The organism is Thermotoga sp. 2812B (assembly GCF_000789335.1).
In the GTDB taxonomy this organism is placed as follows: domain Bacteria; phylum Thermotogota; class Thermotogae; order Thermotogales; family Thermotogaceae; genus Thermotoga; species Thermotoga maritima.
In genome coordinates this window covers 1,318,095-1,429,621 of sequence record NZ_CP003408.1, presented here as the reverse complement: position 1 = coordinate 1,429,621, position 111,527 = coordinate 1,318,095, and the positions used below count along the sequence as shown (strand labels likewise).

Sequence of the window (111,527 nt, the reverse complement as noted above, 5' to 3'; positions counted from 1 at the left end):
GAAAGACGCGTGGGATCAAATAACACGCTTTTTGAAAACACAAACCACGAGCGTGGGAACCACACTCTTTTCTTTCAATTCTTACGCCTTCAAACCAGAGGATCTGGACTCTCTGGAAGGATTCGAAACGGTAGATATCCGTGGAATCGGTGTGATGGAATACCCAGACGAACGAATCAGTGAAAGGGAAGAAACCATCTTTCGGCTGGAACAGGAACTTTCAAGGGACAGAAACATCATCTGGAAGGCCGATCATATATTCTTCGTTTTGAAAAAGAAAAGAGGAGCCTGAAGGCTCCTCTGTGGTGGGTGCGGCAGGGATTGAACCTGCGACCTCTTCCTCGTCAAGGAAGCGCTCTCCCACTGAGCTACGCACCCATTCCGTTTAATTATGATACTACAAGCATCTGACTATGTCAACCATCCAGTTCGATGCCGTTCAACATTTAACAGAAAAATTTCCGATGAGGGTACTTGAAAAGGGTGAAAACCTGTGCTATTATATATGTCGGAGTTGCCGAGGTGGTGGAACTGGCAGACACGCATGGTTGAGGGCCATGTGGGCTTCGGCCCGTGCGGGTTCAAGTCCCGCCCTCGGCACCACAAAATCAGCCGGAGGATCTTTCCTCCGGTTTTTTTGTTAACCTCCCCAGTCCAAGAAGAATCCCCAAAATTATGAACAGATAATAATTGAAGAATCTCCAGACGAGCATGGATACCATCGCGTCAGTCTTTTCGATTATGTTCGAGTAAACAACGTAGTAAGCCAGTTCCGTTGCGCCGCTGGCACCGGGTGTAGGAGCAAAATACACAATCAGGCTGAGAGCAAGCTGGATACTGACTACTTGGAACAGAGAAACATTCACATTAAGATTGACGGCTTTCATCGCAAAATAAGTACTTGAGTGTATCAGCACAACCATCAACCCCGACAGAATCACCACCGCTAAAAACTTCAGTTTGGAAGCTCTCCAGAACTCCCTGGTGGCCGAAACGTATCCAAGTATTCTTTCCTCCACGAGCCTTTTCAAATCATCTTCAGATCTTCTGGAGAAAAACATGAAGATCTTCAAAACAGGTCTCGACATGAAAAATCTTCGCAGAAAACCCTTACTGAAGGACAGGAGGATTATGAAAACATAGAAGAGAAAAGCCAGAACTATTCCTGCAAAGAAAAGGTCTCCGAGGATACCGAGTTCTTTGAAGGTATCAAGATAGACCATGAAGAAGGCAAAACCGGAGATGATGGAAAATGAAAAAGAAGAGAAAAACCTCACCGCTACCGCAGAGGCCGATTTTTCAAAGGGAATTCCAGCCTTCGTGAGATGGTAGATCTGGAAGGGTTGTCCTCCAGCAGCGAAAGGTGTTATTGCCCCCACATAGAATCCCCAAAGGGAGTTGGCCACACAGGTTCCGAAAGGAACATCTTTCAGAAGTATCTTGGTTCTGCTGGCGTCCACTAAAACGATGCCTAAAAAGTTCAGTGAAAGAACCATCAAAAAGATCGGTTCTACGTTCTTCAACTCCTTCCACGCATCACCGCTGCCCCAAAAGGAAACCATGAGAGCCGTGGCACCGAGGCCTATGATCAGAGCTAAAAGCAGATTCCTCTTCATAATCATCTCCTTCCAGTGTCTTTATTAGAAATATTAACACACCACGTGGTAAGATTTTTCTGGGAGGTGATACCACATGTTCAATCTGGAAGAGTACACGGAAAAGGCGCAGAAAGTAATGATGAGCATTCAGGATATAATGACCCGATACAGACAAAACCAGCTTTCCAGTGAGCACATACTGCTCGCGATTCTGGAAGAAGGAAACAACGTTGGTGTAGAACTTCTGAAGGAGCTGAACGTGGATATAAACAGGCTCAAAGATGAGGTGGAGGTGTTCATTGGGAAATACGGGGTTAGAGTCCCTGAAGGAGCATCTGTTTCTCAGATTTTCATAACTCCGGACGCGAGGCATGTCATTGAAAAAGCGAGAGAAGAAGCGAGAAGAATGGGAGATTCAAAAATAGGAACCGAGCACCTTATTTTGGGGATGGTCCTGTCACCTGATTCCACGGCCTTCCGAATCCTCTCGAGATACGGTGTAACACCTGAGAGAGTCTACGAAGCAATAAGGAAGATCAGATCAACGGGTAAAACAGATGAAGCAGAGAACGTGGAAGCGCTCGCTCGCTTCACAGTGGATCTCACACAGCTAGCCCGCGAAAAAAAGCTCATGCCTGTAGTGGATCGTGAAAAGGAAATCAGAAGGGTGATACAGATACTGTCCAGAAGAACGAAGAACAATCCGGTCCTCATAGGAGACCCGGGGGTGGGAAAGACTGCTGTTGTCGAGGGGCTCGCCCAGAGAATAGTTGAAGGGAAAGTCCCTCTGTTTTTGAGAAACGTCAGAGTCTTGAAACTCGACATGGGCAGATTGGTGGCAGGGACCCGTTTCAGAGGAGATTTTGAAGAAAGACTGAAACGTCTTCTCGATGAATTGAAGAGGAAAAAAGGAGAAGTAATACTCTTCATCGACGAGGTGCACACGGTGGTAGGAGCGGGAGCAGCCGAAGGTGCTCTCGACGCCGCGAACATAATGAAACCAGAACTCACAACGGGAGAGATTCAGATAATAGGAGCAACCACCGTTGAAGAGTACAGAAAATACATAGAGAAAGACAGGGCGCTTGAGAGAAGATTCCAGCCGGTCATGGTGGAAGAGCCGACGGTCGAGCAGACAATTGAAATACTGAAAGGATTAAGAAAGGTCTTTGAAGAACATCATCACGTGAAGATAACGGATGACGCTCTGGAAGCCGCGGCGAAGCTCTCCGCACGATACATAACCAACAGATTCCTCCCGGACAAGGCCGTTGATCTGATAGACGAAGCGGCAGCGTACGTGCGTCTCGAATCCTCGTACCCTTCAGAAGAACTCCTGAAACTCGAAGAAGAGATCAAAAAACTTGAAGACAAAATAAACGACGCCGTTGTGAAGGGAGAGTACGAAGAAGCGGCAAAGCTGAAGGTCGAACTCCAGAAATTGAAAAACGAATACGAAGAAAAAAGGAAAAAACAAGAAAAGGTGGAACCGGTTGTCGATGAGAACGTTGTGGCAAAGATCGTGGAACAGTGGACCGGCATTCCCGTGTCTCGAATCATGGAATCCGAAAGAGAGAAACTCCTGAAACTCGAAGAATTCATCCACCAGCGCTTGGTGAATCAGGAGGAAGCCGTGAAGATAGTGGCACGGACCATAAGACGTGCAAGGGTCGGTATCAAGAATCCGAGAAGGCCCATCGGTGTCTTTCTGTTCCTCGGACCAACGGGCGTGGGAAAGACAGAACTCGCCAGAACTCTCGCAGACGTGCTCTTCGGCAGCGAAGACGCCATGATCAGGCTCGACATGAGTGAATACATGGAGAAACACTCCGTTGCCAGACTCATAGGAGCACCTCCGGGTTACGTGGGCTACGAAGAGGGAGGGCAGCTTACCGAGGCTGTGAGAAAAAGGCCTTACAGTGTGATTCTCCTCGACGAAATAGAAAAGGCGCATCCAGACGTATTCAACATCCTGCTTCAAGTGTTCGAAGACGGGCGATTGACTGATGGAAAGGGAAACACCGTGGACTTCAGAAACACCATCATCATCATGACGAGCAACATAGGAAGTGAGAAGATCCTCGAAATGTCGGAAAACGGTGTGAGAATTGAGATAGAAAAAGAACTGCGAAACACCTTCAAACCCGAGTTCCTGAACAGAATAGACGCCATAGTTTACTTCAAACCGCTCACGATGGAAGAAGTGAAGAAGATAGTGGAAATCATGGTGAGACAGCTCCAGGAAATACTGAAAGAGAAGAACATCTCCATCGAGCTTACAGAAAGAGCGAAGGAGTACCTGGCAGAAGCGGGTTACGTGCCATCTCTCGGTGCAAGACCGCTTCGAAGAATCATAGAACTCGAACTCGAGTCGATGATAGCGGATAAAATACTGGAAGGAGAGATAAAAGAAGGAGACAGGGTTCTGGTCGACGCGGACGAATACGGTCTGAAGATAGAGAGGAGGTGACGATCCGTGGAGGAAAAGAAAGAAAAACTCTCCATGAAGGATCTCATACTCCTCTTCTTCAGCACCATAAGTGCTCGATGCTGGGCACGACTCGGCCTCACAGAAGACGAATACGGAGATTTCTATCAGGACCTTGAAGAAGCACGGCTTGGAATAGACACGCTCGACGCAATATTCAACAAGATAAAGGACCTCGTGGATGAGGAAGTTCGCCGAGAAATGGAGGGAGTTCTCTCCACCCTGAAGCTCAACTACTTTCATCAGTATCAAAAAAGCAAGAAGAAGGAGACAAAAAACGCATGAACGTAGCGATTCTCCTTGCAGCGGGAAAAGGTGAAAGAATGTCTGAAAACGTTCCAAAACAGTTCCTCGAGATAGAGGGAAGGATGCTTTTCGAGTATCCGCTTTCCACGTTTTTGAAAAGTGAAGCGATAGATGGTGTTGTAATAGTGGCACGAAGAGAGTGGTTCGAAGTTGTAGAGAAAAGAGTGTTCCACGAAAAAGTACTCGGAATTGTCGAGGGTGGAGATACACGAAGCCAGAGTGTGAGAAGCGCCCTCGAATTTCTTGAAAAGTTCTCTCCCTCTTACGTTCTCGTACACGACTCAGCACGGCCGTTTCTGAGGAAGAAACACGTGTCGGAGGTTCTCAGAAGAGCCCGCGAAACGGGAGCGGCAACCCTCGCGTTGAAGAATTCCGACGCGCTCGTAAGAGTTGAGAACGACAGAATAGAATACATCCCAAGAAAAGGAGTGTACAGAATTCTTACACCGCAGGCTTTTTCTTACGAGATTTTGAAAAAGGCCCATGAAAATGGTGGCGAATGGGCAGACGACACGGAACCTGTTCAAAAGCTCGGAGTGAAAATAGCCTTGGTCGAGGGAGATCCTTTGTGTTTCAAAGTGACGTTTAAAGAAGATCTGGAACTGGCGAGAATCATCGCCAGAGAATGGGAGAGGATACCATGATTTACTATGGCACGATGTTCGATCACAAGGTGAGATTTTCGATCGTTCGAATGAGAGAAGTGGTGGAAGAGGCTCGAAACAGGCACGCCCTTTCATACCTCGCCACGGTGGTACTCGGAAGAGCCCTCATCGGTGCGGCTCTTGTAACACCATGGCTCGCCGAAAAAGAAAGGTGGACGCTGGACATAGAGGGAAACGGGCCAATAAGGAGAGTCGTTGCACAGTCGACCAGCGAATTCACTGTCAGGGGATATGTGGCAAATCCCAAGGTGGAACTGCCCCTAAATGAAAAGGGAAAGTTCGATGTCGCTGGTGCTATCGGTCAGGGTGTTCTCAGAGTGGTAAGAGATCTGGGATTGAAAACTCCCTTTGTCTCTCAGGTGCCTCTGGTGAGCGGTGAGATCGCCGAAGACCTGGCTTATTATTTCGCGGTTTCTGAACAGATACCATCCGCTTTTTCCATCGGTGTTCTTGTGGACTCAGACGGTGTGAAGATCGCGGGAGGATTCGCCGTCCAAATCATCGATCGCACTCTTGAACAGGAGAAGGTGGAGATGATAGAGAAAAACATCAAAAACCTTCCCAGTATATCAAAACTTTTCCAGGAAGCAGAACCTCTGGACGTTCTGGAAAGAATATTCGGTGAGAAGGTAGGGTTCGTCGAAACAGCGGAAATAAAGTACAAATGCGATTGCAACAGGGAAAAAGCCAAAAACGCCCTTCTAGTCCTGGACAAAAAAGAATTGGAAGATATGCGAAAAGAAGGGAAGGGAGAAGTCGTCTGTAAGTGGTGTAACACAAGATACGTTTTCTCAGAGGAGGAATTAGAAGAACTCCTCAAGTTCAAGGTAGATGACTCTGGTTCCTGAAAAATTGGAGATCTTCAGGAACCTTTCTGTGATCTCAAGAAATATCCTTTCGGTGTCCATCCGTGCGAGGGCACTTCTCAGTTTCTTCGAAGGAAACACCACAACAAAATCTCTTCCAGATTCCACGAAGAGTTCTGCAGTATAACTGAGATTCTTTCGCTTCACCTGAACCTTCAGGCTTTCTCCCCTTCTTGAGATCGTAGCATAGTCTCCTCTTGAAAGCACTGCGGCTTTTCTCACAAGCTTTGCGAGAACCTGTCTCCTTGCTTCTATTCGCTCTGCGGTCTTTTCTTCCAACAAAGACTTCAGTTTTTTGATCTCTTCTTCGCTCACTTCGTCACCGCAGACTTCCATCACGAAGTGAGGGTACTTCACCACGAGTTTTCCAGATTTCTCATAGAAGTCCAGAGTCTGAACATCCAGTCTTTGAAGAGCCTTGAAAATGTGCCTCACCGTGACGTACGGAATTTTCGTAGAAAAAGGCTTCTTTGGAATAGTAGAAATCTGCGCAAGGGTCATAATGCCCGCTGACGCTCCAAACATCAAAACATCCTTTTCTTCAAAAAGAAGAATCAGGAATTCTCCTTCGTCAAGATTGGAGCTGGCAAAATTCAATGCTCCTTCGAATTCACGCTTCGTAAGGGTGCAGAGAAATTCCTCTTCACCATTTCCTGGAGGAATTTCTCCCGTTTTGCACCGAACGTCCAGAACTTCATTTCCCGCTTTCAGAACGAGCCGTTCCTGAAGGACAGTGATTCGAACGTCACTGACCTTAACGTCACTCAAAAAATACTTCACCAGATCCAATGAAACGATCCTGCTGCCTTCGAATCGAGGTATCTCCCCCAGGAATACCTCCACTTTAGCACAGTTGTCACTCGCACTCACCCAGAGTCCGTCTCTGTAAAAGAAACTGAGGAATCTCGCAGTTGGTTCGGTCGTTCCAACCAGTTTATCGAGCAGATAAACCCACTCTTTGAGTTCATGAGCATCAACGACCAGTTCCACAGAGTTTCACCTCAGAAACTCTTCGAGACGTTCCAGAACGTCTTTTATCCTCTCCGGATGTCTTCCACCCGCTTGGGCAAAATTCTTTCGGCCTCCTCCGTTCCCACCGAGTTCCTTCGCTATGTTTCGTGCTATAGAGGAGGCATCGTACTTGCCAAGAAGATTCTCAGAAACCTTCACAACGAGGGAAACCTTGTTTTCGAACTTACTGAAGAGAATAACAATGCCTTCCCCTTCCTTTTTCAAAACGTTATCTGCTATTCCTCCGAGGTGTTTTGCCTCGACGCCTTCGAAGACACCGTGGAAGACCTTTACACCATCTTCCAGCTGTTTCATGGCTATCCTTTCTTCGGAAATCCTTCCCTGAGAGAGTTTCTTTTCGAGTTCCTTCACCTTTTCTCTCAAGCTCAGAACCCTGCCCGTGAGCTCGTCTTCCCTTGCCCCGAGGATTTCTTTCAACTGATCGATCAGCTTTTTCTGGTTTCTCAGAAGTTCCAGAGCACTGAAGCCGGTGACCGCTTCGATTCTTCGCACACCTGACGAAACGGATTCCTCCGAGATGATCTTGAACAGACCTATCTGCCCTGTGTTTTTCACGTGCGTTCCGCCACAGAGTTCTTTACTCACACCGGGAACCTCGACGACCCTGACCACGTCTCCGTATTTTTCCGTGAAAAGCGCAACAACTCCGGACTTTACCGCTTCTTCGTAGCTCGTGTATCTCACCTCGACCGGAATCGCTTCCATGATCCATTCGTTCACCAGATCCTCCACCTGTTCTATTTCTGCACTCGAAAGACCTTTGAAATGTGTGAAATCGAATCTCAATCTGTCGGGTGCAACTAAGGACCCAGCCTGCCTCACGTGGTCTCCCAGAACTTTCTTCAAAGCCGCGTGAAGCAGATGGGTTGCCGTGTGATTTCTCATTGTGGCCTCTCTTCTCTTCTTATCCACTCTGAGAATCACTTTCTGTCCTCTTCTTAGAGTACCATCCAGTATCTTTATTCTGTGGACGATCACACCTTCTGAAGCTTCAAAGACGTATTCCACAAGTGCTTTTCCATCTTTCCATTTCACCGTCCCCGTGTCGGATACCTGCCCACCTTTCTCCGCGTAGAACGGAGTTCTTGAAAAAACCACCTCAACTGTGCCTTCTGATGCTTCTTCCACCGTTTCGTCGTCCCTGGCTATGAGAACGACCTCGCCCTCATCTTCGAGTTTTTCGTACCCAGTGAATTCGGTTCGGAAATCTTTGGGGAGTTTTTCAAGGTACTCGTACCTTCTGGCAAATTCCACATCGCCCATAGCAGCCCTTGACTTTCGCTGTTGTTCTTCCATGTATTTGTTGAACTCTTGCACATCGACTTCCACACCTTTCTCCTTTGCGATTTCAAGGGTGAGCTCCAGTGGAAGTCCGTATGTATCGTAGAGTCTGAACGCGTCTTCGGAATCTATTTTTCCCTTCTTCTCGACGATCTCGTCAAAGACTTTCATTCCCTGCTCGAGAGTCTTTAGAAATCTGTTTTCTTCCGCGGAAAGAACTTCTTTCACCATACCTTCACCACGAACGATCTCCGGGTAGACCCTTCCCATCTTCTCCACCACGGCATCAACGATCCTGTAGAGGAACGGTTCACTCATACCGAGGAGTATTCCATGCCTCATCGCACGCCTTATGATTCTTCTGAGAACGTACCCTCTTCCCTCGTTGGAAGGGAAAACACCTTCACTGATCAAGAAGGTGATGGCCCTTATGTGATCGGCTATGACCCTGATGGAAACATCTTTTTCTTCATCTGTTTTGTAGCCAACACCTGTCAGTTCCTCTATGCGGTTTATTATCGGCTGGAACAGATCTGTGTCGAAATTGCTGTAAACCCCCTGCATCATCGCACAAAACCTTTCAAGACCAGCTCCCGTATCTATGTTCTTTCTCGGAAGAGGATGGAGCTTTCCTTCTTCGTCCTGGTAATACTCGGTGAAAACAAGGTTCCATATCTCCACGAATCGTCCTTCAGAATTGGCAGGAGTACACTCTTCGCCCTCAGGACAACCTTTCAAATACCCTGTATCGTAAAAGATCTCCGTGTCGGGACCACATGGCCCCGTTGGCCCAGCCGGCCCCCAGAAATTGTCCTCTTTTCCCATTCTCAAAATTTTCTTCTCGGGAAGACCTATCTTTTCGTTCCAGATTCTGAAGGCCTCTTCGTCTTCCTCGTAGACGGAGACCCACAGTTTTTCTTCGGGAACCCCAAGCACCTGAGTGAGAAACTCCCAGGCCCACTCTATGGCTTCTTCTTTGAAATAGTCTCCAAAGGAGAAATTACCGAGCATTTCAAAGAACGTATGATGCCTTGGAGTCTTTCCCACGTTCTCTATATCAACGGTTCTCAAACACTTCTGACAGGTAGCCACCCTCGTGTAAACAGGCTCGACTTTGCCCCAGAAAATAGGTTTGAAAGGAACCATACCGGCTACGGTGAAGAGAAGCTGAGGATCGTCCGGTATGAGAGAAGCGCTCGGTAGTATCTTGTGTCCCTTTTTCTCAAAGAATTTCAAAAAGGCTTCTCTGATCTCTTCAGAAGTCATGTATCTCATCGCACCACTCCTTCTAAGATTTTGAACACGATGTAACTGACAGGAGCAACAAAGAGCAGTCCATCTATTCTGTCGAGCATTCCTCCATGACCCGGAAGGGTTTTTCCTGAATCCTTAACACCGTAGTGTCTCTTCAGGGCCGATTCAAAAATATCACCGAAGGTGTCCATAACCGCGACCGTTGCGGCGAAAGGAAGGAACGTTCTGAAACTTATCACGTTCACAGAGAGCAGATCATTCACAACGAGTCGATACAAAAAGGTGTAGATGACAACACCCAGGAATCCTCCTATCACTCCCTCAAGGCTCTTTCTTGGACTGTATCGAGGAGAGATCCTCGTTCTTCCAAATTTCAAACCCGTGAAGTATGCGAAGGAATCAAACACCCAGGTGGAGGTGAGAACGAGAAGAGCGTTCGCGGCACCAAAATCCCGATAAATCGGAAGAAAGAAACTGAGGAAGAAGGTAACGTAGATGAGAGCGATCGAAAAGGCAGCGATTGTCTTGAACACCTGCGAAGGATCTTTGTCTGTTATCAGAGAGAAAAACACTCCAGTTATGAAGAGGATCGACAGCGGCTGCGCGGGTTCTTCAAAAACAAGACCGTAGAGGACGGGATACAGAGCAAGGAGTATCACATAGAAAAATCGTGCATCACGCTCTTTCATTTCAAGTGTGATGAGTTCGTAGCCGGCCAGAATGACGATTGCAGAAACGAGTCCTATCAAACTCTCGTAACTCACAAAACACAGAACAACGAAAGGTGCTACGACACTCGCGGTTATGACTCTGGTTTTCAAATCATCCATTGCTCAAACCCCCGAATCGTCTTTCCCTTTTTGAATAACTCTCTATAGCCCTCAGAAAATCCCTTTTCGTGAAATCCGGCCACAGTTTTTTGAAGAAATAAAGCTCGGAATACGCGGACTGCCAGAGAAGGAAATTACTGAGCCTCATCTCACCTGAGGTCCTTATTATCAAATCCGGATCTGGAACGTCTGGTAGATACAGATACTGACGAAAGGTCTCTTCAGTGAGCTCTAATTTTTTCCCATGAGATACATCCTTTAAGATAAATTCTACCGCGTCGAGGATCTCCCTTCTACCTCCGTAGTTGAACGCGATAATGAGTGTCATTCGGTCGAACTCTTTCGTTTTTTCCTCCACTTCCTGCCACTTCTTAAGCACCCTCTCCGGAAGACCTTCTTTTCTTCCAAGAATTCTCACTCTGACTCTTTCTCTTCTGAGGAGCTCCATCTCACGATCTATCATCTGAACGAAAAGATCCATGAGAAACTCCACTTCTTCCTTCGGTCTTTTCCAGTTCTCTGTGGAGAAGGAAAAAGCTGTGAGATACTTTATCCCCAGTTCCAAAGACCATTTCACGGTGTTGTGGAGCACCTCTGCACCTCGCTGGTGCCCTTTTATTCTGGGAAGACCTCGCTTTTTCGCCCATCTGCCGTTTCCATCCATTATGATCGCAACGTGCTGTGGTATCCTCAAAATTCCATGATCTCCTCTTTTTTGATTTCGAACACCTCGTCCAGCTTTTCGATGAACTCGTCTGTTAGCTTCTGTATTTCGTTTTCCAGCCTTTTGGCATCATCTTCTGGAATGAGACCCTCTTTCTGATCTTCTTTTATCTTCTTCAAAATCTCTCTTCTGATGTTTCTGATGGCGATCTTCCCCTCTTCGACGATCTCCTTCGCCTTTTTAACCCACTTTTCCCTCTGCTCAGTGGTTGGAGAAGGAAAGACAAGCCTGATCACGTTTCCATCGTTTATGGGGTTCAAACCAAGATCGGACGCGTTTATCGCTTTTTCTATGAGGGAGAGAACACTTTTATCCCAGGGTTTTATGACAAGGGTTCTTTCTTCAGAAATGGAGATCGTGGCGAGCTGATTCACAGGAGTTGGAACACCATAGTAATCTACCTTGATCTCCTCAAGAATGGCTGGAGAGGGCTTCCCTGTTCTCATTTTTCTCAGTTCATCCTCGATTTTCTCCAGCGTTCTCCTCATCTTTTCCTTCGCTTCTTTTATGAACGGATTAACCATGCCTATCCCCTCCCTGTTGAAATTTGTGTTTACACCATCAATGGTCGTTGTATAATATTCCCAACACCTCTCAAGATTATAGCAAACAGATTTTTTGCTTTCTCGTTCCTTTTGATAAATATGCTTCATCCGTCTGTAAAAATTCTGGTAGTATAATTAGTTAAAAAAATAACAAGCACCACCATCCTGGAAAGGGGGAGTTCCATGGGAAAGTTTCTTAAGAAACACTACATAATGGCACCTGGACCAACACCAGTCCCAAACGATATTTTAACAGAAGGAGCGAAGGAAACAATACACCACAGAACACCTCAGTTTGTTTCCATAATGGAAGAGACCCTCGAAAGTGCAAAGTACATCTTTCAGACAAAAAACAACGTGTACGCCTTTGCTTCCACAGGAACTGGCGCTATGGAAGCGGCGGTGGCGAATCTTGTGAGCCCTGGAGACAAAGTGATCGTGGTTGTGGCTGGAAAGTTCGGTGAAAGATGGAAAGAGCTCTGTCAGGCTTACGGTGCTGATATCGTAGAAATCGCCCTCGAATGGGGAGACGCGGTCACACCTGAACAGATCGAAGAGGCTCTCAACAAAAACCCCGATGCGAAGGTCGTCTTCACCACCTACAGTGAAACATCAACGGGTACAGTCATAGACCTCGAAGGAATTGCCAGAGTCACGAAAGAAAAAGACGTTGTTCTTGTGACAGACGCTGTCAGCGCTCTTGGAGCAGAACCACTGAAGATGGATGAATGGGGTGTGGATGTCGTTGTCACAGGTTCTCAGAAGGGTTTGATGTTACCTCCGGGATTGGCTCTCATCTCTCTCAACGACAAAGCGTGGGAGCTCGTGGAAAAATCCAGATCTCCAAGGTACTATTTTGATCTGAGGGCCTACAGAAAATCTTACCCCGACAATCCTTACACTCCCGCAGTAAACATGATATACATGTTGAGAAAGGCTCTTCAGATGATAAAAGAGGAAGGCATAGAGAACGTATGGGAAAGGCACAGAATACTGGGAGACGCAACAAGAGCAGCGGTGAAAGCACTTGGACTGGAACTCCTCTCGAAAAGACCGGGAAACGTTGTAACAGCCGTGAAAGTGCCTGAGGGCATCGATGGAAAACAGATTCCCAAGATCATGAGAGACAAGTACGGTGTGACCATCGCCGGTGGACAGGCTAAACTCAAAGGAAAGATATTCAGGATAGCACACCTCGGATACATGTCACCTTTCGACACCATAACTGCCATTTCCGCTCTTGAATTAACCTTGAAGGAACTCGGTTATGAGTTCGAACTCGGAGTCGGTGTTAAGGCAGCCGAAGCTGTCTTCGCTAAAGAATTCATTGGGGAGTGATGGAGATGACGAGATACAGAGTGCACGTGAACGATCCTCTCGATAAAGAGGCAACACAGCTTCTTATGAACAAAGAGGAACTCGAAGTCACATCGGAACACCTAGAAAAAGACGAATTGATGAAGATCATACCGGAAGTCGATGTTCTTGTCGTCAGAAGCGCCACTAAAGTCACAGCCGACATCATAGAGGCCGGGAAAAATCTGAAGATCATCGCCAGGGCAGGCATCGGGCTGGACAACATAGACGTTCAAAAAGCCAAGGAAAAAGGAATAAAAGTGCTCAACACACCAGGTGCCAGCGCTCCATCCGTGGCAGAACTCGCGATGGGTTTGATGCTTGCTTGTGCTCGCCACATAGCAAGAGCTACCATATCTCTCAAAGAAGGAAAATGGGAAAAGAAAGCACTCAAGGGCAAAGAACTTCTTGGAAAAACACTGGGACTCATCGGATTTGGAAACATCGGACAGGAAGTGGCAAAAAGAGCCCTTGCCTTTGGAATGAAAATCATCGCTTACGATCCCGCGAAACCCGAAACAGATCTACCTGTTGAATACGTGGATCTGGACACTCTTTTCAAAGAAAGCGACTTCATTTCCCTGCATGTGCCTCTCACAGAATCAACCAGGCATATCATAAACAGAGAGAGTATCGCGAAGATGAAAGACGGTGTCATCATAGTAAACACGGCCCGTGGAGGAACAATCGACGAAGAAGCCCTGTACGAAGCCCTTGTGAGTGGAAAAGTCTACGCTGCAGGGCTCGACGTCTTCGAAGTGGAACCACCAACAGATGAAATCAGAAGGAAACTTTTGAGCTTGGACAACGTTGTCGCCACTCCCCACATAGGTGCTTCCACAGCAGAAGCTCAAAGAAGAGTTGGAATAGAACTCGTGGAGAAGATTTTCAAAGAACTGGGAATTTGAAGCCGGGGGTTGTCTCCCGGCTTCTTTTTTTCTTTATCGATCTGAACATTATTCTAATGTTCAAAGCAAGGAATTCGTAAATAAAAAGTAAAACGCAAAAGAGAAGAACGAAAAAATCCCGTACTCTCTCCATGTTTCCCCCTCCAAATTAATAGATCCTTTTCTTTGTCTTCAAGTTCAAACTGATTGACACATCCATGCATATTATTTTATAATCCCAGAGGATATATCTATCGATATATCTTTTGACTCTATGGAGGTGGCAGAGATGGAAGACATTATCGTCGTGGAAAACCTGGTGAAAAAGTTCGGAGATTTCGAGGCGGTCAAAGGAGTCAGCTTCTCAGTGAAGAAAGGAGAAATCTTCGCTTTTCTTGGTCCAAACGGTGCGGGAAAAACCACCACCATTCACATGCTCACCACGCTTCTAAAACCGACGAGTGGAAAGGCATGGGTTGCCGGTCATGACGTGCTGAAAGAACCTCGAGAGGTTAGAAGAAAAATCGGTATAGTCTTTCAGGATCAATCACTGGACAGAGAGCTCACCGCGTATGAAAACATGTACATACACGGAAAAATATACGGCTACGGTGGAGAAAAACTCAAAAAGAGAATCCTTGAACTTCTCGAGTTCGTGGAACTTCTGGAGTTCAAAGACAAACCGGTCAAAACGTTCAGTGGTGGCATGGCAAGAAGACTCGAAATAGCTCGCTCCTTGATACATGAACCAGAAGTTCTCTTTCTCGACGAACCCACTATTGGTCTCGATCCACACACAAGAGCGCATATGTGGGAATACATCTCGAAAATGAAAAAAGAACACAACATGACAATCTTTCTCACCACCCATTACATGGACGAGGCAGAACAGCTTGCTGACAGAGTGGCGATCATAGATCACGGGAAAATCATAGCACTCGGAACTCCAACCGAGTTGAAGAGAATGGTCGGAAAAGAGATTATCTACGTGAGATTCTCTGAAGCCGTTGAATGTCTCGAAGGCGACTTCATAGAGTCGTGTAGAAAACTCCCCGATGGAAGGCTGGAACTGAATGTGGAAGATTCTGGAAGGGCGATACCAAAGATTTTCGAACTGGCACAGCAGAAGGGTTTGAAAATAGAAGAAATCACCTATCATAAACCCACGCTCAACGATGTTTTCCTCCATCTCACAGGAAGGGAGCTCAGAGAGGAAGGACCGGAGAACTCTTTCAAAACCATGGCAAGAATGAGAATGAGGATGAGGAGGTAATAGCATGGCAGCCTTTGTGACGATGATCTACAGGCAGTTCATGAGATTCTTGAGATCACGCTCGAGAGTCATTGGAATGATAATAAACCCTCTGATATGGATCATCTTCTTCGGGCTGGGATGGAGCAAAGTTTTCGATAATCCCTGGGCGAAAATGATGTTTGGTGGAGTGGATTACCTGACTTACCTCGCACCTGGTATCTTCGCTATGACAGTTTTCAACATGAGTTTCATCAGCGGTGTGAGTTTGATCTGGGACAAACAGTTTGGCTTCTTCAAAGAGGTTCTGGTGGCTCCCTCTTCACGAAGACTCAGCATCACAGGTAGAATCGTTGGAGATGCGATCGTTACCGTTTTACAGGGACTTATAATTCTCGTCCTCAACTACTTCCTCGCAGAAAGTTTGAAAATATCCGGGCTACTTCCCGCTCTCGCCGTTGGATTTCTCATGTCAGTTACCATTGCAAGCTTTGGTATTGCGCTTGCTTTGAAGATGGAAAGCACTGAGGGATTCCAGATGATCATGATGACTCTGATGATGCCTCTGGTCTTTCTGAGCGGTGCAATGTATCCCATCGATTCCATGCCAAACTGGATGAAGGCTCTTGCCTACATAAATCCCCTCACCTACGCGGTGGACGCCTCGAGAGGGTACTTAGTGGGAGAAAAAGTGATGAAGTTCTCTTTCGGCCTCGACTGGGGAATTCTCTCGATCTTGATGCTGGTGGGGCTCATCCTCGCGATGGAAAGCTTCGAAAGAGCAAGAATAAGTTGAGATATCAACAGTAAAACAAAGGCAGGGGATTTCCCTGCCTTTTTGTTTTTTTATGGAGTTTCATTGAATATGAAATGCTAACAGAAACAACGATTTCGGAAAAGAAGAAGTTTTTTTGTGCTTCTAAGGATGTATTGAAACGATGTACCACGATTGGTATGTCTCCGGCGTCGGAATGTTTCCATACCTCTAAGGAATTATTGAAACCGCTGCGGCTTTCTACCATACACGGCTGCGAAGTAGGTTTCCATACCTCTAAGGAATTATTGAAACTCTCGGATATCAAAATGCTTGAAATTGTTGTTGATTCGTTTCCATACCTCTAAGGAATTATTGAAACGAGAGATAAGAAAGAAGTGGTATCAGAACAGCTCGAGGTTTCCATACCTCTAAGGAATTATTGAAACCTGGACCGGCCCGAACAAAACGGGCACAAAACTCGTGTTTCCATACCTCTAAGGAATTATTGAAACATGACATGGGAGCTGAAGTACTGGAAACATCCCGCTTAGTTTCCATACCTCTAAGGAATTATTGAAACATAGCTCGATATATGGAGTTAAAGTTACTGGAAACTCGTTTCCATACCTCTAAGGAATTATTGAAACCTTTTGCTTCAGAAAGACTTTTGTCAAGCAAAGGCGGTTTCCATACCTCTAAGGAATTATTGAAACGACATATCGGTTGTTGAAAAGGAAGGTGAGAAATATTGTTTCCATACCTCTAAGGAATTATTGAAACATAGACGAAAAACGGAACTGGATAAGCGAAACTGAAAGGTTTCCATACCTCTAAGGAATTATTGAAACACTCCATGCGATATAACGGAAGGAGGGGATTGAGAAGTTTCCATACCTCTAAGGAATTATTGAAACTAGCTTTATTTCGGTGATGTATCGTTTTCCGTTCCTGAAGTTTCCATACCTCTAAGGAATTATTGAAACAAAATAAAGCCCGCTCTCTTGAGCGGGCTGGTTAGAGGTTTCCATACCTCTAAGGAATTATTGAAACCCTCCATGCTCTTCGACGAACTACGTTCTCGAACACCGTTTCCATACCTCTAAGGAATTATTGAAACATGCAAGCAAGAATTGTGAAAACAGAAAAAGGAAACCGTTTCCATACCTCTAAGGAATTATTGAAACGGCTACAGGGTATACTGGTCATCCGAAAGTCAATACGAGTTTCCATACCTCTAAGGAATTATTGAAACCAGGTGGATTTCCTCATATCTCACAGGCTCACACTAGTGTTTCCATACCTCTAAGGAATTATTGAAACAATCCTTTGTTTTTGACTAATATTCCTGAAATTGTTTGTTTCCATACCTCTAAGGAATTATTGAAACCCCATTGAGTTCAGGAGAATTTATACCACAAACACACTCTGAAAGCAAGATGTTTTTTGAACTTCCATATTCTCTCTTTCCATAAACCATTCTAACACACAAGAGAGCACCTTCAAGTACTGTTTGGAAAAATGGAATAATTGCATAGTTCAACAACGAAAGAACACAAGCAAAAAACAGAAGATAAATTATATCAACCTACGTCGGGGCATTTTGGGGTGTTTCTGGTAAAAATCGATTAGTTCTATGTTTCACAAATAGATGAAAGAAGGTATTCCTCAATGTGTTAGAAATTAACTGTTAACTTCCTGAATTCAAAGCACTTACATGTCATCGATTACCACAAATTCTCTTCATATTGTCTCTTCATATCATCCATTATTCCCTTTTTAACGCATAGCTTCCGGTACCACAAACCCGCATGAAATTTTTCGTTACCGGTAATTGCATACTCTGTATCGTCCTTCCACTGCCAGTCACACGCATCACCCACTTTGTGAATGATTGGAACTAATCTGGTTTTGATGCATAAAACAAAGATAGGCTTTGCTTTCAAAGTGTTGTCTAACGTCACAACCATATGTTCTCGAGTTCAAAGACTTCGAGTTTCACTTGGTTCGATTTGACAGAAAGAATGTTGTAAACGTTCTCTGGATGGATCCTAAAGGAAAAAGCTATGGAGTCGTTGAAGAAAAATTCTACAGAACACGAATCCAAGAAAGCTCGTATTCTATTTGTAGCTTCATCTTCGACTGTCGACTTTCTAACTTCTCCACCTGAAACACCAGATCTCGTTGTATCCACGATTAATTCGTCTCGACTCTTCGTTATCACCACTTCTTCAGATTCATTTCCCATTCGAAGTTCGATTTCTCCGCTGAATTCACACACAATTTCATAACTGTTTTCCTTGACATCCAGCAGAAATGTTCCGGACTTTGCAGTTTCGAAAACCTTTCTCTTTCTGAGAGCCAAGAGTTCATCCACCGGTTTCACCTTCAACTCGTTGTTTTCTACATACAGCTCCCTAGGAAGACTCATGACACCGTTCCATCCTTCTCGTTTTGTCGGGTAAAGCCCTGTTCTCAACCAGCTTTGAAGCCATCCGATAACTACAACTCTGTCTGTTCCAAAGAAAGTTTGAGCAGCGTAGAAATCCGTTCCGTGATCGAGAAGCCCCCGCTTTTCGACATTCAGTTTTCCTTCCTTTAACTCTCCCATGGAAAACAGAACGCTGTTTGTACTCGTTATCGAGTATATGAGGATATCTTTCTCTCCAATTCTCACAAGATCGGGACACTCTATTTCTTTTGTGGTTTCATCTTCGAAGATCACACCCTCGTACTTCCAGTGAAAAAGGTCATCTGAGGTATAGAGAAGCACTCTTCCAATCTTCTCATCTTTACCAGATCCCAGTACCATTCGCCACTCACCGTTGCTTCTGTTCACCTTCGGGTCTCTGAAGGCGTGCGTCCCTTCCTCTGGGGGTTTAGATATGACCGGGTTTCCATCGTACTTTACGAAATCCAATCCGTTTTCACTCATAGCCACACACTGGGTTTCTTTTTCTCCTTTGTTGTGTGTCGGATCGCGGTAGTAGGTGTACACGAGAAACATTTTCCCATCTTTCTCGACAGCGCTTCCAGAGAACACTCCGTGTGTTTCATCGTCGGGATATAGAGCAACGGGAAGGTGTCTCCAGTGAACGAGATCGTCGCTCACCGCGTGGCCCCAGCAGATGTTTCCCCACTCAGGTTTTCTGGGATTATACTGATAGAACATATGATATTTTCCCTTCCAGAAGATCAAACCGTTCGGATCGTTCATCCAGCCTGTTATCGGGAAAAAGTGATAATTCGGCTTGAACATATCACTTTCCTCCTATTTCTTCTACCACCTCGTTAACAACTTTCACCACTTCATCGTGGATCAACCCGTTCGAGAAGATGAAATTCTTCGAGAAAGCGTTTGCTTCCTTTCCGGAGAAATCCGTGACCATTCCTCCCGCTTCCTTCACGATTATCAGACCGGCTGCTATATCCCAGGGATTTATCCTCCAGGTGACGAAAAAGTCAACCCTTCCTGCACCAACGTAAGCGGCGTTCAGCGCGGCACTTCCAAGAATCCGAATCCTTCTGGTCCTCTTTTCCATCCTCTCGATGAATTTCCCGGTGAAATCCACGTAGCTACCAGTGGAACCAACACACTCTTCGAGGCTGGCGTTCTCAGACACTCTGATTCTCTCACCGTTGAAGAAGGCACCGCTTCCTTCCTCAGCGTAGAGTGTTTCGTTGAGAGCAGGGGCGTGGACGACCCCTAGCTTGACTTCTCCGTTTTCAACGTAGGCCAAAGAGATGGAAAAGTTCGGAAGGCCGTGAACGAAGTTTATCGTTCCATCTATCGGGTCTATTATCCAGAGCCTGTCTCCTTTTTCGAATATTCCTTCTTCGGCCATGATGTTTTCGTCAGGGAAGAATTTTCTTATCTCATCGACTATCATTCTCTGGGCTTCTCTGTCTATCTCTGTGACTATGTCCTTGAAACCGGTTTTTTTCTCGACGTTGTCCACCCTTCCCCAGTGTATCATGAGGAGGTGTCCCACCTTTCTCAAAAGCTTTATAGAAAAGTCCAGTCTGTCCAATTCGATCCCTCCCTCTAAAAAAATTAACGGCTCCCCTGAGGGAGCCTGCTGGTGGGTGCGGCAGGATTCGAACCTGCGACCTCTTCCTCGTGAGGGAAGCGCTCTCCCCCTGAGCTACGCACCCATCCGTTTATGGATTTTACAACAAAATCTCCATCATGTCAAAATACCCTTTATGATCATTTCGGTCGCTTCCTCTTCTGTAAGGCCTTTGGCCATGAGTGTTTCAAGCTGTTTCGCGTTCACCCTTCCTATGGAAGCCTCGTGGGTTAGCTCAGAAGAATCGTTCTTCACAACCAGCACAGGAAGAGCTCTCACGTCCACTCCATCTCCCTTTGCGATCTCAAGACATTCCACGTGGCCTCTCGTGTGCGGCGCGTTCCCGTAAACCTCGTTCACCACAGAAACTTTCGCTCTGTCGATTGCAACTGCGTTCGTTTTGGCGAGTCCCCTCGCTCCCATTCCGTTCAGTCTCAGGATCTCCTTCACTTCCACATCGTCGTCTTCAACGGCCTTTACTTTCGTGTAGAGTTCTCCAACGGCATCTTTCTCAAGTGAAGCATCCATGAAGACCCTCAGCGTTCCTATTCTTGTTTTCACGAGAGTGAAGGTGTTTCGGTAAACCGCTCTTTCTCCAACTCTTGCTATCGATCTGGTGATCAGATTTATAGAACCCGTTTCACTGTGCGTGTGCTCGTCGTGGTACTCCATCCACGCTCCTTCTTCCAGTTCCACGTTCATCAAGGCGTCGTGTGTGAAATCTTCGGTCCACGGAAAAACACAGTGTGCCACAAAGATCGCTTTCGCGTTTTTCTCGAGCCTTATATTGAACACAACACGTTGCAGTCCTTTCTTTTCTAAGTACCCCGTACACACGTGGACGGGATACTCCACCACCACACCTTCTTTTATCCTCATGTCCACCTGAACACCGTTCTCTATCCTGTAGGGAGTGAGTTCTACTCCCTCCACACCGTTGAGTCCTATGACCTTGTCACCGCTTATTATGATGGAGGCTATCCTCCTGTCGAGGAACTTCGAAACGTCTCCCCCTGCCTTTTCGTAGGCCTTTGCCAGTGCTTCGAATTCTCTTCTGTAGTCTTTTACGATCATACGATCATCTCCCCTGATGGTTCATTCGGATGATCACATCTGTCACAGCTGTTTTTGTAGAACTGCACGATTTCAGACGGGTTTCCTTCTTTCAAGATGGAGCCGTGACAGATGAGAAAGGCGTAGTCGCTCTCCAGTGCGATTTCTTCCCTGTGAGTGACTAAGATCACAGAGCCACCCGCACTCACGAGTTCCGAGAGAACCTTCTCTATCATCTCAAGACTCATAATATCTATCCCGGAGTCTGGCTCATCGAGGATGGTGTATCTAGGTTTCATAAGAAGAATACTCGCCAGTTCTACCCTCTTTCTCTCTCCACCGCTCAGCTTTTCATCGACGTTTCTTTCCAAGTAGAGTGCCGGATTCAAACCAACGAGTTCTAAGACCCTTTCGAGCTCCTCTTTCGATACTTTTCTTCTTCCGCCGAGAGTCAAATAGTCTCTGATCTTGATTCCTGTGAATCGAGCGGGCTCCTGCCACATGAGGGTGATCCCTCTTTTGGCTCTCTCTGTTACGGAAAGATCGGTGATGTCCTCACCGTCGAGGAGTATCTTTCCCCTGGTGGGTCTGTAGCCCTCAAGCCCCATGATCAAATAGGCGAGAGTGCTTTTCCCTGCACCGTTGGTTCCCAGTATGGAGTAAACCCTTTGTTTTTCGAAGCGAGCGTTTATTCCCTTCAAAATAGCCTTTCCCTCTACCTCATACCACACATCGATGAGCTCCAGCACATTCATCACCTCAAATTGAGTCTAACACGAAATCACCTGTTGAGCACCAGAAGTTCCACGAATTTCCCAGTAGTGTAAACATACGACAGGATCGAGATAACTACAAGAGCAGGAAGATGCATTCCAAAGAGAGAAAAAACGAATACAACGAACAACCTAACATCCCTGGAGGCAAAACCGGATAGCTTTCCGACGAGAGCCGGGTGGGTACCAAACACCTTCCCAACACTGTGAAGGTAACTCACCATGAGAGAACCGCTGACGGCAAGAACTGACCAGAGGAGTAAGGAAAGAGAGGGACCATCTTTCAAGCAACCGTAAAGAGACAGCCCAAGAACGGCCAGTATATCCACGAACCTGTCCAACATCGTATCGAAAAAAGCCCCCCAGTTTGAAGACATGTTTCTTGCGCGTGCGAGCTCTCCATCCACTCCGTCCAGAACAGAAGAGACCTGAACAAGAATTCCTGCGATCCACGGAAGCTTGAGAAGATAAAACGGAAACGCGAGAACACCAACAAGAAAGCTGATGAAAGACATCTGGTTGGGTGTTATCTGCCAGTTTTTTTCGAGAATGAGATTTGTGATCCTTGAGGAAAATCTCCTGTTTATCAGAGAAGAAATCCACCCATCGGTGGATTTTCTCAGCATGCCACTCCCTCCTTTATCTTTTTCATCAACTCATAAACCTTTTCATTCAAATCCTCGGGAGAGTCTATTTCTGTCCACAGAGCATTTCCAAAATCGAACACCTTAACGATCATGCCCGTGTCAACCGCCTTCTGCAGCACATGGTACAGAGAAATTTCCTCAGTCCACGAAAAACTCTCCTTGAGGCTGTAAACCTTTTTCGTCATCACAAAAACACCCGTGTCGAAATAGTTGTACTCATCGATTCTCTTTCCGATCTTAACGATCCGATCTTCATTTACTAATACTTTACTCGCCTCTTCAGGATCTATCAGGTCACTTCTCTTACTCACACCGAGTTTTATATGGAATTCATCCTCACTGAAAGCACTTTTCAGTGCCTCAGGTGGAAAGAGAGAATCGCCACACGAGAGAAAGAATTTCTCGCTCTCCACGTAAGGTTCACTCAGGAAGAAAGAATACGCGTTGCCGAGTTCCACCTTTTTGTTCTCAACGACAATCCCCTCGACACCCAGATCATTCAGAACCTTCTCTCCGAGATCTCTATAGCCCTCTGAGACGACAAGAACGAATCTTTCAACACCGTTTTTCATCAGGGAGATCATCGGATATTTTACGAGCTCACAACCGTCGAACCTGTAAAAGACCTTCGGAACGTCTCCGGTAACCGATCTGAGTCTTTTTCCAGCTCCGGAAGCCAGCACAATGGCCTCTCTCACAGAACCACCCCCACGAAAAGAAATGAGGGGCTCAAGCCCCTCACAGCCACTTCGGTTTCAATCCCGCCCAGATTCTCATCTTCTCGTAAGCAATGATTCTTGGGATGTTCTTTTCTTCCGCCGGTCCCGGGTTCTTCATGTAGAAGGCGTTCACTGGGTAGACCGTTCCGAACTCCTTCCTGTCGAGTGCGATCTTTCCGAGTCTCACAAGGTCAACAAGGAGACCTCCAAGAGCCGGGCTGTCGTTTATTCTTCCGTTTATCATGAGCTCATCTGTAGCACCGTTGAAACTCACGTACTCGATGTGAATGGCTATGAACTTTTTATCTCCAAGTGGTTCAAGATACCCTGTAGGTTTTATGTAATGCGGTGCATCGTAACCGAGAATGTCCTTCACTATACTGGATTTGGTGAATTCTTTACTCTTGTTCTTTCCATCGTCTGTGAGTGCCAGAAAGTCCATGTTCCCTCCTATGTTGAACTGCGCAACATCTTTGACGTACCTGTTTCTCTGGGCAAGATGGCTGAGAACGTCCGCTGTGAACGGTGTGGCACCGGTAGCACCGTCGTCTCCGAAAACGACGAGGTTGTTCTCCTTCGCGAGTTCAACGAAAGCCGGGTCGTTCGCTATGAAGGTCGGAATAACGTTCACAAAAGCCGCTCCTCCACGCTTGTTCGCGTACAGTGCCGCTGCGTAAGCGTACACCTGAGTTGCAGTGAGTCTCTCTTTGTCGTTGTTTTCGATAGCTTTCAGAAGATCTTCTTTGTTCCCGAAGGGCACGAAAGCTTCTGTAGTACAGGTGTTCACGATCACATCGGGATCGAGTTCTGTCCATTCCTTGACGAGAGTATCAACTGCTTCCTTCAGAGTCATGCTGTCTTCGAGACCTTCAGCTTCGATGGGGAGGTTCCTCACGCTTCCAAGGTGTACTCCTTTGCGAATCTCAGGATCACTCGTCAGCGAGTCAACATCGTTCCAGTACTGCTTCACCACTTCGCTCAGTTTCTTTCCAATCTTCGCTCTGTCCACGTCGTAGCTTCCAACAATCTTGATGTCTTCGAAGCCGATGGGAAGTTCCCTTGCAAGGGGCACTCCGTAAGGTTCTATTTCCCCTTTCCTGAGCTTTTCAAGTCCGGCAACGAATGTACTGGCAACGTAGCCCTGACCGAGGATCAGGACCTTGACCATATGTTTCACCTCCTTAGCTTTTGTTTTTGATATGGAAGGAAAGTAACATGGTAAGAGTGTAATGTAAGAGCCGTTTCTATTATATCACGTTTTTACAGTCATATATTTCAAGTGCTTTACCAATAGTTTTCTTTTTAGTGAATCAGTTTGTTTACAAAACTTGTGAAGTAGGTAACAACATAGAGCATTCCCTTGACTTCTCCTGAAAAATAGTGAAAAATATAACGTGAAAAGGTTCACGATTTGAAAGGAACGATGGACATGATTGTGAGAGTGTGTATGGGGAGTTCTTGTCATTTGAAGGGATCTTACGAGGTTGTCAGGAGATTTCAAGAGCTTCAAAAGAAATACAACTTCAAGCTGTACGGCTCATTGTGTTTTGGAAACTGTTCTCAGGGAGTCTGCGTTGAAATAGATGGCCGATTGTTCAGCAGAGTAACTCCCGAAAATGCTGAGGAAATTCTAAAGAAGGTGCTTCAAAATGGCTGAACTCATATTCTCAAGAGAAACGGACTGCAGATACTGCTACAAGTGCTTGAGAAACTGTCCCGTTAAAGCCATATCTTTCAAATCTGGAAAATCGACAGTCTTAGAAGAAGAATGTGTTTTTTGCGGATCTTGCCTGGATATCTGTCCTCAGAATGCGAGAAGTTATCGGAAAGACGTCGAAAGATTTCTGAGTTTGTCCGAACCGTTTCTTGTTTCAATAGCACCGTCTTTCTTCGCTTACTTTGAAAATCCTCTGAAAGTTATCGGTGTTCTGAAAGAGATGGGTGCTGTGGTAGTTCAGGAAACAGCCGTGGGTGCGGAGATCGTTTCCAGAAGGTACGAAGAGGTCTTTGAAAAACACTCCGGTCCCTTCATAACAACGGCCTGCCCTGTGGTTGTGAATCTCGCTGAGAAACATTTTCCTAATGTTTTGAAGTACTTTGCACCCGTTGATTCTCCTCTGATGACGCACGCGAAGTTTTTGAAGACACGATACGGTGACTTCCCAATTGTGTTTGTTGGACCATGCATAGCAAAGAAATCCGAAAGCGACCTCGTTGACGTTGCACTCACCTTCGAAGAACTCGAGGAGATCCTCGAAGAAAGAGAAGGAAAAGAAGCTCTTCCGGACGGTCCGTATCCAGACAGGGCTCGGTTTTATCCGACAACAGATGGTATAGGCTACACCGTTTCTGTTCCATGGGAAAAAAAGCTCGTGGTTGAAGGCGTCGAGAACCTGATGAGAGTCTTTTCCAGGATAGATGAATACAAAAGTGTTTTCATAGAGGCTTCTGCATGCTACGGCAGCTGTTTGAACGGACCTGTGATGAAGAAAAAAAGCAACGGAAAAGAAAGACTTCTTGAATGGCAGAAGAAACTCCCAAAAGAACCGAAGGTGAATCACCTCAAGATCGATACCTTCAGGAGCTACAGAAACAAGTCCAGGAACGTGGAAGTTCCAGAAGAGGAAATAAAAAAGGTTCTCGTGTCCATAGGTAAAGACGATCCATCCAAAGAATTGAACTGCGGTGCGTGTGGATACGATTCGTGCCGTGAAAAAGCCAGGGCCGTGGTCCTTGGAAAAGCGGAAAAGGAGATGTGCTTTGTGTACCTGCTTGATCTGGTCAAATCTTCCAGTTACAGGGTCGTTGAAGAGTCTCCGAACGCTGTATTCGTTTTGAAAGACGAAAAAGTGATCTACAGAAACAGGGTAGCCGGGGAACTGATCCAGAATTATCCAGAGATCCTGGAACGTGCGAAGGGCTCTGTGGGAGAAACTCTCACCATCGAAGGAAAGAGATTCTTCTTCGTGAAGGAATTTTCTCTCGAGGATGGAGAAGAAGTCATCATGCTAGTGGATATCACACAGGAAAAACTGAAAGACGAAGAACTCGACAAGGTAAAAAGGGAAACACTCAGAAAAGTCGAAGAAATGCTGAACAAACAAATGAGAATCGCTCAAGAAATTGCTGGAATACTCGGTGAATCTATCGCGGAAACCAAGAGCAGTTTCATGGAACTGAAGATGTTCATGGAGGGAGAAAATGCTGACCTGTGATGTCTTCTTTGCCTCGAAAAACAAAAAAGGCGAAGAGGTGTGTGGAGACTCGATAAAGGTCAAGAGAGAGAGTGAAAAAATAGTGGTCAGCGTTTCCGACGGACTGGGAAGCGGAATAAAAGCGAGTATTCTCTCGACTCTCACAGCGACCATAGCCTCCACGATGTTGATGAACGGTCTTCCTGTAACAGATGTGTTCAGAACGATCCTCGCGACACTTCCCATTTGCAGAGTGAGAAAAATCAGCTACTCCAATTTGTGTTCTGTGGTGTGTGACTTCAAAAACAATACCTGCACCGTCGTCGAATACGAGTTTCCGGTTGTGATGCTGTTCAAAGGAGAAAGAAGGGTCTTTCCTGAGAAACAGGGACTCGAGATAGAGGGAAAAAAGGTCTTCGTGTGGCAGTTTCGATCTGAAGCTGGAACTCTACTCCTTCTGGCAACGGATGGGCTCTCTCAGGCGGGAATGGGAACGGATCTTTTTCCACTGGGTTTCGGTGTGGAAAACATAGAAAAAGAGATGAAGCATCTTCTGAAAAACCACGTTTCTCCCGAAAACATCGTCAGGCACTTTGTAAAGCTCGCAGAAAAACTGGATCAGGAAGTGAGAGGTGACGATACGCTCGTTGCCTGTTTGAATTTCCGTGAAAAGCGCATTCTGAATCTGTTCGTCGGACCACCTGAGGACAGAAAAAAAGACGAAGAGTACGTGAGGACGTTTCTCAGCCTTCCTGGAAAAAAGATTGTTTGTGGAGGAACAACAGGTCAGATCTTTGAAAGGGTTACGGGAAAGAAAGTTGAGATCGATCTGTACACCCTCTCGGAAAACTCTCCGCCTGTTGGATACATGGAAGGAATCGATCTCATGACGGAAGGAATCGTCACCCTGACTCAGGTGTTCAGGTACCTCGAAGGGCAATCAGAAGAATTGGGATACGGTGCGAAGTTCATCGTCAAAAGTCTTCTGGAAGCCGATGAAATCAACTTTTTCGTTGGAAGGGCAATAAACCCAGCTCATCAGAATCCTCTGTTCAGCCACGATATCTCTTTGAAGTTCAGACTAGTCAAGGATATCGCTCAGATCCTTCGGGAAAAGGGAAAAATAGTGAACGTTCAATACTGTTAGGAGGTGTTGGCGTTGGAAAGACACTTCGAAAAGGTCGAAGAAATTTTGAAGAAATACGGTTACAAGAGAGAGAATCTGATAAAGATCCTCCTCGAGATCCAGGAGATCTACAGGTACCTTCCAGAGGATGTGATCAACTACGTGAGCACCGCTATGGGAATTCCTCCCGCAAAGATCTACGGAGTGGCGACCTTCTACGCTCAGTTCTCTCTGAAACCAAAAGGAAAGTACACAATCATGGTGTGCGATGGGACTGCCTGTCACATGGCAGGATCTCCAGAAGTACTCAAAGCAATCGAAGAAGAAACGGGTCTCACTCCTGGAAACGTCACGGAAGATCTAATGTTCAGTCTCGATCAGGTTGGATGCCTCGGAGCCTGCGCGCTCGCACCGGTCATGGTGATAAACGGTGAGGTCTATGGAAACCTCACGGCCGATAAGGTGAAAGAAATCCTGAGAAAAATAAAAGAGAAAGAGAGGGAGAGCGCCAATGTTTAAGAACGCGAAAGAGTTCGTCCAGTACGCAAACAAACTGAAAACCCTGAGAGAGAAAAAACTGAACGGTGTCTCTATATACGTCTGCGTCGGAACTGGCTGTACCGCGAAAGGTGCTCTCAAAGTTTACAGCGCTTTCGAAGAAGAGCTCAAAAAGAGAAACCTCCTCGGACAGGTCACGCTGGAAAAGATCGATGATGACAAAGTCACGTTGAACAGAACAGGGTGCTGTGGAAGGTGTTCTTCCGGTCCCCTCGTGAAGATCATGCCCTACAGGTTCTTCTATTCAAACGTTGCACCTGAAGACGTCCCGGAGATCGTGGACAGAACCGTCCTCAAGGGTGAACCCATAGAAAGACTCTTTCTGACGGATCCCCTCACGGGGGAAAAGGTTCCCAGAATAGAGGACACCACGCTTTTCAAAAATCAGGATTTCTACATCATGGAGGCCATAGGTGAGTCCGAGTGTGACAGCATAGAAGACTACATCGCACGGAGTGGATACGAATCTCTCGTCAAAGCCCTCACTTCAATGACACCGGAAGAAATCATAGAAACGGTGAAGGCATCCGGTCTCAGAGGAAGAGGTGGAGGAGGATTTCCAACAGGTCTCAAATGGGAATTCACCAGAAAAGCGCAGGGTGATATAAAGTTCGTCGTCTGCAACGGTGACGAAGGAGATCCCGGAGCGTTCATGAACAGAACCCTTCTCGAGAGAGACCCCCATCTCGTTCTCGAGGGAATGATAATAGCGGGTTACGCGGTTGGTGCACAGAAAGGCTACGCTTACATAAGGGCTGAGTATCCGTTCGCAGTCAAAATGTTCAAAAAAGCCATAGAAGATGCCAGAAAACTCGGTCTTCTTGGGGAAAACATACTCGGTACTGGATTCTCTTTCGACCTCGAGGTGAAGGAAGGTGCCGGCGCGTTCGTCTGCGGTGAAGAAACAGCACTGCTCGCTTCCATAGAAGGGAAAAGAGGTATGCCCAGACCAAAGCCACCGTTCCCGGCTCAGTCTGGTCTCTGGGGTAAACCCACCCTCATAAACAACGTGGAAACATACGCGAACATACCAAGAATACTCAGAGACGGTGTAGAAAACTACAGAAAACGCGGAACGGAAAATTCACCGGGAACCAAGATGTTCTCCGTTGCCGGTCCCCTCAAAGCCACCGGTATCATCGAAGTTGAATTCGGCACCACCCTGAGAGATATCATCTACAACATATGTGGAGGATTCGTTGAAGGAGAAGAGTTCAAAGCGGTTCAGATTGGAGGACCGTCCGGAGCGTGTCTTTCCGAAGATTTCATCGACATGCCCCTCGATTACGACACACTGAAAAAAGCTGATGCGATGGTAGGATCCGGTGGAATAGTCGTGATTACAAAGAAAACGTGTATGGTAGAGGTTGCAAGGTTCTTCCTCGATTTCACCAAGAGGGAATCCTGTGGAAAGTGCGTGCCGTGCAGGGAAGGAACCATGCAGGCGTACAACATATTGGAGAAGTTCACCCACGGAAAAGCCACATACGAGGATCTCAAAACTCTCGAACACCTTTCAAAAACAATAAAGACCGCTTCTCTCTGTGGACTCGGAAAGACCGCTCCCAACCCCATTCTCAGTACACTGAAGCTCTTCAGAGAGGAGTACATTGCACACATCGAAGGAGAATGTCCAAGCGGAATGTGCACGGCGTTCAAGAAATACGTCATCAATCCAGATATCTGTAAAGGTTGTGGACTCTGTGCCAGATCCTGTCCACAGAACGCCATAACCGGAGAAAGAGGAAAACCGTACACGATAGATCAGGAAAAGTGTGTAAAGTGCGGTCTCTGTGCGAGTAAATGTCCGTTCAAAGCCATAGAGCTTGTCTGAGGAGGGAAGAAAAATGAAAATTTACGTTGATGGAAGAGAAGTTATCATAAATGACAACGAGCGTAACCTCCTTGAAGCGCTGAAGAACGTGGGGATAGAGATTCCGAATCTGTGTTATCTTTCGGAGGCTTCTATATATGGAGCCTGTAGAATGTGTCTTGTGGAGATCAACGGTCAGATCACCACTTCCTGTACCCTGAAACCGTACGAAGGTATGAAGGTAAAAACGAACACCCCCGAAATATACGAAATGAGAAGAAACATCCTCGAACTCATCCTCGCAACTCACAACAGGGACTGCACCACCTGCGATAGAAACGGAAGCTGTAAACTTCAGAAGTACGCTGAAGACTTCGGCATAAGAAAGATCAGATTCGAGGCTCTCAAGAAAGAACACGTCAGGGACGAATCCGCTCCGGTAGTGAGAGATACATCCAAGTGTATTCTCTGCGGTGACTGTGTTCGCGTGTGTGAAGAAATTCAGGGAGTCGGTGTTATCGAGTTCGCAAAGCGCGGTTTTGAAAGCGTTGTGACAACCGCTTTTGATACTCCCCTCATAGAGACGGAGTGTGTGCTCTGCGGACAGTGTGTAGCCTACTGTCCAACGGGAGCTCTGAGCATCAGAAACGACATAGACAAGTTGATCGAAGCTCTCGAAAGCGATAAGATCGTGATAGGAATGATCGCACCTGCGGTGAGGGCTGCGATTCAGGAAGAGTTTGGAATAGACGAAGACGTCGCAATGGCGGAAAAACTCGTCTCTTTCCTGAAAACGATAGGCTTCGATAAAGTCTTCGATGTGTCGTTCGGAGCAGACCTTGTCGCCTACGAAGAAGCCCACGAGTTCTATGAAAGACTCAAAAAAGGAGAAAGACTTCCACAGTTCACCTCATGCTGTCCCGCATGGGTGAAGCACGCTGAGCACACCTATCCTCAGTACCTTCAGAATCTCTCGAGCGTGAAATCACCTCAACAGGCACTCGGTACGGTGATAAAGAAGATCTACGCAAGAAAACTCGGTGTTCCCGAAGAAAAGATCTTCCTCGTTTCGTTCATGCCGTGTACCGCTAAAAAGTTCGAAGCAGAAAGAGAAGAACACGAAGGAATCGTTGACATTGTCCTCACAACAAGGGAACTCGCTCAACTCATCAAGATGAGCAGAATAGACATAAACAGAGTAGAACCCCAGCCGTTCGACAGACCTTACGGAGTGTCTTCGCAGGCGGGTCTCGGTTTTGGAAAAGCCGGTGGGGTCTTCTCCTGTGTTCTTTCTGTGTTGAACGAGGAAATCGGCATAGAAAAAGTCGATGTAAAATCTCCGGAAGATGGCATCAGGGTAGCGGAAGTTACACTCAAAGATGGTACGTCTTTCAAAGGAGCTGTCATATACGGTCTTGGTAAGGTGAAGAAGTTCCTCGAAGAAAGAAAAGACGTGGAGATTATCGAAGTAATGGCCTGTAACTACGGATGTGTGGGTGGGGGAGGACAGCCTTACCCGAACGATTCCAGAATCAGAGAACACAGGGCAAAAGTGCTAAGAGACACCATGGGAATAAAATCTCTCCTCACACCCGTGGAAAACCTCTTTCTCATGAAACTCTACGAGGAAGATCTGAAAGACGAACACACAAGACACGAAATTCTCCACACCACCTACCGACCGAGGAGAAGATACCCGGAAAAAGATGTGGAAATACTGCCCGTTCCAAACGGCGAAAAGAGAACGGTGAAAGTCTGTCTTGGAACCTCCTGTTACACGAAAGGGTCTTACGAGATATTGAAAAAGCTTGTCGACTACGTCAAAGAGAACGATATGGAAGGAAAGATAGAAGTGCTGGGAACGTTCTGCGTGGAAAACTGCGGTGCTTCTCCAAACGTGATCGTGGATGATAAAATCATAGGTGGTGCCACTTTTGAGAAGGTGCTGGAGGAGCTTTCGAAAAATGGCTGAAATGATACACCTTCCAAGATCTACCTTTGAAAGGTTGAAGATGTACCGAAAAGTTCTGGAAGCGACAAAAAAACCTTACATCTCCTCCGACGAAATCGCAAGATTTCTCGAAATAAACCCGGATCTTGTGAGAAAAGACTTTTCCTATCTTAACTGTCAGGGAAAGCCCAGGGTCGGCTACGATGTGGAAGAACTCAGAAAAGAACTCGACGATCTCTTCGGAGTGAACAACACCACTAACATGATCATTGTCGGAGCGAATGACCTCGCGAGGGCTTTGTTGAGCTTGGACTTTTCGAAAGCCGGTGTGAAAGTCGTAGCCGTGTTCGATACAGAGAGGGAAAACGTGGGAAAGTTCATAGGAGAATTCGCTGTCAGAGAACTGGACGTTCTGGAAAGAGTCATCAGAAGGTTCGATGCGGAGATAGCCGCACTGTGCGTTTCAAAAGACAGAGCGCAGGCTACAGCCGAATTTCTCATCGAAAAAGGAATAAAAGCCGTATGGAACTTCACGGGAGTTCATCTCGACCTTCCAGAAGGTGTCATAGTCGTGGAAGAGGATCTCACTCAGTCTCTTCTCACAATAAAACATCTTCTGAAGAAATGAAAAACGTCTTGAAAAGAAAAAAAGGGGCGTTCAGCCCCTTTTTTCATTATGGTATAATTCCAGTGCTAAGTTAATCTTCAAAAACATTTCAGCAGGGAGGTTTCAGACATGAGAAGTATCGCCTCTAAAGTTCTGGTAATCGGCGTGGTGGTTGTCCTGGCGTTTTTCGTGACACAGTACGTTCTTCTGAACACAACCGTTTTCAACTCGATCATGGAAAGGAAAAAAGAAGAAGCAAAACACCTGGTTGAATCCGTGTACGGTATTCTGGAGAGAGCCTACGAAATGGAGCAAAAAGGAGAGCTCACAAGAGAACAGGCACAGGAACTGGCAAAATCACTGATAGGAAAGATCCGGTACGACGACAACAACTACTTCTGGATCAACGACACCCATCCCAGAATGGTGTTTCATCCCATCAAACCAGAAATGAACGGTCAGGATCTGAGCAACTACAAGGACCCGAACGGTGTGTACCTGTTCAATGAAATGGTGAAAGTAGCGAAAGAAAAAGGAGAAGGGTTCGTCTCTTATTCTTGGCCCAAAGCAGGAAGCGACAAACCAGAACCCAAGATTTCTTATGTGAAACTCTTCGAGCCCTGGGGATGGATCGTCGGAACTGGAATATACGTGGACGATGTGAAAGTAACGGTCGGAAATCTCATCTTTAGAAATGTTCTGACAGTTTCGGTAATAGGAATCGCAGTGATAATAATGATCTTCTTCTATGGAAGAGTGCTTTCGAGAAAGACGAAAGCCGTTTTGTCTGCCCTCGAGAAGATATCGAGTGGAGATCTGTCTGTCTCCGTTGATATAAAATCGAAGGACGAGTTCGGTCTCATAGCGCAGAAATTGAACGAAACCGTTGGAAATCTCAGAAAGATGGTTCAGGAGATCGATAAATCCCAGGACGAGGTGGAAAGAGTTTCTGAGGAGCTATTCGCCCTCTCCCAACAGCTTCGCAGTGCCCTTGAAGAGATAGCGAGAGCTTCTGACACGATCAGCAAAGAGGTTCAGAACGCTTCCGCGTCCATAGAGGAAGTCACATCAGGTTCTGAAGAAGTTTCCGCCAACTCTCAGAACATTTCCAAACTCATTCAAGAAATCTCGGAAAACGCAGACAACATAGCAGATTTCGCGAGGAACGGTCAGAGGGTCCTCGAAGAGGCGGTCAAAAAGGTGGAAGATGTCTCAGAGAATTCCAGAGAAACGGCCGATGTCGTTTCGAATGTGACGGAGAGCGCAAGAAACATCGAGGAGATTGTAAGAACCATCCAGAGTATCGCAGAGCAGACGAACCTCCTCGCACTGAACGCGGCTATAGAGGCAGCAAGAGCAGGAGAAGCGGGAAGAGGCTTTGCGGTGGTTGCCGATGAGATCAGAAAACTCGCTGAAGAGAGTCAGAAAGCCACAGAAGAGATCAGCCAGATACTCGAAAACATCAGAGAAGGTGTTGAAAGAACGAACGAAATGTCGAAGAAAAATGTGGAGATCACGAAAGATGCCAGAAGACTGGTCGAAGAATCCTACGAAAGCTTCAACCAGATCGTGACCAGAATAGAAGACCTCGCCGCGAGAATCGAAGGAATCGCTGCAAGCGCACAAGAACTCAGCGCAGCCTCCGAAGAGATGAGCAGTGCGCTCGATGCGGTTGCCAAGACAACCACAACGGTCGCAGACGAAGTGGAAGAAGTGTCCGAAAACATAACAGAACAGGAGAAAGCAGCAAAGAGAATAGCAGACATCGGAACAGAACTGAAGAAACTCTCCGATGAATTGAAAGAAGACGTGGAAAAGTTCAAAATCTAATCTGCTAAAATACTAACAGAGAACAAGAGAGCCCTGGGGGAAGTTCCCCAGGGCTTTTCACATTCAAAGGGGGGGTTGTATGAAATACATTCTTTCTCTCGATCAAGGTACAACAAGCTCCAGAGCGATCGTTTTCGATGAAAAAGGAAACGTGGTATCGAAGGTCAACAAAGAATTCAGGCAGATCTATCCAAGACCGGGGTGGGTAGAACACGATCCCGTGGAGATTTGGGAATCACAGATCGAAGTGGCAAAGAAAGCCATCGAAGAAGCAGGGATAAAACCAGAAGACATCGCCGCAATAGGTATCACAAACCAGAGGGAAACAACCATCGTCTGGGACAAAAACACCGGAAAACCAGTTTACAACGCCATAGTCTGGCAGTGTAGAAGAACCGCTCCCATCTGTGATGAGCTGAAGAAAAAAGGATACTCAGAGTTCATTCGAGAAAGAACTGGTCTTGTCATCGATGCGTACTTTTCTGGAACAAAGATCAAGTGGATTCTCGACAACGTCGAGGGAGTGAGAGAAAAGGCAGAGAAAGGAGAAGTTCTCTTTGGAACAGTTGACACCTGGCTCATATGGAATCTCACAGGTGGAAGGGTTCACGTCACGGACTATTCGAACGCTTCCAGAACGATGATCTTCAATATCCACAAACTCGATTGGGACGATGAAATCCTGGAACTTCTAAACATACCGAGGGCAATGCTTCCACAGGTGATGCCGTCGAGTCACGTGTACGGTTACACAGCAAAGGATATCTTCGGAGTGGAAATACCTATAGCTGGAGACGCAGGGGATCAACAGGCGGCACTGCTTGGGCAAGCCTGCTTCCAGCCAGGCATGTTGAAAAACACTTACGGAACAGGATGTTTCCTCCTCATGAACACCGGAGAAAAAGCCTTTGAATCGAAATCCGGTCTTCTCACAACCATCGCGTGGGGAATAAATGGGAAGGTTTACTATGCCCTCGAAGGCAGCATATTCATCACAGGCGCCGCTGTGCAATGGCTAAGGGATGGTCTGAGGATCATCTCAAACGCCGCAGAAACCGAAGAACTCGCCACAAAAGTGCCGGACAACGGAGGAGTGTTCTTCGTTCCCGCCTTCGTCGGACTCGGTGCTCCCTACTGGGACATGTACGCTCGAGGTTTGATCATAGGCATAACCAGAGGTACCACCAGAGAGCATATAGTGAGGGCCGTTCTTGAGTCGATCGCCTACCAGACAAGAGATGTGGTAGAAGTCATGGAAAAAGACAGCGATATAAAGGTGGGAACCCTCCGGGTCGATGGTGGAGCCGTTGTAAACAACTTCCTGATGCAGTTTCAGGCTGACATACTCGGGATTCCTGTGGAGCGCCCAGTTGTAAACGAAACGACGGCACTTGGAGCTGCCTACCTTGCAGGGCTCGCAGTTGGGTACTGGAAAGATCAGAGAGAGATAGCTTCTCTCTGGCAACTCGACAGAAGATTTGAACCTTCTATGAATTCCGAAGAAAGAGAGAGGCTGTATTCAAAATGGAAAGAGGCAGTGTCGAGATCCCTCGGATGGGAAAAACGATGAACTTGTATCCTGTAATTCCAGCTGTCAGGGCAGAAAAGGATATTGAAGAAGCCTTAGAATCACCTTCTGAAGTGATATTTTTGTTAACAGGAACTGTGATGAACATCGAAGAAATAGTCTACAAACTCAAGAACGGAAAAAAAGAAGTTTTCGTTCACGTGGATCTTGTAAAGGGGCTTTCATTAGACAGGTGTTCACTTGAATTTTTAAGAGAAATTGTAGGTGTCGACGGTATAATTTCTACACACATTCATCTTTTGAAAATAGCCAGAAAACTGGGTATGAGAATTATTCAAAGAGTATTCTTGGTAGATTCCGGTGCTTTAGAAAGTGGATTGGCTCAGGCAGAAGACTTAGAGCCAGATTTTCTAGAAATTCTTCCCGGTATAGTTCCAGAGTTCATCAAGGAGATAACGAAACGGTATTCTGGAGACATAATAGCGGGAGGATTGATAAGGAAAAAAGAGCAGGTTTTTGCTGCTTTAGAAGCAGGAGCAAAAGCAATATCAACGAGTTGCAAAGATCTATGGAAGATAATATAATTCTTGAAGGAGAGAGAAAAGAGAGAGCCATATCCCACGAGAGTGGGGTATGGCTCTTTTTGTTTAAGGAGGTGCAAACGATGAAGGCTGTCGTCATAGGTGGCGGAGTGTTTGGTTCTCTGATAGCGCGAGAGTTAACTAAGTACGACCTAGAAGTGACCCTCATAGAGAAAAATCTGGACATGGGCTGGGGTGTGACAAAGGCGAATTCCGCTGTCGTTCACGCTGGTTACGACGATCCACCTGAAAGCGTTCGTGCACAGTTTTGCGCGTCAGGCAATGCAATGTACGAAGATCTCTCGAAAGAGCTGGATTTTGATTTCAAAAGAATTGGATCTTTCGTAGTGGCGTTCAACGATGAGGAATTGAAAGAACTCGAACGTCTCCTAAAACAAGGCGAAGAAAACGGTGTCCCAGGTTTGACCATCCTGGAAAGAGACGAAGTTCTTTCCATGGAGCCGAATCTGAACCCAGAGGTCAAATATGCCCTCTACGCTCCCACTGCTGGCATCACAGAACCATGGATGGTTGCCATAGCAGCCGTGGAAAACGCCGTCCAGAACGGATTGAAACTCGTTCTTGGAGAAAGCGTCGTTGGCTTTGAGAAAGTCAACGGTCGAGTGAGGAAAGTTCACACCAGCAGAGGTGAATACGAAGCGGATATCGTGATAAACTGCGCTGGGCTCCACGCAGACGAGATAGCAAAGTTGGCCGGTGCAGAGTACGTTCCCCTGCATCCGAGAAAAGGCGAATACATTCTCCTTGATAAGAAACTTCAGGGTCTGGTCAAAAGGGTCATATTCCCCACACCCACTAAGATCTCGAAAGGGATACTCGTTCTTCCCACAGTCGATGGTGGAATCCTTCTGGGACCAACTGCCGAAGACCTTCCCGAAGAGATGAAAGACAGACCCATAACCACCAGAGAAGGTCTCGAAAAAGTTCGAGAATTCACAAGAAGGCTTGTACCTTCCCTCGATTTCTCCCTCGTGGTGAAAACCTTCTCAGGGCTGAGACCGGAAAGTCCACAAAAAGACTTCTTCATAAAAGTGAGCGAGACGGTGAAGAACTTCGTGAACGTTATGGCAACAAGATCTCCTGGTCTCACAGCAGCGCCGGCGGTGGCAAAGTACGTTGTTGAAGAGTTGATCCAGGAAAAAATGAGAATTCCTCTTGAGAAGAAAAAAGACTTCAAACCGGAAAGAAAGAGAATCGTTCACTATTCGGAACTTCCACTCGAAGAGTGGAGAAGGGAAATAGAAAGAGATCCACGTGCGGGAAGACTCGTTTGCTTCTGCAACGAAGTGACAGAGAAAGAAATAGTAGAAGCTATCAGAAGAGGAGCAAGGACACTCGACGGTGTGAAGTTCAGAACAAGAGCGATGTTCGGGAGATGCCAGGGGGGCTTCTGCATGGCTCGAATTCTCAAGATTCTGGAGAGAGAACTCGGTGTGGATATGTCGGAAATAAAGATGAAATCGGAGAACAGCTGGGTTGTGAACGGGAAGGTGAGAGAATGAGGGTCGACGTGATGGTGATAGGAGCCGGAGCTGCCGGAATGGCGGCGGCGTTGAAAGCAAAAGAAGAAGGGGCGGAAGTTCTTCTCGTCGAGAGAGACGAAAGAACCGGAGGAATATTGAACCAGTGTATACACAACGGTTTTGGTCTTCACTATTTCAGGCAGGAACTCACCGGACCGGAGTACGCTGAAAGATTCCAGGAAAAGATGGAAAAGATGGGAATAAGAGCGCTGACGAATGCTTATGTGAAACGTGTTGAGGACAGAAGGGTGATCCTCGTCACCGAACAAGGCATAGAGGAAGTAGAAGTGGGAGCGCTCGTCTACGCGACAGGTGCCAGGGAAAGACCTTTTGGTAGTCTCATGATCCCAGGAGACAGGCCCTCCGGTATCTTCACAGCCGGTGTTGCCCAGAGACTCATCAACATAGAAAACAGGCTCCCCGGAAAACGTGCTCTCATACTGGGCTCCGGAGATATAGGTCTCATCATGGCAAGAAGGCTCACCCTCGAGGGAATGGAAGTCGTCGGTGTTGTGGAGCGTCTACCGTACGCGGGAGGCCTCCTCAGGAACGTGATACAGTGTCTTGAGGACTACAACATACCTTTGTACCTCTCCAGCACAGTCGTTGAGGTGAGAGGAAGAGAAAGATTGGAAGAAGTCGTGGTCGCAAAAGTGGATGAACAGTTCAGACCCATTCCGAGAACGGAGAGGGTGTTCAAAGTGGACACGCTGGTTTTGTCCGTTGGACTCATTCCTCAGGTGGAATTGATAGAAAACCTGGTGGTGAAAAATCCGACCTCCAGAGGTGTGGGAGTTTCAAATATAGGCCAGACCTCCAGAGACTGGATCTTTTCCGCTGGAAACTGCACAGTGATCTTCGATCTGGTGGATTACGTGAGCTACGAGGGTGAGACGGCGGGACGGTACGCCGCAAAGTTCGTGAAAGGCGAGATCCCGCGAGAAAAGATTCCCGTGAGACCCGGAAAAAACGTGATGGTGGTTCATCCGATCTGGTACACCCCTGCAGAACCTCTCACTCTCTACCTGAGAGTGAAGAAACCCATGGAGAAAGGAAGACTCGTAGTTGGAAGGTTCGCAAGGGAATTCGAAGATCTCGTGCCGAGTGAGATGCTGAGGGTGAAAATTTCCGACAGGGATCTCGAAGGACTCGATGAAATCGTGGTGTCCGTCGAGGAGGTGAATTGAAATGTTCAAAAATGTCGTTTGCGTTCAGTGCCCGATCGGGTGTAAAATTAAGGTGGAGCTAACTGAAGACGGCCACATAAAATCCATAACAGGAAACAGGTGCCCACGAGGTGTTGAATACGCAAAGGATGAGATAAAAGATCCAAAAAGAGTCGTTCCAACGAGCATCAGAGTATTGAACGGAGAGCTTCCACTCGCATCCGTCAAGACAGACAAACCGATTCCGAAGAGATTCATACCGGAACTCATGAAGATAGTTAGAGAAATCAAAGTGGAAGCCCCCGTGAAGGCCGGTGATGTTGTTCTAAGAGATCTCTTTGGAACAGGAGCGAATCTTGTTGTAACAAGAACGGTGAGGAGGTTAGAAAATGGATCCAAAGAAATTCAAAAAGATAGCACTGGTTGGAGCGACGGTTAATCCAAGAAAGTACGGAAACGTGATACTTAAAGATCTGGTTTCCAAGGGATTCGAGGTTTTACCGGTGAATCCCAAGTACGACGAGATAGAAGGTTTCAGGGTTTACAAAAGCGTGGAGGAACTTCCTGAAAACATCGATGTGATAGTCTTCGTTGTACCACCTGAAGTCGCACTTGAAGAAACAAAGAAGGCGTACGACGCGGGTTTCAGAAGATTCTGGTATCAACCGGGAGCGTTCTCAGAAGAGATCAAAAGATTCCTCGATTCTTTGAAAGACGTGGAATATTCCGCTGAAAAGTGTATCATGGTAGAAACTTCATCTTCCAGAGGATTCTTGAACTTGTAGAGATCGCTGAAACGTGTTTGAGGATTTCGCGAGCTTCTTCCTCTGTTTCAACGAGCCCGGCGGCGATCACTGTCCTGCCGGGTATTTTTCTGGCCACTTTCGGAGCCACCGCACCTGGAAGGACTTCCACCACATCTACCCCGAGCGTTTCTATCTGTTCGATACCTCTTTCGACCGCTTTCGAGTCGAGAGCAAAGAATCTGAGGACAGCGGGAATTCCGTTCTTCTTTGCAACGACGTAATTTTTTGGCTTTATCGTGATGATACCATCGGCACCGGCCTTTTTCACGAACAGAATCGCTTCTTCTCCCTCTCCTAGTCCGTTCACAAAATCCATATCAACAAAAACGGTTTTTCCCCTGTCTTTGAGAATCTTCAGATGAAACTTCAGATTCAAAATGTCGCTCTTCAAAAGGAAGACCACATCGGGTTCTATTTCTCCTATGGAATCCATATCCCACAGCGCAGCTATTATCCCCTTGAACATTCGAGTGCTCTCCTCCATTTTTCATAGAGTTCCACGATCTCCTCAACGGTGAGCTGTTCCGCTCTTCTTGACAAATCTACTCCCTCGAAGATAGAAAGAAACGGTCTCAGATTATTTTTGAGCGTTTTTCTTTTTTTTGCGAATATCATCGAGACGAATTTTTTGAATTTTTCGAAATCCAAATCCACAGGTTTTCTCTTCAAATCTACAACTGTGGAATCAACCTCAGGGTTCGGTACAAAACAGGATCTTGAAACATCGAAGAGCTTTTTCACCTCGTAGAACGTCTGAACCACAACCGAAAGGTATCCGTACGTTTTCTTTCCGGGTTTCGCCAGGATCCTTTCACCAACCTCTTTCTGAATCATGACGATGGCTCTTTTGAATTTCCATTCTATGATCTTTTCCATGAGGGGACCTGTTATGTTGTAGGGGATGTTGGACACACAAATTGCGCCTTCAGGAACGTTTTTCGCTTTCAGGAAATCTTCGAATCTCAATTCCACATTGGGATACTTCGAAAGTCTTTCTTGAAGAATCGGAGCAAGACTTTCATCGATTTCGTAGGCGATGACCCTCGCACCAGTCTTAGCGAGTTCTTCCGTGAGAGTTCCAGCTCCGGCTCCTATCTCCACCACCACATCCTCTGGAGTCAGTTCAGCCGCTTTCACGATGCGCTTCGCTATTCTATCGTCTGAAAGAAAGACCTGTCCCAGGTGTTTTTTCAATCTTACACCGTACTTTTTCAGATAATCAGACGTCTTCAAATCACGTCCCTCGCCATCACCCTGAAGTTTATCTCTGGAAAGATGGCATCCGTCCACTCGTAGTATCTTAGCATCTCTTCGTCTATTCTTCCAGAAACGAGTTGATCGTAGAGGTTCAGAAACCTCTTTATGTGAAGCTTCGTTCTGTTTTCCGCGTATTGAACACTCGTTCTTGTAGTCATGATGAAAGCCCAGTCGCTCGATTGTGCGAGAAATAGTTCTCTCAGCATCTGATTCAAAACCCTTTCCACGAGTGGATCGGAACTGTTGTAGTACTTTTTCGAAAGATCTATCATTCTTTCGATCATCTCGTGGAGATGCCTGTAGATCCAGTCGTTCGTTCCGTTGAGCCACGTTTCGTAGTATCCTCCGGCACCCCAGCTCGAGTCGGCGGGTGTGGCGATCTGAACCTCTTCGAGAGTGTCTATAACTTCGGATGCGGTGACGAGCTTCAGGTCTTTTGATTCATTCACCAGTTCAAAGAACCTCTTCAAGAAGAACACACCCTCGAACCACCAGTGACCGAAGAGCTCAGCGTCGAAGGGAGCAACGATGACCGGTTCGACACCCATTATATCCATCAATCTTCTTGCCTGACTTTCCTTTTTGTGAAGGAAGTCCCTCGCGTGTTCTTCCACAGCTTCCATGGCCAGATCTATGTCGTAATATTCTTTCTGCGAAGCATCCAAGCTTTTCGAAGTTATCCTGTGGTATTTTATTCCGGTGTTTATCCTGACCCCAGATGGGTCTATGTAATCTTTTATGTACTCCATTTCTCTGTCGAAACCTATATCTCTGTAGAATTCTCTGTACCTTGGATCACCAGGATACCCAACGGCTGCACTCCAGACCTGTTCGCTCGACTCCGGATCTCGTGCGAAGGCGAAAACACCACTTGGCGTCATGATGGGTCTGTAGACACCGTATCTGGGTTGTTCATCGGCGAACCAGAAGGCATGAGAATCCACAAAGAAATACTCAACGTTGTTCTGGGCAAGGTACAGATCCAGCCCCTGATAGTATCCGCATTCCGCAAGCCAAATACCCCTTGGGTGTTTCTTCATGTGCTTTTCGTAGTTCTTCACGCCAACTGTGATCTGAGCGTTCACCACCTCTGGGTACATCTGATAGAGCGGCAAAAACGCGTGTGTGGCGTTGCAGGTCACTATCTCCAGCTTTCCGGTCTCCTGGTATTTTTTGAAGCCCTCCAAGATGTTTCCATCGTAAGAGCGAAATACATTCAGAATTTTTTCAAAATGTTCACGGTAGAATTTAGCCATCTTATGCTTCAGCGGGTGCTCCTTTTTAGTTCTCTCCACTTCCTTATCTGCGAGTTCGATCAGTTTTTCCATGTGTCTTTCGTACTTCTCCTGAAGGTCTCTGGAGGAGAGCATCTCCATCAGCGGAGGAGTGATCGACATGGTCAACCTGAAATCTTCTATTTCATCGAACATCATTAAAAGCGGTATGTAAGTTTCTGTTATGGCCTCAAAAAGCCACCTTTCTTCTAAAAAATGATCGTATTCAGGATGGTGAACGTATGGAAGATGCGCATGCAGAAATATCAGTATTTTTCCTCTCATGAGATTACCTCCCGCTCCTGAAAATTTCCCACATTATTCCCTGGGCCATCATACCCTGTCCGGAAGGAAATCCGGGTGAGGTAACACCTCTTATTTTCTCAACAGGCTTTATTAGACTTCCCTCAGACAGTACCACTGTTCGCTTTTTGTTTTTCAAGTCGTACCATCTTTCTCTGGAAGAGGTCGAAGGAGAAGCGGCAGGGGTTCTGGTGACGTTGGACCTCAACACTGAAACGAACTTTCCCTCATCGTCAAGGTAACCCATCTCCGAAAGATAATCTGCCCTCGGCATAGGAACGTTGAAATAGAAGTTCCCCGCGTCGAGCGTGAGTTCATCGAGTCTGTGTTCAAACGTTCTGTGCGCGTTGGTTCCATTGAACATGATGAAAGTCACATCGTAGAGTCTGATCACTGCCTTTCCTTCTCTGGCTTTTTGTTTCATCAGCTCTCTTGTTCTTTGATCGAAGTCCCAGTAAGCGAATACCACATAGGGATTAACCGGCATGAGAACGAGCTTGTTTTTATCGTAGGTTTTAGGAAGATTTAGATCTTTCTCTTCTCTCCTTTGAACGGTCGTCGAAACACCCGAGGAAGAATCTGTCGTTGAAAAAGCGGATTCCACATGCTCTTTGATGAGTTTTATAACTTCTTTCTTCTTCATGGCCTTTTTCACTCTCAAACCCAAGCTCTTGGCGAATCTTTTGAGCTCCTGAATACTTGGATTTGAGTCGAGCCACTTCAGTATCTCTTCTCCTTTCATGATTTCGCCCCCAGTTAATCTTCGTTTTAAAAAATTATAACACAGATGGATTGTGTTGTAAACATGAGATTTTCAGAGATTCAAAGAGATATTTTCGGATAATTCTCGATAATCATGTCTTATGGCTGAAAACAACCGATTACAATTATCGAATCCAGAATGAAAGAGTTTAGGGTAGAATACTATAGAGGTGGGGTTATGGAAGTTTTGAGTTTTTTGAAAGAATTGAACACAGAGGGATCCCAGGAAGTTCTGGAAAAGTTGTTAAAATTTCTCAAAGAGAACTCTGAAAAGCTTGACTCCGGGGAAGTATCGAAAGAGATAGGCATTTTCTGTGAAGAGAAACCCATGGCCGTTCTCGAAAAACTGGCTTTTTTTCTGGAAAATCATTCCCTGAAAGAACTGGAGAAATTCGAGAGAGCTGTGGAGAAATCCTTCGCTCGAACTACAGACTACGCGTCGAATTTTTTCAAAAATAAAAAAATTCTCACGCTGAGCAACAGCAAAACACTGCTGGAGGTGTTTCGTAAAGCCAGACCTCCTATGGTTTTCGTTCTCGAGTCACACCCGGGCGGAGAAGGGAAAATACTGGTAGAATCTTTGAGGAAGATACACCTTCGCGCTGAACCTGTAGAAGATCTGCTGGCCTACAGGATTCTCAGAATGGTTGACGTCTGTTTGACGGGAGCCGACTACGTGGACGAATCGGGGAATGTTTTAAACAAAGTGGGAACCACCACCCTGGCTATTCTGAGCAGAGAGTTGAGGAAACCGTTCTTCGTTGTGGCGGATCCCTTCAAATTCGGTTCGAAGAAGCTGAAAGATACAAACCTTTTTGAAGTGGTACCGTCTGAGTTGATAACGGCGATAATAACCGACCCTGAGGGAGGGACATTATGCTGAGAACACACACGTGTGGAGAGCTGAGAGCAACAGACGAGGGAAAAAAAGTGAAGCTGTGCGGATGGGTGGACAGGATCAGAGATCTCGGTGGTGTGAGATTCATCGACTTGAGAGACAGATACGGTGAGACTCAAATCGTGTGCGATGTGAACAGTGAGGCTTACAGTGTTGTAGATGAACTCACAAGAGAATCCGTCGTTCTGGTTGAGGGAACCGTGAGAAAAAGGCCAGAAGGGACGGAAAATCCGAACATCGAAACAGGAGAAATAGAAGTCGTCGCCGAAAGAATAGAGATCCTGTCTCTTGCCGATCCGCTTCCTTTTTATCCTGGAGAAACACCTAAAGAAGAAATGAGACTCAAGTACAGATACATAGATCTTCGTTCCGAGAGAATGAAGAGAAATATCATTTTGAGATACAGAATATCGAAAATCATCAGAGATTACTTCGATGAACTCGGTTTCCTTGAAATAGAAACTCCCTTTCTCACAAGAAGCACTCCGGAAGGGGCGAGGGATTTCCTCGTACCTTCGAGACTCAGACCCGGAAAGTTCTACGCGCTGCCTCAATCTCCTCAGCTCTTCAAGCAGATTCTGATGATCTCCGGCTTCGACAGATACTTCCAGATAGTCAGATGCTTCAGGGACGAAGACCTCAGAGCAGACAGGCAACCGGAGTTCACCCAGGTTGACGTGGAGATGTCCTTTGTCGATGTGGAAGATGTACTGAATGTGAGCGAAGGAATGGTTTCAAGAGTGTTCAAAGAATCTTCTGGCATCGATCTCAAGGTTCCCTTCGACAGAATTCCGTACGACGATGCGATGGAAAAGTATGGAACAGACAAGCCAGACAGAAGATACGGAATGGAACTTCGAGATTTTGGATACGCTTTTGAGACCACGGAGTTCAAGGTGATAAGGAACGTCCTCAATGAAGGAGGAAGTGTGAAGGGTTTCATCGTTCCCGGATTCGCTTCGGAGATGAGCAGAAAGAAAGGCGAAGAACTCATGGCAAGAATGAAAGAACTCGGTCTCGGCGGTCTCATCTGGTTCAAATTGGACGGTGGAATCACGTCACCACACCTGAAACACCTCGAAAAAGAATTCAGAAAGATCGCAGAAACGGAAAACATGAACGAAGGAGACGTCTGTCTCATAGCGGCCCACACTGATAGAAACCTCCTCAACGAAGCCCTTGGAACGCTGAGGCTGGAAATCGGAAAAGAGCACTTCTCACACCTTGCAAAAGGATTCGATGTACTCTGGGTAGTCGACTTTCCATACTTCGAGTGGAGCGAGGAAGAAGAAAGATTTGTGGCGCGGCACCACCCCTTCACAATGCCCGTTCTGGAAACCTTAGGTGATGATTACACAAAGGTCCGGGCGAAAGCCTACGATCTCGTCATCAACGGTTACGAAGTCGGTGGAGGAAGCATCAGGATTCACAGAAGAGATATTCAGGAGAAAATCTTTGAACTTCTTGGGTTGAGTGAAGAGGAAGCACAGAAAAAATTCGGCTTCTTCCTCGAAGCGTTCAGGTACGGCGTTCCGCCGCACGGCGGGATAGCTTTCGGACTGGATCGATTGGTGAGCATCATAGCCGGTGAGAGTTCTATAAGAGAAGTGATAGCGTTTCCAAAAACAGGAAACGGTGTGTGCCTCTTGACGGGAGCCCCCGCTGAAGTTGATGAAAGGCAACTCAGAGAACTCAGAATTAGAATAGAGGAGGGATAACATGAACAACCTCAAACTCGATATCGTTGAACAGGATGACAAAGCCATCGTGAGAGTGCAGGGGGACATAGACGCTTACAATTCTTCGGAGTTGAAGGAACAGCTTAGAAACTTCATCTCGACCACCAGCAAGAAGAAGATCGTCCTCGATCTTTCGTCTGTCTCCTACATGGACAGCGCGGGCCTTGGAACACTCGTTGTGATTTTGAAGGACGCGAAAATCAACGGAAAGGAGTTCATCCTCAGCTCACTGAAAGAAAGCATATCGAGAATACTAAAACTTACCCATCTCGATAAGATCTTCAAAATCACCGATACAGTGGAGGAGGCGTGAAATGGGGTTTCAAATAGCAATAGACGGTCCCGCAGCGTCTGGAAAGTCCACAATAGCAAAGCTTCTTGCTGAAAAACTCGGCTTCGATCATCTGAACACGGGAGCAACGTACCGTGCCGTTGCAGTTTATCTGCACGAAAAAGGGCTCAGTTCCTCTTCCGCTGAAGAAGAGATCGAAAACGTGCTGAAAGATCTGAAGATAGACTATGTGAACGGAAGAGTCTACATCAACGGAGAGGATTACACAGAAAAGATTCAAAGTCCAGAGGCGGGGGTTCTTGCCTCAAATTTTGCCAGGCTTGAAGTTGTGAGAAGGCACCTGGTCAGAATCCAGCGGGAAATATGTGACGACAAAAACATCGTGGTCGAGGGAAGGGATATAGGAACGGTTGTGCTTCCAAACGCTCACCTGAAGATATTTCTCACAGCGTCTCTGGAAGCGCGCGTAGAGAGAAAGTTGAAAGAGTACCAGAAAAGAGGTCTAAAGGTCACAAAAGAAGAAGTTGAAAGAGAACTCATCTCGAGGGATGAGCAGGATTCCAAGCGGAACGTAGCCCCATTGAAACCAGCGGAAGATGCTGTGATCATAGACACAACCAGTATGAGTGTGGAAGAAGTGCTCGACAGGATCCTAAAACTGGTCAGGGAGAGGATGAACACTTGAAAATAGTAGTGGCAAAGAATATCGGTTTTTGTTTTGGAGTGGAAAGAGCGATAAGAACCGTGGAGGAGTTACTCGATGAAGGAAAGAAAGTGGTAACAGATGGTGAGATAGTCCACAACAAACAGGTGATGGAGCAACTGACAAAGAAAGGATTGAAAGTGTCTTCGGAGATGACAGATGGAGAGGTGTTCGTTGTAAGGGCTCACGGTATCCCGAAAGATAGACTCGAAGAACTGAAAAAGATCTTTCCAGAGGTCGTCGATCTCACCTGTCCCATAGTTTCTCAACTGTTCAAAACCGCTCAAAGATATGCCAAAGAGAGGAAAGTCATCGTTTTTGGAAAAGAAGACCACCCGGAAATGGTGGCACTGAGAGGATACGCTCCTGCCATCGTCACGAAAGTTCCGTTCAAGCTCGAAGAAAAAAAGGTGGTCTTTCTCTCTCAGACCACTTCTTCGCTCGAAGAATATAAAGAGTTCGTTGCAGCGATGATCAGGATGAACGAATTCGAAGAAGCCGTTTTCCTCAACACCATATGCCCCGTAACTGTGAACCGAGAAAGGGAAGTGGAGGAGCTTTCAAAGATCTGTGATCTTTCCATAGTGGTCGGAGGAAAGCACAGTTCAAACACAGGAAAACTCTTCAGAATCGCTTCAAAACACTCAAAGACGATCTGGATAGAATCACCTGACGAATTACCAGCGGACGTAGTAAAATATGGTACGGTGTGTGTGTTCAGCGGTACTTCTACACCCAATTCTCTGATAGAAAACGTTGTCAGAAAACTGAAAGAGATGGAGGGGAAGAGAGATGGAACCATTTGAATTCAACGATGAAATCCTCAGCCAGTACGAACCTGAGGAGTTCAGAAGAGGACAGATTGTAAAAGGTGTGGTTATCGGCAAGGAAGACGATGGTGTGGTGGTGGACTTCGGGGGAAAAAGCGAGGGATTCGTACCGGAGAACGAACTGATCAAATCCTTAGATGAGTACAAAGTGGGTGAGAATCTCACCCTTCAAATACTGAATCTGAACTACGAAGAGAGATCTATTCTCTCGGAGAGGAGACCAGTTCTTCGAAAAACGCTTGAAGAGTTGAGAAAAGATTACGAAGAAAAGAAACCTGTGAAAGCCCGCATCGTTTCGCAGACGAAAGGAGGATACAACGTTTTACTGAAAGGAGTAGTCTCTGCTTTTCTTCCAGGATCACACTCCCTCCTCAGAAGGAACGATCCCATGCCTGAAAAAGAAATAGAAGTCATCATTTTGGAAATGGCTCAGACGAGACGGGGACCAAGAATCGTTGTTTCGCGAAGAGCTCTCCAGGATAAGAAGATCGAGGAGTTCTTCTCAGAGAAGAAAGTGGGAGACATCGTAGAAGGTACCGTGAAAGGGATCAGTAACGCAGGTGTCGAAGTTGAAATTTCAGAGGGAGTGAGGGGATTCATTCCCAGGAGCGAACTCAGCTACGACACCAGAATATCTCCTGAAGACATAGTGAAACCCGGCCAGAACATAACAGCGAAGATAATCGAACTGGACAAGGTGAAAAAGAATGTCATCCTGAGTTTGAAGAAACTCATGCCCGATCCGTGGGAAAAAGTGGAAGAGAAGTATCCGGTTGGAAAAGTGGTGAGTGGAGAAGTGACTTCGATTCATCCGTTCGGATTTTTTGTGAGACTGGAGCCCGGCGTGGAAGGACTTGTGCCAAGGTCTGAAGTCTTCTGGGGGAACGCAAGAAAAAGTCTTGAAGAAGTGGTGAGTGTTGGAGATCTGGTGAAGGTTGAAGTTATCAATGTAGACAAAGAAAACAGAAAACTCACTTTGAGCTACAGAAAGGCAAAGGGAGATCCATGGGAAAACATCGAAGACAGGTACAATGTCAACAACGTGGTGACAGGAAAGGTGACGGGAATCATAAAACAGGGAGCTTTTGTCGAGTTAGAAGAAGGTGTTGAAGGATTCGTTCCCGTCTCTGAAATTTCATGGAAAAGAATTGATGAACCTGGAGAAATTCTAAAGATCGGCGAAAAGGTGAAAGTGAAGATCTTGAAGATAGACAAAGAGAACAGAAAGATCACTCTCAGCATAAAAAGAACACAGGAAAATCCCTGGGAACGTGCTCTCAAAGAGTTGAAACCAGATTCCATCGTGAGTGGAACCATAAAGAAGATCGTGAACTCGGGAGTGGTAGTGGAAGTCGAAGAGTACGATGTGGAGGGTTTCGTGCCGAACAACCATCTTCTCAGCGAGCCTGAAACGGGAAAAGCTTTAAACCTCGTCGTTCTTAGAATAGATCCCGACGAGGTGTTCGGTGGAAGAATGATACTGAGCGAAAAGCGGTATGAAGAAAGGAAAAACATAGAGGAGTACAAAAAAATGGTGGAGAAGGAGAGCTCTCAGAAATCCATTGGAGACCTTCTCAAAAAGAATGGAGAGTGAAATATGGCGACGGTTCTGATAGTTGGTAGACCAAACGTTGGAAAGTCTACTCTGTTCAACAAGCTGGTAAAGAAGAAAAAGGCTATTGTCGAAGACGAAGAAGGGGTCACCCGTGACCCCGTTCAAGATACTGTAGAGTGGTACGGGAAAACCTTTAAACTCGTGGACACCTGTGGAGTCTTCGACAATCCACAGGACATCATTTCCCAAAAGATGAAGGAAGTTACCCTGAACATGATCAGAGAAGCTGATCTCGTTCTGTTCGTTGTCGATGGAAAAAGAGGAATTACAAAAGAAGACGAATCGCTTGCCGATTTTCTCAGGAAATCCACCGTTGATACTATCCTTGTGGCGAACAAAGCGGAAAATCTCAGAGAGTTCGAAAGAGAAGTGAAGCCGGAGCTTTACAGTTTAGGATTTGGAGAACCAATACCCGTTTCTGCAGAGCACAACATAAATCTCGATACTCTCCTGGAGACGATCATCAAAAAGCTCGAAGAAAAAGGGCTGGATTTAGAATCAAAGCCCGAAATCACCGACGCAATAAAAGTTGCCATCGTTGGCCGACCGAACGTGGGAAAATCCACACTCTTCAACGCTATATTGAACAAAGAACGAGCTCTTGTGTCACCGATACCTGGAACAACGAGGGATCCCGTTGACGACGAAGTGTTTATAGACGGAAGAAAATACGTATTCGTTGACACGGCTGGTTTGAGGAGAAAATCCAGGGTCGAACCCAGGACTGTTGAAAAATACAGCAACTACAGGGTTGTGGACAGCATAGAAAAAGCGGACGTTGTTGTGATAGTTCTTGATGCAACTCAGGGTATCACAAGACAGGACCAGAGAATAGCCGGCCTTGTGGAAAGACGAGGGAGAGCCAGCGTCGTTGTTTTCAACAAATGGGATCTCGTTGAACACCGTGAAAAAAGGTACGACGAATTCACCAAATTATTCAGAGAGAAGCTCTATTTCATCGATTACAGTCCGCTTATCTTTACCTCCGCTGACAAAGGCTGGAACATAGACAGAGTGATAGACGCTATCAATTTAGCGTACGCTTCTTACACAACGAAAGTGCCGTCCAGTGCCATTAATTCGGCTCTTCAGAAAGTGCTCGCGTTCACGAATCTCCCTCGTGGTCTCAAGATCTTTTTCGGTCTTCAGGTGGACATAAAACCGCCTACTTTTCTCTTCTTTGTGAACAGCATAGAAAAGGTAAAAAATCCACAAAAGATTTTCCTCAGAAAACTGATCAGGGACTACGTTTTTCCGTTCGAGGGATCTCCTATATTCTTGAAGTTCAAGAGGAGCAGGTGATATCGTGGGCTGGTGGCTTTTCCCGATTCTCGGTTACTTCATAGGCTCGATTCCTTTCAGTTACTTGATCCCGAAGTGGCTGAAGGGTATTGATGTGAGAAAAGTGGGGAGTGGCAACGTTGGAGCGACGAATGCTATAAGAACCACAGGTCCTGCCGTTGGAGGGATTTGTCTTCTTCTGGATGCTTTGAAGGGATTTTTCCCTGTGTTCATTACCATTACTTTCTCAGGAGATTCGAAGATCGTATCACTCACGGCGATCGCGACTGTCCTCGGACACGATTTTCCGATTTTCATGAAGTTCAAAGGTGGAAAAGGAGTCGCTTCCACCCTTGGAATCATTTTCTGTCTTTCGTGGCCTACGGGACTAGTGTTCACACTGACCTGGCTTGTCATCGTAATGCTGACTAAATACGCTTCGCTTGGATCTCTTGTAGCTCTTTACGTTTCTGCTCTTCTGGGATATCTGCTCAAGGGCTACGATACGGGAATGCTGTTTCTCATTCTCGCGGTTCTTTCCACTCTCAGACACTCCGAAAACATCCAGCGTCTCCTGAACGGTACAGAAAGGAAGGTAAACCTCTTCAAGAGGTGAAAACGTGAAAAAAACGATATTGCTTTTGTTTCTGCTAACTTTTTCTGCTCTTTTCGCTCAAAGCGTTAGAGAGATGTTCTCAGAAGCGATCATAGACTGGGCAAAGGGAGATATATCTTCCGCACAGCAGAAGATAGAGGAGATCTTCTACAAACCCATCCCCGCTGAGAATCTCGCAGAGTTTTGGTATTTGAGAGCAAAATTGATGATAGAAACAGGAAGAGTGAGAGAGGCTTACGAGGATCTGAAAAACCTGCTTGTTATCGTACCGGATCAGCCTGAAGTGCTCTCGCTGGTTAACAATCTGGAATTCATACTGCAGGACAAAGAATCTGATTCTTTCAACATGAAAACGTTAAAAACACTCCAGGGTTTTAAAGATGGAATAGAATATTTTCTCACACCCACGGATGTGTCAATTTTTGGTGAGAGTATATACATCGTTGATCCGGTCAACAACCGTCTTATCGAAAGCGATGGTTTCAATTTCACCGTTAGAAACTTATCTTTCCAACCGGAGCAGGTGTTCACCGATAGGGACGGAAACGTCTTCTTGATCTCAAGAGACGGAAGGGTTTTCAAGAATGAAAAGGAAATAGGGAAGTTTCTCAATCCGATAGGAGCAGGTGTTTTGAATTCTGGAGAGTTTACCCTGGCAGATGTGGATAAAATCGTTTTGATCTCAGAAAACGGTTTGAAGAGAGAAATACCAATCGATGGGAAACCCCTGATCGTCGATGCGGAGGTGTACTGCAGGCAGGTTGTCGTTCTTGACACCTGGAGCAATTCTCTCATCGTGATCAACGTGGATACAGAATCACAGAAAAACATCCCTCTCCCCGTTCCAACACGTTCCTTTGAAATCTTTTACGATGGTTCTTATCTTCTCCTGGATCAGTCTGGAAATCTCTTCCATTTCGATGGAAAAAAACTTCAAACAATAGGGCAGGTTCCCCAGTACGTGAACATAGAGTACGAATATCCATACCTGTTTGGAATGAACTGGGACAAGAACTCGATTGAGATCTCCCTTCTCAAGTCCTCGGAACCTATCTTTGTTCACATCGATTCTTTTGAATTGACTGTCGACAAAATGTTCCTGTACGTGAGGGTGGAGAATGCCTTTGGACGTGATATCGATCTGGTTCAGCTCTTCTCAGATCTTTTCGAAGCGCGCGGAAGAGTACCCTTCGAAGTTTCACACGAGCTGAGAGAATACACAGTATACATAAGCGATGAGGAGTTTCTCTCTAAGAAAGTCTACCAGATAAACGATCGAAAGGGATACTGCGTTGTAGTGCCCCCGGATATTACCTTCTCAAACGAACAGCTCGCCGTTTTGAAACTCAAAAACGTCAAGCTCTACACCTCTCCTGAAGCGAGCGCAGCTCTGAAAGATTTTTGCTACAGATCGGGAGGAGGCATCGGTGAACCCCACTTCCTAAAACATAACCTCTGGGTCTTCAGCTTTTCTTATGTGAAGCCTATAACCGAAGAGATCATTCCTATTTCCGTTTCTTTCAAAACACCCGACATGAACTATTCAGACACCATATACGTCACAAAGAAGGTGATAGAACTTGGTCTCCAGTGAATTTGAAGAAGCATACCGTGAACTTGAAGAAGGAAAGCTGGAGAGTGCCTTGGAAAAATTTTTGAAAATAGCCGAAAAAGAACAATCAGTAGAAGTCTGGGTCAACATAGGGAACATCTACAGAAGAATGAACCTTCTGGCAAAGGCTATTGAGAGCTACAAAAGAGCGCTGGAAATAGATCAAAAAAATCCGGTTGTTCTTTTCAATCTGGGAAGCGCATACTATCAGATGGGGAAATTTTTCGAGGCTCTGAAACTGCTGGAAAAGGCCGAGGAACAGGGATTGACAGATCCCAGAGTGAAGATAGTGAAAGCCCTGTGTAAGATAAAGCTCAACCTTCCAGACCCCATGGAAGGACTCGATGAAGACCAGAAGAGGATTGTAAAAGACCTGATGAAAAATGGTTGAGATTCTTCTGCTGCCGAACGAAAGGTTTTCGAATATAGAAGGATACATTTTCTATCCTTCGAGAGATGTTTTGCCTCTCGAAGATGTTGTTTTGTCACCCGAGATAAAAGGAAAAAGAATAGAAATCCTGTGGAGGCTTCTAAACGGGGAGAACCTCAAGATAGCCACTACCCTGAAAGCGCTCACCGAAAAGGTGTTCTCACCCGATTTTCTGAGAGAAAACTCCCTGATGATAGCACGATCCACAAAACTCACGCTGTCCCCAGAAAAACTCGTCGAAATGGGATATGAACGTGTTTTCACTGTTCAGAACGTGGGAGAATTTGCCATTCGCGGAGATATAATCGACATTTACTCTCCAGGGAACGACTTTCCCGTGAGGATAGAACTGTTTGGAGACGAAATTGAAGAAATTCGTTTCTTCAAGGTAGACACCCAGCGTTCATTCCAAGGTGTTGATAAGACTCTGATACTTCCTTTTGTTGATTTCTACGGTGAAAGCACCTTGCTTGATTTCTTAAAGACAGATGCTCGCTTCATCTGTGAAGATCTTCAAAAGGTTCTGGATGAGTACAGAAAGTTCAGAAAAGAAATGAGGGACCTTTTGAAGGAACGCTACAACGACTTCTTCGATGAAAGAGTAGTCGAAGTGATACTCAAAAACGTTGAGAAGGGTTCTGCACCGCTATCAACACGTGTTGAGAAAAAAGAATCGCTGCCCATTCTGGATGTCGATGAGATCGAAGAGGGTGGGCTCGTAGTTCACAGAGAGCACGGAATAGCCATTTTCGAGGGGATTGTTCGTCTCAAGGGAGTTCTCGGAGAGAGGGATTATTTGAAGTTGAAATATGAAGACGCAATTTTGTACGTTCCCATCGAGAAGATCGACAGAGTTCATAAATATATAGGTGATCCTTCGCAGGTTAAACTCGACCGGATGAACCGCGGAAAATGGAAACAAACACTGAAGAAAGTGAGAGAAGACATCGAGAAAAAGATCAAAGAACTCGTTGAACTTTACATGAAAAGACAGGAGGCCCAGGGTCTTTCTCTTCCAGGTGACCCAGAACTGGAAGAAAAATTCGCGGAATCTTTTCCATACATTGAAACTCCTGATCAGCAGCAGAGTATAGAAGAAGTACTAAGCGATCTTGCCTCTGAAAAACCAATGGACAGGCTCCTGTGCGGAGACGCGGGTGTTGGAAAAACAGAAGTAGCTCTGCGAGCTGCGTTTCGTGCAGTCGCATCTGGTAAGCAGGTAGCGGTGCTCGTCCCAACCACCGTTCTGGCAAGACAACACTACGAGAACTTCAAAGAGAGAATGGAACCGTTCGGTGTAAAAGTGGAACTCCTGGACAGTTCAAGAACAGCGAGAGAAAAGAAGGAGATCATCGAAAAGCTGAAGAAGGGAGAAATAGACATCATCATAGGTACACACTCTCTGCTGAACGAACGGATCGAATTCTCCGATCTTGGTCTTGTCATCATCGACGAAGAACAAAAGTTTGGAGTTGAGCAAAAAGAAAGATTCAAGAAACTGAGACTCTCGGTGAACGTGCTAACCCTGAGTGCTACACCTATTCCACGCACCCTCCACATGGCCCTCTCTGGAATGAAAGATTTTTCTGTGATAAATTCTCCTCCCCCTGGAAGAAAACCAGTATACGTTTATGTCGCAGAGTACAGCGATGATCTCGTCAAGGGAGCGGTGATCAGGGAGATAAACAGGGGAGGTCAGGTGATCTACGTTCACAACCGCGTGGAAGAACTACCGGAGGTTTTCGAAAAACTGAAAAGGATGTTTCCGGAGTTGGAAATAGCGGTTGCCCACGGAAAGATGTCCAGAAAAACCATGGAGAGAATTGTCCACGAGTTCTACCGCGGGAACATCGATGTTCTTCTGTGTACCACAATTATCGAGAATGGTGTTGATATACCGAATGCAAACACACTCATAGTGGATGACGCACAGAGATACGGCCTTTCACAGCTCTATCAGCTCAGAGGAAGGGTGGGTAGAAGCGACCGAAGGGCCTTTGCGTACTTCCTGTACCCGAAGGGTACTCCAAGAAGCGCTCTTGAAAGACTGAAGGTGCTTAAATCCTACACAGGCTTTGGAAGCGGTCTTCAAATATCACTGAAAGATATGGAACTGAGAGGTGTGGGAGATGTCCTCGGTTTGGAACAACATGGAAACGTTGTGTCCGTCGGTTTGAAACTGTACAACGAAATCTTGAAAGAGACCATCACGAGATTCAAAGAAAGACGAATCGAAAAGAAACACTCTGTGAACGTTGAAATAGAAAATCCTCCGGGCAGATTTTTCATACCGGAAGATTACGTGCAAAATCCTGTGGAGAGGTTGAGACTTTACAGAAGACTCGCATCCTCCCTTGATGAGGAAGATCTCGAGGAAATACTGGAGGAGATGAAGGATAGATTCGGAGAACCACCCGAAGAAGTGAAATTACTCGTTGATTACTTCAGATTGAGAGTCAGGGCCTCGAAGCTGGGAATAAAGAAGATCAGGTTCGATCACTCGATGGTGGAAATCTTTCCAAGCAGGAACTCGCCGTTTTTGAATCACCCGAGATACAATCGACGGTCAGGGAGTGTTGTTCTCTACACCAGGAAGGATCCGGTGGAGTTTCTCATGGATATGTTGAAAAAATGAAAGGGTGAGCGATGCTCACCCTTCGTTTTCATCCATCAGAGAGAGCAGTGATTTCAGGTACTTGCTCCTCGATGGATGTCTCAACTTCCGCAGTGCTTTGACCTCTATCTGCCTGATCCTTTCTCTTGTGACATTGAAATACTGGCCAACTTCTTCAAGCGTTTTTGGTTTTCCATCGAGCAAGCCGTACCTCATTCTCAGAACCATCGCTTCTCTTGGGCTCAGAGTTTTCAAGACTTTCTCGAGCTCTTCTCTCATGAGCATCCTCATGGCCTCTTTCTTTGGAGAGGCTATGGAATCGTCAGCCACAAAGTCTTCGATAGAAGAATCCTCATCTTCACCTATAGGAGATTCCAGGGATATGGTTTCCTTCGCTGCTTCGAGTATTTCCTTTATCTTTTCTGGGGGTTTGCCCATCATCTTTGCGAGTTCTTCTATGGATGGTTCTTCACCGTGTTTCTGATAGTACTCTCTTCTCAATCTGTTCAATTTGTTTATAGTTTCCACCATGTGGACAGGTATCCTGATGGTCCTTGCCTGATCCGCTATCGCTCTTGTGATCGCCTGTCTGATCCACCAGGTAGCGTACGTGCTGAATTTGTAACCCTTTCTCCAGTCGAACTTTTCTACCGCCTTCAGAAGTCCTATGTTTCCTTCCTGTATGAGGTCCTGGAAAGAAAGACCGCGCCCCATGTAACGCTTGGCTATACTGACAACAAGCCTCAGGTTCGATGTTATGAGTTTCTCTTTGGCCTTCTTATCGCCCATCTGTGCTCGTCTTGCGAGTTCACGTTCCTGAGCAGGTGTGAGTAGAGGAATCTTTCCTATCTCTTTGAGATACATCTTGATAGAATCCCTTACGTTGCTCGAATCGTGTATCTCAGGAGATTCTTTCTCCAGAAGTTCTTCGAGTTCCTGTTCATCACTGGAAGCGCTTATTTCCTCTTCCTCAGGTTCATTTTCCACGATGTTTATTCCATGCTTTTCCAGTTCCTCATGTATTCTCTCTATCAAGTTCGTGTCAAACCCTTCGAAATCTGGCGGGAAGGCCTTGTCTATATCCTCGTACGTTATGTAACCCTTCTTTTTCCCTAAACTTATGAGCTTTTTTATACGCCTCTCTATCTGAGGAGGAAGTGTTTCCTTCTGTTCCTGTGTCTGCTCCTGCGTCTGCTCCTGGTGCTGTTCCTGAAGAACCTGCTGTTCTTCGTTCATTGTGACCTTTTCCTTCTTCGCCATACCGATCACCTCCTCTTTATTTTTCTGAGGAGATCCAACTTCATAGAGAGAAGAAGACGCCTTTCCTCATCGTTTGAAGCTTTCTTTATCATATCATCTATTTCTGCGATACGTCTCTCTATCCGTCGGATTTTCAACTTTTCGGAGAGGTCACCGAGGAATTTCTCGGGATCCTTTGGAGGAGGAATGCTTTCTATTGTCTCAAAAATCCAGTCTTTCAGCTCTTTTGGGAAGTTTTCTATGACTTTGTTCAAATCTTCTCCCAGTGAAACTCTCTTGAAAAACTCCCTCGCGTTTTCATCTTCCAGTACCTCTAAGTCCTGTTCCAGAATCTTTTCCCTCAAATCCTCGTAGTTCAAAAACAAATAAGCTAGTCCTCTCCCCTCATCGTAAACCTTTGACGACTTGGTCTCATGAACAGGCATAGTGTTAGACCTGTCGCTTTCAAAAAAGTTCAAAATCTGGTTTTCTGGTATCTGGAGAGAAGATGAAACCTCATTCACGAGATTTTCTATGTGTTTCAAATATCCTTTCCTTCTCATCTTTTGGACCCAACCTTTGAGGAAAGAAAGGTAGGATCTCACACCCGCGGGGCTGTTCCTGTCAAAGAAGATCTCACCAGCCGTCACCAGAAAATATTCGAACGAACGCGAGTTTTTCAGCATCTTTTTCAATGAACCTTCTCCTTCTTTCTGAAAGAGTTCATCTGGGTCTTTGTAAGGAGAGGGGGTTGCCACAAGCACGTTGAATTCGTAGTCTAGGAGATCCTCGAGGGATTTGAGAGTGGCTCTGAAGCCCGCTCTGTCATTATCGAAACACAGTATGACGTTTTTCGAATACGCCGAAAGTTTTAGAATTGCTTCCCTTGAAAGACTCGCCCCAAGAACAGCGACCGCCGTTGGTATTCCATCCTTTCTGAATGCGAGCGCGTCGAAGTAGCCTTCAGTGATGACGAAAAAACCAACCTCTTTTGCCACTTTTTTCGCCTCATCGAAGAGAAAAAGGGTCTTCTTCTTCGAAAAATACCTGGTCTCTGGAGAGTTCAAATACTTCGGTTCTTCGTTGCCGAGAGCACGCCCACCAAAAGCCACAATATGACCACTGTCGTTCTTTATTGGAACAACGATTCTTCCTTCGAATCTATCAACGAATCGATCACCCTTTTTCAGCGCGATACCGTATCTGACAAGTTCTTCCGGTGTTATGTTCATGCCTTCTGCAACTTCCATAGAGATGCTGGATCTCTTAGGAACGTACCCAAAGCCGAACTTTGCTATATCTTCTTCAGAGAAGCCTCTGCTTTTTAAATAGTCTTTTGCCTCTTTCGATTTCTCCAGCTCTTTGACGTACCTTTTCCACGTTTCTTCGTACAAACGAATGTATTTTCCGTATTCAGAAGTCCCTTCTGTTCTGTAGAGAGAAAGATCAATCCCAGCTCTTTTGGCAAGTCTTTCCAGCGCTTCCTGGAAACTGATCCCTTCCATTTCTTGAAGAAATTTGATGACGTCTCCACTCGCACCGCAGCCGAAACAATGGTATATCTTCAAACCCGGATGAACGTAGAAAGAAGGATTGGTTTCTGAATGAAAGGGACAGAGAGCCCTGTAGGAGGAACCTACCCGGGTAAGATTCACGTACTCGGAAATGACCTCTACGATGTCAACCTTTTCTTTTATTTCCTCGATGACCTCTCGAGGAATCACATTCTCACTCCTCGTTAACAAACAGAAAAAGAGAGGTCCGGGAGAACCGGACCCCGCAATTGTCTGCTGCCAGCAAAATCACCTCTTGGAGAACTGAGGAGCTCTTCTTGCCTTTTTCAAACCGTACTTCTTTCTTTCCACTTCTCTTGGATCCCTTGTGAGCATCTTGTATTTCTTGAGAACAGGCCTCAGATTCTGGTCGTACTGAAGGAGGGCTCTGGCAATTCCAAGCCTCACGGCACCGGACTGGCCGGACAGACCTCCACCGTTAACCCTTATGACAAGATCGAATTTGCCAAGTGTGTTGGTTACCTCAAGGGGCTCTATCGCGTGTTTTGTCCATGCAGGATTTTTGAAATAGTCATCCAGACTTTCGTATTCTTTTCCATTGACCTTCACTTTTCCTTCTCCCGGTCTCAAATAAACTCTTGCAACAGCAGTCTTTCTTCTTCCCGTTCCGTAGTATCCTACCACTTCGGCCATTCTTCTCCCTCCTCATTCTTCACAGTTCAATAGGCTCAGGTTTCTGTGCCTGATGTGGATGTTCGGGTGACGCATAAACTTTGAGTCTTTTGAGCATTTTTCTGCCCTTTCTGTTCTTCGGGAGCATCCTTTTGACAGCGAGCCATATGAGTCTTTCGGGATGCTTTTCGAGCATCTGTCTTGCTGTCAGAGACTTCAGACCTCCGGGATAACCAGAATGCCAGTAATAAACCTTCTGATCGAGCTTCTTTCCGGTAAGAACCACCTTGTCAGCGTTCACAACGATGACGTAATCTCCCGTGTCAACGTGCGGAGTGTAATTGGGCTTGTGTTTCCCCATCAATATCTTCGCTATGCGCGTCGCGAGTCTTCCGAGAACCTTTCCGGAAGCATCTACCACGTACCATTTTCTTTCAACCTCTTCGGGTTTTATCATAGTTGTCTTCTGAACAGGAAAGTACCTAGCCATTGTTGCTCCTCCCTTCCACTGTTTCCAGTTTAAGGATACTGGAGACTTTCTTGTAAACGAAGAACGTCACAACCGAGTCGATTCCAAATTTCACCAGATTGAAAGCCAGTATGAACGGGAAAAATTTCAGATAAAGTTCGAACGGAGCTTTGAAGTAAAGCGGCACGATAAGAGCGTTCAATCCCAGAGCGAACGCCGTGGCGAAAAGTGTGGCGACAATCATGCCTTTTATTGCCGTTGCTCTGCTCTTGTTTCTGCGATAAATGAGGCCAGCTATTCCCACAAAGGACATTCCCAGCACAGCGTTCATCGCGATTCCCACAGGATCACCGGACTTCATGAGAAAGAAGAGAATGTCTTTCACCAGGACGACAAACATGCCGACCCCAGGTCCCAGTAAGAAACTCACTATGAGCGCCGGTATTTCGCTGGGATCGTATTTCAGGAAACTCGCTTGTGGGAATATCGGAAACTCTAGAAACATCACCAGAGTTGCAAGAGCTGAGAAAATCCCCACGAAGGAGATTTTCTTTATGCTGCTCACTCTTTCACTCCTCATAAACGCTCACATACTTTTTGTTGTTTTTCGTTTCAAACTTCACCCTGCCATCCTTCAGTGCGAACAGAGTGAAATCTCTTCCCATACCAACGTTTTTTCCGGGGTAAAATCTTGTTCCTCTCTGTCTCACGAGGATGTTTCCTGCTTTGACAATCTGACCATCTCCCACTTTGACTCCCAGATATTTTGGAAGACTGTCTCTACCGTTCTTCGCAACACCACCACTCTTTTTATGAGCCATTGTCGATCACCTCCACTCTGATCTGAGAAGGAAACTTCTGTTCGAGTTCTTTCAAAGACCTCACCATGGCTGCTAGTACTTTCACTTCGCAGTTTTCGAGTTCTTCAAATTTCACTTTCAGATAACCGGATTCCTTCTCTATTTTCGCTTTTTTCTCGGCTTTCAGAAAGTTCGCCACGTGCTGCGTCAAAAGACTAACTGAAGCGCACAGTGTTTTGTCTGGTGCATGACCTGTTACTTCAAAAAAAGAATTAGTCACAGTCACTTTTATCATAGTTCAATCTTTTCAATTTTGATGGCGGTGTACCACTGTCTGTGACCTTTTTCCACCTTACTGTTCTTTCTGGGTCTGTACTTCACAGTCTTTACCTTTCTGGCTTTGGCGTGTTCCAGAACCTTCCCTACAACCTTAGCTCCTTCAACATAAGGTTTTCCGACGAGCACCTCTCCGTCCTTCCTGACGAACACCACTCTGTCGAAAACGATCTCGTCACCCGGGGAGTAGTCTTTCTGCCTTTCAGTGTAGAGAATCTTTCCTTCTTCGACCCTGTACTGCCTGCCAGCCGTTTCTACGATGGCGTACAACACCTTCACCTCCCAATCACATGGTATACAAGTGCTGGGGTACGTACCCTTGAGGGATTTGAAACGCACCCCACGCACCAGCGAAGAGTATTTTACTACTCTTTCTTTTCGGATATTTTAAAAAAGAATTACTCTCCGCCTTCCTTAGGTATCAAACAGAGAAACTCCACTTCGGAGTCTGTATCGTTCCTGAAGCCGTGTATTTCATTGGGTTCAACGAAGATGTAAAAACCCTCTTCCACCGCTTCCTCGCCTTGCTCCTTCAAAACTGTGAGCTTTCCCTTCAAAACGAAAATCTCGTGCTCCCATGGATGGGAGTGTCTGTCGATGAGACCGCCAGGTTCCACCGTGAAAAGTCTCATGACAAAGTTTGGAGCGTCTTTCAAGCCTATGAGGACTCTTTTACGAACTCCTCGTACCTTATCGGTTGAAATTTCCTGGGGAGTGACATCATATGCTTTCTTTAATATCATGTTTTCTTCTCCCCTCTCGCCTCGTTCCAGAATACTCTATCACAACTCTTCTGTAAGGTTCTACACCGACTGAGTAGCTTATCACACCTCTGTGTTTTCTCACAAGTTTGTGAACAATTTTCCTCTCAAAAGAAAACATGGGATCCAGTACTACTTTGGTCTTCTCGGAAATAGCCTTTTTGACAGCCTCTTCCACTATTTTCTCAAGAGATTTCTTCCGCTTTTCCCTGTAATCTCCCATATCCAGAATCACGTTCAGCTTCGTATCACTCAATCTGTTGAGGAAGATCATCGCTATATGCTGAAGTGCTCCCATGGTTTTTCCGTGTTTACCTATGAGCCTTCCTACGTTTTCACTCTCCACGTCAACAAAGAAACTCCTTCCAGAAGATTTCACAGTTATTTTGACTTCTGAATCTACCACCTGCAAAATCTCAGTTAAAAATTCTTTCAATTTTCTTTCAAAGTAAGCTTTGGTGATCTGCACCTCGACAACCGCTTCTTTTGAAAAGAGGCCGAATATTCCATGAAATCCTTTTTCCAACACGTTGACCGTGTACTCTCCTTCTCCGAGACCGTATTTTTTGACCACTTTTTCAACCGCTTCCTCCACTGTAGGAGCCCTTTCCACAATTTTCTTCATCTAATCCCCCCTCATGCCTTTTTCGGAAGACCGAGAAGTTCTCTCGTTGTGAGACCTTTTATCTTGTAGCGTTTGTAGGTATAGTAAGTCACCGCAAGTTGAATCAGAGTGTTAGTTGCATAGTACAGAAACAGTCCGCTTGGAAGTCCCACGAACAGGAACGGGAAGATCACCGACATGATGATACCCTGCCAGGCCGTTCTCGCATCCTGGCTTGTGAGAAGCGTTGTGTAGTAACTTGCCACTATGGTGATTATCAGAAACAGCCAGTTGTTGGAAAAACCACCCGCGGAGAGATCCTTCCAGATGAGAAAATTTCCGCTGTAGGCAAATTCTTCGACGTAGTATCTGATGACCGACCACAGAAGCATGAAGATAGGTAGCTGTATGAGGAGCATGAGACAGCCGCTAGCCGGATTCACTCCCGCTTCTCTGTAGAGCTTCAGGAGAGCTTCCTGCTGTTTCGTCGGGTCCTTGTACTTCTTCTTGATGGCTTCTATCTGCGGCTGTAACTTTCTCATGTTTATGAGAGATTTCGTTTGAGCGTGGTAGAGCGGATAGAGTATCAACCTCACGATAAGAGTAAAGAGCACAATCGCCCATCCAAAATTCTTCGTGAGATCTTTCAGCCACCAGAAGAACCAGACCAGACCGTAAAACACAGGATCGTACCACTTGTTGAATCCCGGTATCTTCACAAGAGCTTTTATGAGAACATCGTAATCCTCTGGAAAGGCTTTCTTTATTAGAGTTCTCTTGTTCGGTCCCATGAAAACGATGAAACGCTTTTGTCCGTTTATCTTCAGAGTACCTTCAAAGAGGAGACCTTCGTCATGCTTTAAAAGTACGAGTGTTCGCGTTCCGGGATTGAAGGACGCGAAGTAATTTTCCAGGTATCTATCCGTGGAGGTATCGACAGATACTCTGGGTACCGTCACTTCAACGGGTTTTGAGCTTTCTATATCAACAAAGAAGGTATAATTCTCGTCGTTCTTTATCGTGAAAATCTTCTTCACGTAGCCGTAGTTGTATACGATACTTACCTCGTCGGAGAAACCCTCGGATACTTTTCCCACACCGGTTACTATCGGTTCTTCTATCACTGTCAGAGGTGTTCCCTCATCGAGTACATCGAAGCCATCATTTCCATAGGTGAAAACGTGCTTTCGACCATCGACAAGGGTGTAAAAGTCTTTGAGTATGCCCTTTTCCAGATCGAAGTGATACTCCTCGAACCTGGTGAGAACAACTATTTCTTTCTCGGAGCGAACAACCTTGATCGGTTCCACAGCAAACAAAAAGATTGGAAGTATGGCGAGCAGTATTGCTACAACTTTTCTCAAGACCATCGCCTCCTTGGTTTGAATGAAAATTCCTCGGGAACAGGATCGTAACCACCTTTTGATAGGGGATTGCATCGGAGAATACGCCTGAGGCCCAGGAAGGTCCCCTTCAAGAGCCCATGTTTCTCCAGGGCCTGTATGAAGTAATTCGAACAGGTTGGAGTGAACCTGCAGGTTGGAGGTTTGAGAGGTGAAATGTATCTCTGATAAAACCTTATAAGCATTATAAGCAGTTTTTTCATCCTTCTATCCTCTTCAAGAGATTCAAAAGCTTTTCACGTATGGTCCAGAAATCCACTCGTTCGAATTCTTCTGACAGTTTTTTTCTGGGAATCACTACTATGTCAAAACCCTTTGGAATTACACCTTTGTTCCTTCTGAAGATCTCCCTTACCCATCTTTTCAGTTTGTTTCTTCTGGTCGCCTTTCCGAACTTTCTCTTCACAACTATTCCCAATCTGGAATAATCAAGCCCATTTTTCCTGAAAAGAACCACAAAGTACTCGTTTTGAAGACTTTCTCCCTCTTTGAATATTAACAGGAAATCTCTCCTGAGCCTCAGGCGTTCTCTGCGGGTGAAACTTTCTGTCATACAGTCAGTCTCCAGCGTCCTTTCCTTCTCCTGTTCTTGAGAACTCTTCTTCCACCCGGTGTTCTCTTGCGCGCCAGAAATCCGTGTGTTCTCTTTCTCTTTCTTCTTGAAGGCTGATACGTTCTTTTCATCCTGCTTGACCTCCTCCTCAACAGTGTCTATTCTCTCAATTAGTATATCATACTCACGAGCGTTTGAGTTTTACCGCAATCTCTCCTGCGAGTTTCACGTTTTCTTCGAGAAGAGCAAGATTCGCCTTCAGAGTTCTTCCGTTTGTCATCTCCACGAGCTTTTTGAGAAGAAAAGGAGTCACTTCTTTTCCTTCAACCTCCAGCTCGATCTTTTCAAGAAGACGTTCTATTTCATCGTGCGGTACTTCGTACTCCTCTGGCACGGGATTCAGCACCATGAGGGTTTTCTCAAGTTCTATTTCTTTCATGGTTTCGTAGATCTTCAGGACTTCCTCTACATTTTCTACCCTTGGAACCCTTCGGCCGCTTTTCCTCGAGAAAAACAATGGGAACTCGTCCGTTCTGAAACCAATCAGAGGAATCTCTAAAGTTTCAAGCATCTCGAAAGTTGCTTCCACATCAAGAATGGACTTTATCCCGCTGGATACGAGAATAGCGCGTGAAGAAGACATCTCGGTGAGATCCTGAGAAACGTCCACACGTCCGGGATGAACGCCCCCAGTTCCTCCGGTTACAACGACCTCTATTCCGATTCGTCTGGAGAGAAAGATGGTGGCACTCACAGTAGTCGCAGCGTTTTTTCCCTCAGCCACCACAATGGGAATTTCTCGAGTGCCTACCTTATCGGCGCCTTCTCTCATCATCGCCTCGAGTTCTTCTTCACTCATGCCAGCGACGATCTTTCCCTTCAGGATGCCTATAACCGCAAGCTGGAACCCTTTTTCTCTGGATATCTCTTTCGCCCTTCTGAACAACTCTATGGCTTCCTTTCTGGGCAGTCCATGAACAAACACTGTGGTTTCCATTCCTACAACGGGCTTTCCTTTTTCTATCCTACTTTCTATGATCACAGGAACACCTCCTAATACTCGATTCCCTTCCTTGCTACAACTCCCTTCTGGTAGTAATGTTTTACCTCTTTCATTTCTGTGACAAGATCGGCCTTCTCTATCAACCACTCAGGAGCGTATCTTCCCGTTATCACGAGCTCCACATTTTCTGGCTTGACGTTCAGAAGATCTTCTATCTCCTCCTTTGAGAAAAGTCCAAGATGCATGGCCACACAGAGTTCGTCCAGTACAACCACATCGTATTTTTCAGAGACGAGCCTTTCTTTCGCATCGGCAAGACCGCCTTTTGCCTTTTTTATCTGTTCTTCCGAAGGATTTCCCACGATGAACTCAGGTGTTCCATACTGAACGATTTCAAAGTTTGGGAGGAATTCGCTTATTTTGAGCTCAGAAGTTTCTCTTCCCTTCAGAAACTGTCCAAAGAACACCTTCAAGCCTGCACACGCTGCTCTTGTTGCGAGTCCGAGCGCTGCCGTTGTCTTTCCTTTTCCGTTGCCCGTGTAAACGTGGATGTATCCCTTCAACTTGCATCCCTCCTTACTCGTATGTTAGCATGAAAAAGGGTGAGAAAATATGATTATCAGAGATGTAGAACTGGTTAAAATAGCCAGAACTCCAGGTGACTATCCTCCTCCCTTGAAAGGTGAGGTCGCTTTCGTTGGAAGATCGAACGTGGGTAAATCTTCTCTTCTCAATGCGCTGTTCAACAGAAAGGTCGCTTTTGTGAGCAAAACTCCCGGAAAGACGAGATCGATAAATTTCTATCTTGTCAACTCAAAATACTACTTCGTGGATCTTCCGGGATATGGGTACGCGAAAGTTTCCAAGAAAGAACGAATGCTCTGGAAGCGACTCGTGGAGGACTATTTCAAGAACAGATGGTCCCTTCAGATGGTCTTTCTCCTCGTGGATGGAAGGATTCCACCTCAGGACAGCGACTTCATGATGATAGAGTGGATGAAAAGCCTGAACATACCGTTCACCATAGTTCTCACCAAGATGGATAAAGTGAAGATGTCAGAGAGAGCAAAAAAACTCGAAGAGCATCGAAAAGTGTTCTCAAGATACGGGGAGTACACGATCATACCGACATCATCAGTCACTGGGGAAGGAATAAGTGAACTTCTGGATTTGATATCAACGTTACTGAAAGAAAATTGATAAAATATGTTGTGAGGGCAGGGGGGACAATTTTTGAGCGGAGAGGTACGAGATGTGGTCAGCGGAGATCCGGTAACGAGCGAAGCTCTGAGATAAAGCAATGAAAGGGGGGAAAGCCATGAGAAAGCTCATGAAAATAGTCCTCGTTCTTGGGAGCCTGCTCGGAACACTGATGGCAGTTGTTGGGGCTAACAAAATCTGGTAAAAGTTTGGCATTAAATACTCAGCGTATAATTGTCCCCTGCCCTCGTATCCCTCACAAGGAGTGAGTATATGAGAGAGAAAAAGGACTTGGCTGAAAAAAATTTCCTTATCTATTCTTTTCTAATACTCATGGGGTTCTTGTTCTTATTCTTTCCGGACCTGGAGAATCTTTTTCAGAGTCCTCACAACTGGGGTTTGATAATTCTCTTTTTTCTCACAAACCTGTTTTTTGATGCTGTCAATATAAAAACTCTTGAATTCACACGGGGAAAAGTGGAAACTTCTGCTGTTTTCATTGTAAACATCTTCACGGCAGCTCTTTTGAATCCGTTAGAAGCTTCCCTTGTGGCAGCATCATCGGCTATTACCTTCAAGATGATAAAGCTCTTCTTCGGAGAGCGTTATCCTGTCAGCCGCTATATTTTCAATTTCTCTCAGCTGGCTGTGACCACTTATATAACAAGCCTCCTCTTCCACCGTCTATCCGGAACAAACACCTTTCAAAATATTCTCGCTATTCTACTGAGTACCGTTGTCTATTTTCTAATCAACAACGTCTTTGTGTTTTTTGGAGTTTACATCCTCACCAAAGGTGATATCCGTGAAACCGCTTCCAAGGTTCTGTCAGGTCCTGTCACGAGCATGGCCCTCATGATACCTGTCATAGCAGTCATTTACATTCTTTATCAGTACATCGGGTTCGTAGCCATTCCCGTATCTCTGGCAGCCGTTCTTTCCATTCAGGTAGGAAACTACTACAGGTACAAGTACTACGAAGCAAAACTGGAACACCTGAAACTCCTTGCAAAGAGTCTTGAAGAAAAAGATGAATACACCCGCGGTCACAGCGAGAAAGTGGCAGAACTTGCAAAGAAAATGGCCAAAAGACTTGGATTTTCACCGAAGATGGTTGAAAGAATCTACAACGCCGCTTTCCTGCACGACATAGGAAAAATAGGAATTCCAGACCACATTCTGAAGAAGCCCACCATCCTCTCAAAAGAAGAAATGATGATGGTGAAAAACCACCCTATCATGGGTGAAGACATACTGAGGGAAGTTGACATATTCAACAACAGAGAGAGCAAATGGGTAAGGCACCACCATGAAAGGTGGGACGGGAAAGGATATCCCGATGGTCTGAGAGGAGAAGAGATCCCTCTGCCTTCCAGGATAATATCCGTTGCCGATGTGTACGAAGCGCTCACAAGTGACAGACCTTACAGAAAAGCACTCAGTCACGAAGAGGCAAAGGAAATCATGATGAAAAACATGAAGGGAACCGTTCTCGATCCCAGACTCGTCGATCTGCTCTTTGAGATCCTCGAAAAAGAAAAGGAGGAAGAAGAAACATGATGATCGATGTTTTTCTTATAGCTTTGCTTCTTTCGATACTGACGGGAAACATCAAAAACGTTTTGAAATACAACTACAAAGGGCTCTATCTATTCGCCGTTCCTTTTGTGCTTCAGCTTCTTCCATGGAAGGAAATTCTCGTTCCCCTATCGTTTGTGATGCTCTTTCTTTTCTTTATCTGGAACAGAGATATTCCCGGCTTCAAACCGATGGCAGTCGGTGCTGTTCTGAACGGCTTCACCATGAGCGTCAACGGTGGAAGGATGCCAGTATGGGAGCCCACCCTTAAACTTCTCAATCTGGATCTCGATTTCAAACACATTGCATTCACTGAATTTTCCTGGAAAACTTTCCTCGCAGACTACATACCAGTTTATCTTCCGTGGGGAAGGAAGTTCGTTATAAGTGTGGGAGACATACTCGTGTTCGTCGGTGTTTTCATCTTTTTCGCTCTAAAACCTCGATTCCAAACCCAACCGTCCCGGGTCCCACATGAGTCGTGATCACCTTTCCCATCGGCGATATGATCTCGTCGACAACCTCGTAACTTCTTCTGAGAGCGTTCAAAAGCTCCACGACTCCGGCCTCGTTGTCCGCGTGAACGCCTATCACTCTCAGTTTCGAACCTTCAGGAGTATCCTCACGCAGTTTTTCTATGAGGGCTTCTATCGCCTTCTTGTCTCCTCTGACCTTTCTGTAAGGGATGAGCTCACCGTTCTCTATGTGAAGACACACTCTTATCTTGAGAAGATTTCCCACGAATCCCTGGAACTTCGACACCCTTCCTCCCTTGACAAGGTAGTCGAAATCTGAAACATAGAAGATCGCTTTGAAGTCTTTGTTCTTCATTCTCTCATCGAGTTTTTTCAGTACTTCCTCGATGGTGGCACCATTTTCGAGCATTTCACGAGCCACACGAGCTGGAAGGGGTATCGCACCCGAAGCAAGAAGGGTATCCACAACGTAAACGGGTATGTCCACTTCCTTGGATGCGAGAACGGCGGAATTGTAAGTTCCGGAAAGCTTCGACGATAAAGTGAGAACCAGAACAGCATCGTAACCCTCTTCTTTGTACTTCAGATATCTCTTCTTGAAATCCTCCACACTCGGTTGGGAAGTTTTTGGCACACTGCCTGCCTCTCTTATTCTCTTGTAAAAGTTCATTATCTCTTCCGGCTTTCTTTCGTCAGGCTCGGATCTTCCGTCTTCCCACACCACGTACAGTGGAATGCTGTCCATATCGTATTTTTCCATCCAGGAAAAAGGAACATCGGCTGTGCTGTCAACGAGAATCTTTACCTTCATCAGTTCACCCCCCTATCCTCTCCTTTATTATGGAAGCCGCTCCGAGGATTCCGGCGTCTTCGACGAGAGGGCTCGCCACTATTTCGTAGGTCCCTACAAAGGACGGCATGATGTAGTCCACCACTTTCTCTCTCAGGGGACCAAACAGAATCTCTCCCGCTCTTGAAATTCCTCCACCTATGATCACTATCTCCGGGTTGAATATGTGTATGTAGCCCGCTACGGCTCGTGCCAGGGCGTCCACCACTCTGTCTCTTATCATCAGAGCGAATCTATCTCCCTGCTTTGCAGCGTCGAAGAGATGTTTGGCATCCGCCTTTTCAGGTGAACTTGCAAGTTTATACACCAGTGAATTGTGATACTTCTTGTAACCCTCTCTGAGAAACCTCCTTATCGCCGTTGCGGATGCCACAGCTTCAAGACAGCCCCTTGTGCCACAGTTGCACATGGGTCCATTGGGCTCAACGACAACGTGTCCAAGTTCCGCTCCTATTCCATTCTTTCCCGTGAGAAGGTGTCCATGAGCGACAACCCCTCCGCCAATGCCAGTTCCAAGTGTCAAAGCTACTATGTGATCGTATCCTCTTCCGGCACCGAACCACTTCTCTCCAAGAACAAACGCGTTAGCATCGTTTTCAAGAAAAACCTTTTTCCCGGTTCTCTTTGCCAGTTCATCGGTTAGTGGAACGTTGTGCCAGTCTGGAAAATTAGGGGAGAATCTGACGATCCCATTTTCTCTATCTATCGAACCTGGAGATCCTATGCCAACGTAAGGTGTTTCTTCTCCATCAGATACCTCCAGAATCGCTTCGGCGATTCTTTTTATCACATCCTCTTTTCCGTTCTCTACGAGAGTATCGCGAGTCACTTTCTTCAGTATTTTCCCATCTTCACTCACGAGTCCTACCGAGAAGGTAGTTCCTCCAAGATCAACTCCTATGAGCTTCAACTTCGGCACCTCCTGCTCAGTATCTTGCTTTTTCCTTGTCTATCAATTTCAGAAATTCTTCGTTCGACGATGTTTCCGAAAGTTTGTTCAGTATGAGCGTCAAGCCCTCTTCTTCCGTCATTGCAGAGAGCATTCTTCGTAAGAGCCACACCTTCTTGAGAGTTTCTTCGTCGAGTAACAGCTCTTCTCTTCTTGTCCCAGAGAGCAAAAGATTTATGGCTGGGAAGATTCTCTTGTTCGCCAGCTGTCTTGAAAGAACCAGTTCCATGTTACCTGTTCCTTTGAATTCCTCGAATATGACCTCGTCCATCTTTGAACCCGTTTCCACAAGAGCAGTAGCGATGATCGTGAGGCTTCCACCTTCACGGGTGTTTCTCGCCGCTCCAAAAAATCTCTTGGGTTTGTAAAGTGCGGCTGGATCCACACCTCCCGTCAGAAGTTTCCCACTGGGAGGAACTACTATGTTGTACACTCGAGCGAGTCTTGTCAGACTGTCAAGAAGTATAACAACATCGTAATTGAATTCCACCAGTCTCTTTGCCATTTCCAGGGTGAGCTCGGCGACCTTTACCTGTTTGTCTGGTGGCATGTCGAAGGGAGCCGCTATGACGATTGCGTTCGTTGACTCTCTTATATCTGTAACTTCTTCCGGCCTTTCATCGATCAGCAAGATTATTCTTATGGTATCCGGGTGATTTTCAGCGATACCGTTCGCTATTTCTTTGAGGATGGTCGTTTTACCAGCTTTCGGAGGAGCCACTATCATTCCTCTCTGGCCTTTTCCAATGGGGGCAAAGAGATCTATCAATCTGGTGGAATATATCTTCGGGTCGGTTTCAAGAATGAAGCGTTCTCTGGGATAATCCGGTGTTAAGTTGTCGAAGTTCACTCTGTCGTTAACCGCTTCGACTGGACGGTAGTTTATCGCTTCGATTTTTATCATGGCGAAATACTTTTCCCCTTCTTTCGGTTTTCTTATAACCCCGGAAATTATATCTCCCGTGTTCAGGTTGAACTTCCTTATCTGAGAAGGGGATATGTATATATCGTCGTTGCTCGGAAGAAGGTTGTCTTCTATCCTCCTGAGAAATCCAAAACCCTCAGGATGAATTTCCAACACACCTTCACCGAAGAAATAACCGGTGGATTCGGTTTGGGCTTTCAAAATGGCAAAAATCAAATCTCTTTTTCGCATAGAAGTGTATCTAGGAATACCCAGGGATTTTGCTATCTCGTAGAGCTGTTTTATGTTCATGGATTCCAGCTCTGATATGCTAATAGCTTTCTGTTCTTCTGTCAATTTTTCACCTCCTACTGATGGAAGGCAACAGGGGCGGGAAAGAAAAAGGAGGCATCAGCCTTCCTGACTGGATGCCTCCACAAGCTGAACAAGCGACATTTCAGCGGCGTCTCCCCTTCTAAAACCTATTCTCAACACTCTAACGTAGCCACCTCGTCTTCCAACGTAGTTCTTCGCTATTTCATCCACAAGTTTGTTTGTCAATCGTCTGTCTCCGAGTACAGCGTTTATCTGTCTTCTCAGGTGAACACTCCTGGCTCTATCATCGGTGGTTGCGGCTTCTATGGCCTTGCTGACAAGTTTGTCCATGAATGTCTTCAGAGCTTTTGCTTTTGCTGTTGTGGTAACTATCGAGCCGTGTTCAACGATCTCTCTTGAAAGATTTCTCAAGAGACTTTTTCTATGGCTTCCATATCTTCCGAGCTTGTGTCTTTTCACTCTGTGTCTCATCTTTCATTCCCCCTTCCTGAGCTCAAGACCGAATTTTTCTTTCAGTTTCTCCTTGACCTCATCGAGAGACTTCTGACCAAAATTCTTTATCTTCAAAAGCTCTTCCTCTGTTTTGCTCAAAAGGTCTCCGATCGTTTCTATTTTAGCTCTCTTCAAACAGTTGAGAGATCTAACCGAAAGCTCGAGTTCATCTATCTTTCGGTTGTACACATCCAGATTCTCCCTGTTTTCTTCTTCATGCTCAACAGCGGGAATTTCTGTTTCTTCTTCCTCGGATGTGATGATGTATTCTTCAGAGATTTTCAGTTCGGGCAGCCCCTCCGTTACGATTTTGAAATGATTTATCAGGATGTCTGCAGCCTTTCTGAGAGCTTCCTCGGGCCTTATCGATTTTTTCGTCCAGATTTCAAGAATGAGTTTGTCGTAATCCGTCCTTTTTCCAACACGAACGTTTTCTGTCAGGAAGTTCACTTTGATCACAGGACTGAAAACTCCATCTATTGGAATCCATCCCACATCAGGCCTTTCTTCCCTCTCAGACACGGGAACGAATCCCTTTCCCACTTCTGCGTAGACTTCGAAGAAAAGATCCGCTTTGGAATTCAGAGTAGCGATGTGCAGATCCGGATTCGCTACTTCGATACCAGCCGGTGTCTTTATATCACCCGCGACGAGTTCACCCGGTCCTTTCTTTTCTACTTCCATCTTTATTGTACCTTTCACAGCCACGTTGACCCGAAACTGAACTTTCTTCAGGTTCAGGATTATGTCAAGTATGTCTTCTTTTACTCCTTCAATGTAATCGTATTCGTGATACTTTTCGGGTTTTATGAACCTTACTCCAACGATTGCAAGCGAAGGTATGGAGGAGAGAAGCACCCTCCTCAACGCGTTTCCTATTGTGATGGCGTATCCTCTTTCAAGAGGAGAAAGTGAGAATCTCGCGTAGTAATAATTTCTTTCTTCTCGCTCTTCTTCCACCTTCAATTTTTTTGGTATCACAAATTCTATCATTCACATCACCTCGAGTAGAATTCGATAACGGTCTGAAGATCGACTGGAAGATCGGTAACTTCCTCAAGGCTTGGATATCTCAGGAAAGTACCTCTGTAGTTGTCGTAATCAACCTCTATCCAAGGAACAACGCTTCTGTCTTTATTAACTTCTATAGCCTTTTTAATCACTTCGAGGTCTCTGCTTTTTTCTCTCAATTCAACTACATCGTTTGGCCTTAGAAGGTAACTCGGTATGTTCACTTTCTTTCCATTCACAAGGAAGTGTCCGTGATTAACCAGCTGTCTTGCCTGTCTTCTGTTTATAGCAAATCCCATCCTGTACACGACGTTGTCCAGCCTGGATTCAAGGATCTGGATCAAGTTTTCTCGAGTGTCTCCCGCTTTTTGCATTGCCTTTTCCACATACCTTTCGAACTGTCTTTCGAGTATGCCGTAGATTCTCTTAACAGTTTGTTTCGCCCTGAGCTGTATACCATACTGCGTGAGCTTGGTTCTTCTCTGACCGTGCTGACCCGGCGCGTAAGGTCTTCTGTCAAAAGCGCACTTATCGGTGTAGCACCTTTCCCCTTTAAGATACAGCTTCATACCTTCTCTTCTGCAAAGCTTGCAAAGAGGCCCTGTATATCTCGCCATTTTGTTCCCTCCTCACACTCTTCTTCTCTTCTTGGGTCTGCAACCGTTGAACGGAATGGGGGTGACATCCTTTATCTGGTTGATTTCAAGACCTGCACCTTGAAGCGTTCTTATCGCAGGTTCCCTTCCCGGACCAGGTCCTTTCACAAGAACATCGACTTTTTTGATACCCATTCTGAGGGCTTCTCGTGCCACCTTATCGGCTGCCAGCTGAGCGGCATAAGGTGTACCCTTCCTTGTTCCTTCGAACCCTACCGTTCCTCCACTGGCCCAGGTGAGCGTGTTTCCGTCTTTGTCAGTGAGAGTGATTATGGTGTTGTTGAAAGTAGATTTTATATGCACCACTCCGTAATCGAAGCTAACTTTTTTCTGTTTTCTTGAAGAGCTGCCTCTTTTTCTTGCCATTCAATTCCCTCCTTTACATTATGAAGACTTCTTTTTGGTCTTTATTCTGCTCGGTCTGGGTCCTTTTCTTGTCCTTGCGTTTGATCGAGTCTTTTGACCTCTAACAGGGAGCCCAAGTTTGTGTCTGATACCTCTGTAACACCCTATCTCTATGAGTCGTCTGATGTTTCTTTCAACCTCGCTTCTGAGTTCTCCTTCCACCTTGAAGTGATCCTGGATGTACTTGGTGATTTTGCTGATCTCCTCATCGGTGAGGTCTCCCACTCTTTTTTCCGGATCTATACCAGTGTTTTTCAAAATTTCAAAGGATCTGCTCCTTCCAATTCCGTAGATGTAAGTCAGCGCCACCCAGACCTTTTTGTTGTTTGGAAGCTCAACACCTACGATACGAGCCATTCATTTCCCTCCTCCTCAACCTTGCTTCTGATTGTGTTTTGGGTTAACCTTGCAGATAACATAGACTCTCTTCTTTCTTCTGATTATTTTGCAGTGTTCACATCTCTTCTTTACAGAAGCCTGCACTTTCATTTTTCCCACTCCTTTCGTTACTCTGGTTTTTTTCTATAAACGATTCGTCCTCGGGTGAGATCGTACACAGAGAGCTCAACAATAACCCGATCTCCGGGGACCAATCTTATAAAATTTTTTCTCATTCTGCCAGAAACGTGAGCGAGCACTTTGTGCCCATTGTCTAATTCTACTCTAAACATAGCGTTAGGTAAAGCCTCTATTATAGTCCCTTCCATTCGGATGACATCTTCCTTTCCCATTTCATCCCTCCTTGGTCAATATCTCCACCCCGTTTTCTGTTACCAGAATCGTGTGTTCGAAGTGAGCGCATCTGGAACCGTCCACAGTAACGGCTGTCCATCCATCTCCTTTTACAACAACTCTCCAGTCTCCTTCACTCACCATAGGTTCTATGGCCAGCGTCATACCTTTTCTTAAGACCACACCCGTTCCGGGCGTTCCGTAGTTTGGAATTTGAGGATCTTCGTGGAGTTCTCTTCCCACCCCATGACCCACATAATCCCTGATCACATTGAAACCTGCTGATTCAACCGTTTCCTGAATGCAATGCGAAACATCTCCAAGCCTAATGCCGGGTTTTATCATTTTTATAGCTTTTTCCAGTGCCTCTCTTGTTACTCTCACCAGTTCTTTTCCTCTTTCATCAGTTTCTCCAACTATGTATGTGACGGCTCCATCACCGTAAAGTCCCTGATACACCGCTCCAACATCTACAGAGACTATGTCTCCTTCCTTGAAAACTTTCTCCTTGAGGGGAAGACCGTGCACCACTTCCTCATTTACGGAAACACACGTTGCGTACTTGTAACCACCGTATCCCTTGAAAGCCGGCTTGACTCTGAGTTTTTTGAAGATCTCCAGGACAAGAACTTCAACGTCCCATGCGGTTTTCCCCGGAACGATCACTTTTCCAACTTCCCTCAAAGCCGTTGCAACCGCTTTTCCTGCTTTTTTCATCTTCTCGATCTCAGAGGGTGTCTTTATCCTTATCATTTATCACTCCACCCTACTATCTTCAACACTTCGGCGATCACGTTGTCTATTCCTATGGTACCGTCCACTCGTTTGAGAATACCCTTTTTATCGTAGTAATCAATCACCGGCTGTGTCTTTTCGAGATAAACCTTGTACCTGTGCCTCACTGTTTCCTCTTTGTCGTCTTCTCTCTGAACGAGCTTCACTTTACAATCATCGCACAGTTCATCCTCTTTTGGAGGAAGTGAAATCAAATTGTAAATTCTTCCACACTTTGGACAGATCCTTCTGGATGTGAGCCTCTGAACAACCACTTCCTCAGGAACCTCGAAAAGTATAGCGGCTGTGAGCTCTTTGTTTTGAGTTTTCAAAAAGACGTCAAGGAATTCTGCCTGTTCCACAGTTCTTGGATAACCGTCCAGTATGAATCCTTTTTCGCAATCTTTTTCTGAGAGCCTTCTTTTCACAACTTCGTTCACAAGTTCATCTGGAACGAGTTCCCCTTTCTCCATGATTTCCTTTATCTTCTTTCCAAGTTCGTCGTTCTCCTTTTTTACAATGTCTCTGAAAATGTCACCGGTGGATATATGAGGAATCCCCGTTATTTCCTGTAATCTCTTTGCGTAGGTTCCTTTTCCTGCACCTGGAGGTCCTAGAAAGACAAGGTACGCCATCATCTTCTCCCCCTTATTCTACCCTTTTTGATGAATCCTTCGTAGTGTCTCATCACCATATGGGTTTCCATCTGTTGAATGATGTCAAGAGCGACTCCCACAGCGATCAAAGCAGAAGTTCCTCCGATCCAGACGTTCACTCTTATGGCTCCCTGAACCAAGTAGGGAAGAAGGGCTATGACTACGAGGAAGACGGCTCCGATAAATGTCACTCTGTTTAGAACTCTGTGGAGATACTGCTCCGTTGATCTTCCAGGTCTCAAGCCCGGGATGTAACCTCCGTACTTCTGAATGTTTTCAGAGATTTCCTTAGGATCGAAAATCACAACGCTATAGAAGTAAGTGAAGAAGAACACCAGCAATCCGTAAACGAGAAGGTAGAGGAATCCACCTGCTTTGAAGAGATTTTGAAGAGTTCCACTGTTCGTTATTGAAGCGATCGCAGAAGGTATTGAAACTATGGCACTCGCAAAGATGATGGGGATCACACCACCTTGGTTCACCTTTATAGGAAGATACGTGCTGGCTCCTCCATACACTCTCCTTCCTGTGACCCTTCTTGCGTATTGTATGGTTATCCTTCTCTCTGCCTGCTGAACGAGTATGATTCCAAATATCGTGATAAGGCCAACAGCTATGAGAAAGATCCATTCCAAAAGATTCAGACCACCGAGATATGCCTGTCTAATGTAGCTTGGGTATCTTGCCACTATTCCCGCGAAGATCAGGATCGAAATACCGTTTCCTATACCCTTTTCTGTGATCCTTTCACCGAGCCAGAGCAGAAACATGGTTCCGGCAAGCATGGATATGGTGGAGAAAATGGTGAACTGGAGCACATTAACACCGGGAGCTATCATGTCCGGGTTCGATCTTGCAAGCGAAAAGGAAACAAAGAAAGCCTGAAAACCACCTATCAAGAGTGTGAGATGCCTTGTGTATTTTGCGAACTTCTTTCTTCCCTCTTCACCCTCTCTGAGCATCTCCTTGAGCGAAGGCATAACAGATGCCAGAAGCTGAAGGATGATCGACGCGGTTATGTATGGAGTGACACTCATGGTGAAAACAGAGAACTGACTCAAAGCTCCTCCAGTGAACACATCGTAGAAACTCAAAATTCCAGCGACACCAGCGGTTTCTGCTATCCTCCTGAAGATTTCCCCCCACGCTTCCAGGTTCAACCCAGGAACGGGGATGTAAATCCCCATCCTGAAAACGATCAAAGCAAGGAGTGTGAAAATAATCCTGTCGCGAAGTTCTGGTATTTTAAAAGCGTTTTTGAAAGCTTGCCACATTTTATATCACCTCAGCCTTACCACCAGCACTTTCTATCTTCTCTACAGCGCTCTTACTGAAAGCATGTGCTTTGACTACTAGTGGTTTGGTGAGTTCTCCATCGCCGAGGATCTTTACTCCATCTCTCAGATCTTTTATGATTTTTCTTTCGATGAGTTTTTCTGGAGTCACTTCTTCGTTGGCCTCGAACCTTTCTTCGAGAACTTTGACATTAACAACTGCATAAACTTTTTTGTTTATATTGTTGAATCCTCTCTTGGGAAGTCTTCTGTGCAGAGGAGTTTGTCCACCCTCAAACCAGATGTGGACCTTTCCACTTCCCCTGGCTTTCTGTCCTTTGTGTCCCCTTCCACTGGTTTTTCCGTGCCCGGATCCGGGACCCCTACCGACTCTCTTTCTCTTCTTCATCGCCCCAGGAGTTGGTCTCAGATCTTCAAGCCTCATGCGTTGTTACCCCCTTCCTCGATCTCCTCTACTTCTACCAGATGTTTCACCTTTCTGATCATACCCCTGATCTGTGGCAAGTCGTCCTTTACGACCACCTGGTTGAGCTTCCTGAGTCCAAGTCTTTTCACTGTATCCTTTTGATCCCAGGAATAACCAATGGGACTCTTGACCAGTTTTATCTTCAGCTTCTTAGGCATTGTTCTCCCTCCCCACGCCTTTGAACACTTCTTCGACCGATATGTCCCTGAGTTTTGCAACTTTTCTTGGATCCAGAAGGTTCTTCAAACCGTTCATCGTTGCAAGAGCAAGGTTCAAAGGATTGGTGGACCCGAGAGATTTCGTGAGTATGTTCTGGATTCCTGCGAGCTCAACAACGGCTCGGACAGTACCACCGGCGATGATACCTGTACCCGGTGCGGCTGGTCTCAAAAGCACTTTGGAAGCGTCCTGTTTTCCTACGACTTCGTGTGGAATGGTTCCGTTGATCACAGGAACTTCTATGATGTTTCGCTTTGCAGCCGATATGGCCTTTCTGATTGCTTCAGGAACCTCTCTTGCCTTTCCTATTCCCAATCCCACTTTACCGTTCTTGTTTCCAACTATGGCAACAACTCTGAAGCTCAGATTCTTACCACCCTTTGTGACTTTGGAGGTTCTCCTTATTTCTATTATCTTCTCTTCGAATTCTTCATACTGTATTTCCTTCATAACTCCCTGTGTTTCCACAGTACCACCCTCCTTCAGAATTCGAGTCCAGCTTCTCTGGCTCCATCTGCCAGTGCCTTAACCCTACCATGGTACTTATATCCGCCTCTATCGAACACGACCTTCTTTATACCCTTTTCGAGAGCCCTTTTTCCTATGAGAAGCCCTACTTCTTTGGCTGCCTCTACGTTCCACGTTTTCTGAAGCTTTTCCCTCAGCTCGGGGTCGAGAGTAGAAGCGGAAACAAGGGTATGACCTATAGTGTCATCTATGATCTGTGCGTATATGTGTTTATTGCTTCTGAAAACACATAGCCTTGGTCTTTCAGGAGTTCCGAATACCTTTTTTCTAACTCTTCTGTGCCTTCTGAGTCGCTGCTCTTTTTTTGACTCCTTCTTTATCATTTCAGCTACCCCCTTTATGCTTTCTTACCTTCTTTCTGTCTCACCACTTCACCAACGTACCTGATTCCTTTTCCGGTGTAGACATTTGGCGGCCTGAATGCCCTGATCTCAGCGGCAACCTGTCCAACCCTCTGTTTATCGATGCCAGAAACGACTATCCTGTTCGGTGCTGGAACTTCAATTTTCACATCAGAGGGTATCTCGTAAACAACGGGATGAGCGTAACCAAGGTTCATCACTACTGTATTCCCCTGAAGCTGAGCCCTGTAACCAATTCCAACGATCTCCAGCTCTTTCTTGTAACCCTCTGTTACACCAACAACCATATTTCTAATGAGGGACCAATAAGTTCCCTGGAACATCTTTATCTTTCTCCAGTCAGATTTTCTTATAATCTGATTCTCGTTGGGTCTTACCCAGACTTCATTACCTTCAACTTCTATTTTCACGTAAGGGAGAAATTCCTGACTGAGCTCTCCCTTTGGTCCCTTCACCTTAACAATGTTGTCTTTTATTTCAACCGTAACACCCTGTGGTAAGACTATGGGCTTTTTTGCAAGTCGAGACATTCAAAACACCTCCTCACCAGACGTAAGCGATTACTTCTCCGCCGACTCCAAGTTGACGTGCTTCTTTATCTGTTAGAACACCCTTTGAAGTAGTGAGTATGGCTATTCCAAGGCCGTTTTTCACTTTCGGGATGTGGTCCTTGTCGACGTAGATTCTCCTACCTGAGTGAGACACTCTGACGATACCGTGAATGACTCTTTCTCTGTTCTTCCTTCCGCCTTTGTATTTGAGGTAAACCCTCAGTATTCCCTGCTTTCCGTCTTCGATGTATTTGTAGTCCGCTATGAATCCTTCTCTTTTCAAGATCTCACAGATCTTCTTCTTGAGGTTGGAAGCAGGTATATCCGTGTATTCTTTGAAAACCATATTGGCATTTCTGATTCTTGTTAGCATGTCGGCAATCGGATCGCTCCACACAGCACCATCCCTCCCTTACCAGCTTGCCTTCCGAACTCCAGGGAGCTTTCCTTCCAGAGCAAGCTTCCTGAAACAAACCCTGCAGAGTCCGAATTCTCTGTACACCGCTCTCGGGCGTCCACAGATGTGGCACCTTGTGTACTCACGTACCTTGTACTTCTTCGGTTTCTTCCATCTTTCTATCATTGCCTTCTTGGCCATTCATCTCACCTCCGTTATCCTCTCTTGAAAGGCATTCCAAAGAGCTCAAGAAGCCTTCTGGCTTCCTGATCTGTCTTTGCAGTTGTGACGATGGTGATGTCCATTCCCTGGATCCTTCTGACTTCATCTGGACTCAGTTCAGGGAAAACCAGCTGTTCTGAAAGACCAAAGGAGTAATTCCCTCTTCCGTCAAAGGAGTTGGGATCGAGTCCTCTGAAGTCCCTCACCTTGGGCAACACGATGTTTATGAGTTTGTAGAGAAAATTGTACATCCTTGCTCCTCTGAGGGTTACTTTCAAACCTATCGGCATTCCCTTCCTTATCTTGAAGTTGGAAATGCTCTTTCTTGCCCTTGTAACGATTGGTTTCTGTCCCGTGATTTTTGCGAGTTCGTTCGCGTGGCGTTCTATGAGATCGTAGTTTCTGGAACCTTCACCAATTCCCATGTTTATAACGATTTTGACCAGCTTCGGAACCTGATGAATGTTCTTGTAGTTGAACTCTTTCATCAAAGCAGGTACTATTTCCTTCTCGTACTGATCTTTCAGAGGAACGTATTCATATCTCATACCGATTCCTCCCTCAATCCTTGTCAATGATCTCACCACACTTCTTGCAGTATCTTACCTTTTTCCCATCTTCGGTGAACCTGTAGCCGACTCTCGTTCTTTTATCACAAGCAGGACAGACAACCATAACTTTGGAAGCGTAGATCGGTGCTTCTCTCTCTATGATTCCACCCTCACGAAGCTGGGGGATGGGTCTTTGATGTCTTTTCACCATGTTCACGTTTTCAACGATGACTTTGTTTTCTTTCGGGATCACTCTGAGAACCTTTCCCCTTTTTCCTCTGTCTTTTCCAGAAATCACTTCGACAAGATCACCTTTTTTTATCCTCATCTCCGTATCACCTCACCAAACTTCTGGTGCGAGGGATATTATTTTCATGAATCCTTTTTCCCTGAGTTCCCTCGCAACCGGACCAAAGATTCTGGTGCCTCTGGGAGCGTTGAACTTATCAATGAGAACAGCCGCGTTGTCATCGAATCTGATGTAAGTACCATCGTTTCTTCTGATTTCTTTCTTTGTTCTCACAATCACCGCTCTGACTACGTCTCCTTTCTTCACATCAGAATTCGGGATGGCTTCCCTGACTGAACACACAACTATATCTCCAACTGTTCCGTACTTTTTATGAAACCCACCGATAACTCTTATGACTCTGAGCTTTTTGGCACCAGAGTTGTCGGCCACATTGAGATAGGTCTCTTGCTGTATCATGATTCAACCCCTCCCTTGCCCTCGACTGCTTCTATCTCTTCCTGTATGTCCTCTTCTTCTTTCAGGACTCTTTCGGGTTCAAACCTTTGAATGATCCTAACGACTCTCCATCTCTTCGTTTTGCTGAGAGGTCGAGTTTCTTCTATTTCGACAACATCTCCTATTTTACACTCGTTTCTTTCATCGTGTGCGTGATATTTTTTCGTCCTCTTCACATATTTCTTGTAAATTGGGTGTTGTACGAGTTTTTCCACAGCAACAACTACTGTCTTGTCCATTTTATCGCTCACAACTATTCCAGTCAAACGTTTCCTGGGCATATTTTCACCTCCTTATGCCTAACTCCCTCTCTCTAAGAATGGTCTTTATCCTTGCGATATCCCTTTTAGTGAGCTTTATGAGAGAAGTATTCTTCAGCTGTCCCATTGCAAGTTGGAATCTAAGTTCCATGAGCTGCCTCTTCTTTTCTTCGAGAAGGTTCTTCAATTCTTCATCTGTGTAGTTCCTGAGTTCGGAAGCCTTCATACTGCCTCACCCCCAATATGATGACGGGGAACTATCTTGGTAGCTATGGGGAGTTTACTCGCAGCGTATCTGAGAGCTTCATGGGCTGTTTCCTCATCGACTCCTGCCACTTCAAAGAGAATCTTCCCGGGTTTCACAACGGCGACCCATCCTTCAACATTACCCTTACCTTTTCCCATCCTGGATTCAGGTGGTTTTTTCGTGTAAGGTTTGTCAGGGAATATTCTTATCCAGATCTTTCCGGATCTTTTCATAGCCCTCAGCATGGCAATTCTGCAAGCTTCTATCTGCTGAGCTGTGATCCAGGCTGGTTCGAGTGCTTTGAGACCCCATTCACCGAACTGAACAAATGTTCCTCCTTTTGCTTTTCCTTTCATTCTTCCTCTTTGTTGTTTTCTGTATTTGACCCTTCTTGGCATCAACATGGCAATTACCTCCCTTAGATATCAGCATCTCCTTTATAGATCCACACTTTGATGCCGATAGTACCGTACTTGGTCCACGCAGTGGCTGTTCCATAATCTATGATCGCCTTTATTTTCTGAAGAGGCAATCTTCCTCTGAGGTACCATTCTCTTCTGGCGATCTCAGCTCCACCGAGCCTTCCAGCAACCATCACTTTTATTCCCTGTGCACCCTTTCTCATAGCGTTCATTATTGCTCTCTTCATTGCCACTTTGTAAGATGCCCTCTTTTCTATACGGGAAGCTATAGACTCGGCAACAAGCTGTGCATCGAGTTCGGGCGTTTTTATTTCTTCAATATTAATAACAACCCTTCTGTTGAACTTCCTCTCCAGCTCCTCTCTCAAACTCGTTATCTCCGCACCTTTCCTTCCTATGATGATTCCAGGCCTTGCTGTTTTCACGGTTATGTTGATCCTTTCAGCGTCAGGTCTTTCTACGTATATCTCGCTAATCCCAGCATGGTAATACCTGTTCTTTATGAACTTTCTTATCTCTTCATCCTCGAGGAGCCACTCTTTGTAATTCTTTTCGTTGAACCATTTTGCTTGCCAGTCGGCACTCAGACCCAACCTGAAGCCGCGGGGATGCACTTTCTGACCCACCGTATCACCTCACTCTTCGGATGATATCTTCTTTTGTAATTCTTCAAGAGCCTTCCGGTATTCATCTTCTCTACTGCGATCCCTCACCACGACTGTGATGTGGGACATTCTCTTCTGGATGATATCCGCCCTTCCCCTTCCTCTGGGCCAGATTCTTTTCATCCTTGGACCGTCGTTAACGTAGCACTCAGAAACATAAAGATTCTCGACGCTCAACCCAAAGTTGTTTTCGGCATTCGCGACAGCCGATTTCAGTACCTTCTCCATTATTCTTGCGGCCTTCTTCGGTGAAAAAGCAAGAATCTGGAAAGCTTCTTCGACGGATTTTCCTCTTATCGTATTCGCTATCGCCCTGGCTTTTCTTGGAGAGATCCTTATGTATCTTGCCACAGCCTTAGCTTCAATCTTCGGAAGAGAAGACAGGAGCTCTTTTCTCTTTTTATGGAAAAGTGAGCGCTTTAAACCGTTTCTGGGTACCTGGAGTTTCATTCTTTCCCTCCTCACTTCTTCAGTTCACCTTTTTTCGCTTTTTTGTCGGCATGACCTCCAAATCTTCTGGTTGGTGCAAATTCTCCAAGTCTGTGTCCGATCATGTTTTCAGTAATGTACACCGGTATGTGTTTCATACCATTGTAAACTGCGATCGTGTGCCCTACCATTTCAGGAATGATCATAGAGGCTCTGCTCCATGTTTTGATAACTTTCTTTTCACCAGTTTCGTTGAGTTTTCTGATCTTTTCGAGTAATTTTTTATCTACATAGGGTCCTTTCTTACTGGAACGACCCATTCAATTCACCTCCTTACGCTTCATTCCTTCTCCTGACGATGAATTTGTCAGAAGGTCTCTTTCCACGTCTCGTCTTGTAGCCCTTGGTTGGCAGGCCCCATGGACTCGTTGGATGGTGACCTTTACCTCTTCCTTCACCACCACCGTGCGGGTGATCCACCGGGTTCATGGCAACTCCTCTGACATGCGGCCTTCTACCAAGCCATCTCACTCTTCCAGCCTTTCCGTGAACTTCGTTCTTGTGATCTTCGTTGCCCACAACACCGACGGTGGCGTAGCATTTGATGTGTACCTTTCTCAGTTCTCCAGAAGGCATTCTGAGCAGAGCGTAATTTCCTTCCTTCGCCATGATCTGGCAGTACGTACCGGCTGCTCTTGCGATCTGGCCACCCTTGCCAGGTGTGAATTCCACGTTGTGGACAAGGGTACCGACAGGTATCTTCTCAAGAGGAAGTGCATTCCCTGGCCTTATTTCCGCATCAGGACCGCTCATGAGAGTGTCTCCCACGTTCACACCTTTGGGAGCCAGAATATATCTCTTTTCTCCATCGGCATAAAGGAGAAGCGCTATTCTGGCTGATCTGTTGGGATCGTACTCAATAGCCAGTACTTTCGCAGGAATTCCTGCTTTGTCGTATCTCTTGAAATCTATTATCCTGTATCTTCTCTTGTGTCCGCCACCTCTGTGCCTTACAGTAACTCTTCCGTGATGATTCCTTCCACCTGTTTTCTTGAGAGGTGCGAGCAACGACTTTTCAGGTTCTGTCTTTGTGATATCCGAAAAATCGGAGATAACCATGAAACGCCTTCCTGGGGTAACCGGTTTGAATCTCTTAAGTCCCATGACTTCACCCCTCTCAGTGTTCGCCTTCCAGTTCTTTGATTGTGTAACCTTCCTTCAAAGTTACAACAGCCTTTTTCCAGCTGCGAGTCTTCCCTTCAAAAATACCCCTTCTTTTCGGCTTGGGCTTCATGTTGAGGATGTTTACCTTTTCCACCTTAACGTTGAAGAGCTTTTCAACAGCTTCTTTTACCAGGTTCTTGTTTGCGAGCGGATTGACCTCGAATACGTATTTCCTCTGTTCGCGGAGGATAAGAGCCTTTTCTGTGATGATGGGTCTGATTAGAACATCATGCAGTGAGAGCTTTTCCTGCTTCATTTCCGAGCACCTCCTCTATCTTGGAAACCATGTCCCTGGTGAGAACAAGGTAATCGTACTTGAGCATGTCAAAAACATTGAGTCCATCTATTCTTACCGCCTTCTCACCATTTTTGCTGTTGTTCGGATTGTCCGCAATTATTACCTTCACGTCGGGAAGGTTTCTTCCAGAGAGTTTCACATTCATATATCCTTCCTCTTTCCACGGAAGGACAATCAGTGTTTTCTTGTCGGAAAGCTGAAGGTTCTGGAGAATTTCCTTCAGAGACTTTGTCTTGGGTCTTTCGAGTTTCAGATCATCGAGTACAAGGAGTTTGTTTTCTCTGTACTTCACAGAAAGGGCAGATCGCAAAGCGAGTTTCTTCATTTTTTTGTTGAGCTTTTTGCTCCAATCTCTCGGTTTAGGTCCGTGTACTACTCCTCCATGTCTCCAGATGGGAGATCTTATGGATCCGTGTCTTGCTCTTCCAGTGTGTTTCTGCGGCCAGGGTTTTCTGCCACCACCGGAGACTTCTCCTCTTGTTTTCGTAGAGGCAGTTCCAGCTCTCCTGTTGGAGAGCTGCATATCCACGTATCTCCACATCACGTCGTAGTTGGGATCGATGTTGAAAACGAAATCACTGATTTCCAGGGTCCCTACTTTTTCTCCCTTCACATTCAACAGATCAACCTGAGCCATCTTTTATTCCTCCTCCACTGTTACTTTTTCGGGGCCTTGGCGCTCCTGATCAAAACGAGCCCGCCCCTCGCTCCAGGGACTCCACCTTTAACCACTAAAAGGTCGTTTTCAGGATCGATATCCACAACTTGAAGATTTCTGACAGTTACCCTCTCGTTTCCATATCTTCCAGGCATTTTCTTACCTTTCCATATCTTGGCAGGTTCCGTGTGCTGACCAACGGAACCGAGTTCTCTATGGAATTTGGAACCGTGGCTCTTCGGTCCACCGCTGAATCCCCATCTTTTCATCGCACCGGCAAATCCTCTTCCTTTTGTCCAGCCAGTGACGTCCACGTACTCGCCTTTTTCAAACACGTCAACCTTTATTACCTGTCCGGGTTCGTACTCGTCGGGATTTTCTACTCTGAACTCCCTGAGTATTTTCATCGGTTCCACACCGAATTTTTTGAAGTGGCCTGCAAGAGGTTTGTTGACCTTCTTCGCCTTTTCGAATCCGAGCTGTACCGCATTGTACCCGTCTTTTTCAACGGTTTTTTTCTGAACAACCACACAGGGTCCCGCCTTTATGACTGTAACGGGGACAGAATCATTTCCAACGAATACTCTCGTCATACCGATTTTCCTTCCAATTATCATCTTCATCAAAGACACCTCCAGGGATTACAGTTTGATCTCAACGTCGACACCTGCTGGGAGGTTTATCCTCATCAAAGCATCGATGGTCTTTGGAGATGGATCTATGATATCTATGAGCCTTTTGTGTACTCTCTTTTCGAAGTGTTCTCTGGAGTCCTTGTGTTTCATGGGAGATCTCAGGACACAGTAGAGTGTCCGCTCCGTTGGCAGGGGAATGGGACCGGACACCTTGGAATTCGTGGATTTAGCGACTTCAACGATCTTTTTAGCCGATTCGTCGAGTAACTCGTGATCGTAGGCTTTGAGTTTTATCCTTATCTTCTGTCCAGGCATATTCTAAGCACCCTCCCTCTTCTCTCAAAAAGGAGGGGGAAGCGTCCCCCTCACTCGATGACTTCTGTAACCACACCAGCTCCAACTGTTCTTCCGCCTTCCCTTACAGCGAATCTCTGTCCCTTTTCGATAGCGACAGGGTAGATGAGTTCTATTTCCATTTCGACGTGGTCTCCAGGCATGACCATTTCGACACCTTCAGGAAGTCCTACGATTTCTCCTGTAACGTCAGCGGTTCTTATGTAGAACTGAGGCTTGTAGCCTTTTGTGAACGGTGTATGTCTTCCTCCCTCTTCCTTCTTCAAAACGTAGATCTGAGCCTTGAACCTCTTGTGAGGTTTGATGCTTCCGGGAGCTGCGAGAACCTGTCCTCTTTCAACTTCATCCTTGTCGATTCCTCTGAGCAGACATCCAACGTTGTCTCCTGCGATTCCTTCATCGAGTTCCTTTCTGAACATTTCCACACTCGTCACAACGGTCTTCTTGATCTCGTAGCTGAGACCTATGATCTCAACTTCATCACCGGGTCTGATTCTTCCTCTTTCTATTCTTCCTGTAACAACCGTTCCTCTTCCTGTGATGGAGAACACGTCTTCGATGGGCATGAGGAACGGCTTATCGACGTCTCTCTGAGGATCAGGAATGTAGTTATCCATAGCGTCGAGGAGCTCCTGGATGGGTTTGTAAGCTTCGTGATTCGGATCGTTAGGAGCTTCGACGGCTTTCAGAGCAGAACCTCTTATGACTGGCACTTCGTCTCCAGGGTAACCGTACTGGCTCAGAAGGTCTCTCACTTCCATCTCGACGAGGTCGATGAGCTCAGGATCGTCAACCATGTCTGTCTTGTTTATGAAGACGATCATGTAGGGAACCTCAACCTGTCTTGCGAGAAGCACGTGCTCTCTTGTCTGGGGCATGGGACCATCGGTTGCGGCAACAACAAGGATGGCTCCGTCCATCTGAGCTGCTCCTGTGATCATGTTCTTGATGTAGTCCGCGTGACCGGGACAGTCAATATGAGCGTAGTGTCTCTTTTCGGTCTCATACTCAACGTGTGTGATGTTGATGGTGATTCCTCTTGCCTTTTCTTCAGGGGCCTTGTCGATCTGGTCGTAAGGAACATACTGCGCAAGCCCTTTGAGAGAAAGGTACTTTGTTATAGCGGCTGTCAGTGTGGATTTTCCGTGGTCGATATGTCCAATCGTTCCAACGTTAACATGCGGTTTTGTTCTTACAAATTTTTCCTTCGCCATGTTCTCCCTCCTTAAACAACCTTGATGATTTTCTCGGCGATTTTCTCCGGAACTTCCTGGTAGTGCGAGAACTGCATAATGTAGCTCGCTCTACCCTGACTGAGTGATCTCAACACTGTGGCATATCCAAATGTCTCGGAAAGTGGAACTTTGGCAACGATAACCTTCAAATGTCCCCTTGTTTCAAGAGACTCCACTTTTGCCCTTCTGGAATTGAGATCGGAGATGATATTACCCATGTATTCCTCCGGTGTAGTGATTTCAAGCTTCATGATAGGCTCGAGAAGAACCGGTTGCGCTTTTTTCATGGCCTCTTTGAATGCCATGGAGGCTGCTATCTTGAACGCCATTTCTGAAGAGTCGACTTCGTGGTAAGATCCGTCAAGCACGATAGCTCTCACTCTCACAACGGGATATCCCGCAAGGGGTCCTGCCATCATAGCTTCTTTGATTCCAGCTTCGATAGCAGGCATGAATTCCTTCGGTATCACACCACCAACTGTTTTGTCGATGAATTCGAAATTCTTTCCTTCTTCTTCGGGTATGGGTTCTATTCTGAGAATCACATGACCGTACTGACCTCTACCACCGGTCTGCCTGATGTATTTTCCTTCGGCTTCAGCAGATTTCTTGATAGTTTCCCTGTAAGCCACCTGAGGTTGTCCGACTCTCACGTTGACGCCAAACTCTCTCTTCAGCCTGTCCACGACTATTTCAAGATGGAGCTCACCCATTCCCGAGATGATGGTTTCCCCTGTTTCTTTGTCAACCCTCACCTGAAGAGTGGGATCTTCTTCAGAGAGAGCAAGCAGTGCTTTCACAAGTTTTTCCTCATCTGCTTTCGTGACTGGTTCTACGGCAAGAGAGATAACGGGTTCTGGGAAGTCGATCTTTTCGAGGATTATAGGTTCTTTCTCGTCGCAGAGCGTGTCTCCAGTCTGAGAAACCTTGAGACCGACTCCTGCCGCTATATCACCGGGTCTGACGTAATCAACTTCCTCTCTCTTGTCTGCGTGCATGAAGACGATCCTCGATATTCTCTCCCTCTGACCCTTTGTGGAGTTGTAAACGTAACTTCCTTTCTCCAGTCTTCCAGAGTAGACTCTGAAGTACACGAGTTTTCCTATGTATGGATCCACCTGCACTTTAAAGACCAGGGCTGTGAAGGGTTCGTTTTCATCCGGCTTTCTGTAGACAACCTCTCCGTCGGAAACCCTCCATCCCTTTACCGGTGGTAGATCAAGAGGCGACGGCAGATAGTCTATCACCGCGTCCAGAAGCGGCTGTATTCCCTTGTTGGCTTTTGCCGCTCCACAGAGAACGGGAACTGCTTTGTTTTCTATGGTGGCTTTTCTCAAGACCCTCTTTATTTCTTCTTCGGAAATTTCCTCGCCTTCGAGGTATTTTTCAAGAATTTCTTCGTCGAGTTCTGCGATTTTTTCAAGCATCTCTTCTCTTCTCATTTCTGCTTCTTCTCTGAGTTCCTCCGGAATATCTCTTTCCTCGTACACAGATCCATCTTCGCTGACCCAGTAGATCGCTTTCATTTTTATGAGGTCAATCACACCCTGGAAGTCTTTTTCACTGCCGATGGGCATCTGCACCGGAATGGGATTTGCCCTGAGTTTTGTTACAAGAGTTTCAACGGCCATGTAGAAATCTGCTCCCACTTTGTCCATCTTGTTCATGAAAGCGATCCTCGGGACATTGTACTTGTCAGCCTGTCTCCAGACGGTTTCCGACTGAGGCTCGACTCCTGCCGTGGCGTCGAAAACAGCTATCGCTCCATCGAGAACACGAAGCGCCCTTTCAACCTCGGCCGTAAAGTCAACGTGTCCGGGTGTATCAATTATGTTGATTCGGTAACCTTTCCAGAAACACGTTGTGGCAGCAGACTGTATCGTAATGCCTCTTTCCTTTTCCTGAGGCATCCAGTCAGTGGTTGTGTTTCCTTCATCGACGTCTCCTATGAAGTGTTTTCTTCCCGTGTAATAGAGTATTCTCTCTGTTGTAGTAGTTTTTCCGGCGTCGATATGAGCCATTATACCGATATTTCTAAGCTTATCCAGGTCAACATATCTCGCTTCCACATTCTGCATGCTTATCACCACCTGTAATGAGCAAATGCCCTGTTGGCTTCCGCCATTCTATGTGTGTCTTCCTTCTTCTTGATGGCTGTACCCGTGTTGTTGTAAGCTGCTATGATCTCCTCAGCCAGCTTCTCTTTCATTGGTCTTCCTTTTTTGGCTCTTGCGGCTTCAACTATCCATCTGAGCGCAAGGGAAGTTCTTCTCGGTTCCTGAACTTCGATAGGAACCTGGTAAGTTGCACCTCCAACCCTTCGCGGCCTTACCTCAAGAACAGGCTTCACATTTTCTACAGCCTGCCTGAAAACTTCAAGCGGATCCTTCTTTGTCTTTTCTCTGATGATATCGAAAGCACCGTAAACGATCTTTTGGGCGATCGTCTTTTTACCATCCCACATAACTCTATTTATCAGCTTTGCAACAAGCACATCTCCGAACACTGGATCAGGTGGTATCTGTCTCTTTTCGGCTCTTCTTCTACGCACCCACAGTCACCTCACTTCTTTTGATCCTTGGGTCTTTTCGCACCATACTTACTCCTGGACTGTCTTCTTCCTTCGACACCTGCAGCATCCAGAGCTCCTCTGATGATCTTGTATCTGACACCCGGAAGGTCTTTGACCCTACCGCCTCTGACGAGCACAACAGAGTGTTCCTGGAGGTTGTGACCAATTCCGGGAATATACGCAGTGACCTCTATTCCATTTGAAAGTCTCACCCTTGCGATCTTTCTGAGAGCGGAGTTCGGTTTTTTCGGTGTCATTGTAGAAACCTTTATACACACGCCCCTCTTTTGAGGGTTTCCCTGAAGAGCAGGAGCTTTTGACTTTTTCTTCTTCGGTTTCCTGCCGTACCTGATCAATTGATTGATCGTTGGCATCTTCATCCTCCCTTCCGTTTTACTCCAAGCCGAAGTTTAATTTTACTCTTTAATCTGTATGTTGTCAACAAAGAAGACAGACACCTCTGATCAATTTATCATAAGTAGTTTAAAACTTCATTTAAAGTGACGTGAATTTTGAAAGAACAATCCTTATGATTTCCTCCGGGTTGTCCATCTCCAGAACCAGTTTTTCGAATGGACACATACTCTTGCCATCTCTTCCTAGGACGAAAGGTATTTTTTCATCATAACTGAAAGACTGTCCGTATTCATTCATCAATTTCAACGCCGGCTTGCTTATAACTTTTGCGTGGATGTGATCGGGTTTCATTTTCAACAGAAAAGAAGCCGCAGCCTTTCCAACCATTTTGTCGATCACCAGGCTTCCTTCCAGATTATCGAACCTTTTGAAAAGCTCCACCACGGGTTTGAGGCCGCTGTCTTTACTTTCGAAGATCGATCGGCCGCTATAAGCCAGCAAACTTAGATCTTTCTCCTCGAAGATTTTCAAAGCTGATCTTAAAAGGTTTTTCTCCACGGCTTCACGCTCCCTGTAGTATAATTTCCTTAGAAAGTATACCAGTGTGGAGGTGGAAATTACGATTACGGTTAGGAAAGTAAGAATTCCCGAAGATGTGGCCGTTCTGGAGATATTCGGACAGTACGATAAGCGCGCGAGGTATCTGAAAAAACTGTTCAACGTGGAATTCGCGGTGAGAGACAGTGAGATCCTTATAAAAGGCATGGATGAGAAAAGTGTCGATGCGGCTCACCGGGTGCTCGATGAGATCATATCCATAACACGGGACGGTCACCTTCTGGACTGGACTGAGTTCGAGTATCTCGTGGAGAGAGTTTCGAACTCAGAAAGTGTGAAAGAAGTTTACTCAAACAATAGCAAAGGATTGATCATCGGCAAGAAAGTGAAACCAAAGACACTCGGCCAGAAGAAGTATCTGGAAGCAGTCGAAAAAAACGACGTGGTGTTCGTTATAGGTCCAGCCGGTACAGGAAAAACGTACCTGGCAGTGGCCGTCGCTCTAGATTATCTGAAAATGGGAAAGGTGAACAGGATCATCCTCACAAGACCAGCCGTTGAAGCCGGTGAGAAGCTCGGATACTTGCCGGGAGATCTGTCCGAAAAGGTGGAACCCTATCTCAGACCTCTTTACGACGCCATCATAGATATCACGTCTCCGGACAAATTCAACAGCTATCGTGAAAGAGGCATCATAGAGATCGTACCGCTCGCTTACATGAGAGGAAGGACTTTGAATAACTCCTTTATAATACTGGATGAAGCCCAGAACACCACATACCAGCAGATGAAGATGTTCCTCACCAGACTCGGATTCAACTCCAAGGCGGTCATAACGGGAGACATCACCCAGGTAGATATCGAGAAGGAAAAGTCCGGTCTCATAGAGTGTCAGAAAATTTTAGAAGGAATCTCTGGAATAGAATTCGTGTATCTGAACGAAAGCGATGTTGTGAGGCATCCTCTCGTTAAGAAGATCATAAAGGCCTACGAAGAGTATGAAAGGTCGAGGAAGTCATGAACCGAAAGCGTTTCCTCCTGATAACGATTACAGTGATTCTTTCTCTGATGCTGGTGCACGTTCGTACAGGAATCCGACCTTTGAATTTCACCTTTGAGGCACTGGTCGCCATCGTCGTCTGGTTCGCTCTGGTGGAGATGAGCACCAGATATTACAGAAAGTACTGGCTCAGTGAAGTGTTCACCTACACTCATCTGGCTCTGATCCTGCTTGGAGCTTCCTTCATTGGATTTTCTTTCCCAGAGATAGGCCCTTTTGTGACACCTGTATACATACCGGTTGCCCTCATAGAACTCGTGTTCTTTTCCCCAGAAATAGCCATAACAAGTGGATTTTTGATGTCTTTGTTTGCTCTGTACCGATGGAGTTACGATATCTTTCTTCTTCTGCCGTTCATTTCAACAACCTTTGTTGCGGCAGTGACTCTCTCCAAAGCGAACAGAAGACTGGACGTGGTGAAATCTTCTGCCCTCACATCTCTTGCTCTTGTGGGAACATCTCTGTTCATGAAGTTTGGACTGAAAATCGAGTACACGCCGTATGACCTGGTAGCTGCTATTTTGAATCCGATCTTTTCAGGAATTCTGGTTCTTGGAATACTGCCTTACGTAGAATACACGAGCCGTCTTTACTCGAATCTTGGGCTCGTGGAGTTCGGAAATCTGAACCATCCGTTGCTCAAGATGCTTTCCATTAAAGCCCCAGGAACTTATTATCACAGTGTGATCGTCGCGAATTTAGCAGAAACTGCAGCGGAGAAAATAGGTGCGAACCCCATTCTGGCAAGAATAGGAGCCTACTATCACGATATAGGAAAGATGAAACGGCCTCACTTCTTTACCGAGAACATAAGAGACGGTAAAAACCCTCACGAAGACATAACCCCTTCTCTCAGTCACCTCGTTTTGAACGAACACGTGAAGTACGGTGTGGAACTTGCAAGAAAATATCGACTCCCTCTCCTTGTTGAATTCATAATCCCCCAGCACCACGGTACAAGATCACAGAAGTATTTCTACTACAAGGCGAAACAACAGTTCGAGGATATTCCCGAGGAAGAGTTCCGTTATCCTGGTCCCAAGCCTCAGTTCAAAGAAGCGGCTATTATCATGCTTGCCGACTCTGTGGAAGCCGCCTCAAGAAGCTTGAAGTCACCCTCTGTTTCTCAGATAAAGGAATGTGTCGAAGATGTCATATCTTCCATATTCTTTGAGAGGCAACTCGATGAGTCAGGCATCACTCTGAGTGAGCTCGAAGAGATTTCCGACGCGTTCCTTCAGGTTCTCGTGAACCTGTTCAGTTCCAGAATTGAATACCCCGAGGAAGAAAAAATTCAGAAGGTGGTAAAGATAAATGATAAGAATACTGGGTGAAGGTAAAGGATCGAAACTTCTCGAAAATTTGAAAGAAAAACTCGAAGAAATCGTAAAGAAAGAGATAGGAGACGTAAATGTAAACGTGATTCTTGTGAGCGAAGATGAAATTAAAGGACTCAACCAGCAGTTTCGAGGTCAGGATCGACCTACAGACGTGCTCACTTTTCCCCTCATGGAAGAAGACGTCTATGGAGAAATTTACGTTTGTCCTCTGATCGTAGAAGAAAATGCGAGAGAGTTCAACAACACCTTCGAAAAGGAATTGCTGGAAGTGGTGATCCACGGGATACTTCACCTTGCAGGATACGATCACGAGTTCGAAGACAAAAACTCCAAAGAGATGTTCGAAAAACAGAAAAAATACGTTGAGGAGGTATGGGGTGAATGGAGATCAAACCCTTCAGAGGATTCAGACCCAGGGAAGAGATAGCCGAAAAATTCGTGGCCAAACCCTACGATGTGGTTTCCTTTCTTGAAGCCAAAGAAACGATAAAGAAAAACCCACTCAGCTTTCTCAGAGTAACTCGCGTTGAAGCAGAAACACACGAAATAGAGATGGATCCTACACCCGAAGACATGGAGAAAGCCAGAAGAAATCTTGAAAAGTTCATAGAGGATGGCATCCTTATTCAGGAAGAAAAAGAAGCGTTCTACATTTACCGTCAGAGGATGGGCGACCACACACAAACAGGAATAGTAGCGCTCTTTCCTGTGGAGGAGTACAAAAAGGGTAGAATAAAGAAACACGAGCTTACCCGAAAAAAGAAAGAAGAGGAAAGAGTTCAACACATTCTGAAAACACGTGCACACACAGGACAGGTTTTTCTCTTCTACAGAGCCTTTGAAGAATTCGATAGAAAACTCTCCGAAATTGCTGATTCTCAGGAGCCTGTCTATAGAATACGCGATGATCTCGATGTCATCCATGAGTTTTTCGTTGTCAAGGATGAAAACGAAGTGAATGAAATAAAGAAGCTCTTTGAGAGAGTGGAGGAACTCTACATAGCGGACGGTCACCACAGGGCAGCGGCCGCAGCCAGGGTCAGCGACATACTGGACGAGAAGATAGGAAAAGGACCTCACAATTACTTCATGGCCACAGCGTTCCCCCACAACCAGCTCAGAATATTCGACTACAACAGAGTGGTGAAATCTCAACTCACGCCAGAGGAATTACTCGAAAAACTCCAGGAAAAATTCGAAACGTACAGATCCTACAAGGTACCTGCAAGACCATCCAGAGAACACGAAATAACCATGTACGTGGGTAACAGAAAATGGTACGCCCTGATCCCAAAAAGAGTGCCGGAGGACGTTGTTGAGAGTCTAGATGTGAACATTCTTCAGCGTGAGGTTCTGGAACCCATCTTCGGTATTTCCAATCCTCGCGAAGATGAGAGAATAGACTTCGTTGGTGGAATAAAGGGCCTGTGCGAACTGGAAAGAATGGTGGACAAAGGAGAGTTCGATGTGGCCTTCGCGATGTATCCGGTGAACATAGAAACGCTTATGAAAGTCTCAGATGAAGGAAAGATCATGCCGCCGAAATCAACATGGTTTGAACCGAAACTTCTGAGCGGTCTGGTGGTGCACGTGTTCGGCTGAGGAGGTGATACGGTGTTCTTCCTTTTTGACCCAACGTTCATCATACTGATTCCCGGTATTCTCCTGGCTTTCTGGGCGCAGATGCGAGTTCAGGCTGCTTACAACAAGTACTCACAGGTAAGGTCCTCTCTTGGACTCACTGGATATGAACTCGCAAAAAGACTCCTTGAGAACGCGGGAATCTACAACGTGAAAATAGAGGTCGTTTCCGGTTTTCTGACTGACCATTACGATCCCTACCGGAAGGTTCTCAGGCTCTCTCCACAGAATTTCAAAGGTGTTTCCGTCGCTTCACTCGGAGTTGTGGCTCACGAAGTGGGGCACGCTCTTCAAGACGCAGAAAAATATCCGATGCTCGCACTGAGGAATCTGATGGTACCAGCAGCCATCACGGGTTCTCAGCTTGCTTGGATTATTTTCATTCTTGGGTTCATCTTTTACACACCGTTTCTGATAAGACTGGGGATTCTTCTGTTCTCTCTGGTGGTGCTTTTTACCCTCATCACACTTCCTGTTGAGTTCGACGCCAGCAGGCGCGCCGTGAAACTCCTTGAAACAACGATGCTGATGCCGGAGTACGAGCTCAAGGGAGTAAAAGAGGTACTCGGTGCCGCTGCTCTCACCTACGTCGCGTCTTCACTGATGGCGTTCCTCCAGCTCCTCAGAATGATAGTAATCGCTGGTTTGTTCGGTGATAGAAGATGAGAACGAACGTTAGATTGCTCGCCTACAGACTTCTGAGGAAGTACGAGAAGGAAAAATTCATATCGAGAGAGGACGTGGACAGCGTCCTCTCTTTTTTGGACGACAGAGACAGAAGATTTTTCAAAGAGCTCGTGTGGGGAGTTGTGAGGAAAGAAGAACTTCTGGACTGGTACATAAACCAGCTTTTGAAGAAAAAGGACATCCCTCCCGCTGTCAGGGTTGCGTTGAGGATGGGGGCTTATCAGCTCCTCTTCATGAACAGCGTTCCGGATTACGCAGCAGTCAGCGAAACAGTAAAACTGGTGAAGAACGAGAACTTCAAAAAACTGGTGAACGCCGTGCTGAGGAGATTGAGGACCGTCCCCGAACCAAAAGAACTTCACCTCGTCTACTCACACCCGGAGTGGATCGTGAACTACTGGAGATCTTTTCTTCCCGAAGAAGCGGTCCTGAGAATAATGAAGTGGAATCAGGAACCTCTCCCTGTTATGCTCCGTGTGAATTCGCTTGCAGCCACTAAAGAGGAAGTCACCAAAATCCTTGCTGAAGAGGGTACGGAGGCAGTCCCGGGAAAACACGCTCCGTTTTCCCTGATTGTGAGGAAACTCGGCGTTCCAATGAACGACTCCAGGGTGATAAACGATGGGCTCGCGAGTGTTCAGGGAGAGTCTTCACAGCTTGTACCTTTCTTCATGGAGCTGAAACCCGGACTGAGAGTACTGGATACCTGCGCGGCACCGGGTGGTAAGACTACCGCCATCGCCGAATTGATGAAGGATCAGGGGAAGATACTGGCCGTTGATATAAGCAGAGAGAAGATCCAGCTCGTCGAAAAACACGCGAAACGTCTGAAACTCTCTTCGATAGAGACAAAGATCGCCGATGCGGAACGACTCACAGAGTACGTCCAGGATACATTTGATAGGGTCCTGGTGGACGCTCCCTGTACCTCGCTGGGCACGGCAAGGAACCATCCGGAAGTTCTGAGGAGAGTGAACAAAGAGGATTTCAAGAAGTTCTCGGAGATTCAGCTGAGGATGGTACAGCAGGCCTGGCAGCTTCTGGAAAAGGGAGGAATTCTCCTCTACAGCACATGTACCGTGACAAAAGAAGAAAACACCGAAGTGGTGAAAAGATTCGTCTACGAACAGAAAGACGTTGAAGTGATCGATATCAGAGACAAGATGAAAGAATTCGAAGTGGAAGGAATCTGGGATGGTTACGGCTTTCTGATGCTTCCAGACGAGACGATAACTCCCTTCTACATCTCCGTTCTCATAAAGATGGGATGAATGGAGAAGTCTCGCTCCCCACAGCGCTGTTCCACCGATGGGAAGAACATCGAGTAGAAGTTCGTCGCCTTCACGTCAAGATCGATCTGTTCAAGAAAGAGTTGTTTATCAACTGGTAGGTCTGTTTTCTCCAGTACTTTCCTGTAAAGAGACATGTTTGTCACGATCGGAAGTTTTGCCTTCTTTCTCATGAGAGAAAGGATCTCTCTTCCCTTCTCTGTGAAGCCGAGGATTCTGATGTACTGAGGCCCTTTTGTGTTGCTTTTTTCAACGAATTCTTTGTTCACTTCGAACACCGAAAATAGAGCGAGTCTTCTTATTCGAGAAAAGGTGAAGCGTTTGGCTTTGACACACTCCAGAAAATCCCGGTAAGACCCTGTTTGTCTGGCACAGACGTGAAATCTCTTTTCGAGTCCCTCAGAAAAACCGTGGATCTTCTCGAAGAAATCCATGTCTTTCAGTCTGAAAAACGAGAGGAGAAAATCTCCCATGTTCTCGAGGAAAACGGGTCCCCGCCCTTCGTTTATCTCCCTCATGAGAATTTCAAAAGAATCTTCTGGAAGAGAATCTCTCACCTCTTCCCATCTTTTTTCCCTCATAAGATTTCTTATCGCCGTTGCGCTGGAGAATCGCCCCCTGAAACTGGTATCTTTTTCTTCTGCTCCTACCCTTTTTATTGTGTGGAATCTGATGTTCGAGCCTATCTTTAGAGCGGAATGAATGTACTCCACTCCTAGGATGTCGTTCGACTTTTCGAGTTTCAAGACCTCTTCTTCGTTCCAACCCTTCATGGAGAAATACCTCATCAGAGCGTACTTTCTGGCATTAGGGAAGGAATAGCCTTTCTTCAACTCTTCATGCAAAAACTTCTGGTATTCGTCGGGTTGTTCGTAAAGGATTCGTGCCACTTTTTGAAGAAATTCGATATCGTTCGATTCACTTCCAAAGACCACATCTGTGACAACACCCGTTGCATCCAGCATGCTTACCGCACCGAAAGCAAATCCCCCGGCATCCTGCGTGGCAAAAACAACGGGCAATTCCAGAACAACATCTACCCCCATTCTGAGAGCGATCTCTGCCCGCGCGAATTTATCTATGACGGCAGGTTCGCCTCTCTGGCAGAAATTACCGCTCATCACAGCGATTGTGTAGTCCGGTTTCACGAGTTCTCTGGCCGAAGTCAGATGATAGAGGTGTCCGTTGTGGAATGGATTGTACTCCACGACAACGCCGAGAACCTTCAGTCTTCATCCCTCCTGATGATCGTGAGGAAATAGGCAAGAGAGACCATTGTGAAGAGAAGAAAAATGAGATAAGCGGGAGCGATCTTCGAAAAGATTCCCCTGAGGATGTACAGTCCATAAATCTCGCTCACAAAAGAGACAGAAAGAACAACAAAGCCTAATACAACGAACCACTTGATCCCGGAAGAGGTGTAGAAGTTGAGGAGAATACCTGAGCCGAGTATTGGCAGAAAACACGCCAGAAGAACATTTGCAATATTTTCCGGGAGTTTTATTCCTGCGAATCCCTCGATGTAAGGTGCCAGAAAGTACAATCCCGCCCAGACAACCAGACCCAGAATTCCTATGATCACGAGAAGAAGAGAAAAAAGTTGCACAAGGTACCTCAATCTTTCACCTTCTTCAAACACTCCTCACAGATGCCTTTTATCACCAGTTCGATTTTTTCTCTTTTGCCCTTTACCTCTCCAAGTTTCAGCTCCCTTATTTCTACGTCTTCAATCTTTCCGCATTCTCTGCAAATGAAGTGCCCATGCGGTTCCGGGTTGAAATCGAAGATCGTTTTTTGACCATCGCTGAAGGCATAAATAACACCAAGATCCACCAAAAGGTAAAGAACACTGTAGAGAGTAGCGATGGAAAGCGAGGGAACTTTCTTCGACAGAATGGCAAAAAGCTCCTTTGCCTCAAAATGGCCTTCTTTCATCTCGGATACGAATTTTATGATCTCCATCCTCTGAGTTGTGAGTTTTACCTTTTTCGATTTCAAGCGTTCAATTATCTCTTCTGTGGTCATAATATTCACTCTCCTCAAATGACCATAGCAAGCTCAGCTAAAAGATCCGCCGCCATGGGTATATACCTGTCATTCGGTAAAAAACGCGGGTGGTGAAGCCCAAAACGTTCTCCTTCTCCCACGCCAAACCAGAATGAGAGAGAAGGAAACACTTGCGAGAAATATCCAAAGTCCTCTCCGGTCCACTTCATATCGCATTCAACAAAAGAAAACCCCAACCTCTGACAGGTCTCTCTTAGAGTTTCAAAGAGGTTTTGATCCACCTTCACCTCGGGATAGACACTGCCTCTTTCAACAGCAAAATCAACTCCCATTTCTTCTTTCAGTTCTCCAAGCTGTTTTACCATGTTGGATATCACTTCCTCTGTTATCCTCAGCGCTTCTGATCTTATCGTTCCTTCTAATTTTATCTCATCTGGAACGATGTTCCTCGCCCGTCCCCCCGAAATTTTGCCAACCCCCACAAGAGCGTTCCACTTTTTGTTGTAGAGCCAGCCGAGAAAAGAAACCGCTGCCTTCAGAGCGTCCTTTCCTTTCTCAGCGAACGCCACGTGGGCCGGAACACCTTTAAAGTATACATCGAATTCCGTGGCAGAGGCAAAAAGCACTCCGGGTCGGGATGCCACAGTTCCAGCATCGTACTCGTCAGTCACGTGGAATCCAACAGCGGCTTTTATTTCGTACTTATCTTTGAGAAAGTCCACAACTTCTTTCGCTCCACCACCCGTCTCTTCGGCAGGCTGAAAGACAAAGAGAAAGTTCTTTTTCGCGTTCCTGAGTCTCTTCATGGCACCGTAGAGTGCGCTCATGTGAAAGTCGTGTCCACACGCGTGCATATACTCATTCCGCGACGCGAACTCCCATCCCGTTTCTTCTTTTATGGGTAGAGCATCCATATCAGCTCTCAGAACAACGTACGGATCTTCCGTTTCTTTCTTCTCTATCACAAGCCCTGTTCCGGCCACTTCTATGATCTTCTCGTATCCGATCTCAATCACTGCTTTTCTGAGCGTCTCTTTTGTCCTGTACTCCTTGAAAGAAAGCTCCGGATTCATGTGGAGAATGTGCCTCAGCTCGATTTCGTCCATTCACATCACCACGTCTTTGAAAATATCCATCTCCGTTTCCCTTCTTCTTATCAGAGAAATTCTTCCGTTTTCTCCAACGAGTACCTCAGCTGGACGTGTGGTCGAGTTGTAGTTGTTCGACATAGTGTAACCGTAAGCTCCCGCGTTTTCCACAGCGATGATGTCACCCGGTTCGACCTCTGGAAGTTCCCGGTCGTACGCGATCACGTCACCGCTCTCGCACAGTGGACCAACCACATCTGCCCTCATCTCTTTACCCTGTTTTCCGAGCACAAAGATCCTGTGATATGCGGAATAAAGTGCCGGTCTTATGAGGACATTCATCCCACCATCGACTACAACGAACGCCTTGTTATGTCTTCTTTTGACGAGCACCACTCTGAGGAGCAGATACCCAGAAGGTGCTACGATGTACCTTCCTATTTCGACGATGACTCTTTTGAATCTCTTCAAATCAGGAACAACCTTTTCTCTGTAACTGGACAGGTCGAGTTCCTCTCCGCTGTAGTTTATTCCCCAGCCGCCGCCGATGTTGATCTCTTCGAATCCATACCTTTCAGAAGCCCGAACAACTTTACTGAAGGCTTCCACAAAGGGTTCAACCCGGGTTATCTGCGATCCTATGTGAACATGGAGACCTCTTATGTTCATTGATCTGAATCTTTCCATGAACGAATCCAGATCTTCCAGTGGTATTCCGAACTTGTGCTTTTTCAAGCCGGTGGAGATGTGAGGGTGTGTCTTCGCATCGACCTCCGGATTCACCCTGATGAAATACTCCACGCCTTCCGGGTTCAATTCTCTCCAGATCTCCATCTCCTCGAACGAATCCACGTTGACGATTCTCACATCTTCTCTCAAAAAGTGTTCCATTTGATCCCTGCTCTTTCCGTTGCCGTTCCATACAATGGAACGGGAAGGAACTTCTGCCAGTTTAGCCGCGAGAAGCTCTCCCTTTGTCACCACGTCCATGCCGAAACCCTCTTCTCTTAGAATCTTCAAAAGAACAGGATTGTTGTTCGCTTTCACGGCAAACGTTGGAAGGAGATCCACTCCCTCGAAGACCTCTTTTACAAGACGTGACCTTTTTCGCAGTGTTTCCTCGAAGTACACGTAGGTGGGTGTCCCATGAATCTCTGCCACTTTCCTCAGGATGTCCATTTCTTCACCTCACAGTTCGAATTCTTCGATCACCGATTTCAGTGCCTTTTCAGCTTTCTCTTCAGGAACAAGGCAGGAGATCTTTATCTCCGACGTTGTGACGAGCTCCGGTGTGACTCCTGCCCTTTCCAGCGCTTCAAAGAACCTGGCGGCCACACCCGGACTCGTTCTCATTCCCACTCCAACTATGGAGAGTTTGGCAAAACCTCCTTCGTAGGTGGATTTCCACCCTTCCACATCCCTGAGAGCCTCTTTGAGCGCTTCGTCCAGATCCTCTTTGTGGTCTTCGAGAATCGTGAAGGAGAGGAAAACCTTTCCGTTCGAAGGAACGAGGGAGATCATGTCCACGTTCAGGGCCCTTTTTCCAACTTCCTCGAATATGGCCGTGATGTACTTCACATCCTTTGGAAGGAAAGATATGGAAACTTTTATTTGACCATGAGAAATTGTCGCTCCTGTTACAACGGGTTCTTCCAGCCACTCCGGAAGTCTTTCTACCACCATGGTTCCCTCCTCTTCGGTGAAAGAAGATGCGCAGTAGATGGGTATTCCATACTTCTTTGCTATTTCCACGGATCTTGAGTGAAGAACTTTCGCACCGAGAGCGGTGAGCTCGAGAGCTTCGTCGTAGGTGATGTAAGCGAGCTTTTTGGCTCTCGGATGGACACGCGGATCGCAGGTGTATATCCCGTCCACGTCGCTGTAGATTTCACACGGCACTCTGAGTTTTGCCGCAAGCGCCACGGCAGATGTATCCGAACCGCCCCGGCCGAGTGTGGTCAGATCACCGTGTTCGTTCACACCCTGAAAGCCCGTTACGACGAGAACATCGTAATCTTTCAGGTTTTCCCGGATCACACTGTCATCTATATCCACGATACGAGCGCTCGTGTGATGCGGAGTGGTTTTTATTTTCACCTGGAACGCGTTCAAAGATTTGGCCTTTACTCCGAGATCTTTCAGGGCCATCGAAAGGAGCGCAGCGGAAACCTGTTCTCCCGTTGCAAGAAGCATATCGAGTTCTCTCGAATCCGGTCTTGGAGAGATCTCCTTTGCCAGTCTTATGAGGTTGTCCGTTGTCTTTCCCATAGCAGAGACAACGACCACAACTTTGTACCCTTCATCCACTTTTTTCTTGATTCTCTGTGCGACGTTCTTTATTCTCTCCGGTGTGGCAACGGAGCTTCCTCCGTATTTTTGAACCACCACGTTCATTTCCCAGACCTCCATTCATTCGAGATTTCTGAGCTCATCAACTATCTTTGTCTTTTCCTTTGTTTTCTCGTCGATCTGTTTTATCACACGTGCAGGAACACCAGCCACGACTGTGTAAGGTGGAACATCCTTCGTTACAACCGCACCGGCCGCGACAACCGCACCCTTTCCAACTGTCACCCCTTCAAGGATCACTGCGTTCGCCCCCACAACCACTTCGTCCTCTATGACAACAGGTTTTGCACTCGGAGGCTCTATAACACCCGCTATCACCGCACCAGCACCTATGTGGCACTTCTTTCCTATGATCGCCCTTCCACCAACAACCGCGTTCATGTCTATCATCGTTCCTTCACCGATCACCGCACCGACGTTTATAACGGCTCCCATCATGATCACAGCGCCTTCCCCTATTTCCACCATGTCTCTTATGATCGCACCCGGTTCTATTCTGGCTTTGTACTTCGTGAGATCCGCCAGAGGAAGTGCGGAATTTCTTGCTTTCACCTCGAGATGGTAGTCTTCTATTTTCTCCCTGTGCTCCTCGAGAAGCTTTTTGAAGTCTTCGTACTCTCCAAAGAGAATTCCGAACCTTTCATCACCGAAGAATTTGAAACTGGAGAAATCTATGCCCGCTAAATCGCCTTTTATGTAAGCGACTATGGGAGTTTTCTTTTTGGCTTTGGCTATCATTTCTATGATTTCTCTTGCGTCCAACTCACTCACCTCCAAAGATCACTTCTTCGAAACTGTAAATACCGGGATCTTTTCCCACAAGAAACTCCGCCGCTTTCAGGGCTCCTATAGCGAAAACAGTCCTCGAAATCGCCCTGTGCTTTATCTCGATCGTCTCACCTATGTTTCCAAAAACGACCACGTGATCTCCGGGAACACCACCCACTCTCAGGGAGTGAATGGGAACGCTCTTTCCCAGTGCGCTCTCCAGAAGAATCGCGGTTCCGGAGGGTGCATCCTTTTTGAAGCGGTGGTGCGTCTCTACGATCTCAACGTCCCAGTCTTCGAGGACTTTTGCGAGTTCTGAGAGGAACCTCTTCAGAACGTTTATGCCAATGGAGAAGTTGTAAGCCTGAACAACGGGTACTTCTTTCGAAAGCTCCCTCAACATCTGGAAATGTTCTTCCTTCAGGGCGGTTGTTCCCAGAACGAGGCCAGCCCTATATTTTTTACACAGCTCCACCGTTTTTGGGAGCGCTTCAGGTGAAGAAAAGTCGATCACAACATCCGGAGAATCCAGCTCCTCGACACCGTTAACATCCACCTTCAAAACGAGTTCATGCCCTTTCTCCGAGAAGACCTTCTGGATCTCCTGGCCCATCCTTCCGGAGTAACCGACTATTCCGTACTTCATAGCAATCCACTCTCCTTGAGAACGTTTCTGAGAAGTTCCACCGTCTTTTCACTGGCAGGTACAAGCGGTAGTCTCAGCTCGTTCTCGATGAATCCCATGAGATTCAAAGCGGCTTTAACTGGTATCGGATTTGTTTCTGCAAACAGCGCCTTCATGAGAGGTCTGAGTTTTCTGTGAACCTCCCTCGATTTTTCGAGGTTTCCGCTGAAGTACTCTGAGCAGAGTTCCACCATCTGCTTCGGTGCCACGTTCGACACAACAGAGATGACGCCGTCTCCACCCGCACAGAGGAGATAGAACGTTCTATCATCGTTACCGGACCACACCATGAAATCGCTTCTTGCCTGTTTTGTCAGTGATACCGTCCTGTCTATCTGGTCTATATCCGGGTTCGCCTCTTTTATTCCCACCACGTTCTTGAGGTCCGCAGCGATCCTTGCAGCAGTTTCCGGGAGAACGTTCACACCGGTTCTCCCGGGCACGTTGTAAACAACGATCCCGAGATCCGTTCTCTCAGAGATGTACTTGTAGTGCTGATAGAGTCCTTCCTGTGTGGGCTTGTTGTAATACGGGGTGACCACAAGAACTCCGTTTGCTCCGAGTTTTTCCGCCTGCTTGACGAGTTTCAGTGTTTTTTCAGTGGAATTCGTTCCCGCTCCCACGATCACAGGGATTTTCCCATCGACGATCTCGAGAGTTCTGGAAACGAGCTTTTCTCTCTCGTCTTCGTTGACGGTTGGTGATTCACCTGTCGTTCCAAGGACGATCAGCGCGTTGACGCCGTTTTCGAGCTGATACCTGACAAGCCTCTCGTAAGACTCAAGATCAAGCTCACCATTTTTGAATGGTGTAACGATAGCAGTTCCTACTCCTCTGAACATCTTTTCACATCCCCCCTGAGAAAGATTTCTCCGTTTTCCTCTTTCAGAAAGAGTGTGCCTCCTGGCACCTGGATCTTCACCTCTTTTGCCCCTGTTTTATCTCGATACACGACGAAAACAGACGTAACACCCGTTCCACAGGCTTTTGTTTCCCTTTCCACTCCTCTTTCGTATGTTCTCACCTTGAGACGGTCGGAAAGTACCTCGTAGAAATCCACGTTCGCACCTGTTTTGTACCTGAGATCTCTTCCGAGTTTTTCCACATCCAGTTCGTCGATTCCTTTCACTTCCAGAACGAAATGAGGAACGCCCACAACGACGAAATATCCTTCGTAATCATCCACCTTCATCTCTTTCTTTCCTGAAACACCCGGCATCCTCACCCAGATACCGTCGTCAACGATCACCTTTATTTCTCCAGCCCTGGAGAGAAAAGTGAATTCTTTTTCTTTGATCCAGCCCCTGTCTATGAGGTACTGAGAAAAGGCCCTTGCGCCGTTCCCACAGAAGGCCGCCATACTCCCATCGCGGTTGTAGTAGTCCATGAAGTATTTCCCATCGACCAGCTCCACGAATATGACTCCATCCAGATCGCCCACGTTTTCCCTGACAAAATCTGGTTTTTTCTCTTCGGGTATCCTCTTTTGCGTGTTGTCAACTATGAGGAAGGTGTTCCCATTGGCCGAATAGCACACACTATCACACCTTTCCGTTCATCTCAGCGTGCTTCAGGAGAATTCTGACGGCGTTGGTCGCAGCCCCTACACGGATGTTGTCCGCCACGTTCCAGAAAAGAATGGATCTTTCGTCGGCCGCTCTGAGTCGGCAAACATAAGTTTCGTTCTTTCCTGCGACATCCACCGGTGTTATGAGATCGTCCGTCACCACCACGTCTTCTCCAGAAGCTATGACTTCTCTCACCTTTTCGAGAGACTCGTAGGGTTTCTTGAACCTCACCATGATCGCTTCAGAGTGTCCGTACAGAACGGGCACCCTCACCGTTGTTGGATACACCCTTATCGAGTAGTCGTTCAGAATTTTTCTTGTTTCGTTCACCATCTTCATCTCTTCCTGAGAGAAAAGATTTTCCTGTATATCACCTATGAGAGGAATGACGTTTCTGTGAATGGGTTTTGGGAAGACCTTCATCACGTTTTCTCCTCTTTCTTGAGCAAGGAGTTCTTCTATCCCCTTATGACCAGCGCCGGAGACGGACTGATACGTCGACACAAAGATCTCTTCAATTCCGTAAACTTCGTGGAGTTTGTAGATGGAAAGGATCATCTGGATCGTTGAACAGTTCGGATTCGCTATTATTCCTGTGTATCCCTTGAGAAGGTGAGCGTTCACCTCCGGAACTACAAGGGGTATTTCCTTCTCCATTCTGAAAGCAGAAGAGTTATCTATCACGGTCACTCCGTTTTCGGCTGCGATGGGAGCGAACTTTCTGGAAACACTGGCACCCGCGGAAAACAGGAAGTAGTCACACTTCCATTTCATCGATTCTTCCGTGAGAAGCTCGACCTTGAATTTCTCACCTTTGAATTCTATTTCTTTACCCACAGATCTTTCCGAAGCGAAGAGCCTGAGCTCCGTGACGGGAACGTTGAATTCTTCGAGTACTTTTACCATCGTTCTTCCAACTTCTCCCGTGGCACCAACAACTCCTACTCTCACCTTCATCCCTCCTTGAATTAATAAAAAAAGCGTCTCTTCGCTCCCCGAAGAGACGCCAAATCAGGTCTGAAATCTTTTTCTGATTCCAGACCCGATCGGCTCTCCACGGAGAGACCTCCGTGACAGTGGTATGGGTATTCCCCATACCCCCAGGCATGCAGAGCGGGAGGAACTCTGCACCCTTCGGCGCCCTCGCCTTTCAGCTGTCCCCAATTCCTCCCCTGATGGGACAGCCTACTCATCTCGGGCGCGCCTCCGTCGGGTCAATGACTATTTTAGCTTAATTGTATCAGTATTTCAAACCGAAGACAATTAAGGAAAGGTTAACTTTGAAGTGACAATCGATAAGGGATTTGAAGTTAGACAAAAATTTATTGATCAAAATTGATTATGTTTTATGCATACAAACCAGGTTAGTTCCAATCATTCACAAAGTGGGTGATGCGTGTATCTGGCACTGGAAAGTCGGTTCAGAGTATGCAATTACCGGTAACGAAAAATTTCATGCGGGTTTGTGGTACCGGAAGCTATGCGTTAAAAATGGAATAATGGATGATATGAAGAGACAATATGAAGAGAATTTGTGGAGATAGATGACATGTAAGTGCTTTGAATTCAAGGAGTCAATAGTTAACTTCTAACACACTGAGGAATACCTTCTTTCATCTATTTGTGAAACGTGGAACTAATCGATTTTTACCAGAAACACCCCAAAATGCCCTGACGTAGGTTGATATAATTTATCTTCTGTTTTTTGCTTGTGTTTTTTTATTGTTGAACTATGCAATTATTCCATTTTTCCAAACAGTACTTGAAAGTGCTCTCTTGTGTGTTAGAATGGTTTATGGAAAGAGAGAATATGGAAGTTCAAAAAACATCTTGCTTTCAGAGTGTGTTTGTGGTATAATTTCTCTTGAACTCAACGGGTTTCAATACTTCCTTAGAGGTATGGAAACTCTTTTGTCGTAGACAAGTTCGACACGTCTTATGTCCACTGTTTCAATACTTCCTTAGAGGTATGGAAACGGGCATTAATAAAAAAGATATCGTGATTAAGCAAAGTTTCAATACTTCCTTAGAGGTATGGAAACACGGTTCCGCCCCAGCAACCCCCACAGGACTATCCCTGTTTCAATACTTCCTTAGAGGTATGGAAACAGGAACAGGTGCGACAAAGTTCCTCGATTGGCTCGGGTTTCAATACTTCCTTAGAGGTATGGAAACTCTTTTCACCAATATCCATAGTAACACCGCTTAACCAGTTTCAATACTTCCTTAGAGGTATGGAAACATAACCCTATCTGTTTTGTTTTGTATGAGAGCAGAGAGTTTCAATACTTCCTTAGAGGTATGGAAACCGGGAACGTCTACTCCGAGAATCTGTGACATATATCGTTTCAATACTTCCTTAGAGGTATGGAAACGGATAAAGCTTAGTTATCCCCTTCCCGGCGCTCCCGTTTCAATACTTCCTTAGAGGTATGGAAACAACTTTCCTCCGTATCTTTTTACAATCTCTTTTGCCTGTTTCAATACTTCCTTAGAGGTATGGAAACACTTTTCTGCTCCTGACTTATACAGGGATGGCTTCTGCGGTTTCAATACTTCCTTAGAGGTATGGAAACAGTTCTACACAGATACAACAACTGAAACAATCTCTGGTTTCAATACTTCCTTAGAGGTATGGAAACCCTGATACGGCGAGGAATTTTAGTCGCCGGTTGTTGTGTTTCAATACTTCCTTAGAGGTATGGAAACCTCGCTCTTGTTCAAAAACAAGACGTCTTTTTTCGAGTTTCAATACTTCCTTAGAGGTATGGAAACTAGCTCCTTCTGTGTGTAATTTCAAAAACTGACCGTCCGTTTCAATACTTCCTTAGAGGTATGGAAACAGGATTTTATCAATCCAGATTCCAAGCCATTCTATCAGTCTCAATAATTCCTTAGAGGTATGGAAACAAGGTAACAACTATTTTCCCATCTGGTCTGCACTCGTGTTTCAATAATTCCTTAGAGGTATGGAAACTTTCGTCTATAACCTCTTCGTACTGCCAGCCCTGTAGTTTCAATACTTCCTTAGAGGTATGGAAACACTCGCTTTACGGCACGACCTTTAAGGATATCACCGAGTTTCAATACTTCCCTAGAGGTATGGAAACACCAACCGAGTCCAGATAAGCTTGGCTATAAAATGAAAAAAGCAGGGGAAAATTCCCCTGCTTTCTTTTTTCGCAAATTTCTCAAATACTCCAGATCTCTTCGAAAGAATGCGGTGTTTCACAGTACTCGCATATGAACTGTCCTTTTTCGTTTCTCACAAAGGAAGGTGAAGCATTTTCGCCGTGTGCGGGATTGGTGATGCAGTTTTCATTTTTACATCGGAGTTCTTCGAATCCATAGATCGTTGGTGGAAGTTTTATTCTGTACTTTTCAACAACCGTGCTGTTTTTTATGATGTTGACTGTGGTGTTTGGAGAAATCGCCGAGAGTTTCTTTATTTCTCTTTTGGAGAGATAGCGATCCGGCAGGCTGATGTAACCCTTGAAGTTTCCATCGCTCGACCGGAAAATACCATCCGCACTGTCTACATCGTAAAGCTTCAGAATTTTCCTTATTTTTACTATCGTTGAGTAGATTTCCTCCGGTGTTTTTCCTTTGGCTATGTGGTCTATCACCGTTCCGTTTTCGATGGGTTTTATGCCTCTTTTTCCCTCTTTCTGAACACCCTTTGATCCGTGTGTGATGGGAGCGGGAATTATGAAGTCTTCTTCTGGTTTTTCTTCTTTCTTCGAGGTATCGAAAGGTGCTTCCAGCGCTCCACCGAACATGGAAAGAAGCACGATCCTCACCCAGTAACCGTTCCTTGCCTGTGTTTCCCATCCGTTCAGAGGAAGTGTGTCCAGAAAGTTCGGTATCGTCGGATAAACCTTGTGCCTTGGAAGCGGATGATAGAACTTCACTCCTTCCGGCAGTGCGTCCAGATACTCTTTTTTGAACGTGACTGCTTCTCTCAGAATATGAACCTTCTCGAGGATGTCTTCTCCCATTCTTTCGAGCTGGAGTCGTGTAAAGTACCAGATCTTTGCCACATCTTTCTGGCTGAGATACTCTCTGATCGAAGAGAAAATCCTGACCTCGAAACCGTTCTTTTTCATCTTCTCTACGTAATGCTCAGGCATCATGAGCTCTTCCGGTGCCACAAGATCCACCTTCACATTTTTGAATATCTTCAAGCCGTTCACCTTGGAGTGAACCGTTCGGCCGTGAAGCAGGTCACCAACGAGTGCCACGTGTATGAACGAGTTGTCGAAACCGTTCTGCTCGAGAAAGGTGTATTCATCCAGAAGTTCCTGTGTTGGATGCTCGTGCTTTCCGTCGCCCGCGTTTATAAAAGAGGGTACTTCTATACCGTTTCTTCTTGCGAATTCTGATATTCTTCTTTCTAGGAGTCTGCAGACTCCTTCGAGTCTTGTTCTCACAACGAATATGGAGTAGTCGCTGTAGCCTGTGAGCATGGAGAAGGTGTCCGTGTAGCTCTCCTGTTTGTTGAAAGAGGAATGTTCCGAATCGAAAACGTTCACCTTCACGTTCGGGCCTGAGTGAAACTTCGCAGCGTTTATGAAAGATTCTTTCGTCCTCGTGCTTGGTTCGACGAAAACGATGTATATTCCAACGTTTCTCTTCTTTATCCTGAAATCCGATACATCCTCTCCGCTGTACCATCTCTGTTTGAGCTCCCTGGTTTTCTCATAGAGGAACATCTGCTCCTCCACGCTCAGATCTTCTATGACTGCGAGGGTTCTGCCGAGAAAATCCCGTTTCATTCACGATACCCCCTTCAGACAAAAAAATATCGCACCTAACGGTGCGATTTTTCTACAGAATATTTGAGAAAAAGTGTGCCTCTTTCGTTCAAACGCCTCATCTCCAGAAGTTTCAAAGGAAAGTAACCTTCGAATTCATCGAAGAAAGGTATTCCCTTTCCGAACACGTACGGTTCGACGGTGACGAAAAGCTCATCTACCAGTTTTTCTCTCAGAAATTCCGTGAACACGGTCTTTCCTCCTATGACAGCCACCCTTTCGTAGCCTTTTCCTTCGAGGAATTTTACCACATCCCCAGGTGAACCGTTGAAAAAAACAAGTGAAGGATCATCGGAAGACCTGCGTCTTCTCGTCAAAACAACGTTCAGCCTCTCTGGAAGAGGTCTTCCTATTTCCTCGAAGGTGACCCTTCCCATCACAACGTTTCCGATCTCCGTGGTGATCTCTCTGAAATTTTTTCTGTCCTCAAATGAGTTCCAGCCTTCAACAGAGGAGGCTATCTTTCCGGAGACGTCCATCGCAAGAACGAAAATCACTTTTGCCACGGGTTCCATTCCCCTGTGAGGTAAGAGTGAATGAACTGCGCCGCTTTCTTTCCAGCTCCCATGGCCTTT

At 46.0% G+C, this 111,527-nt stretch carries 129 protein-coding genes, 3 tRNA genes, 2 CRISPR repeat arrays and 1 riboswitch (2 of these 135 cut by a window edge); of the genes, 44 read left to right on the top strand and 88 right to left on the bottom strand.

Annotated elements, in window-relative coordinates:
- Positions 1-292, top strand: partial view of a class I SAM-dependent methyltransferase gene (locus tag T2812B_RS07360; RefSeq protein WP_008195156.1) — the 3' portion only. 455 nt of this gene lie to the left of the window's left edge; 292 of the gene's 747 nt are visible here — the last part of the coding sequence; its start codon lies off the left edge, out of view; its stop codon occupies positions 290-292.
- An 11-nt stretch (positions 293-303) separates the two neighbouring features.
- Here T2812B_RS07360 and T2812B_RS07355 read toward each other — a convergent pair.
- Positions 304-378: transfer RNA gene (locus tag T2812B_RS07355), tRNA-Val, on the bottom strand.
- 138 nt (positions 379-516) lie between these two features.
- Here T2812B_RS07355 and T2812B_RS07350 point away from each other — a divergent pair.
- Positions 517-603: transfer RNA gene (locus T2812B_RS07350), tRNA-Leu, on the top strand.
- Positions 604-608: 5 nt separating this feature from the next.
- Here T2812B_RS07350 and T2812B_RS07345 read toward each other — a convergent pair.
- Positions 609-1,616 carry a lysylphosphatidylglycerol synthase transmembrane domain-containing protein gene (locus tag T2812B_RS07345; protein ID WP_008195154.1) on the bottom strand — a complete coding sequence of 336 codons (1,008 nt, stop codon included), beginning with the start codon at positions 1,614-1,616 and terminating at the stop codon, positions 609-611.
- A 76-nt stretch (positions 1,617-1,692) separates the two neighbouring features.
- Between T2812B_RS07345 and T2812B_RS07340 the strand changes: the two genes are divergently transcribed.
- The 4 genes from T2812B_RS07340 to hslO are packed head-to-tail and all read left to right on the top strand — an operon-like array spanning position 1,693 to position 5,905.
- On the top strand, positions 1,693-4,068 hold the full coding sequence (locus tag T2812B_RS07340; RefSeq protein ID WP_029682962.1) for an ATP-dependent Clp protease ATP-binding subunit: 2,376 nt from the start codon (positions 1,693-1,695) through the stop codon (positions 4,066-4,068).
- A gap of 6 nt (positions 4,069-4,074) precedes the next feature.
- The gene (locus T2812B_RS07335) at positions 4,075-4,371 is read left to right on the top strand and encodes a DUF1844 domain-containing protein (protein WP_038051029.1); all 297 of its coding nucleotides are present in this window, start codon (positions 4,075-4,077) and stop codon (positions 4,369-4,371) included.
- On the top strand, positions 4,368-5,036 hold the full coding sequence (gene ispD / locus T2812B_RS07330; protein WP_008195152.1) for a 2-C-methyl-D-erythritol 4-phosphate cytidylyltransferase: 669 nt from the start codon (positions 4,368-4,370) through the stop codon (positions 5,034-5,036). Before T2812B_RS07335 ends, ispD begins: the two co-directional genes overlap by 4 nt.
- Complete coding sequence (hslO, locus tag T2812B_RS07325) at positions 5,033-5,905, top strand: Hsp33 family molecular chaperone HslO (RefSeq protein WP_004081604.1); 873 nt, start codon at positions 5,033-5,035, stop codon at positions 5,903-5,905. The genes ispD and hslO overlap by 4 nt, the downstream gene beginning before the upstream one ends.
- Here the strand turns inward: hslO and T2812B_RS07320 are convergent.
- Genes T2812B_RS07320 through frr form a run of 5 tightly spaced genes read right to left on the bottom strand, consistent with a single transcriptional unit; the run spans position 5,861 to position 11,568 of the window.
- Positions 5,861-6,913: a hypothetical protein gene (locus tag T2812B_RS07320; protein WP_008195149.1), complete on the bottom strand. Its 1,053-nt coding sequence runs from the start codon at positions 6,911-6,913 to the stop codon at positions 5,861-5,863. The genes hslO and T2812B_RS07320 overlap by 45 nt on opposite strands.
- A 6-nt stretch (positions 6,914-6,919) precedes the next feature.
- Positions 6,920-9,511, bottom strand: a complete 2,592-nt coding sequence (gene alaS, locus T2812B_RS07315; RefSeq protein WP_008195147.1) for an alanine--tRNA ligase — start codon at positions 9,509-9,511, stop codon at positions 6,920-6,922.
- Positions 9,508-10,320 (bottom strand): phosphatidate cytidylyltransferase, encoded by an 813-nt coding sequence (gene cdsA, locus T2812B_RS07310; RefSeq protein WP_008195145.1) that lies wholly within the window; start codon positions 10,318-10,320, stop codon positions 9,508-9,510. Before cdsA ends, alaS begins: the two co-directional genes overlap by 4 nt.
- Positions 10,313-11,014 (bottom strand): isoprenyl transferase, encoded by a 702-nt coding sequence (locus T2812B_RS07305; protein ID WP_008195143.1) that lies wholly within the window; start codon positions 11,012-11,014, stop codon positions 10,313-10,315. The genes cdsA and T2812B_RS07305 overlap by 8 nt, the downstream gene beginning before the upstream one ends.
- Entirely contained in the window at positions 11,011-11,568 is a 558-nt protein-coding gene (gene frr / locus T2812B_RS07300; protein ID WP_008195141.1) for a ribosome recycling factor, read from the bottom strand. The genes T2812B_RS07305 and frr overlap by 4 nt, the downstream gene beginning before the upstream one ends.
- A gap of 204 nt (positions 11,569-11,772) precedes the next feature.
- Between frr and T2812B_RS07295 the strand changes: the two genes are divergently transcribed.
- The 4 genes from T2812B_RS07295 (at position 11,773) to T2812B_RS07275 (ending at position 15,880) form a co-directional block, all read left to right on the top strand.
- Entirely contained in the window at positions 11,773-12,927 is a 1,155-nt protein-coding gene (locus tag T2812B_RS07295) for a serine-pyruvate aminotransferase (RefSeq protein WP_008195138.1), read from the top strand.
- 5 nt (positions 12,928-12,932) lie between these two features.
- Entirely contained in the window at positions 12,933-13,853 is a 921-nt protein-coding gene (locus T2812B_RS07290) for a hydroxypyruvate reductase (protein ID WP_008195136.1), read from the top strand.
- Positions 13,854-14,121: 268 nt separating this feature from the next.
- Positions 14,122-15,105: an ATP-binding cassette domain-containing protein gene (locus tag T2812B_RS07280; protein ID WP_004081632.1), complete on the top strand. Its 984-nt coding sequence runs from the start codon at positions 14,122-14,124 to the stop codon at positions 15,103-15,105.
- A 4-nt stretch (positions 15,106-15,109) separates the two neighbouring features.
- Positions 15,110-15,880, top strand: a complete 771-nt coding sequence (locus T2812B_RS07275) for an ABC transporter permease (protein WP_008195131.1) — start codon at positions 15,110-15,112, stop codon at positions 15,878-15,880.
- Between the two features lie 111 nt (positions 15,881-15,991).
- A CRISPR array of direct repeats spans positions 15,992-17,228; the repeat unit is 30 nt; unit sequence GTTTCCATACCTCTAAGGAATTATTGAAAC.
- Between the two features lie 570 nt (positions 17,229-17,798).
- On the opposite strand, the gene bfrA is transcribed toward T2812B_RS07275, so the two are convergent.
- The 8 genes from bfrA to T2812B_RS07230 form a co-directional block, all read right to left on the bottom strand.
- Positions 17,799-19,097 carry a beta-fructosidase gene (bfrA, locus tag T2812B_RS07265; RefSeq protein WP_004081649.1) on the bottom strand — a complete coding sequence of 433 codons (1,299 nt, stop codon included), beginning with the start codon at positions 19,095-19,097 and terminating at the stop codon, positions 17,799-17,801.
- 1 nt (position 19,098) lies between these two features.
- On the bottom strand, positions 19,099-19,869 hold the full coding sequence (suhB, locus tag T2812B_RS07260; protein WP_004081652.1) for a bifunctional fructose-1,6-bisphosphatase/inositol-1-monophosphatase: 771 nt from the start codon (positions 19,867-19,869) through the stop codon (positions 19,099-19,101).
- Between the two features lie 49 nt (positions 19,870-19,918).
- Positions 19,919-19,993, bottom strand: a tRNA-Val gene (locus T2812B_RS07255).
- A 32-nt stretch (positions 19,994-20,025) separates the two neighbouring features.
- Complete coding sequence (locus T2812B_RS07250) at positions 20,026-20,982, bottom strand: SufD family Fe-S cluster assembly protein (protein ID WP_004081655.1); 957 nt, start codon at positions 20,980-20,982, stop codon at positions 20,026-20,028.
- Positions 20,979-21,710 carry an ABC transporter ATP-binding protein gene (locus T2812B_RS07245; protein ID WP_004081657.1) on the bottom strand — a complete coding sequence of 244 codons (732 nt, stop codon included), beginning with the start codon at positions 21,708-21,710 and terminating at the stop codon, positions 20,979-20,981. The genes T2812B_RS07250 and T2812B_RS07245 overlap by 4 nt, the downstream gene beginning before the upstream one ends.
- A 32-nt stretch (positions 21,711-21,742) precedes the next feature.
- On the bottom strand, positions 21,743-22,360 hold the full coding sequence (locus T2812B_RS07240; RefSeq protein ID WP_004081659.1) for a CDP-alcohol phosphatidyltransferase family protein: 618 nt from the start codon (positions 22,358-22,360) through the stop codon (positions 21,743-21,745).
- On the bottom strand, positions 22,354-23,079 hold the full coding sequence (locus T2812B_RS07235; RefSeq protein ID WP_004081661.1) for a sugar phosphate nucleotidyltransferase: 726 nt from the start codon (positions 23,077-23,079) through the stop codon (positions 22,354-22,356). Before T2812B_RS07235 ends, T2812B_RS07240 begins: the two co-directional genes overlap by 7 nt.
- 40 nt (positions 23,080-23,119) lie before the next feature.
- Positions 23,120-24,268: an inositol-3-phosphate synthase gene (locus T2812B_RS07230; protein ID WP_004081662.1), complete on the bottom strand. Its 1,149-nt coding sequence runs from the start codon at positions 24,266-24,268 to the stop codon at positions 23,120-23,122.
- Positions 24,269-24,529: 261 nt separating this feature from the next.
- On the opposite strand from T2812B_RS07230, the gene T2812B_RS07225 reads away from it, so the two are divergent.
- The 14 genes from T2812B_RS07225 to T2812B_RS07160 all read left to right on the top strand — a co-directional run bounded on the left by T2812B_RS07225 (position 24,530) and on the right by T2812B_RS07160 (position 39,783).
- On the top strand, positions 24,530-24,757 hold the full coding sequence (locus tag T2812B_RS07225) for an NAD(P)H-dependent oxidoreductase subunit E (protein ID WP_012311059.1): 228 nt from the start codon (positions 24,530-24,532) through the stop codon (positions 24,755-24,757).
- Entirely contained in the window at positions 24,750-26,315 is a 1,566-nt protein-coding gene (locus T2812B_RS07220; RefSeq protein ID WP_004081666.1) for a [Fe-Fe] hydrogenase large subunit C-terminal domain-containing protein, read from the top strand. Before T2812B_RS07225 ends, T2812B_RS07220 begins: the two co-directional genes overlap by 8 nt.
- A complete protein-coding gene (locus T2812B_RS07215; protein ID WP_004081668.1) occupies positions 26,302-27,441 on the top strand; it encodes a SpoIIE family protein phosphatase in 1,140 nt (379 codons plus the stop codon). The genes T2812B_RS07220 and T2812B_RS07215 overlap by 14 nt, the downstream gene beginning before the upstream one ends.
- Positions 27,442-27,453: 12 nt before the next feature.
- A complete protein-coding gene (nuoE, locus tag T2812B_RS07210; RefSeq protein ID WP_004081672.1) occupies positions 27,454-27,939 on the top strand; it encodes an NADH-quinone oxidoreductase subunit NuoE in 486 nt (161 codons plus the stop codon).
- The gene (locus tag T2812B_RS07205; protein WP_004081675.1) at positions 27,932-29,812 is read left to right on the top strand and encodes an NADH-ubiquinone oxidoreductase-F iron-sulfur binding region domain-containing protein; all 1,881 of its coding nucleotides are present in this window, start codon (positions 27,932-27,934) and stop codon (positions 29,810-29,812) included. Before nuoE ends, T2812B_RS07205 begins: the two co-directional genes overlap by 8 nt.
- A 13-nt stretch (positions 29,813-29,825) precedes the next feature.
- Entirely contained in the window at positions 29,826-31,763 is a 1,938-nt protein-coding gene (locus tag T2812B_RS07200; protein WP_004081677.1) for a [Fe-Fe] hydrogenase large subunit C-terminal domain-containing protein, read from the top strand.
- Complete coding sequence (locus T2812B_RS07195; RefSeq protein WP_004081679.1) at positions 31,756-32,370, top strand: redox-sensing transcriptional repressor Rex; 615 nt, start codon at positions 31,756-31,758, stop codon at positions 32,368-32,370. Before T2812B_RS07200 ends, T2812B_RS07195 begins: the two co-directional genes overlap by 8 nt.
- 108 nt (positions 32,371-32,478) lie before the next feature.
- Positions 32,479-34,179 (top strand): methyl-accepting chemotaxis protein, encoded by a 1,701-nt coding sequence (locus tag T2812B_RS07190; protein WP_008195112.1) that lies wholly within the window; start codon positions 32,479-32,481, stop codon positions 34,177-34,179.
- A gap of 79 nt (positions 34,180-34,258) precedes the next feature.
- Positions 34,259-35,749, top strand: a complete 1,491-nt coding sequence (glpK, locus tag T2812B_RS07185) for a glycerol kinase GlpK (protein WP_008195110.1) — start codon at positions 34,259-34,261, stop codon at positions 35,747-35,749.
- Positions 35,704-36,291, top strand: a complete 588-nt coding sequence (locus T2812B_RS07180) for a glycerol-3-phosphate responsive antiterminator (RefSeq protein ID WP_051001666.1) — start codon at positions 35,704-35,706, stop codon at positions 36,289-36,291. Before glpK ends, T2812B_RS07180 begins: the two co-directional genes overlap by 46 nt.
- 80 nt (positions 36,292-36,371) lie before the next feature.
- Positions 36,372-37,811 (top strand): NAD(P)/FAD-dependent oxidoreductase, encoded by a 1,440-nt coding sequence (locus tag T2812B_RS07175; RefSeq protein WP_008195106.1) that lies wholly within the window; start codon positions 36,372-36,374, stop codon positions 37,809-37,811.
- A complete protein-coding gene (locus T2812B_RS07170; RefSeq protein ID WP_008195104.1) occupies positions 37,808-39,019 on the top strand; it encodes an NAD(P)/FAD-dependent oxidoreductase in 1,212 nt (403 codons plus the stop codon). Before T2812B_RS07175 ends, T2812B_RS07170 begins: the two co-directional genes overlap by 4 nt.
- Position 39,020: 1 nt before the next feature.
- A complete protein-coding gene (locus T2812B_RS07165; protein ID WP_004081696.1) occupies positions 39,021-39,437 on the top strand; it encodes a DUF1667 domain-containing protein in 417 nt (138 codons plus the stop codon).
- A complete protein-coding gene (locus T2812B_RS07160) occupies positions 39,388-39,783 on the top strand; it encodes a CoA-binding protein (protein ID WP_004081702.1) in 396 nt (131 codons plus the stop codon). Before T2812B_RS07165 ends, T2812B_RS07160 begins: the two co-directional genes overlap by 50 nt.
- On the opposite strand, the gene T2812B_RS07155 is transcribed toward T2812B_RS07160, so the two are convergent.
- From T2812B_RS07155 to T2812B_RS07140, 4 genes are read right to left on the bottom strand one after another with little or no spacing between them, the layout of a single operon-like run.
- Positions 39,740-40,270: a glycerol-3-phosphate responsive antiterminator gene (locus tag T2812B_RS07155; protein WP_004081703.1), complete on the bottom strand. Its 531-nt coding sequence runs from the start codon at positions 40,268-40,270 to the stop codon at positions 39,740-39,742. The two genes, T2812B_RS07160 and T2812B_RS07155, sit on opposite strands and share 44 nt — an antisense overlap.
- Positions 40,255-41,037 carry a 16S rRNA (adenine(1518)-N(6)/adenine(1519)-N(6))-dimethyltransferase RsmA gene (gene rsmA / locus T2812B_RS07150; protein ID WP_004081704.1) on the bottom strand — a complete coding sequence of 261 codons (783 nt, stop codon included), beginning with the start codon at positions 41,035-41,037 and terminating at the stop codon, positions 40,255-40,257. The genes T2812B_RS07155 and rsmA overlap by 16 nt, the downstream gene beginning before the upstream one ends.
- A complete protein-coding gene (locus tag T2812B_RS07145; RefSeq protein ID WP_008195099.1) occupies positions 41,034-42,620 on the bottom strand; it encodes a glycoside hydrolase family 57 protein in 1,587 nt (528 codons plus the stop codon). The genes rsmA and T2812B_RS07145 overlap by 4 nt, the downstream gene beginning before the upstream one ends.
- 4 nt (positions 42,621-42,624) lie before the next feature.
- Entirely contained in the window at positions 42,625-43,380 is a 756-nt protein-coding gene (locus T2812B_RS07140) for a DUF4912 domain-containing protein (RefSeq protein WP_008195097.1), read from the bottom strand.
- A gap of 198 nt (positions 43,381-43,578) precedes the next feature.
- Between T2812B_RS07140 and T2812B_RS07135 the strand changes: the two genes are divergently transcribed.
- The 11 genes from T2812B_RS07135 to mfd are packed head-to-tail and all read left to right on the top strand — an operon-like array spanning position 43,579 to position 56,051.
- Positions 43,579-44,283, top strand: coding sequence for a translation initiation factor eIF-2B (locus T2812B_RS07135; protein ID WP_004081711.1), 705 nt, complete (start codon positions 43,579-43,581; stop codon positions 44,281-44,283).
- Positions 44,277-46,016: an aspartate--tRNA ligase gene (aspS, locus tag T2812B_RS07130; RefSeq protein WP_004081712.1), complete on the top strand. Its 1,740-nt coding sequence runs from the start codon at positions 44,277-44,279 to the stop codon at positions 46,014-46,016. Before T2812B_RS07135 ends, aspS begins: the two co-directional genes overlap by 7 nt.
- Position 46,017: 1 nt before the next feature.
- A complete protein-coding gene (locus T2812B_RS07125) occupies positions 46,018-46,350 on the top strand; it encodes an STAS domain-containing protein (protein WP_004081714.1) in 333 nt (110 codons plus the stop codon).
- A 1-nt stretch (position 46,351) separates the two neighbouring features.
- A complete protein-coding gene (gene cmk, locus T2812B_RS07120; RefSeq protein ID WP_004081716.1) occupies positions 46,352-47,014 on the top strand; it encodes a (d)CMP kinase in 663 nt (220 codons plus the stop codon).
- Complete coding sequence (ispH, locus tag T2812B_RS07115) at positions 47,011-47,838, top strand: 4-hydroxy-3-methylbut-2-enyl diphosphate reductase (RefSeq protein ID WP_004081718.1); 828 nt, start codon at positions 47,011-47,013, stop codon at positions 47,836-47,838. Before cmk ends, ispH begins: the two co-directional genes overlap by 4 nt.
- Positions 47,825-49,456: a 30S ribosomal protein S1 gene (locus T2812B_RS07110; protein ID WP_004081719.1), complete on the top strand. Its 1,632-nt coding sequence runs from the start codon at positions 47,825-47,827 to the stop codon at positions 49,454-49,456. Before ispH ends, T2812B_RS07110 begins: the two co-directional genes overlap by 14 nt.
- A gap of 3 nt (positions 49,457-49,459) precedes the next feature.
- On the top strand, positions 49,460-50,779 hold the full coding sequence (der, locus tag T2812B_RS07105) for a ribosome biogenesis GTPase Der (RefSeq protein WP_004081721.1): 1,320 nt from the start codon (positions 49,460-49,462) through the stop codon (positions 50,777-50,779).
- A 4-nt stretch (positions 50,780-50,783) separates the two neighbouring features.
- Positions 50,784-51,374, top strand: coding sequence for a glycerol-3-phosphate 1-O-acyltransferase PlsY (plsY, locus tag T2812B_RS07100; RefSeq protein WP_004081723.1), 591 nt, complete (start codon positions 50,784-50,786; stop codon positions 51,372-51,374).
- Positions 51,375-51,378: 4 nt separating this feature from the next.
- Positions 51,379-52,968: a hypothetical protein gene (locus tag T2812B_RS07095; RefSeq protein ID WP_004081724.1), complete on the top strand. Its 1,590-nt coding sequence runs from the start codon at positions 51,379-51,381 to the stop codon at positions 52,966-52,968.
- Positions 52,955-53,377: a tetratricopeptide repeat protein gene (locus T2812B_RS07090; RefSeq protein WP_004081726.1), complete on the top strand. Its 423-nt coding sequence runs from the start codon at positions 52,955-52,957 to the stop codon at positions 53,375-53,377. Before T2812B_RS07095 ends, T2812B_RS07090 begins: the two co-directional genes overlap by 14 nt.
- On the top strand, positions 53,370-56,051 hold the full coding sequence (mfd, locus tag T2812B_RS07085; protein ID WP_008195087.1) for a transcription-repair coupling factor: 2,682 nt from the start codon (positions 53,370-53,372) through the stop codon (positions 56,049-56,051). Before T2812B_RS07090 ends, mfd begins: the two co-directional genes overlap by 8 nt.
- A gap of 15 nt (positions 56,052-56,066) precedes the next feature.
- Here mfd and rpoD read toward each other — a convergent pair whose 3' ends face one another.
- The 16 genes from rpoD to cobO all read right to left on the bottom strand — a co-directional run bounded on the left by rpoD (position 56,067) and on the right by cobO (position 65,947).
- Positions 56,067-57,290: an RNA polymerase sigma factor RpoD gene (gene rpoD, locus T2812B_RS07080; RefSeq protein WP_004081730.1), complete on the bottom strand. Its 1,224-nt coding sequence runs from the start codon at positions 57,288-57,290 to the stop codon at positions 56,067-56,069.
- 5 nt (positions 57,291-57,295) lie between these two features.
- The gene (gene dnaG / locus T2812B_RS07075) at positions 57,296-58,993 is read right to left on the bottom strand and encodes a DNA primase (RefSeq protein WP_008195084.1); all 1,698 of its coding nucleotides are present in this window, start codon (positions 58,991-58,993) and stop codon (positions 57,296-57,298) included.
- Positions 58,994-59,071: 78 nt separating this feature from the next.
- Positions 59,072-59,476, bottom strand: coding sequence for a 30S ribosomal protein S9 (gene rpsI / locus T2812B_RS07070; protein ID WP_008195082.1), 405 nt, complete (start codon positions 59,474-59,476; stop codon positions 59,072-59,074).
- A 19-nt stretch (positions 59,477-59,495) separates the two neighbouring features.
- A complete protein-coding gene (gene rplM / locus T2812B_RS07065) occupies positions 59,496-59,945 on the bottom strand; it encodes a 50S ribosomal protein L13 (protein ID WP_004081738.1) in 450 nt (149 codons plus the stop codon).
- Positions 59,938-60,489, bottom strand: coding sequence for an ECF transporter S component (locus T2812B_RS07060; protein ID WP_008195080.1), 552 nt, complete (start codon positions 60,487-60,489; stop codon positions 59,938-59,940). Before T2812B_RS07060 ends, rplM begins: the two co-directional genes overlap by 8 nt.
- Before the next feature lie 4 nt (positions 60,490-60,493).
- Positions 60,494-60,745 (bottom strand): 50S ribosomal protein L27, encoded by a 252-nt coding sequence (gene rpmA / locus T2812B_RS07055; protein ID WP_004081742.1) that lies wholly within the window; start codon positions 60,743-60,745, stop codon positions 60,494-60,496.
- On the bottom strand, positions 60,735-61,019 hold the full coding sequence (locus T2812B_RS07050; RefSeq protein WP_008195077.1) for a ribosomal-processing cysteine protease Prp: 285 nt from the start codon (positions 61,017-61,019) through the stop codon (positions 60,735-60,737). The genes rpmA and T2812B_RS07050 overlap by 11 nt, the downstream gene beginning before the upstream one ends.
- Entirely contained in the window at positions 61,016-61,330 is a 315-nt protein-coding gene (gene rplU, locus T2812B_RS07045) for a 50S ribosomal protein L21 (RefSeq protein WP_008195075.1), read from the bottom strand. Before rplU ends, T2812B_RS07050 begins: the two co-directional genes overlap by 4 nt.
- Positions 61,331-61,458: 128 nt before the next feature.
- Positions 61,459-61,803 carry a cupin domain-containing protein gene (locus tag T2812B_RS07040; protein ID WP_008195073.1) on the bottom strand — a complete coding sequence of 115 codons (345 nt, stop codon included), beginning with the start codon at positions 61,801-61,803 and terminating at the stop codon, positions 61,459-61,461.
- A complete protein-coding gene (jag, locus tag T2812B_RS07035; protein WP_008195072.1) occupies positions 61,781-62,446 on the bottom strand; it encodes an RNA-binding cell elongation regulator Jag/EloR in 666 nt (221 codons plus the stop codon). Before jag ends, T2812B_RS07040 begins: the two co-directional genes overlap by 23 nt.
- Positions 62,447-62,457: 11 nt before the next feature.
- Positions 62,458-63,795, bottom strand: a complete 1,338-nt coding sequence (gene yidC, locus T2812B_RS07030) for a membrane protein insertase YidC (RefSeq protein ID WP_081501989.1) — start codon at positions 63,793-63,795, stop codon at positions 62,458-62,460.
- Positions 63,786-64,031 carry a membrane protein insertion efficiency factor YidD gene (gene yidD / locus T2812B_RS07025; protein ID WP_004081754.1) on the bottom strand — a complete coding sequence of 82 codons (246 nt, stop codon included), beginning with the start codon at positions 64,029-64,031 and terminating at the stop codon, positions 63,786-63,788. The genes yidC and yidD overlap by 10 nt, the downstream gene beginning before the upstream one ends.
- Entirely contained in the window at positions 64,028-64,381 is a 354-nt protein-coding gene (rnpA, locus tag T2812B_RS07020; RefSeq protein ID WP_008195067.1) for a ribonuclease P protein component, read from the bottom strand. The genes yidD and rnpA overlap by 4 nt, the downstream gene beginning before the upstream one ends.
- Positions 64,378-64,512, bottom strand: coding sequence for a 50S ribosomal protein L34 (gene rpmH, locus T2812B_RS07015; RefSeq protein WP_004081758.1), 135 nt, complete (start codon positions 64,510-64,512; stop codon positions 64,378-64,380). Before rpmH ends, rnpA begins: the two co-directional genes overlap by 4 nt.
- A gap of 53 nt (positions 64,513-64,565) precedes the next feature.
- Complete coding sequence (gene psuG / locus T2812B_RS07010) at positions 64,566-65,423, bottom strand: pseudouridine-5'-phosphate glycosidase (RefSeq protein WP_008195064.1); 858 nt, start codon at positions 65,421-65,423, stop codon at positions 64,566-64,568.
- An 11-nt stretch (positions 65,424-65,434) separates the two neighbouring features.
- On the bottom strand, positions 65,435-65,947 hold the full coding sequence (gene cobO / locus T2812B_RS07005) for a cob(I)yrinic acid a,c-diamide adenosyltransferase (RefSeq protein WP_008195060.1): 513 nt from the start codon (positions 65,945-65,947) through the stop codon (positions 65,435-65,437).
- 49 nt (positions 65,948-65,996) lie between these two features.
- Here cobO and yihA point away from each other — a divergent pair, with 49 nt between their 5' ends.
- The 3 genes from yihA (at position 65,997) to T2812B_RS06990 (ending at position 68,647) form a co-directional block, all read left to right on the top strand.
- Positions 65,997-66,584: a ribosome biogenesis GTP-binding protein YihA/YsxC gene (yihA, locus tag T2812B_RS07000; protein WP_008195058.1), complete on the top strand. Its 588-nt coding sequence runs from the start codon at positions 65,997-65,999 to the stop codon at positions 66,582-66,584.
- Positions 66,585-66,857: 273 nt separating this feature from the next.
- Positions 66,858-68,144, top strand: a complete 1,287-nt coding sequence (locus tag T2812B_RS06995; RefSeq protein WP_008195056.1) for an HD-GYP domain-containing protein — start codon at positions 66,858-66,860, stop codon at positions 68,142-68,144.
- Positions 68,141-68,647 carry a DUF5317 domain-containing protein gene (locus T2812B_RS06990; RefSeq protein ID WP_008195054.1) on the top strand — a complete coding sequence of 169 codons (507 nt, stop codon included), beginning with the start codon at positions 68,141-68,143 and terminating at the stop codon, positions 68,645-68,647. The genes T2812B_RS06995 and T2812B_RS06990 overlap by 4 nt, the downstream gene beginning before the upstream one ends.
- Here the strand turns inward: T2812B_RS06990 and T2812B_RS06985 are convergent.
- The 39 genes from T2812B_RS06985 to T2812B_RS06795 all read right to left on the bottom strand — a co-directional run bounded on the left by T2812B_RS06985 (position 68,583) and on the right by T2812B_RS06795 (position 91,656).
- Complete coding sequence (locus tag T2812B_RS06985) at positions 68,583-69,449, bottom strand: DegV family protein (protein ID WP_008195052.1); 867 nt, start codon at positions 69,447-69,449, stop codon at positions 68,583-68,585. The genes T2812B_RS06990 and T2812B_RS06985 overlap by 65 nt on opposite strands.
- Positions 69,450-69,453: 4 nt before the next feature.
- Complete coding sequence (locus T2812B_RS06980) at positions 69,454-70,398, bottom strand: ROK family protein (RefSeq protein ID WP_008195050.1); 945 nt, start codon at positions 70,396-70,398, stop codon at positions 69,454-69,456.
- 16 nt (positions 70,399-70,414) lie between these two features.
- A complete protein-coding gene (gene rho / locus T2812B_RS06975) occupies positions 70,415-71,698 on the bottom strand; it encodes a transcription termination factor Rho (RefSeq protein WP_008195048.1) in 1,284 nt (427 codons plus the stop codon).
- 54 nt (positions 71,699-71,752) lie between these two features.
- Positions 71,753-72,148: a 50S ribosomal protein L17 gene (gene rplQ, locus T2812B_RS06970; protein ID WP_004081777.1), complete on the bottom strand. Its 396-nt coding sequence runs from the start codon at positions 72,146-72,148 to the stop codon at positions 71,753-71,755.
- Positions 72,149-72,151: 3 nt separating this feature from the next.
- Entirely contained in the window at positions 72,152-73,162 is a 1,011-nt protein-coding gene (locus T2812B_RS06965) for a DNA-directed RNA polymerase subunit alpha (RefSeq protein ID WP_008195046.1), read from the bottom strand.
- 5 nt (positions 73,163-73,167) lie between these two features.
- Complete coding sequence (gene rpsD / locus T2812B_RS06960) at positions 73,168-73,797, bottom strand: 30S ribosomal protein S4 (protein ID WP_008195044.1); 630 nt, start codon at positions 73,795-73,797, stop codon at positions 73,168-73,170.
- A 12-nt stretch (positions 73,798-73,809) separates the two neighbouring features.
- The gene (gene rpsK / locus T2812B_RS06955; RefSeq protein ID WP_008195042.1) at positions 73,810-74,202 is read right to left on the bottom strand and encodes a 30S ribosomal protein S11; all 393 of its coding nucleotides are present in this window, start codon (positions 74,200-74,202) and stop codon (positions 73,810-73,812) included.
- A gap of 18 nt (positions 74,203-74,220) precedes the next feature.
- Positions 74,221-74,598 carry a 30S ribosomal protein S13 gene (gene rpsM, locus T2812B_RS06950; RefSeq protein WP_004081785.1) on the bottom strand — a complete coding sequence of 126 codons (378 nt, stop codon included), beginning with the start codon at positions 74,596-74,598 and terminating at the stop codon, positions 74,221-74,223.
- Positions 74,599-74,613: 15 nt separating this feature from the next.
- The gene (gene rpmJ / locus T2812B_RS06945; protein WP_004081787.1) at positions 74,614-74,730 is read right to left on the bottom strand and encodes a 50S ribosomal protein L36; all 117 of its coding nucleotides are present in this window, start codon (positions 74,728-74,730) and stop codon (positions 74,614-74,616) included.
- Between the two features lie 17 nt (positions 74,731-74,747).
- The gene (gene infA, locus T2812B_RS06940; protein ID WP_004081789.1) at positions 74,748-74,972 is read right to left on the bottom strand and encodes a translation initiation factor IF-1; all 225 of its coding nucleotides are present in this window, start codon (positions 74,970-74,972) and stop codon (positions 74,748-74,750) included.
- Between the two features lies 1 nt (position 74,973).
- A complete protein-coding gene (map, locus tag T2812B_RS06935; protein WP_008195037.1) occupies positions 74,974-75,726 on the bottom strand; it encodes a type I methionyl aminopeptidase in 753 nt (250 codons plus the stop codon).
- Positions 75,723-76,385 (bottom strand): adenylate kinase, encoded by a 663-nt coding sequence (locus tag T2812B_RS06930; protein WP_008195035.1) that lies wholly within the window; start codon positions 76,383-76,385, stop codon positions 75,723-75,725. Before T2812B_RS06930 ends, map begins: the two co-directional genes overlap by 4 nt.
- Positions 76,382-77,677 (bottom strand): preprotein translocase subunit SecY, encoded by a 1,296-nt coding sequence (gene secY / locus T2812B_RS06925; RefSeq protein WP_008195033.1) that lies wholly within the window; start codon positions 77,675-77,677, stop codon positions 76,382-76,384. The genes T2812B_RS06930 and secY overlap by 4 nt, the downstream gene beginning before the upstream one ends.
- Position 77,678: 1 nt before the next feature.
- A complete protein-coding gene (rplO, locus tag T2812B_RS06920) occupies positions 77,679-78,122 on the bottom strand; it encodes a 50S ribosomal protein L15 (RefSeq protein WP_008195030.1) in 444 nt (147 codons plus the stop codon).
- The gene (gene rpmD / locus T2812B_RS06915) at positions 78,119-78,322 is read right to left on the bottom strand and encodes a 50S ribosomal protein L30 (RefSeq protein WP_008195028.1); all 204 of its coding nucleotides are present in this window, start codon (positions 78,320-78,322) and stop codon (positions 78,119-78,121) included. The genes rplO and rpmD overlap by 4 nt, the downstream gene beginning before the upstream one ends.
- Complete coding sequence (gene rpsE / locus T2812B_RS06910; protein WP_038051061.1) at positions 78,315-78,833, bottom strand: 30S ribosomal protein S5; 519 nt, start codon at positions 78,831-78,833, stop codon at positions 78,315-78,317. The genes rpmD and rpsE overlap by 8 nt, the downstream gene beginning before the upstream one ends.
- 32 nt (positions 78,834-78,865) lie before the next feature.
- Positions 78,866-79,234, bottom strand: a complete 369-nt coding sequence (rplR, locus tag T2812B_RS06905) for a 50S ribosomal protein L18 (protein WP_004081803.1) — start codon at positions 79,232-79,234, stop codon at positions 78,866-78,868.
- A 14-nt stretch (positions 79,235-79,248) separates the two neighbouring features.
- Positions 79,249-79,803 carry a 50S ribosomal protein L6 gene (gene rplF / locus T2812B_RS06900; RefSeq protein ID WP_008195023.1) on the bottom strand — a complete coding sequence of 185 codons (555 nt, stop codon included), beginning with the start codon at positions 79,801-79,803 and terminating at the stop codon, positions 79,249-79,251.
- A 13-nt stretch (positions 79,804-79,816) separates the two neighbouring features.
- A complete protein-coding gene (gene rpsH, locus T2812B_RS06895) occupies positions 79,817-80,221 on the bottom strand; it encodes a 30S ribosomal protein S8 (RefSeq protein WP_008195021.1) in 405 nt (134 codons plus the stop codon).
- 15 nt (positions 80,222-80,236) lie between these two features.
- Positions 80,237-80,422 (bottom strand): type Z 30S ribosomal protein S14, encoded by a 186-nt coding sequence (locus T2812B_RS06890; RefSeq protein WP_008195018.1) that lies wholly within the window; start codon positions 80,420-80,422, stop codon positions 80,237-80,239.
- 14 nt (positions 80,423-80,436) lie between these two features.
- Positions 80,437-80,991, bottom strand: coding sequence for a 50S ribosomal protein L5 (rplE, locus tag T2812B_RS06885; RefSeq protein ID WP_008195012.1), 555 nt, complete (start codon positions 80,989-80,991; stop codon positions 80,437-80,439).
- A gap of 13 nt (positions 80,992-81,004) precedes the next feature.
- Entirely contained in the window at positions 81,005-81,322 is a 318-nt protein-coding gene (gene rplX / locus T2812B_RS06880; protein WP_008195011.1) for a 50S ribosomal protein L24, read from the bottom strand.
- Positions 81,323-81,334: 12 nt separating this feature from the next.
- A complete protein-coding gene (gene rplN / locus T2812B_RS06875; RefSeq protein WP_008195008.1) occupies positions 81,335-81,703 on the bottom strand; it encodes a 50S ribosomal protein L14 in 369 nt (122 codons plus the stop codon).
- Positions 81,700-82,023: a 30S ribosomal protein S17 gene (gene rpsQ / locus T2812B_RS06870; RefSeq protein WP_008195006.1), complete on the bottom strand. Its 324-nt coding sequence runs from the start codon at positions 82,021-82,023 to the stop codon at positions 81,700-81,702. The genes rplN and rpsQ overlap by 4 nt, the downstream gene beginning before the upstream one ends.
- 4 nt (positions 82,024-82,027) lie before the next feature.
- A complete protein-coding gene (gene rpmC / locus T2812B_RS06865; RefSeq protein ID WP_004081820.1) occupies positions 82,028-82,228 on the bottom strand; it encodes a 50S ribosomal protein L29 in 201 nt (66 codons plus the stop codon).
- Positions 82,225-82,653 carry a 50S ribosomal protein L16 gene (gene rplP, locus T2812B_RS06860; RefSeq protein WP_008195003.1) on the bottom strand — a complete coding sequence of 143 codons (429 nt, stop codon included), beginning with the start codon at positions 82,651-82,653 and terminating at the stop codon, positions 82,225-82,227. The genes rpmC and rplP overlap by 4 nt, the downstream gene beginning before the upstream one ends.
- A 14-nt stretch (positions 82,654-82,667) precedes the next feature.
- Entirely contained in the window at positions 82,668-83,297 is a 630-nt protein-coding gene (gene rpsC, locus T2812B_RS06855) for a 30S ribosomal protein S3 (RefSeq protein ID WP_008195000.1), read from the bottom strand.
- Between the two features lie 9 nt (positions 83,298-83,306).
- Positions 83,307-83,786 carry a 50S ribosomal protein L22 gene (gene rplV / locus T2812B_RS06850; RefSeq protein WP_008194999.1) on the bottom strand — a complete coding sequence of 160 codons (480 nt, stop codon included), beginning with the start codon at positions 83,784-83,786 and terminating at the stop codon, positions 83,307-83,309.
- A gap of 11 nt (positions 83,787-83,797) precedes the next feature.
- Positions 83,798-84,085, bottom strand: coding sequence for a 30S ribosomal protein S19 (rpsS, locus tag T2812B_RS06845; protein WP_008194997.1), 288 nt, complete (start codon positions 84,083-84,085; stop codon positions 83,798-83,800).
- Between the two features lie 13 nt (positions 84,086-84,098).
- Positions 84,099-84,929 carry a 50S ribosomal protein L2 gene (rplB, locus tag T2812B_RS06840; RefSeq protein ID WP_008194995.1) on the bottom strand — a complete coding sequence of 277 codons (831 nt, stop codon included), beginning with the start codon at positions 84,927-84,929 and terminating at the stop codon, positions 84,099-84,101.
- Between the two features lie 13 nt (positions 84,930-84,942).
- Positions 84,943-85,245: a 50S ribosomal protein L23 gene (gene rplW / locus T2812B_RS06835; protein ID WP_004081832.1), complete on the bottom strand. Its 303-nt coding sequence runs from the start codon at positions 85,243-85,245 to the stop codon at positions 84,943-84,945.
- On the bottom strand, positions 85,217-85,924 hold the full coding sequence (gene rplD / locus T2812B_RS06830) for a 50S ribosomal protein L4 (protein WP_004081834.1): 708 nt from the start codon (positions 85,922-85,924) through the stop codon (positions 85,217-85,219). The genes rplW and rplD overlap by 29 nt, the downstream gene beginning before the upstream one ends.
- A gap of 20 nt (positions 85,925-85,944) precedes the next feature.
- Positions 85,945-86,568 carry a 50S ribosomal protein L3 gene (rplC, locus tag T2812B_RS06825; RefSeq protein WP_004081835.1) on the bottom strand — a complete coding sequence of 208 codons (624 nt, stop codon included), beginning with the start codon at positions 86,566-86,568 and terminating at the stop codon, positions 85,945-85,947.
- Positions 86,569-86,586: 18 nt separating this feature from the next.
- Positions 86,587-86,895: a 30S ribosomal protein S10 gene (rpsJ, locus tag T2812B_RS06820; protein WP_004081837.1), complete on the bottom strand. Its 309-nt coding sequence runs from the start codon at positions 86,893-86,895 to the stop codon at positions 86,587-86,589.
- A gap of 50 nt (positions 86,896-86,945) precedes the next feature.
- The gene (gene tuf / locus T2812B_RS06815; protein ID WP_008194987.1) at positions 86,946-88,148 is read right to left on the bottom strand and encodes an elongation factor Tu; all 1,203 of its coding nucleotides are present in this window, start codon (positions 88,146-88,148) and stop codon (positions 86,946-86,948) included.
- Between the two features lie 11 nt (positions 88,149-88,159).
- Positions 88,160-90,247: an elongation factor G gene (fusA, locus tag T2812B_RS06810; RefSeq protein WP_004081841.1), complete on the bottom strand. Its 2,088-nt coding sequence runs from the start codon at positions 90,245-90,247 to the stop codon at positions 88,160-88,162.
- Between the two features lie 5 nt (positions 90,248-90,252).
- Positions 90,253-90,720 carry a 30S ribosomal protein S7 gene (gene rpsG / locus T2812B_RS06805; protein ID WP_004081843.1) on the bottom strand — a complete coding sequence of 156 codons (468 nt, stop codon included), beginning with the start codon at positions 90,718-90,720 and terminating at the stop codon, positions 90,253-90,255.
- 11 nt (positions 90,721-90,731) lie between these two features.
- Positions 90,732-91,115, bottom strand: coding sequence for a 30S ribosomal protein S12 (gene rpsL / locus T2812B_RS06800; RefSeq protein WP_004081846.1), 384 nt, complete (start codon positions 91,113-91,115; stop codon positions 90,732-90,734).
- Between the two features lie 121 nt (positions 91,116-91,236).
- Positions 91,237-91,656 carry a DUF1893 domain-containing protein gene (locus T2812B_RS06795; protein ID WP_008194982.1) on the bottom strand — a complete coding sequence of 140 codons (420 nt, stop codon included), beginning with the start codon at positions 91,654-91,656 and terminating at the stop codon, positions 91,237-91,239.
- A 46-nt stretch (positions 91,657-91,702) separates the two neighbouring features.
- On the opposite strand from T2812B_RS06795, the gene T2812B_RS06790 reads away from it, so the two are divergent.
- From T2812B_RS06790 to T2812B_RS06765, 6 genes are read left to right on the top strand one after another with little or no spacing between them, the layout of a single operon-like run.
- Positions 91,703-92,677: a PhoH family protein gene (locus T2812B_RS06790; RefSeq protein WP_004081850.1), complete on the top strand. Its 975-nt coding sequence runs from the start codon at positions 91,703-91,705 to the stop codon at positions 92,675-92,677.
- Positions 92,674-94,050, top strand: coding sequence for an HD family phosphohydrolase (locus T2812B_RS06785; RefSeq protein WP_008194979.1), 1,377 nt, complete (start codon positions 92,674-92,676; stop codon positions 94,048-94,050). The genes T2812B_RS06790 and T2812B_RS06785 overlap by 4 nt, the downstream gene beginning before the upstream one ends.
- Positions 94,031-94,483 (top strand): rRNA maturation RNase YbeY, encoded by a 453-nt coding sequence (gene ybeY, locus T2812B_RS06780; protein ID WP_008194976.1) that lies wholly within the window; start codon positions 94,031-94,033, stop codon positions 94,481-94,483. The genes T2812B_RS06785 and ybeY overlap by 20 nt, the downstream gene beginning before the upstream one ends.
- Entirely contained in the window at positions 94,438-95,658 is a 1,221-nt protein-coding gene (locus T2812B_RS06775; RefSeq protein WP_008194975.1) for a DUF1015 domain-containing protein, read from the top strand. Before ybeY ends, T2812B_RS06775 begins: the two co-directional genes overlap by 46 nt.
- Positions 95,659-95,670: 12 nt before the next feature.
- Positions 95,671-96,363 (top strand): zinc metallopeptidase, encoded by a 693-nt coding sequence (locus T2812B_RS06770; RefSeq protein WP_008194974.1) that lies wholly within the window; start codon positions 95,671-95,673, stop codon positions 96,361-96,363.
- Positions 96,360-97,655 carry a 16S rRNA (cytosine(967)-C(5))-methyltransferase gene (locus tag T2812B_RS06765; RefSeq protein ID WP_008194972.1) on the top strand — a complete coding sequence of 432 codons (1,296 nt, stop codon included), beginning with the start codon at positions 96,360-96,362 and terminating at the stop codon, positions 97,653-97,655. The genes T2812B_RS06770 and T2812B_RS06765 overlap by 4 nt, the downstream gene beginning before the upstream one ends.
- Here T2812B_RS06765 and T2812B_RS06760 read toward each other — a convergent pair.
- From T2812B_RS06760 to gltA, 14 genes are all read right to left on the bottom strand, one after another.
- A complete protein-coding gene (locus T2812B_RS06760) occupies positions 97,625-98,902 on the bottom strand; it encodes a nucleotidyltransferase (RefSeq protein WP_081501987.1) in 1,278 nt (425 codons plus the stop codon). The genes T2812B_RS06765 and T2812B_RS06760 overlap by 31 nt on opposite strands.
- Entirely contained in the window at positions 98,899-99,291 is a 393-nt protein-coding gene (locus T2812B_RS06755) for a hypothetical protein (RefSeq protein WP_004081864.1), read from the bottom strand. Before T2812B_RS06755 ends, T2812B_RS06760 begins: the two co-directional genes overlap by 4 nt.
- The gene (locus T2812B_RS06750; RefSeq protein ID WP_004081866.1) at positions 99,288-99,698 is read right to left on the bottom strand and encodes a Fur family transcriptional regulator; all 411 of its coding nucleotides are present in this window, start codon (positions 99,696-99,698) and stop codon (positions 99,288-99,290) included. Before T2812B_RS06750 ends, T2812B_RS06755 begins: the two co-directional genes overlap by 4 nt.
- A 14-nt stretch (positions 99,699-99,712) precedes the next feature.
- On the bottom strand, positions 99,713-100,786 hold the full coding sequence (locus T2812B_RS06745; RefSeq protein ID WP_008194966.1) for a M20 family metallopeptidase: 1,074 nt from the start codon (positions 100,784-100,786) through the stop codon (positions 99,713-99,715).
- Complete coding sequence (lysA, locus tag T2812B_RS06740) at positions 100,787-101,947, bottom strand: diaminopimelate decarboxylase (RefSeq protein WP_008194964.1); 1,161 nt, start codon at positions 101,945-101,947, stop codon at positions 100,787-100,789. It abuts the gene before it with no gap.
- A 9-nt stretch (positions 101,948-101,956) separates the two neighbouring features.
- Positions 101,957-103,162, bottom strand: a complete 1,206-nt coding sequence (locus T2812B_RS06735; RefSeq protein WP_008194961.1) for an aspartate kinase — start codon at positions 103,160-103,162, stop codon at positions 101,957-101,959.
- Between the two features lie 15 nt (positions 103,163-103,177).
- Positions 103,178-103,879: a 2,3,4,5-tetrahydropyridine-2,6-dicarboxylate N-acetyltransferase gene (gene dapD, locus T2812B_RS06730; protein ID WP_162129630.1), complete on the bottom strand. Its 702-nt coding sequence runs from the start codon at positions 103,877-103,879 to the stop codon at positions 103,178-103,180.
- Position 103,880: 1 nt separating this feature from the next.
- On the bottom strand, positions 103,881-104,531 hold the full coding sequence (gene dapB, locus T2812B_RS06725) for a 4-hydroxy-tetrahydrodipicolinate reductase (protein ID WP_008194957.1): 651 nt from the start codon (positions 104,529-104,531) through the stop codon (positions 103,881-103,883).
- The gene (gene dapA, locus T2812B_RS06720) at positions 104,528-105,412 is read right to left on the bottom strand and encodes a 4-hydroxy-tetrahydrodipicolinate synthase (protein WP_008194954.1); all 885 of its coding nucleotides are present in this window, start codon (positions 105,410-105,412) and stop codon (positions 104,528-104,530) included. Before dapA ends, dapB begins: the two co-directional genes overlap by 4 nt.
- On the bottom strand, positions 105,397-106,107 hold the full coding sequence (gene dapF / locus T2812B_RS06715) for a diaminopimelate epimerase (protein ID WP_008194952.1): 711 nt from the start codon (positions 106,105-106,107) through the stop codon (positions 105,397-105,399). The genes dapA and dapF overlap by 16 nt, the downstream gene beginning before the upstream one ends.
- 4 nt (positions 106,108-106,111) lie before the next feature.
- Entirely contained in the window at positions 106,112-107,089 is a 978-nt protein-coding gene (locus T2812B_RS06710; RefSeq protein ID WP_008194950.1) for an aspartate-semialdehyde dehydrogenase, read from the bottom strand.
- 87 nt (positions 107,090-107,176) lie between these two features.
- Positions 107,177-107,355, bottom strand: a riboswitch (Lysine riboswitch).
- 660 nt (positions 107,356-108,015) lie between these two features.
- A CRISPR array of direct repeats spans positions 108,016-109,248; the repeat unit is 30 nt; unit sequence GTTTCAATACTTCCTTAGAGGTATGGAAAC.
- Between the two features lie 81 nt (positions 109,249-109,329).
- Entirely contained in the window at positions 109,330-110,913 is a 1,584-nt protein-coding gene (locus tag T2812B_RS06700) for a bifunctional aspartate carbamoyltransferase catalytic subunit/aspartate carbamoyltransferase regulatory subunit (RefSeq protein WP_008194944.1), read from the bottom strand.
- 35 nt (positions 110,914-110,948) lie between these two features.
- Positions 110,949-111,458, bottom strand: coding sequence for a dihydrofolate reductase (gene folA / locus T2812B_RS06695; protein WP_008194941.1), 510 nt, complete (start codon positions 111,456-111,458; stop codon positions 110,949-110,951).
- Positions 111,446-111,527: the end of an NADPH-dependent glutamate synthase gene (gltA, locus tag T2812B_RS06690; RefSeq protein ID WP_008194940.1), read on the bottom strand. 1,325 nt of this gene lie beyond the right edge of the window; the window shows 82 of its 1,407 coding nt (coding positions 1,326-1,407); the start codon falls outside the window, past its right edge; the stop codon is at positions 111,446-111,448. The genes folA and gltA overlap by 13 nt, the downstream gene beginning before the upstream one ends.

Bases quoted from the DNA above. Each gene is read 5' to 3' on its own strand.
- T2812B_RS07345 (WP_008195154.1), bottom strand. From the start codon at position 1,616: ATGAAGAGGAATCTGCTTTTAGCTCTGATCATAGGCCTCGGTGCCACG.
- T2812B_RS07340 (WP_029682962.1), top strand. From the start codon at position 1,693: ATGTTCAATCTGGAAGAGTACACGGAAAAGGCGCAGAAAGTAATGATG.
- ispD (WP_008195152.1), top strand. From the start codon at position 4,368: ATGAACGTAGCGATTCTCCTTGCAGCGGGAAAAGGTGAAAGAATGTCT.
- hslO (WP_004081604.1), top strand. From the start codon at position 5,033: ATGATTTACTATGGCACGATGTTCGATCACAAGGTGAGATTTTCGATC.
- alaS (WP_008195147.1), bottom strand. From the start codon at position 9,511: ATGAGATACATGACTTCTGAAGAGATCAGAGAAGCCTTTTTGAAATTC.
- cdsA (WP_008195145.1), bottom strand. From the start codon at position 10,320: ATGGATGATTTGAAAACCAGAGTCATAACCGCGAGTGTCGTAGCACCT.
- frr (WP_008195141.1), bottom strand. From the start codon at position 11,568: ATGGTTAATCCGTTCATAAAAGAAGCGAAGGAAAAGATGAGGAGAACG.
- T2812B_RS07295 (WP_008195138.1), top strand. From the start codon at position 11,773: ATGGGAAAGTTTCTTAAGAAACACTACATAATGGCACCTGGACCAACA.
- T2812B_RS07290 (WP_008195136.1), top strand. From the start codon at position 12,933: ATGACGAGATACAGAGTGCACGTGAACGATCCTCTCGATAAAGAGGCA.
- T2812B_RS07280 (WP_004081632.1), top strand. From the start codon at position 14,122: ATGGAAGACATTATCGTCGTGGAAAACCTGGTGAAAAAGTTCGGAGAT.
- T2812B_RS07275 (WP_008195131.1), top strand. From the start codon at position 15,110: ATGGCAGCCTTTGTGACGATGATCTACAGGCAGTTCATGAGATTCTTG.
- bfrA (WP_004081649.1), bottom strand. From the start codon at position 19,097: ATGTTCAAGCCGAATTATCACTTTTTCCCGATAACAGGCTGGATGAAC.
- T2812B_RS07250 (WP_004081655.1), bottom strand. From the start codon at position 20,982: ATGATCGTAAAAGACTACAGAAGAGAATTCGAAGCACTGGCAAAGGCC.
- T2812B_RS07240 (WP_004081659.1), bottom strand. From the start codon at position 22,360: ATGCTGAGAAAATCCACCGATGGGTGGATTTCTTCTCTGATAAACAGG.
- T2812B_RS07230 (WP_004081662.1), bottom strand. From the start codon at position 24,268: ATGGTCAAGGTCCTGATCCTCGGTCAGGGCTACGTTGCCAGTACATTC.
- T2812B_RS07225 (WP_012311059.1), top strand. From the start codon at position 24,530: ATGATTGTGAGAGTGTGTATGGGGAGTTCTTGTCATTTGAAGGGATCT.
- T2812B_RS07220 (WP_004081666.1), top strand. From the start codon at position 24,750: ATGGCTGAACTCATATTCTCAAGAGAAACGGACTGCAGATACTGCTAC.
- T2812B_RS07215 (WP_004081668.1), top strand. From the start codon at position 26,302: ATGCTGACCTGTGATGTCTTCTTTGCCTCGAAAAACAAAAAAGGCGAA.
- T2812B_RS07205 (WP_004081675.1), top strand. From the start codon at position 27,932: ATGTTTAAGAACGCGAAAGAGTTCGTCCAGTACGCAAACAAACTGAAA.
- T2812B_RS07200 (WP_004081677.1), top strand. From the start codon at position 29,826: ATGAAAATTTACGTTGATGGAAGAGAAGTTATCATAAATGACAACGAG.
- T2812B_RS07195 (WP_004081679.1), top strand. From the start codon at position 31,756: ATGGCTGAAATGATACACCTTCCAAGATCTACCTTTGAAAGGTTGAAG.
- T2812B_RS07190 (WP_008195112.1), top strand. From the start codon at position 32,479: ATGAGAAGTATCGCCTCTAAAGTTCTGGTAATCGGCGTGGTGGTTGTC.
- glpK (WP_008195110.1), top strand. From the start codon at position 34,259: ATGAAATACATTCTTTCTCTCGATCAAGGTACAACAAGCTCCAGAGCG.
- T2812B_RS07180 (WP_051001666.1), top strand. From the start codon at position 35,704: ATGGAAAGAGGCAGTGTCGAGATCCCTCGGATGGGAAAAACGATGAAC.
- T2812B_RS07175 (WP_008195106.1), top strand. From the start codon at position 36,372: ATGAAGGCTGTCGTCATAGGTGGCGGAGTGTTTGGTTCTCTGATAGCG.
- T2812B_RS07170 (WP_008195104.1), top strand. From the start codon at position 37,808: ATGAGGGTCGACGTGATGGTGATAGGAGCCGGAGCTGCCGGAATGGCG.
- T2812B_RS07165 (WP_004081696.1), top strand. From the start codon at position 39,021: ATGTTCAAAAATGTCGTTTGCGTTCAGTGCCCGATCGGGTGTAAAATT.
- T2812B_RS07160 (WP_004081702.1), top strand. From the start codon at position 39,388: ATGGATCCAAAGAAATTCAAAAAGATAGCACTGGTTGGAGCGACGGTT.
- T2812B_RS07155 (WP_004081703.1), bottom strand. From the start codon at position 40,270: ATGTTCAAGGGGATAATAGCTGCGCTGTGGGATATGGATTCCATAGGA.
- T2812B_RS07145 (WP_008195099.1), bottom strand. From the start codon at position 42,620: ATGAGAGGAAAAATACTGATATTTCTGCATGCGCATCTTCCATACGTT.
- T2812B_RS07140 (WP_008195097.1), bottom strand. From the start codon at position 43,380: ATGAAAGGAGAAGAGATACTGAAGTGGCTCGACTCAAATCCAAGTATT.
- T2812B_RS07135 (WP_004081711.1), top strand. From the start codon at position 43,579: ATGGAAGTTTTGAGTTTTTTGAAAGAATTGAACACAGAGGGATCCCAG.
- aspS (WP_004081712.1), top strand. From the start codon at position 44,277: ATGCTGAGAACACACACGTGTGGAGAGCTGAGAGCAACAGACGAGGGA.
- T2812B_RS07125 (WP_004081714.1), top strand. From the start codon at position 46,018: ATGAACAACCTCAAACTCGATATCGTTGAACAGGATGACAAAGCCATC.
- cmk (WP_004081716.1), top strand. From the start codon at position 46,352: ATGGGGTTTCAAATAGCAATAGACGGTCCCGCAGCGTCTGGAAAGTCC.
- T2812B_RS07110 (WP_004081719.1), top strand. From the start codon at position 47,825: ATGGAACCATTTGAATTCAACGATGAAATCCTCAGCCAGTACGAACCT.
- der (WP_004081721.1), top strand. From the start codon at position 49,460: ATGGCGACGGTTCTGATAGTTGGTAGACCAAACGTTGGAAAGTCTACT.
- mfd (WP_008195087.1), top strand. From the start codon at position 53,370: ATGGTTGAGATTCTTCTGCTGCCGAACGAAAGGTTTTCGAATATAGAA.
- rpoD (WP_004081730.1), bottom strand. From the start codon at position 57,290: ATGGCGAAGAAGGAAAAGGTCACAATGAACGAAGAACAGCAGGTTCTT.
- rpsI (WP_008195082.1), bottom strand. From the start codon at position 59,476: ATGGCCGAAGTGGTAGGATACTACGGAACGGGAAGAAGAAAGACTGCT.
- rplM (WP_004081738.1), bottom strand. From the start codon at position 59,945: ATGGCTAGGTACTTTCCTGTTCAGAAGACAACTATGATAAAACCCGAA.
- rpmA (WP_004081742.1), bottom strand. From the start codon at position 60,745: ATGGCTCATAAAAAGAGTGGTGGTGTTGCGAAGAACGGTAGAGACAGT.
- T2812B_RS07050 (WP_008195077.1), bottom strand. From the start codon at position 61,019: ATGATAAAAGTGACTGTGACTAATTCTTTTTTTGAAGTAACAGGTCAT.
- T2812B_RS07040 (WP_008195073.1), bottom strand. From the start codon at position 61,803: ATGATATTAAAGAAAGCATATGATGTCACTCCCCAGGAAATTTCAACC.
- jag (WP_008195072.1), bottom strand. From the start codon at position 62,446: ATGAAGAAAATTGTGGAAAGGGCTCCTACAGTGGAGGAAGCGGTTGAA.
- yidC (WP_081501989.1), bottom strand. From the start codon at position 63,795: ATGGTCTTGAGAAAAGTTGTAGCAATACTGCTCGCCATACTTCCAATC.
- yidD (WP_004081754.1), bottom strand. From the start codon at position 64,031: ATGAAAAAACTGCTTATAATGCTTATAAGGTTTTATCAGAGATACATT.
- rnpA (WP_008195067.1), bottom strand. From the start codon at position 64,381: ATGACAGAAAGTTTCACCCGCAGAGAACGCCTGAGGCTCAGGAGAGAT.
- rpmH (WP_004081758.1), bottom strand. From the start codon at position 64,512: ATGAAAAGAACGTATCAGCCTTCAAGAAGAAAGAGAAAGAGAACACAC.
- yihA (WP_008195058.1), top strand. From the start codon at position 65,997: ATGATTATCAGAGATGTAGAACTGGTTAAAATAGCCAGAACTCCAGGT.
- T2812B_RS06995 (WP_008195056.1), top strand. From the start codon at position 66,858: ATGAGAGAGAAAAAGGACTTGGCTGAAAAAAATTTCCTTATCTATTCT.
- T2812B_RS06990 (WP_008195054.1), top strand. From the start codon at position 68,141: ATGATGATCGATGTTTTTCTTATAGCTTTGCTTCTTTCGATACTGACG.
- T2812B_RS06985 (WP_008195052.1), bottom strand. From the start codon at position 69,449: ATGAAGGTAAAGATTCTCGTTGACAGCACAGCCGATGTTCCTTTTTCC.
- rplQ (WP_004081777.1), bottom strand. From the start codon at position 72,148: ATGAGACACAGAGTGAAAAGACACAAGCTCGGAAGATATGGAAGCCAT.
- T2812B_RS06965 (WP_008195046.1), bottom strand. From the start codon at position 73,162: ATGATAGAATTTGTGATACCAAAAAAATTGAAGGTGGAAGAAGAGCGA.
- rpsD (WP_008195044.1), bottom strand. From the start codon at position 73,797: ATGGCGAGATATACAGGGCCTCTTTGCAAGCTTTGCAGAAGAGAAGGT.
- rpsK (WP_008195042.1), bottom strand. From the start codon at position 74,202: ATGGCAAGAAAAAGAGGCAGCTCTTCAAGAAAACAGAAAAAAGTTAGC.
- rpsM (WP_004081785.1), bottom strand. From the start codon at position 74,598: ATGGCTCGTATCGTAGGTGTTGAGCTTCCAAACAACAAAAAGGTCTGG.
- rpmJ (WP_004081787.1), bottom strand. From the start codon at position 74,730: ATGAAAGTGCAGGCTTCTGTAAAGAAGAGATGTGAACACTGCAAAATA.
- infA (WP_004081789.1), bottom strand. From the start codon at position 74,972: ATGGGAAAGGAAGATGTCATCCGAATGGAAGGGACTATAATAGAGGCT.
- map (WP_008195037.1), bottom strand. From the start codon at position 75,726: ATGATAAGGATAAAGACACCCTCTGAGATCGAGAAGATGAAAAAAGCA.
- T2812B_RS06930 (WP_008195035.1), bottom strand. From the start codon at position 76,385: ATGATGGCGTACCTTGTCTTTCTAGGACCTCCAGGTGCAGGAAAAGGA.
- secY (WP_008195033.1), bottom strand. From the start codon at position 77,677: ATGTGGCAAGCTTTCAAAAACGCTTTTAAAATACCAGAACTTCGCGAC.
- rplO (WP_008195030.1), bottom strand. From the start codon at position 78,122: ATGAGGCTTGAAGATCTGAGACCAACTCCTGGGGCGATGAAGAAGAGA.
- rpmD (WP_008195028.1), bottom strand. From the start codon at position 78,322: ATGCCTAAGAAGCTGAAGATAAAACTGGTCAAGAGTCCCATTGGTTAT.
- rpsE (WP_038051061.1), bottom strand. From the start codon at position 78,833: ATGAAGGAAATACAGTATGAAGAATTCGAAGAGAAGATAATAGAAATA.
- rplR (WP_004081803.1), bottom strand. From the start codon at position 79,234: ATGATAAAGAAGGAGTCAAAAAAAGAGCAGCGACTCAGAAGGCACAGA.
- rplF (WP_008195023.1), bottom strand. From the start codon at position 79,803: ATGTCTCGACTTGCAAAAAAGCCCATAGTCTTACCACAGGGTGTTACG.
- T2812B_RS06890 (WP_008195018.1), bottom strand. From the start codon at position 80,422: ATGGCCAAGAAGGCAATGATAGAAAGATGGAAGAAACCGAAGAAGTAC.
- rplE (WP_008195012.1), bottom strand. From the start codon at position 80,991: ATGAGATATGAATACGTTCCTCTGAAAGATCAGTACGAGAAGGAAATA.
- rplX (WP_008195011.1), bottom strand. From the start codon at position 81,322: ATGAGGATAAAAAAAGGTGATCTTGTCGAAGTGATTTCTGGAAAAGAC.
- rplN (WP_008195008.1), bottom strand. From the start codon at position 81,703: ATGATACAGCAAGAGACCTATCTCAATGTGGCCGACAACTCTGGTGCC.
- rpsQ (WP_008195006.1), bottom strand. From the start codon at position 82,023: ATGCCCAGGAAACGTTTGACTGGAATAGTTGTGAGCGATAAAATGGAC.
- rpmC (WP_004081820.1), bottom strand. From the start codon at position 82,228: ATGAAGGCTTCCGAACTCAGGAACTACACAGATGAAGAATTGAAGAAC.
- rplP (WP_008195003.1), bottom strand. From the start codon at position 82,653: ATGTTGATGCCAAGAAGGGTCAAATACAGAAAACAACAAAGAGGAAGA.
- rplV (WP_008194999.1), bottom strand. From the start codon at position 83,786: ATGAAACTCCAGGTACCCAGAAACGGTTTAAAGCGCTCACTTTTCCAT.
- rpsS (WP_008194997.1), bottom strand. From the start codon at position 84,085: ATGGGTCGTTCCAGTAAGAAAGGACCCTATGTAGATAAAAAATTACTC.
- rplB (WP_008194995.1), bottom strand. From the start codon at position 84,929: ATGGGACTTAAGAGATTCAAACCGGTTACCCCAGGAAGGCGTTTCATG.
- rplW (WP_004081832.1), bottom strand. From the start codon at position 85,245: ATGAAGCAGGAAAAGCTCTCACTGCATGATGTTCTAATCAGACCCATC.
- rplD (WP_004081834.1), bottom strand. From the start codon at position 85,924: ATGGCTCAGGTTGATCTGTTGAATGTGAAGGGAGAAAAAGTAGGGACC.
- rplC (WP_004081835.1), bottom strand. From the start codon at position 86,568: ATGAAGATGATAATTGGAAGGAAAATCGGTATGACGAGAGTATTCGTT.
- rpsJ (WP_004081837.1), bottom strand. From the start codon at position 86,895: ATGCCTGGACAGAAGATAAGGATAAAACTCAAAGCCTACGATCACGAG.
- tuf (WP_008194987.1), bottom strand. From the start codon at position 88,148: ATGGCGAAGGAAAAATTTGTAAGAACAAAACCGCATGTTAACGTTGGA.
- fusA (WP_004081841.1), bottom strand. From the start codon at position 90,247: ATGCAGAATGTGGAAGCGAGATATGTTGACCTGGATAAGCTTAGAAAT.
- rpsL (WP_004081846.1), bottom strand. From the start codon at position 91,115: ATGCCAACGATCAATCAATTGATCAGGTACGGCAGGAAACCGAAGAAG.
- T2812B_RS06785 (WP_008194979.1), top strand. From the start codon at position 92,674: ATGAACCGAAAGCGTTTCCTCCTGATAACGATTACAGTGATTCTTTCT.
- ybeY (WP_008194976.1), top strand. From the start codon at position 94,031: ATGATAAGAATACTGGGTGAAGGTAAAGGATCGAAACTTCTCGAAAAT.
- T2812B_RS06775 (WP_008194975.1), top strand. From the start codon at position 94,438: ATGGAGATCAAACCCTTCAGAGGATTCAGACCCAGGGAAGAGATAGCC.
- T2812B_RS06765 (WP_008194972.1), top strand. From the start codon at position 96,360: ATGAGAACGAACGTTAGATTGCTCGCCTACAGACTTCTGAGGAAGTAC.
- T2812B_RS06750 (WP_004081866.1), bottom strand. From the start codon at position 99,698: ATGACCACAGAAGAGATAATTGAACGCTTGAAATCGAAAAAGGTAAAA.
- T2812B_RS06745 (WP_008194966.1), bottom strand. From the start codon at position 100,786: ATGGACGAAATCGAGCTGAGGCACATTCTCCACATGAATCCGGAGCTT.
- lysA (WP_008194964.1), bottom strand. From the start codon at position 101,947: ATGGACATCCTGAGGAAAGTGGCAGAGATTCATGGGACACCCACCTAC.
- T2812B_RS06735 (WP_008194961.1), bottom strand. From the start codon at position 103,162: ATGAACGTGGTGGTTCAAAAATACGGAGGAAGCTCCGTTGCCACACCG.
- dapB (WP_008194957.1), bottom strand. From the start codon at position 104,531: ATGAAGTACGGAATAGTCGGTTACTCCGGAAGGATGGGCCAGGAGATC.
- dapA (WP_008194954.1), bottom strand. From the start codon at position 105,412: ATGTTCAGAGGAGTAGGAACTGCTATCGTTACACCATTCAAAAATGGT.
- T2812B_RS06700 (WP_008194944.1), bottom strand. From the start codon at position 110,913: ATGAAACGGGATTTTCTCGGCAGAACCCTCGCAGTCATAGAAGATCTG.